Annotated in this window: 102 protein-coding genes and 5 tRNA genes; 36 read left to right on the plus strand and 71 right to left on the minus strand. The window is 37.3% G+C overall.

The annotated features are described in order from the left end of the window. Positions 1-355 precede the first annotated feature (355 nt). The 9 genes from SVZ03_14835 (at position 356) to groL (ending at position 8,652) form a co-directional block, all read left to right on the plus strand. Positions 356-1,627 carry a glycosyltransferase N-terminal domain-containing protein gene (locus tag SVZ03_14835; GenBank protein ID MDY6935487.1) on the plus strand — a complete coding sequence of 424 codons (1,272 nt, stop codon included), beginning with the start codon at positions 356-358 and terminating at the stop codon, positions 1,625-1,627. Between the two features lie 69 nt (positions 1,628-1,696). Further along, entirely contained in the window at positions 1,697-2,476 is a 780-nt protein-coding gene (locus SVZ03_14840; protein ID MDY6935488.1) for an outer membrane lipoprotein-sorting protein, read from the plus strand. Between the two features lie 47 nt (positions 2,477-2,523). Beyond that, entirely contained in the window at positions 2,524-2,721 is a 198-nt protein-coding gene (thiS, locus tag SVZ03_14845; GenBank protein MDY6935489.1) for a sulfur carrier protein ThiS, read from the plus strand. A 4-nt stretch (positions 2,722-2,725) separates the two neighbouring features. After that, entirely contained in the window at positions 2,726-3,772 is a 1,047-nt protein-coding gene (gene thiE, locus SVZ03_14850; GenBank protein MDY6935490.1) for a thiamine phosphate synthase, read from the plus strand. Between the two features lie 39 nt (positions 3,773-3,811). After that, the gene (locus SVZ03_14855; protein ID MDY6935491.1) at positions 3,812-4,048 is read left to right on the plus strand and encodes a hypothetical protein; all 237 of its coding nucleotides are present in this window, start codon (positions 3,812-3,814) and stop codon (positions 4,046-4,048) included. A gap of 669 nt (positions 4,049-4,717) precedes the next feature. Continuing rightward, positions 4,718-5,431, plus strand: a complete 714-nt coding sequence (gene pssA / locus SVZ03_14860; GenBank protein MDY6935492.1) for a CDP-diacylglycerol--serine O-phosphatidyltransferase — start codon at positions 4,718-4,720, stop codon at positions 5,429-5,431. A 39-nt stretch (positions 5,432-5,470) separates the two neighbouring features. Beyond that, a complete protein-coding gene (gene moaC, locus SVZ03_14865; protein ID MDY6935493.1) occupies positions 5,471-5,944 on the plus strand; it encodes a cyclic pyranopterin monophosphate synthase MoaC in 474 nt (157 codons plus the stop codon). Positions 5,945-6,703: 759 nt separating this feature from the next. After that, a complete protein-coding gene (gene groES, locus SVZ03_14870; protein MDY6935494.1) occupies positions 6,704-6,991 on the plus strand; it encodes a co-chaperone GroES in 288 nt (95 codons plus the stop codon). 23 nt (positions 6,992-7,014) lie between these two features. After that, positions 7,015-8,652, plus strand: coding sequence for a chaperonin GroEL (gene groL / locus SVZ03_14875; protein ID MDY6935495.1), 1,638 nt, complete (start codon positions 7,015-7,017; stop codon positions 8,650-8,652). 82 nt (positions 8,653-8,734) lie between these two features. Here the strand turns inward: groL and SVZ03_14880 are convergent, their stop codons facing one another. Together SVZ03_14880 and SVZ03_14885 are read right to left on the minus strand one after the other, a co-directional pair. Next, entirely contained in the window at positions 8,735-9,694 is a 960-nt protein-coding gene (locus tag SVZ03_14880; protein MDY6935496.1) for a glycosyltransferase family 2 protein, read from the minus strand. A 553-nt stretch (positions 9,695-10,247) separates the two neighbouring features. Beyond that, on the minus strand, positions 10,248-12,233 hold the full coding sequence (locus tag SVZ03_14885) for a carboxy terminal-processing peptidase (GenBank protein ID MDY6935497.1): 1,986 nt from the start codon (positions 12,231-12,233) through the stop codon (positions 10,248-10,250). 844 nt (positions 12,234-13,077) lie between these two features. Here SVZ03_14885 and SVZ03_14890 point away from each other — a divergent pair. From SVZ03_14890 to moaA, 3 genes are all read left to right on the plus strand, one after another. Continuing rightward, positions 13,078-13,596: a hypothetical protein gene (locus SVZ03_14890; protein ID MDY6935498.1), complete on the plus strand. Its 519-nt coding sequence runs from the start codon at positions 13,078-13,080 to the stop codon at positions 13,594-13,596. A 107-nt stretch (positions 13,597-13,703) separates the two neighbouring features. After that, positions 13,704-14,264: a hypothetical protein gene (locus SVZ03_14895; GenBank protein ID MDY6935499.1), complete on the plus strand. Its 561-nt coding sequence runs from the start codon at positions 13,704-13,706 to the stop codon at positions 14,262-14,264. 3 nt (positions 14,265-14,267) lie between these two features. Then, entirely contained in the window at positions 14,268-15,269 is a 1,002-nt protein-coding gene (gene moaA / locus SVZ03_14900) for a GTP 3',8-cyclase MoaA (protein MDY6935500.1), read from the plus strand. 245 nt (positions 15,270-15,514) lie between these two features. Here moaA and SVZ03_14905 read toward each other — a convergent pair. Next, positions 15,515-15,589 (minus strand) — tRNA-Asp (locus SVZ03_14905). A gap of 624 nt (positions 15,590-16,213) precedes the next feature. On the opposite strand from SVZ03_14905, the gene SVZ03_14910 reads away from it, so the two are divergent. The 3 genes from SVZ03_14910 (at position 16,214) to SVZ03_14920 (ending at position 20,976) form a co-directional block, all read left to right on the plus strand. Continuing rightward, positions 16,214-17,188: a rhomboid family intramembrane serine protease gene (locus tag SVZ03_14910; protein MDY6935501.1), complete on the plus strand. Its 975-nt coding sequence runs from the start codon at positions 16,214-16,216 to the stop codon at positions 17,186-17,188. A 311-nt stretch (positions 17,189-17,499) separates the two neighbouring features. Then, positions 17,500-20,211 carry a pyruvate, phosphate dikinase gene (gene ppdK, locus SVZ03_14915; protein MDY6935502.1) on the plus strand — a complete coding sequence of 904 codons (2,712 nt, stop codon included), beginning with the start codon at positions 17,500-17,502 and terminating at the stop codon, positions 20,209-20,211. Positions 20,212-20,238: 27 nt separating this feature from the next. Then, a complete protein-coding gene (locus SVZ03_14920; protein ID MDY6935503.1) occupies positions 20,239-20,976 on the plus strand; it encodes a tetratricopeptide repeat protein in 738 nt (245 codons plus the stop codon). A 45-nt stretch (positions 20,977-21,021) separates the two neighbouring features. Here SVZ03_14920 and SVZ03_14925 read toward each other — a convergent pair whose 3' ends face one another. Next, on the minus strand, positions 21,022-21,831 hold the full coding sequence (locus tag SVZ03_14925; protein MDY6935504.1) for a hypothetical protein: 810 nt from the start codon (positions 21,829-21,831) through the stop codon (positions 21,022-21,024). A 466-nt stretch (positions 21,832-22,297) separates the two neighbouring features. Between SVZ03_14925 and SVZ03_14930 the strand changes: the two genes are divergently transcribed. Then, positions 22,298-24,082, plus strand: coding sequence for a methyl-accepting chemotaxis protein (locus SVZ03_14930; protein MDY6935505.1), 1,785 nt, complete (start codon positions 22,298-22,300; stop codon positions 24,080-24,082). Between the two features lie 151 nt (positions 24,083-24,233). Here the strand turns inward: SVZ03_14930 and SVZ03_14935 are convergent, their stop codons facing one another. Both SVZ03_14935 and SVZ03_14940 read right to left on the minus strand, forming a co-directional pair. After that, positions 24,234-25,154, minus strand: coding sequence for a calcium/sodium antiporter (locus tag SVZ03_14935; protein ID MDY6935506.1), 921 nt, complete (start codon positions 25,152-25,154; stop codon positions 24,234-24,236). Then, positions 25,151-26,161, minus strand: a complete 1,011-nt coding sequence (locus tag SVZ03_14940; protein MDY6935507.1) for a Gfo/Idh/MocA family oxidoreductase — start codon at positions 26,159-26,161, stop codon at positions 25,151-25,153. Before SVZ03_14940 ends, SVZ03_14935 begins: the two co-directional genes overlap by 4 nt. A 301-nt stretch (positions 26,162-26,462) precedes the next feature. Between SVZ03_14940 and SVZ03_14945 the strand changes: the two genes are divergently transcribed. Both SVZ03_14945 and SVZ03_14950 read left to right on the plus strand, forming a co-directional pair. Further along, a complete protein-coding gene (locus SVZ03_14945; GenBank protein MDY6935508.1) occupies positions 26,463-28,013 on the plus strand; it encodes a carboxyl transferase domain-containing protein in 1,551 nt (516 codons plus the stop codon). A gap of 21 nt (positions 28,014-28,034) precedes the next feature. Beyond that, positions 28,035-29,591, plus strand: coding sequence for a carboxyl transferase domain-containing protein (locus SVZ03_14950; protein ID MDY6935509.1), 1,557 nt, complete (start codon positions 28,035-28,037; stop codon positions 29,589-29,591). A gap of 122 nt (positions 29,592-29,713) precedes the next feature. On the opposite strand, the gene accC is transcribed toward SVZ03_14950, so the two are convergent. Both accC and SVZ03_14960 read right to left on the minus strand, forming a co-directional pair. Next, positions 29,714-31,096, minus strand: a complete 1,383-nt coding sequence (gene accC / locus SVZ03_14955) for an acetyl-CoA carboxylase biotin carboxylase subunit (GenBank protein ID MDY6935510.1) — start codon at positions 31,094-31,096, stop codon at positions 29,714-29,716. Between the two features lie 114 nt (positions 31,097-31,210). Beyond that, positions 31,211-31,468 (minus strand): biotin/lipoyl-containing protein, encoded by a 258-nt coding sequence (locus tag SVZ03_14960; protein ID MDY6935511.1) that lies wholly within the window; start codon positions 31,466-31,468, stop codon positions 31,211-31,213. Positions 31,469-32,383: 915 nt separating this feature from the next. Here SVZ03_14960 and SVZ03_14965 point away from each other — a divergent pair. From SVZ03_14965 to SVZ03_14985, 5 genes are all read left to right on the plus strand, one after another. Further along, entirely contained in the window at positions 32,384-33,163 is a 780-nt protein-coding gene (locus SVZ03_14965) for an enoyl-CoA hydratase-related protein (protein MDY6935512.1), read from the plus strand. Between the two features lie 26 nt (positions 33,164-33,189). Then, entirely contained in the window at positions 33,190-34,074 is an 885-nt protein-coding gene (locus tag SVZ03_14970; GenBank protein MDY6935513.1) for a 3-keto-5-aminohexanoate cleavage protein, read from the plus strand. A 208-nt stretch (positions 34,075-34,282) separates the two neighbouring features. Then, positions 34,283-35,479 (plus strand): acyl-CoA dehydrogenase family protein, encoded by a 1,197-nt coding sequence (locus SVZ03_14975; protein MDY6935514.1) that lies wholly within the window; start codon positions 34,283-34,285, stop codon positions 35,477-35,479. Between the two features lie 23 nt (positions 35,480-35,502). Continuing rightward, positions 35,503-36,702: an acyl-CoA dehydrogenase family protein gene (locus tag SVZ03_14980; protein ID MDY6935515.1), complete on the plus strand. Its 1,200-nt coding sequence runs from the start codon at positions 35,503-35,505 to the stop codon at positions 36,700-36,702. Positions 36,703-36,738: 36 nt separating this feature from the next. Next, a complete protein-coding gene (locus SVZ03_14985; GenBank protein MDY6935516.1) occupies positions 36,739-37,872 on the plus strand; it encodes an acyl-CoA dehydrogenase family protein in 1,134 nt (377 codons plus the stop codon). Positions 37,873-38,037: 165 nt separating this feature from the next. Here SVZ03_14985 and SVZ03_14990 read toward each other — a convergent pair whose 3' ends face one another. The 8 genes from SVZ03_14990 to SVZ03_15025 all read right to left on the minus strand — a co-directional run bounded on the left by SVZ03_14990 (position 38,038) and on the right by SVZ03_15025 (position 48,193). After that, positions 38,038-39,681 carry an AMP-binding protein gene (locus SVZ03_14990; protein MDY6935517.1) on the minus strand — a complete coding sequence of 548 codons (1,644 nt, stop codon included), beginning with the start codon at positions 39,679-39,681 and terminating at the stop codon, positions 38,038-38,040. Between the two features lie 358 nt (positions 39,682-40,039). Continuing rightward, positions 40,040-40,660, minus strand: a complete 621-nt coding sequence (locus SVZ03_14995; protein ID MDY6935518.1) for a dienelactone hydrolase family protein — start codon at positions 40,658-40,660, stop codon at positions 40,040-40,042. A 113-nt stretch (positions 40,661-40,773) separates the two neighbouring features. Beyond that, a complete protein-coding gene (locus SVZ03_15000; GenBank protein MDY6935519.1) occupies positions 40,774-41,742 on the minus strand; it encodes a nitronate monooxygenase family protein in 969 nt (322 codons plus the stop codon). 266 nt (positions 41,743-42,008) lie between these two features. After that, positions 42,009-42,824, minus strand: a complete 816-nt coding sequence (locus tag SVZ03_15005; GenBank protein ID MDY6935520.1) for a hypothetical protein — start codon at positions 42,822-42,824, stop codon at positions 42,009-42,011. 86 nt (positions 42,825-42,910) lie between these two features. Continuing rightward, positions 42,911-44,902, minus strand: coding sequence for a transketolase (gene tkt / locus SVZ03_15010; protein ID MDY6935521.1), 1,992 nt, complete (start codon positions 44,900-44,902; stop codon positions 42,911-42,913). A 266-nt stretch (positions 44,903-45,168) separates the two neighbouring features. After that, on the minus strand, positions 45,169-46,311 hold the full coding sequence (locus tag SVZ03_15015; GenBank protein ID MDY6935522.1) for a Coenzyme F420 hydrogenase/dehydrogenase, beta subunit C-terminal domain: 1,143 nt from the start codon (positions 46,309-46,311) through the stop codon (positions 45,169-45,171). 233 nt (positions 46,312-46,544) lie between these two features. Then, positions 46,545-47,339: a tRNA pseudouridine(38-40) synthase TruA gene (gene truA / locus SVZ03_15020; protein ID MDY6935523.1), complete on the minus strand. Its 795-nt coding sequence runs from the start codon at positions 47,337-47,339 to the stop codon at positions 46,545-46,547. Then, positions 47,300-48,193: a DUF2225 domain-containing protein gene (locus SVZ03_15025; protein ID MDY6935524.1), complete on the minus strand. Its 894-nt coding sequence runs from the start codon at positions 48,191-48,193 to the stop codon at positions 47,300-47,302. The genes truA and SVZ03_15025 overlap by 40 nt, the downstream gene beginning before the upstream one ends. A 343-nt stretch (positions 48,194-48,536) precedes the next feature. Between SVZ03_15025 and SVZ03_15030 the strand changes: the two genes are divergently transcribed. Further along, positions 48,537-49,409 carry a hypothetical protein gene (locus SVZ03_15030; GenBank protein ID MDY6935525.1) on the plus strand — a complete coding sequence of 291 codons (873 nt, stop codon included), beginning with the start codon at positions 48,537-48,539 and terminating at the stop codon, positions 49,407-49,409. A gap of 128 nt (positions 49,410-49,537) precedes the next feature. On the opposite strand, the gene rplQ is transcribed toward SVZ03_15030, so the two are convergent. The 48 genes from rplQ to SVZ03_15270 all read right to left on the minus strand — a co-directional run bounded on the left by rplQ (position 49,538) and on the right by SVZ03_15270 (position 86,845). Then, positions 49,538-49,993: a 50S ribosomal protein L17 gene (gene rplQ, locus SVZ03_15035; GenBank protein ID MDY6935526.1), complete on the minus strand. Its 456-nt coding sequence runs from the start codon at positions 49,991-49,993 to the stop codon at positions 49,538-49,540. 11 nt (positions 49,994-50,004) lie between these two features. Further along, positions 50,005-50,970 (minus strand): DNA-directed RNA polymerase subunit alpha, encoded by a 966-nt coding sequence (locus SVZ03_15040; GenBank protein ID MDY6935527.1) that lies wholly within the window; start codon positions 50,968-50,970, stop codon positions 50,005-50,007. Positions 50,971-51,147: 177 nt separating this feature from the next. Then, positions 51,148-51,777, minus strand: coding sequence for a 30S ribosomal protein S4 (gene rpsD, locus SVZ03_15045; GenBank protein MDY6935528.1), 630 nt, complete (start codon positions 51,775-51,777; stop codon positions 51,148-51,150). Positions 51,778-51,796: 19 nt separating this feature from the next. Continuing rightward, a complete protein-coding gene (gene rpsK, locus SVZ03_15050) occupies positions 51,797-52,183 on the minus strand; it encodes a 30S ribosomal protein S11 (GenBank protein MDY6935529.1) in 387 nt (128 codons plus the stop codon). 21 nt (positions 52,184-52,204) lie between these two features. Continuing rightward, positions 52,205-52,576 carry a 30S ribosomal protein S13 gene (gene rpsM, locus SVZ03_15055; protein ID MDY6935530.1) on the minus strand — a complete coding sequence of 124 codons (372 nt, stop codon included), beginning with the start codon at positions 52,574-52,576 and terminating at the stop codon, positions 52,205-52,207. 23 nt (positions 52,577-52,599) lie between these two features. Beyond that, positions 52,600-52,728 carry a 50S ribosomal protein L36 gene (gene rpmJ / locus SVZ03_15060; protein MDY6935531.1) on the minus strand — a complete coding sequence of 43 codons (129 nt, stop codon included), beginning with the start codon at positions 52,726-52,728 and terminating at the stop codon, positions 52,600-52,602. 71 nt (positions 52,729-52,799) lie between these two features. Continuing rightward, the gene (gene infA / locus SVZ03_15065; protein ID MDY6935532.1) at positions 52,800-53,021 is read right to left on the minus strand and encodes a translation initiation factor IF-1; all 222 of its coding nucleotides are present in this window, start codon (positions 53,019-53,021) and stop codon (positions 52,800-52,802) included. A gap of 12 nt (positions 53,022-53,033) precedes the next feature. Beyond that, complete coding sequence (gene map, locus SVZ03_15070; GenBank protein MDY6935533.1) at positions 53,034-53,798, minus strand: type I methionyl aminopeptidase; 765 nt, start codon at positions 53,796-53,798, stop codon at positions 53,034-53,036. A gap of 28 nt (positions 53,799-53,826) precedes the next feature. After that, positions 53,827-55,170, minus strand: coding sequence for a preprotein translocase subunit SecY (gene secY / locus SVZ03_15075; protein MDY6935534.1), 1,344 nt, complete (start codon positions 55,168-55,170; stop codon positions 53,827-53,829). A 15-nt stretch (positions 55,171-55,185) separates the two neighbouring features. Further along, entirely contained in the window at positions 55,186-55,641 is a 456-nt protein-coding gene (gene rplO, locus SVZ03_15080) for a 50S ribosomal protein L15 (GenBank protein ID MDY6935535.1), read from the minus strand. 9 nt (positions 55,642-55,650) lie between these two features. Beyond that, on the minus strand, positions 55,651-55,839 hold the full coding sequence (gene rpmD, locus SVZ03_15085) for a 50S ribosomal protein L30 (GenBank protein ID MDY6935536.1): 189 nt from the start codon (positions 55,837-55,839) through the stop codon (positions 55,651-55,653). Positions 55,840-55,850: 11 nt separating this feature from the next. Continuing rightward, on the minus strand, positions 55,851-56,366 hold the full coding sequence (gene rpsE / locus SVZ03_15090; protein ID MDY6935537.1) for a 30S ribosomal protein S5: 516 nt from the start codon (positions 56,364-56,366) through the stop codon (positions 55,851-55,853). 12 nt (positions 56,367-56,378) lie between these two features. Continuing rightward, entirely contained in the window at positions 56,379-56,741 is a 363-nt protein-coding gene (rplR, locus tag SVZ03_15095; GenBank protein MDY6935538.1) for a 50S ribosomal protein L18, read from the minus strand. Continuing rightward, positions 56,741-57,286, minus strand: a complete 546-nt coding sequence (rplF, locus tag SVZ03_15100) for a 50S ribosomal protein L6 (protein MDY6935539.1) — start codon at positions 57,284-57,286, stop codon at positions 56,741-56,743. Before rplF ends, rplR begins: the two co-directional genes overlap by 1 nt. A 122-nt stretch (positions 57,287-57,408) precedes the next feature. Further along, positions 57,409-57,810 carry a 30S ribosomal protein S8 gene (gene rpsH / locus SVZ03_15105; protein ID MDY6935540.1) on the minus strand — a complete coding sequence of 134 codons (402 nt, stop codon included), beginning with the start codon at positions 57,808-57,810 and terminating at the stop codon, positions 57,409-57,411. A 147-nt stretch (positions 57,811-57,957) separates the two neighbouring features. After that, entirely contained in the window at positions 57,958-58,143 is a 186-nt protein-coding gene (locus SVZ03_15110) for a type Z 30S ribosomal protein S14 (GenBank protein ID MDY6935541.1), read from the minus strand. Between the two features lie 10 nt (positions 58,144-58,153). After that, positions 58,154-58,696, minus strand: coding sequence for a 50S ribosomal protein L5 (rplE, locus tag SVZ03_15115; protein MDY6935542.1), 543 nt, complete (start codon positions 58,694-58,696; stop codon positions 58,154-58,156). Positions 58,697-58,710: 14 nt separating this feature from the next. Further along, positions 58,711-59,028: a 50S ribosomal protein L24 gene (gene rplX, locus SVZ03_15120; GenBank protein ID MDY6935543.1), complete on the minus strand. Its 318-nt coding sequence runs from the start codon at positions 59,026-59,028 to the stop codon at positions 58,711-58,713. A 76-nt stretch (positions 59,029-59,104) separates the two neighbouring features. Further along, positions 59,105-59,497, minus strand: coding sequence for a 50S ribosomal protein L14 (gene rplN, locus SVZ03_15125; protein MDY6935544.1), 393 nt, complete (start codon positions 59,495-59,497; stop codon positions 59,105-59,107). A 7-nt stretch (positions 59,498-59,504) separates the two neighbouring features. Then, on the minus strand, positions 59,505-59,756 hold the full coding sequence (gene rpsQ / locus SVZ03_15130) for a 30S ribosomal protein S17 (protein MDY6935545.1): 252 nt from the start codon (positions 59,754-59,756) through the stop codon (positions 59,505-59,507). Between the two features lie 89 nt (positions 59,757-59,845). Further along, complete coding sequence (rpmC, locus tag SVZ03_15135; GenBank protein MDY6935546.1) at positions 59,846-60,055, minus strand: 50S ribosomal protein L29; 210 nt, start codon at positions 60,053-60,055, stop codon at positions 59,846-59,848. 25 nt (positions 60,056-60,080) lie between these two features. Continuing rightward, the gene (gene rplP, locus SVZ03_15140) at positions 60,081-60,491 is read right to left on the minus strand and encodes a 50S ribosomal protein L16 (GenBank protein MDY6935547.1); all 411 of its coding nucleotides are present in this window, start codon (positions 60,489-60,491) and stop codon (positions 60,081-60,083) included. A 15-nt stretch (positions 60,492-60,506) separates the two neighbouring features. Next, positions 60,507-61,187, minus strand: coding sequence for a 30S ribosomal protein S3 (gene rpsC, locus SVZ03_15145; GenBank protein ID MDY6935548.1), 681 nt, complete (start codon positions 61,185-61,187; stop codon positions 60,507-60,509). Between the two features lie 16 nt (positions 61,188-61,203). Continuing rightward, on the minus strand, positions 61,204-61,542 hold the full coding sequence (gene rplV / locus SVZ03_15150) for a 50S ribosomal protein L22 (protein ID MDY6935549.1): 339 nt from the start codon (positions 61,540-61,542) through the stop codon (positions 61,204-61,206). Next, positions 61,542-61,829 (minus strand): 30S ribosomal protein S19, encoded by a 288-nt coding sequence (gene rpsS / locus SVZ03_15155; protein ID MDY6935550.1) that lies wholly within the window; start codon positions 61,827-61,829, stop codon positions 61,542-61,544. Before rpsS ends, rplV begins: the two co-directional genes overlap by 1 nt. 1 nt (position 61,830) lies before the next feature. Next, complete coding sequence (gene rplB, locus SVZ03_15160) at positions 61,831-62,655, minus strand: 50S ribosomal protein L2 (protein MDY6935551.1); 825 nt, start codon at positions 62,653-62,655, stop codon at positions 61,831-61,833. Positions 62,656-62,700: 45 nt separating this feature from the next. After that, positions 62,701-62,985, minus strand: coding sequence for a 50S ribosomal protein L23 (rplW, locus tag SVZ03_15165; GenBank protein ID MDY6935552.1), 285 nt, complete (start codon positions 62,983-62,985; stop codon positions 62,701-62,703). A 17-nt stretch (positions 62,986-63,002) separates the two neighbouring features. Further along, positions 63,003-63,632 carry a 50S ribosomal protein L4 gene (gene rplD, locus SVZ03_15170; GenBank protein MDY6935553.1) on the minus strand — a complete coding sequence of 210 codons (630 nt, stop codon included), beginning with the start codon at positions 63,630-63,632 and terminating at the stop codon, positions 63,003-63,005. Then, a complete protein-coding gene (rplC, locus tag SVZ03_15175; protein ID MDY6935554.1) occupies positions 63,629-64,249 on the minus strand; it encodes a 50S ribosomal protein L3 in 621 nt (206 codons plus the stop codon). Before rplC ends, rplD begins: the two co-directional genes overlap by 4 nt. Before the next feature lie 133 nt (positions 64,250-64,382). Next, on the minus strand, positions 64,383-64,691 hold the full coding sequence (gene rpsJ / locus SVZ03_15180) for a 30S ribosomal protein S10 (GenBank protein MDY6935555.1): 309 nt from the start codon (positions 64,689-64,691) through the stop codon (positions 64,383-64,385). Positions 64,692-65,107: 416 nt separating this feature from the next. Further along, positions 65,108-66,322, minus strand: coding sequence for an elongation factor Tu (tuf, locus tag SVZ03_15185; GenBank protein ID MDY6935556.1), 1,215 nt, complete (start codon positions 66,320-66,322; stop codon positions 65,108-65,110). Positions 66,323-66,708: 386 nt separating this feature from the next. Beyond that, the gene (gene fusA, locus SVZ03_15190) at positions 66,709-68,796 is read right to left on the minus strand and encodes an elongation factor G (protein ID MDY6935557.1); all 2,088 of its coding nucleotides are present in this window, start codon (positions 68,794-68,796) and stop codon (positions 66,709-66,711) included. A 208-nt stretch (positions 68,797-69,004) separates the two neighbouring features. Next, complete coding sequence (gene rpsG / locus SVZ03_15195) at positions 69,005-69,475, minus strand: 30S ribosomal protein S7 (protein MDY6935558.1); 471 nt, start codon at positions 69,473-69,475, stop codon at positions 69,005-69,007. A 47-nt stretch (positions 69,476-69,522) separates the two neighbouring features. Beyond that, on the minus strand, positions 69,523-69,897 hold the full coding sequence (gene rpsL / locus SVZ03_15200; GenBank protein ID MDY6935559.1) for a 30S ribosomal protein S12: 375 nt from the start codon (positions 69,895-69,897) through the stop codon (positions 69,523-69,525). A gap of 306 nt (positions 69,898-70,203) precedes the next feature. Beyond that, positions 70,204-74,403, minus strand: coding sequence for a DNA-directed RNA polymerase subunit beta' (gene rpoC / locus SVZ03_15205; protein MDY6935560.1), 4,200 nt, complete (start codon positions 74,401-74,403; stop codon positions 70,204-70,206). Between the two features lie 114 nt (positions 74,404-74,517). Then, positions 74,518-77,955 carry a DNA-directed RNA polymerase subunit beta gene (gene rpoB / locus SVZ03_15210; GenBank protein ID MDY6935561.1) on the minus strand — a complete coding sequence of 1,146 codons (3,438 nt, stop codon included), beginning with the start codon at positions 77,953-77,955 and terminating at the stop codon, positions 74,518-74,520. Positions 77,956-78,227: 272 nt separating this feature from the next. Beyond that, positions 78,228-78,623 (minus strand): 50S ribosomal protein L7/L12, encoded by a 396-nt coding sequence (rplL, locus tag SVZ03_15215; protein ID MDY6935562.1) that lies wholly within the window; start codon positions 78,621-78,623, stop codon positions 78,228-78,230. A 333-nt stretch (positions 78,624-78,956) separates the two neighbouring features. Next, complete coding sequence (rplJ, locus tag SVZ03_15220) at positions 78,957-79,469, minus strand: 50S ribosomal protein L10 (protein MDY6935563.1); 513 nt, start codon at positions 79,467-79,469, stop codon at positions 78,957-78,959. Then, positions 79,469-80,152, minus strand: a complete 684-nt coding sequence (gene rplA / locus SVZ03_15225; GenBank protein ID MDY6935564.1) for a 50S ribosomal protein L1 — start codon at positions 80,150-80,152, stop codon at positions 79,469-79,471. The genes rplJ and rplA overlap by 1 nt, the downstream gene beginning before the upstream one ends. Before the next feature lie 117 nt (positions 80,153-80,269). After that, on the minus strand, positions 80,270-80,701 hold the full coding sequence (gene rplK, locus SVZ03_15230) for a 50S ribosomal protein L11 (GenBank protein ID MDY6935565.1): 432 nt from the start codon (positions 80,699-80,701) through the stop codon (positions 80,270-80,272). A gap of 163 nt (positions 80,702-80,864) precedes the next feature. Further along, complete coding sequence (gene nusG / locus SVZ03_15235; protein ID MDY6935566.1) at positions 80,865-81,407, minus strand: transcription termination/antitermination protein NusG; 543 nt, start codon at positions 81,405-81,407, stop codon at positions 80,865-80,867. Next, positions 81,408-81,593, minus strand: coding sequence for a preprotein translocase subunit SecE (gene secE, locus SVZ03_15240; GenBank protein ID MDY6935567.1), 186 nt, complete (start codon positions 81,591-81,593; stop codon positions 81,408-81,410). It lies immediately after the preceding gene. 245 nt (positions 81,594-81,838) lie between these two features. Continuing rightward, entirely contained in the window at positions 81,839-81,994 is a 156-nt protein-coding gene (rpmG, locus tag SVZ03_15245) for a 50S ribosomal protein L33 (protein ID MDY6935568.1), read from the minus strand. Between the two features lie 551 nt (positions 81,995-82,545). After that, a tRNA-Thr gene (locus tag SVZ03_15250) sits at positions 82,546-82,618 on the minus strand. A 428-nt stretch (positions 82,619-83,046) separates the two neighbouring features. Further along, a complete protein-coding gene (locus tag SVZ03_15255) occupies positions 83,047-84,012 on the minus strand; it encodes a septal ring lytic transglycosylase RlpA family protein (protein MDY6935569.1) in 966 nt (321 codons plus the stop codon). A 181-nt stretch (positions 84,013-84,193) separates the two neighbouring features. Further along, positions 84,194-85,429, minus strand: a complete 1,236-nt coding sequence (locus SVZ03_15260; protein MDY6935570.1) for a mechanosensitive ion channel family protein — start codon at positions 85,427-85,429, stop codon at positions 84,194-84,196. 130 nt (positions 85,430-85,559) lie between these two features. Next, entirely contained in the window at positions 85,560-86,039 is a 480-nt protein-coding gene (locus SVZ03_15265; GenBank protein ID MDY6935571.1) for a peptidylprolyl isomerase, read from the minus strand. A 179-nt stretch (positions 86,040-86,218) separates the two neighbouring features. Further along, complete coding sequence (locus SVZ03_15270; GenBank protein MDY6935572.1) at positions 86,219-86,845, minus strand: protein-L-isoaspartate(D-aspartate) O-methyltransferase; 627 nt, start codon at positions 86,843-86,845, stop codon at positions 86,219-86,221. A 645-nt stretch (positions 86,846-87,490) separates the two neighbouring features. Between SVZ03_15270 and ptsP the strand changes: the two genes are divergently transcribed. Further along, positions 87,491-89,233, plus strand: coding sequence for a phosphoenolpyruvate--protein phosphotransferase (gene ptsP, locus SVZ03_15275; GenBank protein ID MDY6935573.1), 1,743 nt, complete (start codon positions 87,491-87,493; stop codon positions 89,231-89,233). 74 nt (positions 89,234-89,307) lie between these two features. Continuing rightward, entirely contained in the window at positions 89,308-90,054 is a 747-nt protein-coding gene (locus SVZ03_15280; protein ID MDY6935574.1) for a class I SAM-dependent methyltransferase, read from the plus strand. Positions 90,055-90,087: 33 nt separating this feature from the next. Here SVZ03_15280 and lon read toward each other — a convergent pair whose 3' ends face one another. The 4 genes from lon to tig all read right to left on the minus strand — a co-directional run bounded on the left by lon (position 90,088) and on the right by tig (position 96,444). After that, on the minus strand, positions 90,088-92,568 hold the full coding sequence (gene lon, locus SVZ03_15285; protein ID MDY6935575.1) for an endopeptidase La: 2,481 nt from the start codon (positions 92,566-92,568) through the stop codon (positions 90,088-90,090). 198 nt (positions 92,569-92,766) lie between these two features. Next, positions 92,767-94,026 (minus strand): ATP-dependent Clp protease ATP-binding subunit ClpX, encoded by a 1,260-nt coding sequence (gene clpX, locus SVZ03_15290; GenBank protein MDY6935576.1) that lies wholly within the window; start codon positions 94,024-94,026, stop codon positions 92,767-92,769. A 378-nt stretch (positions 94,027-94,404) separates the two neighbouring features. Then, complete coding sequence (gene clpP / locus SVZ03_15295) at positions 94,405-94,986, minus strand: ATP-dependent Clp endopeptidase proteolytic subunit ClpP (protein MDY6935577.1); 582 nt, start codon at positions 94,984-94,986, stop codon at positions 94,405-94,407. Between the two features lie 102 nt (positions 94,987-95,088). Further along, entirely contained in the window at positions 95,089-96,444 is a 1,356-nt protein-coding gene (gene tig, locus SVZ03_15300) for a trigger factor (protein ID MDY6935578.1), read from the minus strand. 78 nt (positions 96,445-96,522) lie between these two features. On the opposite strand from tig, the gene SVZ03_15305 reads away from it, so the two are divergent. Further along, complete coding sequence (locus SVZ03_15305) at positions 96,523-96,885, plus strand: hypothetical protein (protein MDY6935579.1); 363 nt, start codon at positions 96,523-96,525, stop codon at positions 96,883-96,885. On the opposite strand, the gene SVZ03_15310 is transcribed toward SVZ03_15305, so the two are convergent. From SVZ03_15310 to SVZ03_15320, 3 genes are all read right to left on the minus strand, one after another. Beyond that, positions 96,884-96,955 (minus strand) — tRNA-Gly (locus SVZ03_15310). The two genes, SVZ03_15305 and SVZ03_15310, sit on opposite strands and share 2 nt — an antisense overlap. Positions 96,956-96,961: 6 nt before the next feature. Continuing rightward, a tRNA-Leu gene (locus SVZ03_15315) sits at positions 96,962-97,043 on the minus strand. Between the two features lie 85 nt (positions 97,044-97,128). Further along, positions 97,129-97,201, minus strand: a tRNA-Lys gene (locus SVZ03_15320). 770 nt (positions 97,202-97,971) lie between these two features. Between SVZ03_15320 and SVZ03_15325 the strand changes: the two genes are divergently transcribed. From SVZ03_15325 to SVZ03_15365, 9 genes are all read left to right on the plus strand, one after another. Beyond that, entirely contained in the window at positions 97,972-99,120 is a 1,149-nt protein-coding gene (locus tag SVZ03_15325) for a trypsin-like peptidase domain-containing protein (protein MDY6935580.1), read from the plus strand. A gap of 75 nt (positions 99,121-99,195) precedes the next feature. Further along, a complete protein-coding gene (locus tag SVZ03_15330; GenBank protein MDY6935581.1) occupies positions 99,196-101,910 on the plus strand; it encodes a CHASE2 domain-containing protein in 2,715 nt (904 codons plus the stop codon). Between the two features lie 276 nt (positions 101,911-102,186). Then, a complete protein-coding gene (locus SVZ03_15335) occupies positions 102,187-104,451 on the plus strand; it encodes a PBP1A family penicillin-binding protein (protein MDY6935582.1) in 2,265 nt (754 codons plus the stop codon). A gap of 365 nt (positions 104,452-104,816) precedes the next feature. Next, entirely contained in the window at positions 104,817-105,296 is a 480-nt protein-coding gene (locus SVZ03_15340) for a CarD family transcriptional regulator (protein ID MDY6935583.1), read from the plus strand. A 107-nt stretch (positions 105,297-105,403) separates the two neighbouring features. After that, the gene (locus SVZ03_15345; GenBank protein MDY6935584.1) at positions 105,404-106,411 is read left to right on the plus strand and encodes a PIN domain nuclease; all 1,008 of its coding nucleotides are present in this window, start codon (positions 105,404-105,406) and stop codon (positions 106,409-106,411) included. 441 nt (positions 106,412-106,852) lie between these two features. Continuing rightward, positions 106,853-108,124, plus strand: coding sequence for a hypothetical protein (locus SVZ03_15350; protein MDY6935585.1), 1,272 nt, complete (start codon positions 106,853-106,855; stop codon positions 108,122-108,124). Positions 108,125-108,367: 243 nt separating this feature from the next. Continuing rightward, positions 108,368-109,249 (plus strand): IS630 family transposase, encoded by an 882-nt coding sequence (locus SVZ03_15355; GenBank protein ID MDY6935586.1) that lies wholly within the window; start codon positions 108,368-108,370, stop codon positions 109,247-109,249. Positions 109,250-109,737: 488 nt separating this feature from the next. Then, positions 109,738-112,392: an efflux RND transporter permease subunit gene (locus SVZ03_15360; GenBank protein MDY6935587.1), complete on the plus strand. Its 2,655-nt coding sequence runs from the start codon at positions 109,738-109,740 to the stop codon at positions 112,390-112,392. A 35-nt stretch (positions 112,393-112,427) separates the two neighbouring features. After that, a complete protein-coding gene (locus SVZ03_15365) occupies positions 112,428-113,171 on the plus strand; it encodes an outer membrane lipoprotein-sorting protein (GenBank protein ID MDY6935588.1) in 744 nt (247 codons plus the stop codon). The last annotated feature ends 335 nt before the right edge of the window (positions 113,172-113,506 follow it).

The following is a 113,506-nucleotide window of genomic DNA, read 5'->3' on the forward strand; positions in this document are numbered from 1 at the left end:
GTGCTTTGATTAAACAAGTTGAAATTGACGACGAAGAAGTTAAGATTGTTTATAGGGTTAATCCGAGTCCTTCGGATAATACTTCTGATTTACAAAGTTTGCAACATTGTTTGAGGGGTGATCTTACCCTCTCTTAGGGGATGCCTTTCGCTGAACTTGGGAAAATTTTCTCTCACCCTCAAGTCTAATTATCATATAAACTTAATAAAACATTATAACAAGCATAATTAATACTATAAAATAAATTGACTTATTTGGGCTCTTACAAATTAGAATATTAAACAAAGTCTACAGGTTATTAAATCAAGTAGAATAAAATGTTGCAATAAACATAAGTAACGGAGAACTCCCCCAAGTGATATATGAGATATTCATATTTGTAGCTTCCCTTCTCGGAAGGATCGCTTCTGTGTATAATAGAAAAGCGAGAAAATTTTTCTCTTTGAGAAAAGGCGAAATAGACAGGATTGAAGAATATTTCAGAAACAATCCCGGCAACAGGGTTATTTGGTTCCATTCCGCCTCAGCAGGAGAATTTGAACAGGCTAAACCCATAATTGAATACCTGAAGAAAGACAGAGAGGAGATCAGAATTGTTGCGAGTTTCTTCTCGCCCTCAGGTTTTGAGGCTGGCATTAAATACAGGGAGATAGACCTCTGCTTTAACCTGCCTCTTGATTACAGGAGAAATATCAAGCGATTATTGAATTGCATAAAACCGGAAATCATCATCTACTCAAAATATGATATCTGGCATAATCTTTCTACCCTGGCGAACAGGAGGGACATTAAGCTTATAATGATAAGTGCAACAATACCTGAAAGCTCCTTGAGGCATAGATTCCCATTTCGTATTTTCTTTAGCCGCACATATGGTCTTTTTTGTAGGATCTATGCTATTTCGAAGGAGGATGCCCTCAGATTTATTAGAATAATTGGCCGTGGAAAGAAGGGGATTGTGATAATCTCCGGCGACACAAGGTTTGATAGGGTAAAAACGGTTCTTAAAAAGAAGCCAATTGCCATGACTGATATGATCCTGCGGGATAAGGAGCATCAATATATAATTGCCGGAAGCACTTACGAAGTATCTGAAAATAAGTTATTAAATGTGGCCATGAGGTTGAGGGATGGAGGAGAAAAGGCGATATTCATCCTCGTACCACATGAGGTGGATTCTGAAAACATAGATAGGATAAAGGAAAATATCAAATCAAGGGGATTCATGCCGATAATATACAGCAAATCCAAGGATCCGATTCTTTTAAAGGAAGAGGAGATGCTAATCGTCGATGTTCAGGGAGTCCTTGCCTATCTCTATGAGATAGCGGATATCGTATTTATAGGTGGCTCCTTTAAGGGCAGCGTTCACAGCGTTTTAGAACCAGCCATTTTCGGGAAACCGATCTTGACAGGGCCATTCATTAAAAATGCCTTTGAGGCCATTAGTCTAAAGGATATCGGAGGGTTGTCTGTTTGCAGGAACGAGGATGAACTCTATAAAATGATTAAGACACTAATGGATGATAAGTTGAGGAATAATATGTCAAAAAGGGTGAAAGAATACTTTAATGAGAACCTCGGAGCCTGCAGATATATAATTCATGATATGAAAAAATTTATTTAATATATAGTATAATTCTACGATATAGGATATTATAATACAATCATTCTATTTATCTGATGCTTAGCTTATATGAGAAAAAAATTTCTGTTCATAATAATAGGCACACTATTGCTGTTTCCGCAAATTGTGCTCCCCCTCTACTCAGCCGAACAGAGAGATATCGAATTGAAGGCTCATGAGATTGTAGCAAGAGTAGATAGTATTTTAGATTACCCAAAGGGTATTATTAAAGGAAGCATGCAGCACATCACTCCTGATGGGAGATCTAGGTCTGTCAATCTTAAGGGATTTATTTCCGAAGATGACTACCTCTTTACATTTACGAGCAAAAAGAGGGGCGAGGAGCAACGGATTTTGTACAACCTCAGGGGAGAGGATATCTGGGTTTATCATGTCTTTGCAATTAAACTATTTAATAAAAGGGATATAGATAGATTTAACAGAATCCTATCAACAAACTATTATTACATTGACCTTTCCAACGCTGATCTACAGAGCAACTATAATGCTGAGATTATAGGCGATTCCATTATAAAGGGATATGAATGTTATGAACTGAAACTATATCCGATCTTCAAAAAGGGGGAATACGGGCTGTTGACCCTATATGTAGAAAAATCGGATTATATACCACTCAGAATTGATTATCATGATACTGATACCGTCATTTTTAAGACCCTATCTATCTCAAGGGTAATCACTGAAAAGAATAGGATAATTCCCATAAGATATGATATGCTGGATATCCTCAAGGGGACATTAACGATCCTTGAGTTCAACAGCTTTGATGAGGATATTGACCTTGACAGGAATATTTTTAGACACCAGAATCTTGGCCTAAGGAAATAGCAACGCTTTCCTCAGCATAAGTTTACATATTATAACAAAGCAAAGAAATGAAAATACAGGTAAATGGCAAAATAGTTGAATTCGATAAGTCCAAAATTTCTGAATTATTAGAAGAATACAATCTCGATAAGATGCTTACGGTGGTGGAAAAGAATGGAGAGATTATTAAATCCGATATATATGAGGAAGAAGAACTAAAGGAAGGCGATGTTATTGAGATAGTACAGCTTGTCGGAGGGGGATAAGACATTGGGAAATGGCATCTATTCAGCTATTGATGCGAATATCAATAGAACCCTAGAGGGACTCAAAATCTGTGAAGATGTGTACAGATTCATATATCATGAAACCCGTCTTGCCGGGAGGATTAAGGAAATTCGTCATGATTTTATCAAAGAGGTAAGAGTATTCCCGGATACACCATTACTAAACGCAAGGGATGTTGAGAGTGACCAACTAAAGTTTATTGATCTTGAAAGCGAACGAAGGAGGGACTCCCTTGAGGAATTGGTCAAAAGGAACCTTCACCGTTCAATTGAAGCATTAAGAGCTATAGAGGAATTCACAAAGCTATTGGATATTCAATTGATCCACAATCCCTTTCAAAGGATACGATTTTCGCTTTACAATCTTGAAAAAGAGCTGATCTCGAATATATTAAAAGTAAGAAAAATTGAGAAATTAAAAAACTCGCTCTATGCTATTCTTGATTCCTCGTTAATTCATGATGAGGGGTATTCCCAAACAGCCTCAAGGCTTATTGATGGAGGCGCAAGGGTTATTCAGTTGAGGATGAAGAGTGTTCCTGTGAAGAGTGTGCTCTCGGTTGCTAAAGAGATATCCGCGATCTGTAGGGAGAGGAGGGTCCTATTCATTATCAATGATTATCCTGATATTGCACGTATATCAAATGCAGATGGCGTTCATCTTGGCCAGGATGACCTACCCTTAAAGGATGCAAGGTTAATCCTTCCACCAGACATGCTTATTGGCATCTCCACTCATACATTCCCACAGGCAATGATAGCTTATGAGGAAGGGGCTGATTACATAGCCTTAGGGCCAATATATGATACCAGAAGCAAATATGACCAATTGTTGAAGGGGATTGAGATGGAAGTAGTACGCGATCTGGTTGAAAAAATTAATATACCCATCGTATGCATTGGGGGGCTTGAACCTGAAGGCGTGAGTTGGCTTAAGGGCTTGGGATATTCCTCCTTTGCCTTGATCTCATACCTGTATAGAGATAATGCTATTGAAGAGAATTGCAGGAGAATAATCGCCTCAATGTAGGTGTATTCTATCTCAGAACACTAATTTAATGATATTGAAATGAATCTTCAGGATATTAAGAATGAGCTTTCTACACTAAGGGATGAATGGAGGAGGGTACGTAGGGAAAGGATAAACAAAATGAAGGAATTGTTGACTAGTGGCATGAATATCAGAGAGATACGGAGTGATAGCATTTATAAGGATTTAAAAAAGAGACAGGAACGTCTCTCTAAGGATATCAGGCATAAAGAAAAAATATTGAACAGAAAGATCGCCTTAAATAGACGCAGATGATCTCCACCTCTCATTTTTTATTTTTTGCATTTATCATACACTCCACTAAAATTTAGCATATCAAAAATTTAGTTCATTTTATGATGAGTGTTCTTAGGAAGAATGCCAATTTTGAATACCATAAAGAATAGTAGGGGCGAACGGCCGTTCACCCCTACATTGATACTCGGTTTTTACTTAAAAACTTTAATCCCTTAGGGGCCAGCCGCTTATTTTGTTGATTTTTTAATCTAATCATAATTCAATACAATTCAATTACAGCGACAGGCATAAGGGTGAGCCTATAATTTAGTATTAGAATTTGAGATGTAATAATACCTCTATAAATTATATAAAACCTCATTTATTGAAAGGTTACCAAATGCTGACATAATTTTTTCATTGACAGTTGGAATATTGAGTATATTACTATACTCAACTTTTAATTGAATATTAATACTCTGAATATGTCCAAGTTGGAGATCAGTCATTAACATCTTTTATCAGGATGCCCAAATGATCTCCCTATCAGAATTGTAAGGCATTATCACTCACAATATTACTCAATTTAGACAATCACCAATATGTTTGAAGATTATATTATGAAAGAGGAATTACTATGCTGTATTTTTCATGTGGAACTATTGGCATATACAGCAAACCTGCTGTAACAGGCATAAAGGAGCGGTTATGACTCTTGCATGGATACCTAACACATTAACAACTGGCAACCTACTTTTGGGATTTATCTCAGTAATATATTCAAGTCATGGAAATTATCAGGGATACATTACAGCCGGACTTCTGATTCTAGCAGCCGCTCTCCTCGATGGTCTGGATGGCCCCGTTGCGAGGCGTTTAAATGTATCTAGTCCTCTGGGTGGAGAACTGGATTCTTTAGCAGATTGCGTAACATTTGGCGTAGCCCCAGGATATTTAGCATATAAGGCCTATCTATCTGAAAGTACAATACCTATGTTTGGCAATATAGATATAGTGGGTATATTCATCGCATCAATTTTTCCTATATGCGCTGCCTACAGGCTTGCCCGATTTAATATAAGTTCCGATAAAAATTCCTTTACTGGATTGCCATCTCCAATCGCTGGCGTAATTGTCGCTCTGGTACCTATTTGTTTCATAAATGTTGTAATACCAAAAATAATTTTCGCTTTCTCCTTTGTAATTATTGGTCTATTGATGGTATCTACTGTAAAGTATTCCAAACCAAAGTATTATCTGTTTAAAAATATCCATGGATTCAAGTTAATCATTTTTATTATCGCTATCGCCCTCATTCTAATATTTTTTAGACAGTGGACAGTATTTATTTTTATTTCGCTCTATATCTTATCCGGTATTTTGAGTTTCATCATACAGTTTATACAGGATCATAAATATTAAAGATTGCTATCACTGGTAAATTATTGCATAAAGTCTGCCATGAATGAATTCTCTCACTATAATGATAATGGCTCTGCCACAATGGTTGATATTTCAGAGAAAAAAATTACTTTAAGAAAGGCTAAAGCAGCTGGATTTGTTAGAATGCAACCCAAAACCCTGCATTTAATAAGAGAAGGGTTGATACCTAAGGGCAATCCCTTTGAGGCAGCCAGATTTGCAGGAATAATGACAGCAAAAAGAACAGCGGAATTGATTCCTATGTGTCATCCCCTATTATTAACCCATGTTGATATAAAGCTGGATATTGATGATGAGAAATGTGGCATTTCAATCACCTCTGAAGTGAGATTAGAGGGCAAGACAGGAGCGGAGATGGAAGCATTATCAGCGGTCTCAATTGCGGCATTAACAGTCTACGATATGTGTAAGGCCGTGGACAAGAATATGATAATTGAAGATATGAGGCTAATCGAAAAAAGCGGTGGGAAATCTGATGTTGGTTTATCATAGATTATTACTCCTTATGGATTAAATGCATAAACATCAGTATAGTGTATAACCGTTAATGAGAAGTGCTCCCATTAAGTATTAAATGAATCCTTTTGGGGTTTTTCATTATTTTTTTTCCTTCACACCCTTTAATTATCTATCAAGCATGATCACATCCTAATATAGGATAGAGTCAAAGAGAATTAGTGAAAAAAGTATAATTTTTTTATTATTGCGTAAGAAATCTATATTTTGCCACAACAGCCAATAACCATTCATAAACACCAATAATTGCATATTATTGCACTTGCCTAATTAGAAAATCTATAGTATATCATGTTTAGTTGTTAGCACTCAGCGAGATGAGTGCTAACAACTAAACATCAGAAGGTAATCTATTTTAAACAATAACCTATAATTTTAGGTATTTATCAAAAAAATAGTTGCCAAATATTAAATACTTGCTTTCTTTGTATTTTTCTGTGACTTTAATAAAACTATTTTAATACAATATTAAAATATAATATTTAGTTCCCTTTCAGATACTTACAATAAAAAAGTAAAAAATTTATATATATAATTTGATCTCATACTATTGAGATGAGGGTTAACCAAGGATTATTACCCTCCAAAGGATGCCCTTAATATAATATTCAAACACTCATTAGTGAATTAGGGAGAATAATCATTCTTCCCGTCACTTTAATAATGTACATAAATGATTTAAAAAATATAGTGATAAAATAAAATCAGTATCAAATTAAAAATAGTAGGAGGCATATCGTGGCTATTAAACCATTAGGAGATCGAATTCTCATAGAAGTTATTGAGGAAGAGATGCAGAAGGAGGGGTCTTTATTTATCCCTGATACAGCCAAGGAAAAGCCACAGCAGGGAAAGGTTATTGCTGTTGGTAAAGGAAGATTTGAGAATAGTGAATGGATTCCTCTTGATGTCAAAATTGGAGATACAGTTCTTTACGGAAAGTATTCCGGAACAGAGGTTAAGCATGAGGGGAAAGAGTATTTAATCGTTAGAGAAAGCGATATTTTAGCGATAGTTGAATAATAAAATGAAAGGAAGGTGTTAATATGCCAAAAATATTACAATATAACGAAGAAGCAAGAAGATCAGTTCTGGATGGTGTTACGCAATTGTGTGATGCAGTAAAGATTACTCTAGGGCCCCGAGGTAGAAATGTAGTTTTGGACAAAAAGTTCGGCGCTCCTACCATTACCAAAGATGGTGTAACTGTTGCGAAGGAGATTGAATTGGAAGAGCCCTTTGAAAACATGGGCGCTCAAATGGTCAAAGAGGTTGCTACTAAGACCAATGATGTGGCTGGAGATGGCACAACTACAGCTACGATCCTTGCTACTGAGATATATAAAGCAGGCCTTAAGACCGTCACTGCCGGAGCAAACCCTATGGCCGTTAAGAGAGGGATTGATAAGGCTGTTGATGCAGCGGTCAAATTTATTGGCGATTCATCTAGAGAGATAAAAGACAAGAAAGAGATAGCCCAAGTAGCAGCAATATCATCCAATAATGATACAGAAATCGGCGAGTTAATCGCAGAGGCGATGGAAAAGGTAGGAAAGGATGGTGTTATTACTGTAGAGGAAGCAAAATCTATAGAGACCAATCTTGAAGTAGTAGAGGGGATGCAGTTTGATAGGGGTTACATTTCGCCCTACATGGTAACAGATGCTGAGAGCATGCAGGCCGTCTTAGAGGATGCCTATATTTTAATAAATGAAAAGAAAATATCAGTGATGAAGGATCTTCTTCCAATACTGGAAAAGGTAGCACAAGCGGGAAAACCTTTACTTATTATTGCTGAAGACCTTGAAGGCGAAGCGCTAGCAACTATTGTCGTAAACACCCTGAGGAAGACTATATCCTGTGTAGCGGTTAAGGCGCCTGGTTTTGGAGATAGACGAAAAGCCATGCTCGAGGACATAGCGATCCTAACCAAGGGTCAGGTTATTTCTGAGGATCTTGGGCTCAAGCTTGAGAATACTACTATAGATATGTTAGGCAAGGCAAAAAGGGTTCTCATCGATAAGGAAAACACCACAATTATTGAAGGTGATGGCAGCCAACAGGATATTCAGGGAAGAATAACTGTGATAAAAAATCAGATTGAAGAAACTACATCAGATTATGATAAAGAAAAACTTCAGGAGAGATTGGCAAAATTAGCAGGCGGAGTTGCTGTTATCAATGTAGGCGCACCCACTGAGGTTGAATTGAAGGAGAAGAAGGCAAGAGTTGAGGATGCCCTGTCCGCGACCAGATCTGCTGTTGAGGAAGGGATTGTCCCAGGCGGCGGCTTAACCCTACTCTATGCACAAAAGGCTATAAAAGAAACCGCTGAGAAATTAGATGGCGATGAAAAGATAGGCGCTGAAATAATTACAAGGGCTGTATTAGAACCCATGAGGCAGATAGCTAATAATGCCGGATACGAAGGGTCTGTGATTGTAGAAAAGGCTGTTAACGAAAAGAAGGGAATCGGCTTCAATGCTGCAACCCTAAAATGGGAAGATTTGATGGAAGCAGGCATTGTTGATCCAGCTAAAGTGGTTCGGTCATCGCTTCAGAATGCAGCTTCTATTTCAGGTATGCTGTTGACAACCGAGGTTCTAATTACCGATAAACAAGAGGAAGAAAAGATGCCTCCTGGTATGGCTGGTGGCGGAATGCCTCCTGGAGGAATGTACTAAAATTATTGAAAATATGAAAGGGGTGTTGCATCAAACGCCCCTTTTTTAATCCATATACGACTTATTAAACGAATAAAATAATCTATTTTTTAATATTAACAACCTCCCTAATTCTATAGGGCGGCTGCCCTTGGGTTTCATGGTAAACCCTTATCAATATCTCTGCAAGAATTCCCAAGAGTACAACCATCATGCTCAATGTAATGAGCATTACAGTCAAATGAAATAGAGGATTTCTAATCATACTGTGATTGAGCATCATCTTCATAATAATTACCGCTGACCCGCTAAAAATACTCATTATAAAAAGGATTAGACCTATCCCGCCAAAAACATATATTGGTTTTGTTGAATAGGTGCCCATAAATTTGACAGTAATCAGGTCAAGGATAACCTTGAATGTCCTCTTTAAGCCATAATTGGATATCCCAAACTTTCTCGAATGGTGTTCAACCTGGATCTCTGTTATTTTAGCCCCCTCCCATGATACATGAATAGGTATGAACCGATGCATCTCACCATATAGCTTGACGTACTGGAGAACTTCCCGTCTATAAGCCTTGAGTGAGCATCCCAAATCATGGAGTTTTACTCCGCTGATCTTTGATATTAGCCAATTAGCGATAATTGAGGGTATCCGCCTATAAAGAAGTCCATCCTTCCTCTCCCTTCTCCAACCGCTCACAACATCATATCCCTCGTTTATCTTTTTAAGGAGTCTTTTAATATCCTTTGCGTCATTCTGAAGATCAGAATCCATAGTAACTATGACATCACCCTTAGAATATTCGATTCCAGCTGCCATAGCAGCAGTCTGTCCAAAATTCTTTCTAAAACATAAGGCCTTTACTCGACTATCATTTTTTGATATTTCCTTTATTACTCCAAAGGAGTTGTCAGTACTGCCATCATCAACGAATATTATTTCATAATTAATTTCCAGTGGATCTACAAATGATATAATATTCTCAAATTGGAGAGGTATATTCTTTTCTTCGTTAAATACTGGCAAAATAATTGATAGCTCTATATCATTACTCATATTTCCTCTAATTTATATCGTCAATATCATTCTTGCTATGACGAAAGTGCTGTTATTAAAATTTTAATTATTAGTACAACTAAAAAAAATGAGTACTTTTATTCTGGCAAGTCAAATAATTTAATTGATAGCATTCAAATAAATTCAGCCAAAGAGAAAAACATCAGCGATTTAGCAATTTCCTTCAGACCTTCTAAGTTATGCACAAACCAGATAGACGAGTTAAAAAGGTTTGTTTAGCAGACCTTTTTATTCTGATTGGGGAATATTGGGGGTCTTTCCCATCTAATATTATGTCTATCAAATGGCATCATCTGGGGTTAAATCGCAGCCATTCTTGGTGGGGGTGTGTATTAACACTCTGCACACTCTTCGGATGATCAAATGTTATTTTTATGACGGGGTTACATTAACAGTTTTCACCCTAATTCTTTGTTTTATAGAAAAATCATATCTTATTATAACTCCAATGAATGTAGGCTTTCAAAAGTGAGTGAGAATAAAACTGATTCATGTCTCAATATATAACCAATATCTCACAAAACCAATAATGTTAATTTAGTCTCTTAATATAATCAACCGCTATGTTAAATGCCTCGTGAAGGAATAGATCATTTTCTAAATCAATAATCATATCATTCTTATTGGTTCGTAACTTCTTCTCAACATCCTTTCTCTTCTGATCCTCAATCCCGGCCTCCTCCTTAAGGCTAAACTCTTTCCTTTTAAGCTTTTCCTTAAACTTGTTTATTTTATTGATCAATTCAGTAAATTTTTTGTTTGATTTAATCCTTGCAGATGAGAGTCCAACAAGTTGTGAAATGATCTTTTCATTTATATAGTTTTGATAAGGCACATAATTTGCCCTCTTGATCTTTTCCCATTTAATGGCATTATGCAACTCATTTTCTCCTATTTCCCAAATTGAAGAGATATCCGGAATGGTGATATCTGGATGAATACCATTTAATTGATTGGATGAACCCGCTGGTTGATAAAAGAGGGCTGTTGTTATCTTCATCGCCCCCTTCCTGCTTGGCAATACGTTATAGGTCTGCACCGATCCTTTTCCAAAGGTACTACATGGACCAATTATTAGTCCTCTACCATAGTCCTTTATTGCACCAGCAAAAATCTCTGAAGCGCTGGCGCTAAATCTATCAATTAGTACAACCATAGGCCCATCATAATATACACCTGGATCATTATCCTTCATTACATTAAGGCTATCTCTCCCATCTAATATCTGTACAATAGGCCCTTGATCAATGAACATCCCAGCGATATTGATAGACTCAGTCAGAGCACCCCCAGGATTTCCCCTTAAATCCAATACAATTCCATCTATCCCCTTGTTTTTTAATTTATTGATCTGAATTATAATATCCTTGGATGAACTCTTAGCATTGGGATCATTCTTTTGAATAGCGTCAAAGTCGAGATAAAAGGATGATAATTTAATATATCCAATTCTCAGTTGATTTTTCATACCATCAGTTGTGTAAACTTGAGATTTCGCTGCTCTATCCTCTAATTTTATCTCTTCCCTTATTATTGGGATTACATTTCGCAGTTGCTCATGAGTCTCACCAACCTCCCTTAAGATAGTGAGCCTCACTTTCGTTCCCTTTTTCCCTCTAATAAGCTTTACAACATCCCGAAGGGCCATATCAATGACATCAACTGGTTCTCCGTTATCTCCTTCTGCAACAGCCACGATCTTATCATTTGGTTTTAATTTAAGATCATCAGACAACTTCGCTGCTGCCCCAGCTGGGATTATCGATTCCACTATTACAAAACCATCCTCAGATCTGAGTAATACTCCGATTCCCTCAAGCTTTAACTTGGTTGATATCATAAAATCTTCATGCTCTTCACGAGTTAGATAATTAGAATGTGGATCTAATGCTGTGGAAAAACAATTCACAAAGATGGAAGTTATTTTGGCACTATCAATCTCGTTGATCCGCTTTTCATATAATCGATATTTCTTCTTCAGTTTCTTCTTTGCTTTGACTATATCCTTCACGATTGCCATTTGATTGAAAAGCTGGAGTTTTATATTTTTCCTCCATCTTTCCTGCATATCTTTTTCATCTGTGGAATATTGTGCTTTATCCCTGTCAATAATGATACTTTCATCTTTATTAAAATCATATTTATTTTCAATAAGTAAATGAAAGCGTTTTATACCTTCACTAACCCTCTTCTTGTACACCTTCAATATCTCAAAGATAAAATCATACTGATCAGAATTTACGAGATCATCGATTTTATCCTTATTATGAAAAAAAATATCAACATCACCTTGAAAAAAATAATATTTCCCAGGATCAAGATATTTCATCAGATTGATCAAGGTTCTTGATGATATCTCATCATTAAATTCGTGATATTTCACATGCCTTGCTAAAAAAATTGATATTATCGGTTTTATATCAGATTTTTTAAGACCTTCTGTCTTTTTTAAACAACTAAGAACCAGTATAATTGCAACAATAAATGATATTGTTCTCTTTTGCCTATTATTTGCCATTAATAATTATACTCCTTATAAATAATATAGCCATATTGGTTTTAATAAAGCTATTGAAACAATGGATTTTATAGAATAATCCTTGATTAAATTACCCTCACTTCATCGAAATATAATTTTTAGGGTATATTAGTTCAATTTCAAAAGAATCTATGTTATTTATTATAATTCAAATACACTGGTATTGGCGCTGAATTTGAAATGACTATATGTTAAATTAAAAAGTCAACAATAATATTATATTATTCGATCATTGATGATAATGCAACAGATTAAGTACTTTTGTAAATTGAAAAATACAACTCTAATACATATGATGGGATTGTACCATCCTTTTTTATTAACCATCATTATAAAATAATATCAAATGATATCGAATATAGATAAAACCAGTTATTTCTGATTACTATAATTATTTCACTGGAGCTTTTGATATAGGGTTTAAGATGAGATCATGTTCCCTATTAACGATGATTTCATTAATAATTTAATAATTGGGGTAACGAATTTCTGCAGGCCCAACTTAGATTATTTACTTATTCTCATAATTAAGTCAATGATTATTTAAGTCATTTATATCACTATTTGAAATCTCAACTTTACTAATCCATTTATTATCATTTATTATTGACATCGGAGAAAAATCTCCTTTCCTTATTATTAGGAATTCGAAATCAATAAGCTTCCCTTCTATTAGTTATCCGATTTATGGGGAATATCTGATTTATCACTATTCAGACTGATAAACAATTCCAGTTTTTCAAATTTTTACTGCTTTACAGCTTGGACTAGATATTACACAAGTAGTCAAATATTAGTCTAAGCAATCTAATAACTTGTAGACATGTATATACCAAAATACAATTTTATAATCATTCTTACTTTTATTTACAGCTCCTGCTACTATTATTTTCCAGTTCGATTATCAAAAAACCACCTACTCTCTCAAAAGGATATTACCACAGAAGCAGGGCAAAACATAGAAGAGAAGGATATCATTAACCTCAGCTTTCATAAAAGGAGGAATGATAGTGAGCATAGTACTATAGATGAAAAAATCTATAAGATATATTTAAAGAGATATTTTGCAAAATCTGTATCTTTTTCTCCCATTGCTAGAATAAATAATAGGGGTGTAGAGTATGCCATGAGTGGATATTTTGGGAAAGCCTTGATTCTTTTCAATGAGTCAATAAATGAGTATAAAAGTTATCCCCCTGCCTATAATAATCTTGGAATTATATATGAACTATTCGGACATCGTCAGGAAGCCTACAAAATGTATTCTAAAGCATGTCTTCTTGAACCAGAAAATGAATATTTTAAAAAAAATTTTATTTTTTTTCATAATCACAAAAGATGAGTAGATTTAACATAATTGAATACTATATAATATTACCCCTTTTACTTCTTTTACATTCCAATTCTTATGCACTTAATTATTCCTCTAATTCAGAATTTGTTCATATAATGAATACGTCACAAAATGGAGATTCTGCGAAACAAAAGCTTGAAAGTGGAAACTCATTAACTGAGATTGATGATATTATACCAATTACAAGGGATAGGATTTCTCATACTAAAGCCTTTGCTCTTGATCTATTATTACCCGGAGGCGGGCATTTCTATATTCGTAATTATTATATGGGGGCTATCTTTGGTATTATCAAGGTACTTGGTGGTTATTATATCTATTATGGCTATAGAGATTGGAAGGATAAGAGGTCAGAATATAATAATTCGAGAAGGGTATATGAATATTCCGAATTTTTAAAAATGAATGATTATACTTATGCTGCGTCCTTTGAGGCAGAAAAGAATAAACGGGATTATGATAGAGCGGCCCAGCGTATTACCTTTATAGTGCTTGCTAATACTAGCGTGTATATATCGTCTTTATTGTTGACATATTATAACATAAGAAAAATCAATGAAAAATCAATACCAACCTTTGAATTGCATTATGGGTTAGGTAAATTCGATGCCCTTGGGGATAATTCCCTTTTTATTCGATTTAATTTCAGGATTTGAATGATGTTGACGGATAAATTCCTTAGGCGAATTGACTATCTTAGAATATCTATTACTGATAAATGTAATTTAAGATGCATCTACTGTATGCCCAAGGAAGGAGTAACACTGCTACCCTATGAAGAAATACTCAGAAATGAGGAATTTATTCATTTTATTAACATTTTTATATCATTAGGGGTTAGAAAGATAAGATTTACAGGTGGAGAACCGCTGATTCGCAAGGGTTTTGTTGATATAATCTCTAAAACTAAAAAATTGTTTCCGGATATTGATTTAGGTCTTACTACTAATGGTGTTCTTTTAGATGAGGTGTTAGATAACTTATATTCTATCCAGCTGCATGGATTGAACATTAGCCTTGACTCAATGAGCAGAGAGCGTTATGCGATGATTACTGGAAGAGATTATTTTTATAGAGTGATCTCAAATATTGAAAAAGCTATCGCTTTTGACTTTTTTAATATAAAGATAAATTCAGTATTATATGAGGGAACTATCGAGGAATTAGAAGTATTTTTGGATTATTTTAAGGAAAAAAATATTACTCTTAGATTTATTGAAAAGATGCCTTTTACTATTGATGAAAGACTACAATCTAATGTATCATGTAATGACTTGATTAATCATCTGGATCGATTTGGAGATTTGATGAGGAACAAAAGAATGGATACTCGGGTATCAATGATGTATGATTTTTATTACAAAAATAGATACAAGATGAAAATCGGCATCATTCCTCCCATGACTCATAATTATTGCCATAAATGTAATAGATTGCGCCTTACCTGTGATGGCTTCCTAAAGACTTGCCTTCTCTCAAATATTGAATATGATCTCAAAAGGCCATACAGGATGGGAATAGGAGATAATGCTTTACAACAAATTATTCTCCAAGCTGTGAGTGAAAAGCCAAAGCATCACAATCATAATTCCTTGTACATTAGCGATGAGGGGTGTTCATCCTTAGCTCCTAACAGAAGCATGTCCAAGATTGGTGGGTAGAACATAAAAGATCTCGCCATTGTGCATTTAATGAATATATTGGATATTAATAATGTTATGAATAACTCAAGCAGGGGTAAACTCGTCATTTTTCGGAAAAGACTTACATATTTATATATGGGAACCTCTATTAATTAAAAATATTTTGTTGCCAGCCTGTGCAAACACCTGATTCCACAGGGTTTGTGAATAAGGGTATTGTTAGAAATTTAATTAATAGTGGTTCCCATATGAAATATTAATATCGGGGTGTACGAGACTTGAACTCGCGACCTCCTGCGTGACAGGCAGGCACTCTAACCAAACTGAGCTAACACCCCATTTATTACTTATAACAAAACTCCCTTCGTAAGCTATTATAAGATGCTAATTGAACCTCACTTAAGCACCTTCATGAAAGGGAGGGATTTATAATTACTCTGTCTTTTAATTATTACGTTGAATATGGTAAAATTACTTTATTCTGTATGTCAACAAAAAAAAGGCTTAATCTATAATTTTGCCAATAACTTAGATACTAATTATTAAATACGGATCAGATTGTTTGAAATATACATAAACGTGAAAATACACTTACTCCCATGAAAGACGGAGGGATTGAATAACCCAGTAATATACATTTTATTCTTGATAAGTATGAATAGATTGATTATACAACTTCTGTAAGAGGGCTGATTTTGCCTATATTAACCTTTGAGAAATGAGGCATAAAGATAAATTATATGGTGACCTACTCATCCAATGAATAATTGGGGGAGGTAGCAATCATAAAAGCATCTCTCAGAATAATAATTTAACATAATAAATCAACTAAATTTTCTCGCTAAATTAGGAAAATAGTCTTTACTGAGAGAAGGTTCGGTTTTAACTTGTTTACTTTAACACCTTAATATACCCCTTTTGGTTATTTCACAAAATTTATTAATGAGTCAACGAGAAACATAATGAAAAGATCAAACACTGTGTTTTATAATGGATGGGTTTTTAAACTCATACTAATCAATGTAGTGATATTTGCTATACAGGTATTTACTGCCAAACATCAGGCAATATATTCAATTTCAGGATTTAATGGCCGTTCCTCTGTAATTACATTTTACCTTGGGCTTATTCCCGCGTTAGTGGTTGAGAAGGGATTCATATGGCAAATTGTCTCATACATGTTTCTGCATAGCACAGTAAGTTTCGTTCATATATTCTTCAATATGTATGCTCTGCTCATCTTTGGTGTACCCATAGAGCAGGAATGGGGAAGTCGTAGGTTGCTCTTCTATTATTTTTTTTGTGGAATCGGTGCTGGAATGACTATATTCATAATAAACTCAATTTCACAGGGGATTGGATATTATATTCCAACAATAGGTGCATCAGGAGCAGTTTTTGGACTCTTGCTTGCCTTTGGTATCTTATTTCCAAATGCTGAGATTCTTCTTTTTTTTGTTTTACCTGTAAAAGCAAAATACCTTGTTATCATTTTTGGTGGATTGGAATTGTTCTTTGAATTTTCCGGGGGTCAGGGCACGATATCTCATATTGGTCACCTGGGAGGATTGCTCGCTGGACTGATCTATTTTTTTACCCAAAAAAGGAGAGGGATAAAATTTAAATCAAAAGTAATGATAGCTAAGGGCAAAAAAAGGTATATTGCTAATAAGTCATCGGAGCAGGCAGGGAAAGATCGGTTGGATGAAACTAAAGATGAAATGAAGAAAAATATCTTAAAAAAACTCCAACAATCTGGCTATAAACATCTATCTGATGATGAGGTACAGTATATTAAATATATAGAAATCATGACAGATGATGAGGTTGCAGTTTGCCAAGATGGGGATTTAAACTTGGATGATGAATATTGTAGTAATTGTGATAACGTAAATACATGCTTTCTGCGTGAAGTTGCAAAATATACTGAGAAATAGGACTTATTAATTATCCTATTGAGCATTGTTAGGTGAGTTGCCTATTTGAGGATTTAAGATGAAAAAATGTGGTAACGAAGGGCAACTCCTTACTATAAAACATAAACAATTCATTAAATACCTTTTGTCTTATTTATGAACATGCCTTATTCCTTGGAAAGAGGAGTTGTACAATTATTTGCTTTAGGAGTTTACATTTTACATAAATTAACATTATCAATCGATACACCTTTTCCCAATAATTTCCAGATGGGCATATAATACAATATGAATATAATTAGCTATTAAAACTATAGTTAGGAGAAGAAACTATGCGAAAAAGAGTATATTCTTTTGGTGGGAAGTCGACCGATGGAAGTGCAAAGATGAGAGACCTATTAGGAGGAAAAGGTGCAAATTTAGCTGAGATGTCTAGAATAGGTATACCCGTTCCATCAGGTTTTACTATTACTACAGAAGTCTGCAATGAATACTATGGAAACGATAAAAACTTTCCTAGTGAACTCAAGGGGGATGTTGAAAAAGCATTGAAGAGGATCGAGAAGGAGATGGGAGCGAAGTTTGGCGATAAAGACAATCCTCTTCTAGTTTCTGTGAGATCGGGAGCTAGGGTTTCAATGCCTGGAATGATGGATACCGTATTGAATCTTGGACTTAATGACGTTACCTTGAATGGTATTATAAAAAAAACAAATAATGAACGTTTTGCTTGGGATTCATATAGAAGATTTATTCAGATGTATGGTGATGTTGTAATGGGGCTTAAACCTGTATCCAAGGATGAAACTGATCCCTTTGAAGAGATTATTGATGAACTGAAAAAATCAAAGGGAGTGGAGCAGGATCTGGACTTATCAGTTGATGACTTAAAGGAATTGGTTAAGAGGTTCAGAAATATTATTAATACAAGATTAGGAAAGGAATTCCCGACTGATCCATATGAGCAATTATGGGGAGCTATTGGAGCAGTATTTGGTTCATGGGACAATGAAAGGGCCATACTATATAGAAAAATGAATAATTATAGTGATAGCTGGGGAACAGCAGTAAATGTTCAGGCTATGGTATTTGGCAATATGGGCAATGATTGTGCTACTGGTGTGGCATTTACTAGAGATCCTGCTACTGGAGAGAAAAATTTTTATGGAGAATACCTTGTAAACGCACAGGGAGAGGACGTTGTAGCCGGGATCAGGACCCCACAGCAGATTACACACAACGACTCGAAAAAATGGGCAAGGGAGAACAATATAAGCGAGGAGGAAAGAAGATCAAAATATCCTTCTTTAGAAGAGAATATGCCTGAAGTCTATAAGGAACTAGAAGGGGTATATAAAAAACTTGAAAAGCACTACCGCGATATGCAGGATATCGAATTCACTATCCAGAACAGAAAGCTATGGATGCTTCAGACACGAAATGGGAAGAGGACCGCAGCGGCTGCAGTACGCATAGCAGTAGAAATGGTTGAAGAGGGGCTGATAGACAAGAAGGAGGCCCTTATGCGGATTGACCCGGATTCCCTTGATCAATTGTTGCATCCAACCTTTGATCCAAATGCGACGAAAAAAGTGATTGGCAAGGGACTTCCCGCATCACCGGGCGCTGCTACAGGGAAGATTGTTTTCCATGCTGATGATGCTGATGAGTTGAATAGTAGAGGAGAGAAGGTCATTCTTGTAAGGATTGAGACCTCACCGGAAGATTTAAAGGGGATGAATGCTGCTCAGGGGATATTGACCTCAAGAGGAGGCATGACCTCACATGCAGCTGTTGTTGCCAGAGGTATGGGGAAGTGCTGTGTTTCAGGATGTGGTGTTTTAGATATTGATTATTCCAAAAAAGAGCTGGGGGTAGAAGACCTGATTATTAAAGAGGGAGACTACATATCACTTGATGGATCCACTGGCGAGGTTATGCTCGGAGAGGTCCCAACAATTAAGCCAGAACTATCTGGATATTTCGGCACCATTATGAATTGGTCTGATGAAGTGAGGAGGCTTGGGATTCGTACTAATGCTGATACACCACAGGACGCTGTAACAGCAAAAAATTTCGGAGCAGAGGGGATTGGCTTGTGTAGAACCGAACACATGTTTTTTGAGGATGATAGGATTAAGGCCATGAGAGAGATGATACTTGCTGAAGATGTTGAGGGCAGAAAAAGGGCTTTGGATAAACTCTTACCAATACAGAGGAAGGATTTCTATGAAATATTAAAGGCAATGGAGGGATTTGGTGTTACAATTCGGTTATTAGATCCACCCCTGCATGAGTTTGTTCCTCATGAGGATGAAAATCAGAGAGAGATGGCCAAGGAGATGGGGATTACAATTGAAGCCATCAAAGCGAAGGTTGACTCGCTGCATGAGTTCAATCCGATGCTTGGTCATAGGGGTTGTCGCCTTGGTATTACCTATCCTGAGATTACCCAAATGCAGGCTAGGGCAATTATTGAAGCTACATGCCAGCTCCATAAGGAGGGAACGGATGTTAAACCCGAGATAATGGTTCCCCTTGTAGGATCAGTAGAAGAGTTGAAAATGCAGAAAGATATAATAGTGCAAACCGCGAACATGGTAATGGAAGAGATGGGAGTTACTGTAGAATATCTTATTGGTACAATGATTGAAGTTCCTAGAGCGGCCCTAACAGCAGATGATATTGCAAAGGAGGCTCAATTTTTTTCCTTTGGAACCAATGATCTTACTCAGATGACCTTTGGATACAGCAGGGACGATGCTGGCAAATTTTTACCAGAGTATGTGGACAAACAGATATTGCCATCAGATCCATTCAGCATTTTAGATAGAAACGGAGTTGGCAAGTTGATAAAAATTGGTGTTGAGAGTGGTAAGGATTCTAATCCTGATCTTAAAATCGGTATTTGTGGAGAACATGGAGGGGAGCCCAGCTCAGTTGAATTTTGTCATATAGTGAACATGAATTATGTAAGCTGTTCCCCCTATAGAGTACCAATAGCTAAGCTCGCAGCAGCCCAGGCTTCTATCAAGAATGATTGACAACTCTAGAGAATGATGGGGAGAATTATGAAAATTTGTTTAAAATTTATAATGATAACAACAATGAGCACATTCCTATATGCCTCTTATGATGATGCTCTGGAATTATACATCTCAAAGGGATATCAAAAATCACTTGATATTATCGCTAAAGAGTTGGATATCGACAAGGATATGATACCTGATTCCCCAAACTACAATTTACGCTTTCTTGCTGCTCACAATCATTGGAAACTCGGTAATCTTCAATCAGCTATAACACATTTCAAAAAATGTATTGAGATTAAGCGGGATAATGTTGACCCAATTATCGATCTTTCTATGCTACTGGTTGAAAATAGATTGTTCAGAGACGCTCGTTATTATGCTAAAAAGGCGTTAGATTTAGAAGAGGTCCCAATTGTTTACTATATTCTCGCCAAAAGTGCTTTAGGGCTTAAAAAATATAGTACAGCTAAGGAGTATTATGAGAAAGCGATTTCAATTAAGCCTGAGATGGGTATCTCTTATAATGGACTTGGTATAGCATTGATGAGGTTAAAGAGATATTCCGAAGCAAATACAGCCTTCTCTGCAGCCCTAGCGATTATACCGAATTCCCCAGAGGTCTTAAACAACATTGGAATTTGTCTTGAGAAAGCTGGAAATTTGGATGATGCGCTAAGGTATGTGAAGAAGGCCAGTGTATTAAATCCTAATAATCCTATAATCAAAAAAAATCTTCGTCAATTGAGAAAAAATGCGATAAAGGATACAGGGGATTAGAGATTAGCTATTACATATTATAGTCTCTATTATGATTTAATATGATTAATTTGAGAATGCATATCCAGTTGATATAATTAGGCTTATTGAATCGATATAACCACTGTTTGAACCTGAGAGGTATGCTTTTTCTGTTTGTGGATTGGTTAGATTGAGATCACCCCCAAAATCCAACCTGTTTCTTATCCATTCAGTCCCTATGGAGACATAGAGTCCGCCGCTAAAATAGATGGTGCAATTCAACTCAGAACCGAAGGATAGTCCGTTATCCGATTTTCTATTATCCCCGATGTATCCTGAGATGGTTTCCTTAGCTATAGGGGTAGCAATATATTTTGAGAAAACATATCCCAATAGGGGTGTAAAAACAAAATCCCATCTCTTTCTATTTGTAGCATGTATTGAGGGTCCAAAATAAAGTGATATATCTCTGTAGAGATAACCTGTCCAGTTTTTATAATTCGATCCAAAGTTTGATTTTTGAACGATGTATGACCTCCTCAATCTTGTATTTATCCCGAAATGATTATAAAACATATACTCAAATGTAAGACCAAAAGCAAATGAAAGATGAGAGACCTCTATCTCCTTTGTTACACCATTTTCAAAGGTATAGGTTGAACGCAAAATCGTGTTATTTACAGGATCAATAACCTCATCAAGAAAATCATTTTCAGCATCAATAAGATTGCCTCGCGGAAAGCCGAAATTGATAAATGCGCCTAGTAACATCTGACCTGCATGAGCGCCCTCTGGAGGTTTATCGAGTTCATCGAACCTAGCTGAATATGTTATAGAAGAGAACATCATAGTCAAAAATATCAAGCAAAGTGTACAGATATATTTTTCTTTCATGCTAACTTCTCTTCTCCTCAATTTTCTTTTCTCATTACAAAGATGAATATGCTCTTTCCAATTCCTCAAAGCTTATAGCCCTCTCTATAATTTCAACCTCATTGATCATACCTCTGAGGTAATATCATCAATTTTAAAAAACTTGATTAATCATTAGAATACTATTATAATTCAGGATGAATAAATGGCTATGCATAGATGTTAATAAAATGTTAAACTAATACATACTAATGTATCAATAGCTTCTCAGACCAGGATAAAGGTGAGAAATGCTATTTTTACAATATATAACCAAATTCAATCGCTTCTATAAGAATCATTGATCTGTAGATATTTGTCAATATAAACTTTATAGGATTAACATCTAATCTTACATTTAATCGAATAGCCAAATTATTTAGTATTAGAGCCATACCATTAATTTATTTAAGATGAATGATATTATTTCTATTAAAGGATTAGAACTATGGGTAGACTAAAAAACTTGTTATTGGGATCTATGAGCAGAAAAATATACGCTATCTTATGTATTCATATATTAGCTATTATAGTTATCGTATTTATCATCCAATATGCCCTAAATGCTGTTTACAGTATCGGAATGATAGGTTTAATAGAGCGTGAGCATACTGTCACGTATCAAAGGGGCATGTCGAATTTCTATAGATACCTTCATAACGATAAGGCGAATGGCAAGGATCTATATAAAAATGAATCTAACCGTCTGATAAGCATATATAGCGCAATCTGTCCACTTTTAGATGATATAAAGACCAAATCCAATAAGAATATTGCCCAACCCCTATCTGAATTGATCAAAACTACTAGCTATGACCGATTAGAGGATTTTGTCGGAATACTGAGACTTGTAGACTCAAATGACCTGCTAATACAGCTAATAAATAAATCAAAGGAATCTAGGGACATCAATAAAAGATTATCCACTTTGACAGATGAATATTTAAATACTTCAGAAGGATTAAAGAGGAAAGCATCCTTTAATAAAATAGTAGAACTTGATAAAAGGCTATCCGCTCTTTCCCTAGAAATGTCAATAACAGCAACAAAACTATCTGAGGAGATAGCCTCTTATGTCTCAATCCTCCTATGGCTCTTCATATTGGTCGCTCTTTCAATTATCACCATTATTTCGTACATCATGGCAAACTCAATCATTAAGCCAATAAAAACCACTTCAGAGATGATAAGGGATATCTCTGAAGGAGAGGGCGATTTAACCAAGGAACTACCAATAGATTCAAAGGATGAGGTAGGTGAAATCGCAAAGAACTTCAATAATTTTGTGAAAAAAATCAGGGGTGTAATAACAGACGTAAAGGATATATCAAATCAGTTAGCGGCCTCGGCTGAGGAGATGTCATCAACGTCTCTATCCTTTTCTGAGAATTCCCAAAGTCAGGCCGCTAGTTCTGAAGAGATAACAGCTACAGTTGAAGAGGTGGCTGCAGGCGTAGATAATGTAGCCCAGAGCGCAGAGGGACAATTTGACAGCATGACATCATTTATTTCAAGAATGGATGAACTTTCTGAAATGATAAAAAAAATGGGCCAATTAACAAAAGAGGCGTCAGTGCTCTCTGAGAATATATTAGAAAAGGGGAAATCAGGTGAAACATCCTTGAAGGGGATGAATGAGAGTATGATGAAGATTAGCGACAGCTCTAACAAAATTACTAATATAATTGAAATTATAAATGACATATCCGAACAGATAAATCTGCTTTCATTAAATGCTGCGATAGAGGCAGCGAGAGCAGGAGAGGCGGGCCGAGGATTTGCTGTAGTTGCTGATGAGATATCGAAATTGGCTGATCAGACTGCAGGAAGCATAAAGGATATTGATGCGCTCATTGGAGTGAATGAGGGAGAGATAAAGATGGGTATATCCAATGTCAATGATACGGTGAATGGCATTAGCGCAATAATTGAAGGGATCAATTCAATAGATGAGATGATGAACAGGATATTTGAGTCTATGCAGAAGCAATTGGAAACAAATGAAAATGTTAACAGCGAGGCAGAGGATGTAAAAATTAAATCAGATGAGATTAGAAATGCGACAAGCGAGCAGAAGATTGCTGTTACCGAGATAGTAAAATCTATCTCAAATATAAGTGAATTGACTCAGTCCACCTCATCAGGGGCAGAGGAGATGGCAAGCAACTCTGAAGAGCTTTCAGGAATGGCAGAATCTCTCAAGCTTAAGGTGGATTATTTTAAGCTTGAGTAAAGGCTGAATGCAATCACTAAATATAGTATTATCTTCCCAGGATATCATTATCCTCTCAAGTGACATTATCCTAACAGATACTTTTTCAATACTCCCTATTCATTCTCTTCAAGCTCCTTAGAAATCATCTAACGCTTAAGTAATTTACAGACTATTTCATAAAATCTAGGATCCACCTGGTTAATCCGATTGAGACCAATATCGCTCCCTCTGTACGCGAAAGTAACCACCCAGTCCTCAGGAATAGAACAACCAGAATAACCATTCCTGATAGCATAAGAAGCGATTGAATCGCCAACGGATCGATCTCTAAGGGATTTATAATCCCTGCTAATCCTAAAACACCCAGAATATTAAAGAGATCACTACCGATCAAATTACCAGCAGATATGCCATGCTTGCCCTTTAGAACAGCTACAATAGAAGTAACCATTTCTGGAGCGGAGGTGCCGGCTGCAACGATTGTAACACCAATAATCCATTCAGACACTCCTATATACCTAGCGATTTCTGAGGCGGACTCAACCAAAAAATGCCCCCCCGCTATTATTATTATTATGCTGACTGGTAATATTATGTAATCTATGGATGTTGCCCTTTCATGCAATATCCCCTCTTCATCCATGACCTCCTTTTGGACAAAAAGGAATACGAGATACCCAAAAAGTAGAGAGGCTAATATAACCCCCTCCCATCTTTTAAGCTGATGGTCATGGAAAAACAGCAAAAGGAGCAGAGTGACGCCAATCATAAATAATCCATCCCTATATACAAGCCTATGGGATGTTTCAATACCCTTTATTATGGCCACGGTACCGAGTATAAAACCCAGATTAAAGATATTGGAGCCTACTATATTCCCAACAGAGATGTTTGCATAACCCTTGATGCTAGCGCCAATAGTAACCGCAAATTCAGGCGCTGAAGTACCAAAGGCAACTACAGTAAGTCCAACTACAAGCTCTGACACACCAAAGGTCTCAGCAATTCTACTTGCTGACTCTACCAGATATTTTGCTCCATACCATAAGGCTAATATTGATACTATAAGTAAAATAATATCTATTATCATAATATTGACTCATACTTTTTAGAGTATAATGATTTATATGCGGAATCGATTAGCCTCAGCTCTCTTCGTATTCTTTCCAAAGAAGGTTGCCAGCTCCTTTGAGAGATATAGGCTTCAATGAATGCTTTATGCATTGCCTTAAATCCGAGAAAATCCATTGGATTGATTATTGATAATCCCTTCCTCTTGCCATAAACATATACAAAGAGTCCATTGCTCTCAAAAGTAATAACCCCCTCAGTGCCGTATACCTTGGATAATCCTACACCCTTTAGTGAATTGGGTATTCTCCATGAATGGAGAAGTCTGCCAATCATACCATTCTCAAATTCTACATTTATTATCATGGAGTCTTCAAATGGGATGTTTGTATCATATTCGATGTCTGGTTTACTGGCCAGCACCTGAACAGGGGATGCACCAGCCAATGAAACCAGAGCGTTGATCCAATGAACGCCACCCTCAAGAAGGGCTCCACCACCCACTATACTTGCATCCGAGCGCCATCCGGATATTTTATCCCTATTTGTTTTATTTAAATCGATAATAAGCGGATTCCCAATATAATCCCCTTCGATATATTCCCTAACCCTCTTAATAAAGGGTTTATAATAATAATTCTCAGCAACAGTGCAATTTACCCTATTCTTAGCAACAGCTCTCTCTATATCATTCAATTCCTCGATATTTCGCGTAATCGGTTTTTCAATAATTATATCTTTATTGTTATCTGCGTTTAAGATTGCCAATTTGGAATGAGAATCTGGAGGTGTTGTAATGAAAGCGATATCAAATAAATCTGAAACAGCAGCATCTTCATAGCTTCCGAAGGAGATTCTCCCACCATATTTCGAAACATATTCCTTGGACTTTGAAAGATTTCTGCTGGCAAAGGATATATCAATATCAGAGTGGATCTTTTTTAATATCTTTGCATGCCTGGCCGCAATATTACCACAACCGAAAAAACATATATGTGGTAATTTATCTTTACTTAAGTGAATAATCGAACTCCTCTATGTTTTGAATGCTCATATAATATTTATACTTTTATCTACGTGTCAACTACTAACCTAAGATTTCCAGAATTTTGTAATAACGATTATTTAAAAAAAAAGATAGATTAATTCAAATAAAATATCTTGACTTCTATATGATTTTTTTAGGTAAAATAATCAGCTAAGATATATATAGATTTATTATAGGTCTTCTCATTCAATCAGGCGATCGGTAATTGAAAAAAATACCTAATCATGATCAATTAAAGAATAACCGACACCTGAAATATTTTCAAAGGAGTGATACAGTATGGGAAAATGGATGGAGAGTTATCTTGAGAAGTATGAGAAACTGCTTCATGAGAGTAAAGAAGGTGGTGGAATTGATCGAGTTAAGATACAGCATTCCTTAGGAAAGCTCACTGCCAGAGAAAGGATTGAGCGTTTAGCTGATCCCGGTTCTTTTGAGGAGGTAGGTGGGTTTGTGAGGGATGATCGCCCACCCTATGATGGCAATCCAAGACTAAGCCCCTCTGAAGGCATCGTTACAGGTTATGCGAAAATCAATGGTCGACAAGTTATAATCTATTCCATGGACTTTACGGTCATGTCTGGCTCTTTAGGTGACCAGGCAGTATGGAAATTGTCAGATCTATCCTGGTTTGCAGGACAGATGCGTATACCATTAATCAGCATTATCGATTCAGCAGGAGAGAGGCTAAGCATAAAGGATGGGAATGTGGGCTACTTTGGACTGGCACATTTCTTCAGAAATTATTCCCTCATCTCTGGATTGGTTCCAAGGATATCCCTTGTATTAGGACCATGTTCAGGAATACAATCTGTGGTTCCAGTTTTATCAGATTTTCTTATTATGAATAGGGAGGTTGGTTTCTTATGGCTAGGGGGCGATAAGGATTCCGATGATGCAGGTGGGGCTGATTTTCATATGGAAAGGAGCGGGCAATGTGATTTTGTAGTTGATAGCGATGAGGAGGCTATTGAAAAGACAAAGGAACTCTTGGGTTACTTACCTCAGAATTGCTGGGAGAAACCACCTGCAATAGAGACAAAGGATGATCCGGAAAGGATGGAGGAATCCCTGCTCGATGTTATGCCAGATGATCCAAAATTTACCTATGATATTCATGATATTATTGAGTTAGTTGTTGATGATGGAGAATTTATAGAGATAAAGGAAGATTTTGTAAACCATCTAATATTGGGTTTCTGCCGCTTTAATGGCCAACCATGTGGACTTGTCGCAAACAATCCAGATGAGCTTAGTGGAATCATAGAGCCTGACTCATCGGATAAGTATGATAGATTCATGAACTTCCTGGATGCCTTTAATATTCCCCTTGTCACCCTCGTTGATACCACCGCATTCCCTCCTGGTGACAAATGGGAAAGGTTGGGGGTAATCAGGCATGGAGCAAAACTTCTTCATTCCTATGCGCATCTCACATGTCCCAAGGTCACAGTGGTATTAAGGCGTTCATATGGTGGAGGGAACATCGTAATGGGCTGCATAAGAATGACACCTGATTATGTATATGGATGGCCTACAATGGAATTTGCTCCAACCGGTCCAGAGACGGTTGTGCATGCGGTCTTTCATAAGGAGTTAGCAAGGGCGAAGGAAGAGGGTAATTACGATGAGGTCTTTAATTCCTATTTGAGTATATTAAAAGAACAATTTAGCGTTCTAAATCTATCCAGGGTATGGACTACTCCCTATACCGTTCATGAGGTTATTGATCCAAGGGAAACCAGACCCAAGATCATCAAAGCGCTGCAGTCGCTAAACAATAAGAGCGAATTTGTTCTTAAAAAGAAACGCTCAATCAAACCCGCATAGGGTATTAAAAGAGGTACTGACATGGGAAAAAGAATGGATGAAGCTATTCAAAGGCTAAAGGAGATACATGACAAAAACCTCTTGGGAGGTGGTCAAAAACATATAGATAGACAGCATAGCAGGGGAAAGATGACAGCAAGGGAGAGGATAGAATGCTTTGTAGATCCAAATACTTTTGTTGAGCTTGGCGCGAGTGTCCAAACCACTGGATGGAGAATAGATGGCAGAAAGACCGATGCCCCTTGTGATGGGGCTGTCATTGGCACTGCCAAAGTAAATGGTCAGGAGATAGCACTCTACTCCAGCGATTTTACAGTATTAGGCGGATCTATTGCCAGTCAACATGGGATGAAGTGCGTTCAGACGCTCAACCTAGCCGTAAAATGGGGAATCCCAATGATATGGTTGATGGATTCTTCTGGGGCGCGTTTGGGTTATCAAGATGTGCCTGGAGCTGGGTTGGATTGGTATTTTGCACTCATATCACGATACTCTGGCCGAATCCCTCAGATCAATGTACTCATGGGTCCATGCATCGCGGGACAGGCTTATGCTCCAGTACTTTGCGACTTTTTATTAATGAGTAGGGTATCAGCAAATTTATGGTTGGGTGGGCCTAGGATGACAGCAGCAGCCACTTCAGAAACCATTGATACATATGTAGGCAGCGCTGATTATCACATGGAATTCAGTGGAACATGCGATGTTGTTGGCGCTACAGATGAAGAGACAATACAGAAGGCGCGTAAGCTCCTAAGCTATTTACCACCTAACTATACTGAAAAGCCGCCCTACATTAAGCCATCTGATGATCCTGAACGTGAAGTAAATCAGTTGATCGATATTGTCCCAGATGAATATGATATTTCCTATGACATGCATGATGTGATTAAGGAACTTGTTGATAACGGTGACTACTTTGAGATAAAGGATAATTATGCTAAGAATCTTATCACCTGTTTCTGTAGATTCAATGGAGAGGTTGTTGGATTAGTTGCCAGCAATCCAAAGGAGCCTGGTAGTATTATGGAGATAGACTCATGCGATAAATACTACCGATTTCTTCAAGTGCTCGATGCATACAATATACCTATGGTTACTCTTATTGATACACCACCAAATGTTCCGGGAGAGGAACAGGAGGCAAAGGGATTATTGAGGCACATCGGCAAGGTTATAGATCTTTATGCAACCTCCACGATTCCCAAAATAAGCGTCATTATCAGGGAGTCCTATGGCGATGCAGGGGGTATGCTTTTAGGGAGCGTTAAGGGGATGGGATCGGATATATGCTATTCCTGGCCCATAGCACAACTCGCTATACAGGCATCTCACCTTGATCTTCATCAGGTATATGGCAAGGGTATTGAGGAGGACGCCTATGAGGGCTACTTAAACAGATCAAGGGAGAAACTGGATGTCTTTGAAGTTGCAAAGAGCTGGACAGCACAGATGATAGATGAAGTGATTGAACCAAAGGACACTAGGAAAATAATCATTGGAGCACTGGCTTTTACCAGACTAAAGAAAGAAGAATTTCTCCCAAAAGCGAAACTACATGGTACTGCGCCTTCATAGCAAAAGGCCAATATTCAAGCTAAAGATATATATTTAAAAACCACAGATTAAACCGCTAACTAAATCTGTGGTTTTTTATTTATTACCAATTTTATTGAACTGTGAATATGGATGATATCATTTCATTCATCATCATCGTCATCATCTTCATCCGGCACAAACCTCTTGATAAAATCAGTGCTAAACCTTCCCTCACGGAAAAGTGGATCATCCATGATTTGTAGATATAAAGGGATTGTTGTCTTAAGGGGGGCTATATGAAACTCCCCAAGCGCTCTCTTCATGACAGCGATTGCATCCTCCCTCGTGCTACTGAATGAAATGAGTTTGGCTATCAAGGAATCGTAATACACAGGCAATTCAAATCCCTGATAAAGATATGTATCAAGCCTTATACCAAATCCGCCTGGGGGGGAATACTCCTCCACCCTGCCTGGGGATGGAATAAAATTTCTATCAGGATCCTCAGCATTTATACGGCACTCTATTGCCCACCCCCTGCATATCAAATCCTCATAAGAGTAATCCAGTCTCTTCCCTGATGATATGCCGATCTGCTCCTTAACAAGGTCTATTCCAGTTATGAGTTCTGTTACAGGATGTTCAACCTGAATCCTGGCATTGATCTCCATGAAATAGAAGTTCCCATCCCTATCAAGGAGAAATTCAACCGTACCAGCATTTAGGTAATCAACGGCTCTGGCAGCAGCAATAGCCGCCTCACCCATTGACCTCCTCAACTCGGGTGTAATTCCAGGGGATGGCGATTCTTCTATAAGCTTCTGGTATCTCCTTTGGATAGTGCACTCCCGCTCGCCAAGATGGATAATATTAGAGTATCCATCCGCAAGTATCTGAAATTCAATATGTCTTGGTTCCACTATACACTTTTCAATATAGACCTCTTCATTGCCAAAGGATGCCCTAGCCTCCATTTTGGCTATGGAGAATTCCTCAAGAAGCATCTCTTCATTCTCACAGATCCTTATGCCTCTGCCACCCCCACCCCCTGAAGCCTTAATCATAACAGGATAACCGATCTTACTGCATATCTCTAATGCTTCCTCTTCCGTATTAATTCCACCTGGACTGCTGGGAATTATCGGCACACCGGCCTCGCTAATGACCTTCTTGGCAGTAATCTTGTCACCAGCCATTCGTAGATTGTTAGGGGTTGGGCCAATAAAGACTAATCCCTCTTCATTACATTTCAAAGCAAACTGCTCACTCTCCGCTAAATATCCATAACCTGGATGTACAGCCTCAGCCCCAGTATCCTTAGCAGCCTTAATAATAGCCTCAATATTAAGATAGCTTTGAGAACTAATGGGAGGGCCAATACATACTTTTTCATGAGCTTGCCTAACATGTAAGGAATTAACATCAGCCTCAGAATAGACTGCCACACACTCGATTCCCAACTCTTTACATGCCCTAATGACTCGAAGCGCGATCTCGCCCCTGTTAGCAATCAATATTTTCGAAAACTTAGATTTATTATTCATTAATACCCTTATTTTCCTTATTCATAATTACCAGAGATATCATAGAAATATTCCGATATTTACTATCTCCCAATTATATTCCTCGGTCATTCTCTATTGATCTATTCCAATTACCTAACTAGTTTCAATTATAAACATGACAGCTTCATCCTTCAGGGTCGCCTCATTTTCAGCTAAAATCTCTACTATTTTACCATCAATGGGTGATTTTATTTTTTGAAAAACCTTCATCGTTTCAAGGAGCGCCAACACCTGCTTCTTCTTCACCTCATCTCCAACCTCAACATATGGAGCTTTATCAGGAGCCGGTTTTCTATAAAATACACCTGACATTGGCGCTTTCACTTCTATTTTATTATTTGATCCACTCATAGTTCATTAACCTCCAAATTATATTTTCAATTTACGTTCACTTGTCTAAAAGGCTAATCTATTATCCACTATCAGAAATGTTTAATATATCCTTATCAACAATAGCGCTAATTCAATAAAATTACCTTTGGTATAGGAATTATAAAAAGAACTGATAATATTTAAGAAGAAAAAGATTCAAGAATTCTAAAATTGGCAGCTTCAAGTGGATAAATTAAATTAACCAATGTTCACATATGCCTCAATATACATATATCTTGACTTTTCTCAAGAATTATTCCTCACTAATAAAATATAACACCTATAATTTAATTAAATCAGGCATTATTAAGTCCTCTTCATAAGCCATATAAATTATTGAATATCGCCCACCCGGATAGAATGATCAAACCAAGGATTTCTTATATATGGAGATCAAATAGTTGCTAAATCATTTTTTGTCAAGGAAAATCCATTTCCCAAAGACAATTATCGATCTACAGTAGAAGATTGGCGGTCAAATGGGACTATCCGCACAAAAAAGCCCCTAATAATATCCAAAATAAAGATAATAATAAATTTCTTTTATTTACCCAGGTTATTGAGTAATTTTTAAATATAACTAAGAATTTATTTTTAGCCTTGACATTATAAGTTATAAAATTAATTTAATCATATCCTTGGTCATCTACTTATATTCAAACATGATGATGATTATCATCATACTAAATATTATTCAATAATATATATACAAATTTTACATACTCGTGTTTAAGCGAGTGCATAATATCATAAAGGTTGAAAGGTTGAAGTAACCCCATGAAGGTAGCTTTATTCCTACACTATACTTTAGATAGAGATCAATAATCAAATATTCGACGACTATATTTATCATGAAATATATCAATATAATCAATACAAAAAAGGGAGTGAACCATGAGTCAGGATGATCTTCTTTATAATATCAAGGACCGTGTAGCCTATCTTACTATTAACCGAGAAGAAAAGAGAAATGCTATTAACGAAAATGTAATGGATTTAATCATTGAAAGCCTTGAGCGAGCTGAGAAGGATAATGATGTAAGGGTTGTATGCTTAACCGGTTTCGGTGAAAAAGCATTCTGTTCAGGCGGTGATCTTGGAGGTGGAGGTTCAGGATCGCCAGAGGATGCACAGAGAGGCCAGAAAAAATTTGCCCATATGCTAAAAAAAATGGATAAATTTCCCAAACCTATAGTAGGAAGGATCAATGGATACTGCATGGCTGGCGGGCTTGGTCTTATGCTATCATGCGACATAGCAATAGCTCATGAGGATGTTAAATTCGGAACGCCAGAGGTCAATGTTGGGCTATTTCCAATGATGATCGGCGCATTGATTTTAAGGGATGTAGGGCGTAAAAAGGCAATGCAAATGGTATTAACTGGCGAGAGAATAATTGCATCAGAAGCGGAAAAGATTGGCCTTATTTCTGAAGCTGTTCCAAAGGATAAATTTGATGAAAGGGTTGATGAGGTATTGCAGGGCTTGTCAAAGAAGAGTCCAATAATCATAAAGCTTGGCAAAGAGGCCTTTAATCAGGTATCTTCTATGGGATTCGATGATGCAGTTGATCTTCTCTGCGATGCATTAGGCAAGGTAATAGCTACTGATGATGCAAAAGAAGGGGTAATCGCATTTTTAGAAAAGAGAGAACCCAATTTTACTGGAAAATAATTTAAGAACAAAGAAGAGGTAGAAGTATGTCATCATTATGGATAAAAGATAATCAAAACTATGAAAGGGGCTGCATGATTACATGTGCCCTCTCTGGTGTTGCTGCTAACAGGGCTCAATGCCCTAGTATTCCATACACACCAGAGGAATATGCAGCGGAGGCCAAGCGTGCATATGATGCGGGTGCCGCTGTAGTTCATATACATGCTCGAAAACCGGATGGCGCCCCCAGCTATGACGTAGAAGATTATCGAAACATTTATCAGGCTATAACTGATGCCTGTCCCATTATTACCAACTTTTCCACAGGGGCTATAGGAATATCCACCGAACAGAAGACAGCCCCGATTAAGGAGATTAGACCATCCATTGGCGCCCTTAATATGGGATCGATGAACTATGCAAAGTATAGTCCTACCAAAAAGAAATTCGTTTTTGAAGCAGTTTTTAGCAATCCATTCTCCGAGATAATCGAAATAGTCAAAACCATGAATGATAGCAACGTCAAGCCTGAGATGGAATGCTTTGACGCAGGACATATAGGCAACATATATCCACTTATCAATCTTGATTTGCTAACCCCACCCTATCAGGTTAGTCTTATTATGGGAGTTTTGGGAGGCATTCCCCCAACGGTTGAAAATCTTGTTCATCAAGTGGAGTTGCTACCACCACAGAGCGATTGGGAGGTAATTGGGATAAGTCATGACCAATGGAGGATGGTCGCAGCGGCTATTTCTATAGGTGGGAATATACGGGTTGGTCTGGAGGATCATTTTTATATCTCCAGCGACAGAATGGCAAATTCAAATGGCGAACTTGTAGAAAAAGCAGCCCGCATGGTGAGGGATCAGGGAAGAGAGGTAGCAACGGTTAAGGAATGCAGAGAGCGACTCAAGCTTGTGAATTAACAGGGTCTATAGTTAGCAATCATAGAGCAAGTCGATTATTGTATAGACATAGATACTCACAATGGACATTATTACGACTTCAGACAATCTAATGAAAACTTATCACTATCGTCAAGAGTTAGTGATGTGAAATACAAAAATGTTTCTTAATCCGGTATAATAATATAATCTAGAATGGACTTATATTACCAATTGATAAGGGGGCAAAATGGATTTTAGGTTTACTAAAGAGGAGGAAGAATTTCGTCAAGAGGTTCGCGACTGGCTAAAGAAGGAGATACCCAAAAGATGGCATGAACTTCACCCTGTTAGCACAATGTGCACTGCCATGTGGCAGGAGACTGAAGAGTCCTGGCCAATATCTCGAGAATTTCAGAGGAAGTTGGGCAGCAAGGGTTGGTTAGCTCCGTCCTACCCCAAGCAGTATGGGGGGTCAGAGATGAGTCACATGAAACGCCTCATCCTTGCGGAGGAGTTGTCATATAACAATGCGCCGGTAGGCGTAGAGACAGAGATCGCTGTCAATTGGGTAGGTCCTGATATTCTATTATTCGGTACTGAAGAGCAGAAGGAGAAGTATGTAAAGGGTGTGGCCTTGGGAGAGAAAATAATATGTCTCGGTTATAGCGAACCGAATGCGGGTTCAGATCTTGCGTCAATACAGACTAAGGCTGAAGAGGATGGAGATGAGTACGTGATAAATGGCAGCAAGATTTGGACAAGTTATGCTCATCATGCTGATTATTGTTGGCTTGTTGCCAGAACAGATCCCAATGCACCTAAAAAATATCAGGGCGTCAGCATGTTTATAATTGATATGAAGACTCCAGGTATCACTGTGCGCCCTTTGGTAAATATTGTTAATTTTCATTCTTTCAATGAGGTTTTCTTCGATAATGTACGCGCAACTAAGGATTGCCTGGTTGGCGAGAAAAATAAAGGATTTTACGAGTTGATGATCGCCTTGGATTATGAACGCTCTTCAGTAGGAACCGCTGCTAGCCTTCAGAGAATCCTTGAGGGACTTATTAGATATGCCAAGGAGATGGGGCGTGACAAGGATCCTATAATTCGACAAAAGTTAGGAGAGTTTGCAATTGAGGTTGAGGTCAGCCGCATGATGTGCTACAGGATTGCATGGATGTTCAGCAAGGGCCTTCATCCAAACTATGAATCCTCAATGTCAATGATATTTATGAGTGATTTAGCAAGGCGTGTAGCAGATCTTGGAAGGGATATTCAAGGGCTTTATGCTCAGTTAGCATTAGATTCGAAGTGGACCATTGATAATGCAAGCATTGAAAGATTGATTTTAGGATCCCTTTCCATAGGTGTTGGTGGCGGCACAAATGAGATTCAGCGTAACATTATAGCACAACGAGGATTAGGCTTGCCGAGAAAGTAATTTATCGAAAGATAGGGGGTAATATGGATTATAGGTTTACAGCTAAGGAAGAGGCCTGGTGGCAGGAGGTTGAAGATTTTATAAAGGCAGAACTTCCCGATGGATGGGTAGATGAATGTCTAACTTGGCCAGGGGGATATGGGATATTGCCTATGTTTGAAGAGGAATATATCTCATTCTGTCAACAGTTCTGGAAAAAATTAGGGAAGAAGGGATGGCTCAGTATGAGTTGGCCCAAGTGGAATACTGAAAAACGCACTCATATTGAGCAGGCTATTTTTAGTTATATAATGAGTTATTACAGGGCTCCTGCTGGCAATGTGGCTACTGGCATCGGAGGCGCCACTATCGATCTATTTGGCAGTGATGAGCTTAGGAATGAATGGTTGCCTAAAATTGCAAGTGGAGATATAAGCTTTTGGTTGGCATATAGTGAACCCAATTCAGGTTCCGACTTGGCATCTCTTCAGACAAAGGCGGTCGAGGATGGCGATGACATAATTATTAACGGCAGCAAGATATGGAGCAGCGGCGCTCATGTTTCAGATTGTGCTTGGATGGTTGTTCGGACTGATTCCAATGTTGAGAAAAAATATCAAGGAATAACCTTTATCATTGTACCCAATGACTTACCAGGTATCACCATTCGTCCTATTGTAAATATTTGTGATATTCATTCCTTTAATGAAGTTTTCTTTGATAATGTGCGTGTTCCGAAAAATAATATAGTGGGTGAAATGAACCAGGGATGGTATTATTTAATGGTTGCTTTGGGATACGAAAGACTTGCTGTACCCATGGGCGGATTTAAGAGAAATTTTGAGGAATTGGTTCAGTACACGAAACAAACCGAACGCAATTCAAAGCCATTAAGTGAAGATACTCTAGTTCGAAGCAAGCTAGCGGATATCGCGATTAAAATTGAGATAGTAAACAAATTCTATTGGCAGGTAGCTTGGCAGAGTGATAAAGGCATCAGTGCTGATACTGATGCATCAATTTTAAAATTAATTTCTACTGAGGTTAGTCGTGATCTCGCCTTTGCCGCAATGGACATTATGGGTCCATATGGTCAATTATCAACAGATTCCAAGTGGACAGCGTTAAGGGGAAGGATACAACTTGGCTATCTCGACTGTATATCTGCTATTGTAGGCGCTGGCACATCTGAAATCCAGCGTAATATTATCGCTATGAGGGGTTTAGGATTAACTCGCAAATAAAACTCTAATCAAGTTAAAAGACTAGGAGGTAAGAGAATGGACCTTGGTTTAAGTGAAGAACAGGAAATATTAAAAAGATCAGCTCGGGAATTTTTAGCTGAGGAATGTCCAAAGGAGAAGGTGAGAGAGCTGGATGAGAGCGATGAGGGATACTCCCCGGAATTATGGAAAAAAATAGCTGATTTGGGTTGGCTTGGAGTTGTCTTCCCTGAAGAATATGGTGGAAGCAATGGCTCTTTTATGGATTTAGTTATTCTACTCGAGATGATGGGATATAATATTTTACCTGGACCATTCTTCTCTACAGTGATTCTAGCAGGTCTTCCCATTTTAAACGCAGGAAACGATGATCAGAAAAAACAATATTTGTCCAAGATTTCAAGTGGTGAAGCGATCTTGACTTTGGCTTTAACTGAGCCAAGCATTTCTTACGAAGCCTCTTCTATATCTACAAAAGCAACTGCAAAAGATGGACAATACATAATAAATGGCACAAAGCTCTTTGTACCAGATGCTAATGTAGCTGACTATATATTATGCGTGGCCAGGACAAAGGAAACATCAAATCCTGAGGAAGGAATTAGCATTTTTATAGTTGATGCAAAGAGTCTAGGAATTAAGTGTACCCTGCTAAAAACGCTGGCACATGATAAGCAGAATGAAATCATATTTAAAGATGTAACCGTACCCAAAGAGAACATCCTTGGGGGGTTAGATCAGGGATGGCCAATTATTAAGGATCTCTTAGAGAAGGCTGCGGTCGCCAAGTGTGCTGAGATGGTTGGAGGCACACAGGCGGCTCTGGAAATGAGTGTTCAATATGCTAACGAACGGACGCAATTCGGAAGACCAATTGGCACTTTCCAGGCTATTCAGCACTATTGCGCCAATATGCTGATTGATGTTGATGGCTCTCGGTATATTACTTATGAGGCTGCATGGAAAATTTCAGAAAACCTACCTGCCACAAAGGAGACTTCAATGGCTAAAGCTTGGGTAAGCGATGCCTCCCAACGAGTAACGATGTTGGGGCATCAGATCCATGGGGCTATGGGATTCACCATGGAGCATGATATGCATCTGTATTATAGAAGAGCAAAGGCGGCTGCGCAGGCTTTCAATGATAGCGATTATCATCGCGAGATTGTAGCAAGGGAGATAGGTCTTTAGATCTGATTCTATTTTTGATTGAAAGTAGGTTTTAAGCTGTAATCCACATTCACTTAATAGAATGCTGCTTAAGAATCATGAAAAATAAAAGGAGATCCCCTCTCATTTAGATGTGAGAGAGGATCTCCTTTTGCTAAAGAGACAATTCTATACTCAGCTTTATCATCAAGATCGATTATATATACCACTATATTCCTTCCTCAGATTCTTCTTTAAAATCTTTCCACTTGGATTTTTGGGGAGTTCATCCAACACAACTACCTTCTTGGGAACCTTATATCCTGCAAGCCCCTGCTTACAATGCTGTATGATTTCATCCTCACTTAAGCTATCTCCTGGTTTAGGAGAGACAAAAATAGTAACAGCTTCACCCCATCTCTCGTGAATAAGGCCAACCGCCGTACATTCAGCCACCTTCGGGTGCTTGGCTACCCAGTTTTCCACCTCAATTGATGACACATTCTCCGCGCCTGTCTTAATGATATCCTTTTTCCTATCAACAAAATAGTAATAACGCTCCTCATCCATTATAGCAAGATCTCCAGTGTGATGCCACCCCCCTCTAAATGTCTCTCTCGTCTTTTCCTCTTCCTTATAATACCCAAGCATAGTAGTGGGGGATCTCACAACCATCTCTCCAACAGTTCCTGGAGGCACTTCATTATCATCATCATCTACAACCCTCATCTCTACCACAGCATGAGACTGTCCAATTGGTTCTGCTCCATCAAACCTCTCCTCCGCTTCCCCAAACTTCCTTAGTAAATCAGGGGATTTTAGTGTTGTTCCAAGCGGGGTTAGCTCTGATTGTCCATAATAATTCTGCCAATATACCTCAGGCAATATCTCCATTATCCTTCGCATGGTTGCCTCTGGTATGGGGCTGCCGAAGATGGTACATGATCGGACAGTGCCAAATAGCTCCTTCATCAGTTTCTCTCCATCCGGCATATTAAGCATATTTACAAAGACTGTTGGCGGCAGGCCAATTGAATTGATCTTCTCGCTTTTTATTATTTGCATAACCTCACTTGGATCTGGTGTATATAAAAGTACAAATTTATCACCCTGCACAAGGGTCAAAAAGATAGCCAAATGACCTGCCACATGGAATAGGGGGATCGCTCCTAATTGAATTCCTTCCGGCGGACTCCAACGACCAAAGTCCATACAGAAATTCATAATTGACGAGAACCAGTTGAGGTGAGAATTTAATACGCCCTTGGGCATTGCCTCAGTACCGCTTGTGTACATCAAGGTCAAAACATCGTTATCGTTTATCTCAACCATTGGCTCATCATCCGAATATTTCTCCGAGCATAATTCATCAAAATCGAGCCATCCCTCAGGGATTGATCTATTACCGCTTAGGTTGATCATAACCTTATGCTTAACGCTATGCATTTCCCCCACTACTTCCATTATGGTGTCAGCCAATTCATCTTCAACGACCAACATCACTGTCTCTGAATGGTTCACTATGGGTAAAATTTCTCTACTCTTGAGAGCAAAGTTTATTGGTGTTATCCATCCCCCCATCTTCGAAAGCGCAATTAATAAATCAACATATTGAACGCAATTGTGGGAAAAAATCGCCACACGATCCCCCTTTTTTACACCGAGTTCCATTATTGCATTAGCAAACCGGTTAGCCTCCCTGTTTAACTCCTCAATTGTAAGTCGCCTTATAATCTTGCCCTTATAGCTGAAGACGATCACTTCCTTCTGGGGTTCATTAATCACGCGTTTTCTTATCATATCCCCTATGCATACCCTTCTCATTAAATTTGTATTTAATTTATCATCCATATCAACAATCCTTATAATAATATTTCTATAAATTAAAAATCACTATTTATAGAATTCAATCTCAGTTAGTATTTTGGATACCCTGAGGTAATTGACATGAATACTCTGCCTATATTCTCATGCGATAGTAGTGCAAGAGTAACTAAAGTAACTAAGCAGTTTCTTATAATGATTAGCTGTTATATAATGCATAAAGCAAAAGTAGTCAGAAACCCTTATGTGTTTATAAAAAATATTTGTTGGGGTGGTTGTTATACTCTATCACTCTTTCAGTTATTATTCTTTTGTGATCTCCAACAAGGTGCTCAAAATTATATAAAATAGTCGATTAATGACAGATTTTAACTAAACGGCACACTCATCGCAATGACTTAGAAAAAAACGCTGATGCCTTAGTAGCGATCTGTTCCTCAAATCCCCACCAGAAATGATCAGCACCTGGTATGATCTCAATTCCCTCCATTTCTGCTTGTGATGAAGGAGGGTTAATAAACTGATCTTCCTCTCCAAAAAGGAGATGCATTGGTTTATTATAACTCTGTAATTCCTCCAACGCAGATGGATCGATGATAGGAGAAATAAGGAACAGAGCCTTTACCCTCTCATCACGCTGTGAGACAGGAAAAGCCACCATGCTCCCGAAGGAATAACCTGCCAATCCAATTCTCGATGATTCAACCCCATCTAACGAGGACAAAAAGGTAATGGCACCCTTAACATCCCCCTGCTCCCCAATTCCATCAGAATAACTTCCCTGGCTTCCGCCCACACCTCGGAAATTAAACCTAAAGGCGGCAACTGACTCATTGGCTAGGGCACGACAGACTTCAACTACAACGCAGTTGAACATATTCCCGCCATATTGAGGATGGGGATGACACATAACAACACCAGGGGAAGGACCACCTCCATGAGGATGATGTAATACACCCTCTAAAACAATATCATCAACAGTAAATTCGACAGATTCCTCAGGCATCTATTTCTCCCACATTATAGGACAAGTCACGCATATATATGCTCTCCTACTCAGCTATCTGTATAATTAGACATATTCAACTTATAATTAATAATAATCCGAATACAAATGTACTAACGAAGTATATCATTCAGCCTATTATTAGCTGATCTTGTCTCTTCAGCCAACTGTTGAAATAACTCTTTAAGGGGCAAAATTTTATTGATCTGTCCTATACCCTGACCACAGGAGATGAATCCTTTTGTCAAGTCGCCTTCGTTGATTAACTTGGAATTCTCTTCACCAGCGATAATCGGGATCACCTTCTCAATAGGCGCATTCTCCTTTTCGAGTTCCTGCACCTTTTTTACAACATCATTGATCAAACATCTATGGGTATTGCCATATGGACGCATAATTAGGGTTGTATCGGTCTCTTTTGCTTCAAGCAGAGTCTTCTTTAGGTTGTCGTGTATTGGACATTCTTCTGTGCAGAGCAATAAGGTTCCAATTATAACACCCTCTGCTCCTAATCCCAGAATAGCTGCTATTGCTGCACCTGAAGAAATTCCACCACCACCTATTACAGGAATATTAACCCCATTAACAACCGTTGGAACAAGGCAAAGGGTAGTAATATCCAATGTTCCAGTAGCGCCACCATTCTCAAAGCCGACTACTGTCACCATATCTACGCCAGTTGATTCAGCTTTTCTCGCATAACGCACTCCAACACATTTATGAATCAATTTCACTCCCTCTGGCTTCAATCTAGCTACAATATCATCAGGTGCACGATGCCCGCTTGATTCAACTATCTTTACCCCTTCCTCTAATATAACATCCAAATACTCATTATTATCTATAGGCTGCATCATAGGGAAAAGGTTAATGTTTACAGCAAAGGGTTTATCGGTTTTATCCTTAATTTCTTTAATAGCATCCCTGAAACTCTCTTTACTTCTAAACATTGCTGAAGCTAATATCCCGACACCCCCAGCCTCCGATATTGCGCTAACGAAGGAGGCGGTTGATATGTACATCATAGTACCACCAAAGAAGGGATAAGTGACATTCAACATCTCTGTTATCCTAGTTTTCATCGTATTCTCCTCCAAGTTTTATGATGTTTACTTTCACCACAAGATATATCATACAATCAAGCAAGGCTAATCATCGAGTAAAAGAATGTCAAGGCGAAAAAAAATCCAATTAAGGCGTATTTTTTCTACTAATTTGAGATAACCGTTAATGAATATTGGGAAATATAATCTTAAGTCTTAGCATAGGGGTGTGAGTGCTACCCTTCATTCATAGCCACATACAGGAATAGTCAATCACCTTCATCTGGGAGTAAAAATATCTTAACCTATTCCTGTTTAATTTCAATTCCCTTTAATGGATTAAATATAATCTCAAATTCAATAATTACAGGCAATTTCTGATCAATTGTAAGATCAGTTTCAAAATCAAGTTTAAGGGGCACATCTAAATCCACATCAATAGGAAAGTTTACATCCACCACGATATCAACAGGTACATCAAAGGTATGATTTATCGGCACGCTGACAGGCTCTTTTGGTAGGAAGGAAATATTATCGTTAATCCGAAATTTATGATCTATTGGTATATCAAAATCCACTGGGAAGTCGCCCTTGACTCTAACATCTTTATTAATACCAAATAGGCTAATGGTAGTTACTGTATCGATTGGTAGCTTAGTATCAAGATGTACTACCTCATTTACTGGGAAAACGTGATCTAAATATACGGATATAGGCTTTTCAAAGGGAAGTTCAAATGTTTTATTGATGGGTATTGAAAGCACTGTTTTAAAAGGGACTTTAGCCCGCAGTAACTTCTTAAAGGGGATATTGATCCTTTGCTCCACTGGTAGGCTAATTCGTATAGGAGCAGCCAATTGGGCATTAACTAATCTATCAAATTTATAGGTGTAATCAGTATCTAGGAAACTCCATATTACAGGTCTATACTTAAAGAAAACATAGGTTGTAACTCCAATAAATCCCAAAAATATTAGGAAAAAGAGTATAATCACAAAGATAATTATACGAATAAGGATTTTCTTTCTGGGAATGATCTTCTCTACAAAAAAGGCTTCCGTGCCATCTATAATCTCATTCATTAGGGCAATTAAAAGTGTAATTATTTTTCTATTTTTCATTTTCTCATCCCAAATGATAAATGATATCCTTCAATAGATCTTTTCTATATATTATTCTTAAATTGATAATCCCTCTTGTAATATATCTATGCCTTTAAATATTCAAGCACTTTTGCTTTTATGTAATCACAATTAAAGCCATATCGTTCTGCTAACATCTTATAAGGTGCCGAAACCCCAAACTGCTCCATGGTGATATAAAGGGCCTTATCACCTGCATACCTCTCCCATCCCATCCTGATACCAGCCTCAATAACAACCCTTTTCTTGATTTCTTTAGGTAAAATCTTTTCTTTATATTCACATGACTGCCTTTCAAATAATTCCCATGATGGAAAGGATATCACTCTTGCTTTAATCCCCTCTTCTTCCAACTTGATTGCGGCGTCAATTGAAATATGGACTTCCGAACCTGATGCGATTAGGATAACATCTGAGGCAAGGGCTGTATCATAAATTATATATGCTCCCTTATCAAGATCTCTTTCAGCCTGCGACTTCCTCTTGATAACCGGTACATTCTGCCTAGTTAGAATAAGCGCTGTTGGTCCGTCCCTGTTTTCTATTGCTGAAATCCATGCCTCTCTCGTCTCTAATGCATCAGCAGGTCTGATAACTGTAAGGTTTGGGATCATCCTGATTCCAGCAAGGTGCTCTACTGGCTGATGAGTTGGACCATCCTCGCCAACAAAGACCGAATCATGTGAAAGAACATATATGACATGCAGTCTGCTCAATGCAGCGATTCGAACTGCAGGACGCATGTAGTCCGTGAATACAAAAAAGGTTGCGGTATATGGCAAAAAACCACCATAGCAGGAAATCCCATTCTGAATCGCTGCCATAGCATGTTCCCTTACGCCAAAGTGTATATTTCTACCTAACTTGTTCCTCCCTGTTTCTTCATATCCCTTAACAAAGGATTTATTACTTGATCCAAGGTCAGCGGAACCACCTACTATATTTGGAACTTCTTTGAAAAGCATCTCCAGCATCTTTCCGCTAGCGCTTCTAGTTGCAATTGCCTGATCTATATCAAACACAGGCAAATTCTTTCGGAGAGATTCGATATCAGGATTTGTAAAAAATTTATCCCACCTGTCTTTACGATTACCAACAATAAGCTTATTAAATTTCTCATCCCATAATTCATTAATCCTCTTCAACTCCCCTTTCCTCTCAGTCAGTATATCATATACCCTCTGTGGAACATAGAAATGCAAATTGGCATCGAATCCAATATTCTGTTTTGATGCCCTAACCTCCTCCTCACCCAGGGGAGCCCCATGTGTATCTTCACTCCCTTCCTTATTCGGGCTTCCCTTGGCTATTACTGTATTTGCTATAATAATTGATGGCCTATCCTCTATCTTTTGCGCCTTCAATACTGCATTCTCTATCTCATCATAATTATGGCCATCTGCAAACTGGACATGCCAATTACAGGATTCAAATCTCTTTTTAATATCCTCCGAATAAGTTAGATCGATATCCCCTTCTATTGTAGTTTTATTATAGTCATAGATAAATATCACATTTCCAAGGCCAATATGACCAGCTATTGATGCTGCCTCATAAGATATTCCCTCCATTACATCCCCGTCACTCACAATCGCATATATATAGTGATCTATGATACTGACTTCATCATCATTGAATTCCCTTGCCAAGAATAGGCTGGCTATTGCCATGCCAATAGCGTTAGCAAATCCCTGTCCTAAAGGGCCAGTGGTTGTCTCGATACCGGGTGTGCTTCGATATTCAGGATGGCCAGGAGTAATGCTGTTCATTTGCCGAAAGTTCTTGATATCTTCAAGGGTTATATCATATCCTGAAAGATGCAAAACAGAATACATCAGCATTGAACCATGGCCTGCGGACAAGACAAACCTGTCACGATTTATCCAACCTGGATTCGATGGATTATGCTTCAGAATTTTACTCCATAGAACAGCTGCAATATCAGCACATCCCATGACCATTCCAGGATGGCCGGAATTAGCTTTCTGTATAGCATCTATGGAAAGACTTCTTATTGTGTTAGCAATAAGCTTCAGATCGTCGGCACTTATTTTCATCAATTTTTTACTCCTCAAATTTCACATTTTTTATTGTTAATTTAAAATTAATCCGAATAAAGCGAAACCAACATCCTTTGTCAATGAATTTGTATTGGGAAGTATTATTAATTAGGAAAAAGTTTCATTCTAATAAAAACGTAATAAGTACTCAATAAGCGTAGTGATTACTTGTGACTTAAATGATGAATTTATATTTTCAACTAAGAAGCCTCTTCAACAAATGGAAAGACCCTACAGATTTAACATAAATTGTAATAATCGTATCAATCATATTCTGGTGTAGGATTTCCCTTTGCTCTATAGTCAAATATCCGTTTTTTATTCTTTACCTTTTTCATCATAACCATTGACCTATCGATCTCTTCAACCATGTTATCAATCATTGAATTTGTATTTTGTTGAGGAGTGATAAGCCAACCATCATCAATAGCCCTCTTCACAATATCCTCGCCTGCTGGTGTACGGCTTGTCACATGTGCTCCACCAAATGAAATATCAGCGTATTCTGCAGAATAATCAGTACACAATCTGCATCGCTTCCAACATTGATATTGAGGTAAAATCTGAAATAGCTCGAATATATTCATCTGCTTACTGACCTTTCTACCATCCTTAAGAACAACCTCATAAACGACATCGAACTCCATTGAAACCCTTCTAAAATCAACTTGTATAATATCCTGCTCTGATACCTCGCAGAGTTTTGCAACATGAAGAAGGAAATCATCCTTTTGTTTCATTGGAGCGCCACAGTATAAACCAAAACTATATTTTACCTTCTTTACCAGATTTGAGTATGTTTTTCCAAGATATTGCAGCTTCCTCAATCCCTGTATATGACATCCCAAACCGACCAACGCAACATCATCAATATCCTTCATATCTAAAATCTCTTTTAGAGCTATTAGATTGGGACTGAATACGTACTTGCTTCCCGTTCCGTTAATCAAATCATCTCGACTTTTTGCGATCATAGGCCATGACAACCAGTTGAAAGGGGATGTTTTACCCCAGGAGGATATTATAGCTGCATCAATCTCCTTCTTATCCAGAAGATATGCGAGAATAGCTGTTATCTTACCGCCCGTATAGCCGCAATTAAATATTTCCTCATCTCCGCTAACAAGATTTCTGTCCTTGATAAAAATCCCCATACCACTTTGGTCCTCTTCTTCTGTTTTCAAACGGCCAAATACCAGACTATCCAATTCCTGAAGTGGAGCACCCAACCCTGGACAGGTCTCTAGACACTGTCCACAGTCAGTACATTCTCCGTCAAGTTCAGGCCCATTGTCCTTAAATACAATACAGTCTGCCGGACATACAGCAACACATGTACCACAGAAAAAACATAATTGAGTATCAATAGCTCGCTCTTTAAGTTCCTGAAACAACGATGTATTCATAAGTATTTCTCCATATACATTAATTATACTTCATAAACAATTAACGGCTTAAATAATATTATGGTTATATTTTGATACATTCAGTCAAGGATAAAGTTGTATTATGTAATAAATTGGCAGGATGATTAACAATTATCAAATAAGAATCCGTGAGGGTTGATTGGAATTCATGGTATCTTGGTTAAAATATTTCTACGACAAATGGATCATCTGTTACTAATGTGATGAATCTATTAAAATGCTGATTCCATTGACGAGAGGGGTGGATTATATTCAATTTCATGTAAATATAAGCCATAGGATGGAGCTGTGATGCCACTTGATGCTCTATCCCTTTGGGCAAGTATATTAATTATATGTTTCGGTTCCATTTTATTTTTAAACATCTCAATGACTGTTCCTACTATTATCCTTATCATGTTATGTAGAAATGCATTCCCCCGTATTTGAATAATCAATAGATCCCCCATCCTCGAAAGCTTAATATCTTCAATTCTCCTTCTGGTATTAATATCAGATGATCTTTTTTTACAAAAAGATGCAAAATCCTTTTCTCCAATTAATAAATATAATGCCTCACGAAGAAAATCAATATCAAGTTTATAATTTACCCACATTGCCCTGTAATTCATAAAGGGATTTCTCTGATAGTGATTGTATATCAGATATATATACTCTCTGGATTGAACGCTAAACCTTGCATGAAAATCCTGTGGGACAGCATATGCGTTCTTTATTGAAATATCCCAATCCAGAACACCGTTCAACCCGATACAAAGCCTTTTTATATCAATCCTCTTCTCTATATCAAAATGAGCTACTTGACCTAAGGAATGTACTCCTGTGTCAGTTCTTCCTGAGGCAACTATACGAGTTCTCTCTTTAGTAATTATCTCTATTGCTCTTTCGATCTCATCCTGTACAGTCCGTCCTGCTTTTTGGGACTGCCACCCATTAAACATTGTCCCATCGTACTGAATCAATAATGCTATTCTAATCTTTCTCTCTCTCCCATTTCCTGATACCATTGATCTAACATCTCATTTATTTTTGTATATAGATCTCTTATCATATCTACTAGAGGTCCTGGTTTTGACTTTGATGTCTTTCCGCTTCCAAAAAGTTTACTCAAATATCTCTTTGTCACCTCAAAATTATTGATCCTCCTCTCTAGTAATGGTTCTTTTGAGCCAATTTTCACAGTAAGGATTGCACACATATACAGCAAGCCATTATATCCCCAATTTTTATCATAATCAGGCCCTAAATTTCCCACACCATCCATAAGCTCACCACCGGTTTGAACAAGCTTTAATGCCTGATGATAAAATCCATAGGCCTTCCAATAGAAAAAATCTGATATCTTTTTATAAGTAGGATTATTAATCTCGTTGAAGAGATCATCAAAGAGCCATGCAGCCCTGATTGAGGAAATTGCCTTTTTAAATGTAGGCGCAACCTTCCTATCCCTATATGTATAACAATCAACAGATAATAAAAATGAGGCCGCCCCTGATGTTAAATTTCTATTATTCTCAAAGCTCATCCCTCCAAAAAACTTTTTAATAGAATCAATCCTTGACTGTGTAGAAGTCCTTATTTTTTCAATTTCTTCAATTGTGATTTCATTAAAATCCATTGGATATGATGCATACAGACACTTAGGGCAAATAACCACCAAATAAGCCAATGGATACACCTTCCCAAATTTTTCATTTCTTTCGAATTTTCTCCTTAACTCATCAGTCAGATCACCAGCTATTAATCTACCTCCACCTGTCAACATCTCCTCTCGATAGAATTCATAAGAGCATACCGGACATAGTGTGGGATTCTTTTGCCTGAAGGATATCTTCTTTTGGGCCATCTTATCGCGATTCATTCCTTGTCAATCAGATAATTAATATAAATTCATTATACTAACGTTTATAATACAATCGATAATTCAATATGATAAACTGTTTCATTTAATACATCTTAAATCATATTATATAGATTTATATTAATCAATTACCTTTTAATATCTTATCTTAAATATATCTTGCATAAACTATGCTTATATAGAAAAAATACATCAGTAGATTAAGAAAAAATTAAAACAAGACGATATTAAAATATAAATGTATCATTATAATTTTTTCTTTATAATATAAAATTATTGTTTCCCCAGTTATATTTGGAAGAGAAATACTATATTACAACAAAATACAAATTCTATTAAGCTAATGAATAAAATACTATTATACATATCTATTCCATTTATAATAATTAGTACTAATACTGATATATATTCCATATCCGCTTCCCTAAAATCACAACAAAATTATTCGATATTGCTGAATCACTTAAGAACAATGCGAATAGTAGTAGAAAATTTTGGGAATGATGAACAAAAAAAAGGATACGAAGAGATTAAAAAGCTTTTTCAAGATGCCACAGAGGAATACTATGGTCAAAATTTCGATTTAGCAACTAAAAAATTTTATAATGTATATGAAGAATTATGCAATATAATGAAAAAATTTGCTTCGATTTATTTGAAACGAGCAGAGGAGATTCTAGATTCAACCGCTAAAGAATCTTTTGACATCCTTATCAAATATGGTACCAACAGTGGCTTTGCTAACTATTTTAAGAGGCCCTATGATCCAATTGAAGGAATTAAAGCATACGAGGAAAAAGAATATCACCTATTCCATGATCGAGAAACAATAGAGAGATATCTAAACAACGGCTACAAGAAACTAGGAAAAGCAAAAAAAAATTATTATGATCCTAACATAGAATTACTCAATAAGAAAAAAAAGAAGACAACACAGAACTTGAACTACATCATTGATAGATATGCCAACACTATCACATTTTGCAAATTAACCAAATTATATGGAATAGAAATATATAAAATCATTAATATGAACCAAATTGGTGAGATTATATTAAAATACGACCTCCGAACTAAACACATAGACCCTATATTTGATGATAGAATTCCACAAGAGTATAAGAGGGATGCAAATGACAACCTCAATTTAATCCATTCAGTCGAAAAGAAAAGACTTTTGAAGAAGACTACAATTAATCAATTACCCCCCCCATAGGTATAAAGCGGGTTAGTATCATAATCCTTTCTCAATGAAGATGTATTAATTTGACGTCATCTGTAAAGTGATAGCAGGGAAGGCGAATGAGAAGCAATAATAGGAATTGATCGGGGTTTATTCCCAAATTATTTTTTGTTCTTATCCTTTTTATCCTTCTCTTTTTTATCTTGAAGCGCGTCAGAGTCCTTTATAGACTTTTTCTCAATAAGTTCAACAAGGGCCATTTCAGCAGCATCGCCTGACCTTCTTCCCAGGAGTAATAATCTGGTATAACCCCCATTCCTATTCATATATCTATGTGCAATATCATCAAACAGTTTGGCAACGACATCCCTGTTTCGAATAACACGCATAACAACCCTTTTATTATGAAGTCTTTCTCCAACCTGTCCTTCTTGCAAGAATAGATTCCTCTTGGCTCTGGTTATCAAACGTTCTGAAATCTTCTTTAATTCCTTGCCCTTCTGTTTTGTGGTTATTATTCTCTCGTTTATAAAAAAAGATGTAACCATATTGCTATACATGGCCTTTCTGTGAGAATGGGTTCTGCCTAATTGTTTTACGCTATTCTTGTGCCTCATTGTTTTCTCCCTTATTCCTTCAATCCGAGGCTTAAATGTAATATTTCCAACTTTTCCTTTACTTCTTTAAGTGTATTATCACTAAAATATTTTGATTTCCTTAATTCCTCTTCTGTTTTACGAACCAGTTGTTCTAATACTATTATATCCAGACTATTCATCATATTAAATGCTCTTACGGATATCCCAAGTTCCTCTACAGGCTTTAACAACAGACCTTTCATCCTTTCGTAATCTTCTTCAACAACCTCACCATCTTCCTCTATCTCTTCTTCAAAATTGATAAATATGGTCATATGATCCTTAATAATCTTGGCTGCTTGAGACAGGGCATCATCTGGTGATATGGATCCGTCAGTCCATATCTCAAGTATCAATTTATCATAATCAGTTCTCTGTCCTACCCTAGTGTCTTCCACTCTTATATTTACCCTTTTTATGGGTGTAAATATTGTATCAATGGGTATAACACCAATAACATCTGAACTACCCTTACTCAACTCTGCAGGCACATACCCACGTCCATTTTCGACCTGTACCTCAATATCAATTTTCCCTGATTCATTTAAGGTAGCAATAACGATATCCTTATTCATCACCTCAATCTCAGAGTCAACATCAAAATCAGCTCCTACTAGAGTACTAGGTCCTTCCTTTATTACGTGTAAGACCTTAGGTATTTCACCATGATATTTCAGCCTAAGCTGTTTCAAGTTTAGAATTATTCTCGTAACATCCTCATATACACCATCTATAGCATAAAACTCATGTGGAACGCCTTCGATCTTTATTGCTGATATTGCAGCCCCTTCTATAGATGACAGGAGGACCCTTCTAATCGAATTACCAATAGTTAATCCATATCCCTTCTCAAATGGTTCAGCAATAAATTTTCCGTAATTCGACTCTAATTCCTCATGTTCAAATATGATCCTGGATGGCCTTTTGAAACCCTTCAAAAGATTCTTATGAGCCATTCCTACCTCCATAATATTAAATCAAACTGGATGACATATAATTACTTTCTTATTATTGTTTCTTATTAATATCTCAATTGGTATGAGAAGGGGTAGTCTAATACAATAAATTCATTTATTACAAATTTATTTAATGGGGACCCCTCTTATTGAGAAGTTATTATACAAAAAGTATATTTATTTTGAATATAATTCAACTACCAATCGTTCATTAAAATCGATCTCCACATCCTGCCTGGTGGGCAACCTTACTACTGTGCCCTTTTTGTCATCAAAATTAATTTCTACCCATTCAGGAATAGAGCTAGTAGCCTTAGATAGCTTAACCGAATCCTCAAGCATTACATTATTCTTAAAATTATCCCTAATCTCTACAGTTGTCCCTTCCTTAACTCTATAGGATGGTATATCCACAATATCGCCATTCACTAATACATGTCTATGTTGGATAAATTGTCTGGCCTGTCCTCTGGATGAGGCAAAACCCATTCGATAAATAACATTATCCAATCTTCTCTCAAGAAGTGAGAGCATATTCTCACCTGTTGCTCCTTTCATCCTTGTGGCGTCTTCAAAGTTTCTTTTAAACTGTCTCTCTAACATACCATAGCTTATTTTGACTTTTTGCTTAGCTCGAAGCTGCATCCCATAGTCAGAAAATTTAGTTCTCCTTTTCCGTGGTGGCCCAGGAGGATATTTCTTTCTCTTTAATGCACACTTATCCGAAAGGCACCGTTGCCCCTTCAGCATCAAAGGCATCATCTCTCTTCTACATAATTTACATGACGGTCCAACATACTTTGCCATCGATTATTCCTTGTATAAATTATACCCTTCTACGCTTTGGCGGCCTACAACCATTATGTGGTATTCTGGTTACATCCTTAATTTTTGTAATATTCAGGCCAGAATGAGCAAGAGATCTTATAGCTGCCTCCCTGCCAATTCCAGGCCCCTTCACCATTACCTCGACTATTCGCAATCCAGCGATATCCATAGCCTTTTGTGCAGCCACCTTAGCTGCCATCTGTGCGGCAAAAGGAGTAGATTTTCTTGAGCCTTTGAATCCTTCACCACCTGCGGATGCCCAACTAATAACATCACCGTTCATATCAGTAATTGTTATTATAGTATTGTTATATGTAGCTCGGATAAAGGCCTTGCCTACTGGTATATTCTTTTTTTCCTTTTTTCTGGTTCTCTTCTGTTTCACGTATTTCTATTTTCCTTTGTATTATCTCTTTTTACGGCTTAAGAGGGGTTTTTTATTCCCCTTAGATGTTCTTGCATTATTTTTTGTATTCTGACCTCTCAATGGTAATCCTCGCCTGTGTCTAATACCCCTATAACATCCGATGTCCATTAGGCGCTTGATATTCATCGTAATCTCAGTTCTCAAATCACCCTCGATCTTGTAATTCTTTTCAATGGACCTTCTTAAAGAGCTAATTTCTTCATCTGTTAAATCCTTAACCCTTCTATTTGCATCAACTCCCGTCTCATATAGGATATTTTTTGAGGTTGAAAGCCCTATTCCAAAGATACGTGTCAGGGCTATCTCTATTCTCTTATCATTTGGCAGATCTACACCCGCAATTCTTGCCATTTAAACCTTCCTCTTATTTAATATTATCCGACATTTCTCTTCTTTTGACGCTGCTTATGTCTAGGATTCTTACAGATAACACGAACTACGCCTTCACGTTTAATTATTTTACAATCATTACATATCTTCTTAACTGAAACTCTCACTTTCATATTTTCCCTCTGCCCTATGAATCCAAAAACAAATCATTAACTACAACCTATAAAATCTTATATTTCCCTAATTATTTATAACGGTATACGATTCTACCTCTTGTCAAATCATATGGTGATAATTCAACCGTCACCCTATCCCCGGATAAAATCCTGATATAATGCATCCTCATCTTACCGGATATATGAGCTAATACTACTGGTCCATCATTGTCAAGCTTAACTCTAAACATTGCATTAGGCAACAGCTCAACCACTACGCCTTCAACCTCAATGGGTTCTTCCTTAGCCATAATACTATTTATTCAATTAAATCTCTTTCCCTTTGTTAATATTTTCGCTCTTCCTTCTATAACAGCGATAGTATGTTCAAAATGTGCAGATAATTTTCTGTCTCTAGTAACTACGGTCCATCCATCATCCTGAAGATCAACCTCATAGGTGCCAATATTTATCATTGGTTCAATGGCCAAAACCATCCCATTTATTATTCTGGGTCCCCGCCCTGATTCACCAAAATTTGGAATAGAGGGCTCTTCATGTAGCGAATTTCCAATGCCATGTCCTACATAATCTCTTACCGGAGAAAATCCATATTGCCTTACACAGGTTTCCACTGCATTGGATATATCAGAAATCCTATTACCCACTACGCACTCACGAACGCCTGCATATAATGATTCTTTTGTAGCCTTCAATAATAATTCCGCATCATGTTTTAATTTTCCCACTGCATATGTTCTTGCAGTATCTCCATAAAATCCTTTGTATTCTACGCCAATATCTATTCCTATTATATCGCCATCTTCTAGTTTAATACCCTTATCAGGAATGCCATGGACTACTTCTTGATTAATTGAGGTACAGACTACTGCTGGGTAACCCCTATATCCAAGAAATGCTGGCCTTCCTCCTGACCTATCGATAATATCTCTCGCCAATCGATCGATCTCATAAGTTGAGGTGCCAACGTCAATAATCTCTTCAATTTTATCAAGCGCCTCAGCAACAATAAGACACGCCTCTTCAATTCTCTTAACCTGCTCAAGGTTATATAAATAAATCCCCAAAACAATCCCTTTCCCATAACCTCAAATATCAACGTCTACCCCTTATCCTGCCCTTTTTGATGAAACCATCATAATGTCTTATTAACAACTGAGATTCTATCTGCTTAAGGGTATCAAGAGCCACACCAACAATGATTAATAATGATGTTCCGCCAAAGAGATAAGCCATCTCTGGAGAAACCTCCTCGGGCCATATACGTATAATAAAATCAGGCACAATGGCTATTAGCGCAAGAAAAATTGATCCTGACAGCGTTACCCGATTAAGGATCCTCATTATATAATCCGATGTCTTTTTTCCTGGTCTAATGCCAGGGATAAATCCTCCGTACTTCTTTAAATTATCAGCAATATCTACAGGATTAAATTGTATAGCTGTATAAAAATAACAAAAAAATACTATTAACACACTATAAAATATCATATAAAGGAACTGTCCTGGAGATAACCAATATTGTATCTTAGTAAAAATTGCATACTTACTTACTCCAAGCATATTACTAATTTGTGTTGGGAACAACATGACTGAAGAGGCAAAGATTATGGGAATAACACCAGCTGCGTTGACTCTTAAGGGTATAGCCTGAGACTTCATCTGCACCATCCTTCTGCCTACTACCCTCTTGCCGTATTGTACTGGTATTTTCCTAGTGCCAAGAGTCAACATTATGGAAGCAGCAATTACCAGTAGGAATATTCCTAATAGTATTATTCCTATTATGGGATCGCTTCTTGTTATGATCCTGTTCAGGGTATCCATAACAGCAGAGGGCGCCCTAACAACAATACCCGCAAATATTAATAGGGAAATACCATTCCCAATCCCCTTCTCTGTTATTAGTTCACCAAGCCACATCAATACCATTGTGCCTGTGGTAATGGCTAATACTGCAATTATAATAAATTCTACACCTGAATCCCTCGGTACTACAGATCCCTTTGGAGAGGTCATCGACTTCATCCAAAATGTCAGACCTAAAGACTGGATAGCACATAGAAATACCGTTCCATATCTTGTATATTGGTTAATCTTCTTATATCCCTCAGGCCCCTCCTTGCTCAATCGTTCAAGTGCAGGTATCACAACATTTAGTAGTTGCATAATTATAGATGCCGATATGTATGGCATTATGCCTAATGCAAAAATAGTAAATCTCTTTAAGGCACCTCCAGCGAAGAGATCAAAGAAGTCTAACAAACCTCCAGCAGCACTTTTTGAGGCTTGATCAAAATATGCTTTTAATGCCTCTACATTAATGCCAGGAATCGGGATATGACAACCTACCCGATATATGATCAAAATAAATAATGTAAAAAAGACCTTCCGTCTGAGTTCAGGAATTTTAAAAATATTTACTACAGCACTTGCCATAAAATTTGCCTTTCACTATTTCTCTGTTTGTAACATATCCTTTTTAAGGATCACTCTCCCACCTGCTCCCTCAATTTTCTCCTTGGCAGATTTTGAAAATGCATCAGCGATAACACTTATTGGCTTATCAACATGACCATCTCCTAAAACCTTTAATAGACTCTTTGCATCCTTTATTATACCAGCCTTACTCAAGAGTTCCGGATTTACTACTTCTGAATCAAGCTTCGTCAATTGCGATAAATTTACATTCTGATAATTTTTTTTAAATATATTGGTAAAACCCCTCTTGGGTACTCGTCTTTGAATTGGCATTTGACCACCCTCGAACCATGCCCTTCGCCTGCTCCCTGATCTCGACATCTGCCCCTTCTGACCCCTGCAACTTGTCTTTCCATGCCCGCTGCCAATGCCACGGCCAATTCTCTTCCTCAACTTGATCGATGACGGTCTTTTTAAATGATATTGCATATAATTTCTCTAATCACTTATATTTCTTACTTCTACTAAATGTTTTACCCTCTCAATCATACCCCTAATCACATTATTATCATCATGCTCACGCTCAGCTCCCATCTTCCTAAGCCCTAATGCGGTAAGGGTTGCTCTCTGCTTTGGTTTAGAGCCGATCTTGCTCTTTATCTGTTTTATAATAATCCTTCCAGCCATATAAGCGCTCTCTATAATCCCATTAACCTATTTACTGAAACATCCCGCAATTTTGCCACCTCTTCCAGACTCCGAAGTTGTAATAATCCCAACATTGTAGCTTTTGCTATATTCAAAGAATTACGCGATCCTTGAGATTTGGTCAAAATATCTGATATACCCACCTTTTCTACAACTGCCCTCACAGCAGAACCAGCAATGATTCCAGTACCTTGCGAAGCCGGTTTCATTATTACTCTAGCTGATTTAAACTTCCCTATTACTATATGGGGTATTGTATTCTTTTTTAGATTTATCCTATAAATATTCCTCTTTGCATTTTCAACACTCTTCCTAATTGCATCTGGCACTTCATTCGCCTTTCCAAAACCCATTCCAACATGACCATTCTCATCACCAACCACTGATAAAGCATTGAAGGAAAAGCGTCTTCCACCCTTAACAACTTTTGTCACACGATTTATGACAATAACCTTTTCAGTCAATTCTAAATCCTCATCTTCTGTTATTTTTCTTTCTATATCCATATGAGTTCACCTCTAAAATTCAAGACCATTTTCTCTCGCTGAATCAGCTAAAGCCTTTACTCTACCATGATAGAGATAACCATTCCTATCAAATACAACCCGCTTTATACCTTTATCTAAAGCCCTCTGTGCTATAATCTTTCCTAAGACCTTTGCAGCATCAATGTTTCCTCCCTTGGCTTCTGGAAATTCCTTACCAAGTGTTGATGCAGAGACAAGGGTGTGACCCTTTGAGTCATCAATTATCTGTACATAGAGATATCTATTACTCTTCGATATACATAACCTTAATCTATCTATGTTTGACCGTATCTTCTGCTTAACCCTAAGCCTTCTTCTCTGATACCTTTTTTTCTTCAACGCAATCTTAGACATTATTTTTTCCCTGCTTTACCAGCCTTCCTTCTTACATATTCTCCCCGGTATCTAATACCCTTACCCTTATAGGGTTCCGGAGGACGTAATCTCCTGATATCCGCTGCTACCTGCCCCACCTGCTGTTTGCTTACCCCCTTTACCTTTATAAGGGTTGGCTCAATAACCTCAACAGTTGTTCCGTCAGGGGGTGAAAACTGGACATTATGTGAAAAACCCAATTGAAACACTACATCTTGATTTTGCTGGGTCGCTCTATAACCTACTCCAACAATCTCCAAATCACGCTCAAATCCCTTTGATACTCCAGTAATCATATTGGCTATTAGGGATCGGGATAGTCCATGCAATGCCCGTTGATTCCTATCACTCTCACACCCTACATTTATGACCTGGAGTATTTTATCCTCAATCTTTATCTCAATCCCTTCAAAAAGATACTGGTTTTGTTTACCCAAAGGGCCCTCAACATTGATGACTCCACCATCAATCCTTATCATAACCCCATTGGGTATCTCAATCGGTTTTTTCCCAACTCTTGACATAATGATTTCTCGATATATATACCCTTAAAATTAACCCTATCCTATCTCAATTTATATCAATATAAAACTATATAACAATACAAGGAAGGGGAATAAGCTCAATATAGATCTCAACGAAGTTACTAAGAGACCTCACATAAAACCTCTCCGCCAACATTCAACTTCTTGGCTACCCTGTTTGTAACCACCCCTTTAGATGTTGACAAAATCCAAATCCCAACATTATTTATAACTGGCCTCAAATCCTGAGCTTTGATATAAACTCTACGGCCTGGTTTACTGATTCTCCTAAGAGTAATAATCACAGGCTGGCTATTTTGACCATACTTCAAATACAACCTTAAAAGCTTATGATCCTTTCCACTAATTATTTTAAAGTGTTTAATAAACCCCTCATTTTTCAAAATCCTTGCAATTGCTACCTTCATTTTTGAAGGAGGGATATCAACCTTCATATGTCCGGCCTTCACAGCATTTCTGACTCTTGTCAACATGTCTGCTACAGGATCTGATACACCACTCATAACATAATCCTTTCTTCACTCAGATAGAAAAATCTATCCATGGATAATTATACTGATCAATTTATTACTTATCTTATTTTAATATCTATAATCGAATTAAACTCCGTTCTGCCAAACAAACAAAGAAATCTTCAATGCTCTCAAAAATTACCATGATGACTTAATTACTCCCGGTATCTTGCCCTCATTTGCCAATTGACGAAAACATATTCTACATAAACCAAACCTTCGTAAATAACCTCTTGGTCTACCACAAATCTTACATCTATTGTGTTCACGAACCCTAAATTTCCTGGGTCTATTATGTTTTGCTATCATACTTATTTTTGCCATAATAATACCTCTATCCCCTAAATGGCATTTTAAACTCATTTAGAAGGGCAAGACTCTCTTCCTTAGATTTAGCTGTTGTAACTATTGTAATGTTAATTCCATGTATCTTATCAACCTTATCAAAATTGATTTCCGGAAAAATGATCTGCTCTTTAATAGAAAAATTATAATTCCCAAAACTATCAAATGACTTCGTTGAAAGACCTCTAAAATCTCTAACCCTTGGCAAGGAAACGTTTATAAGCCTATCAAGGAATTCATACATCCTATTACCCCTTACAGTCACTCTACAACCAACCTCATATCCCTCCCTGATCTTGAAATTAGATATAGGTTTCTTGGCTAAGGTCTTTACTGACTTCTGTCCGGTAATAATTGTCAGTTCATCCATAGCTGCACTTAAAGCATTGGGGTTTGCATGTGCCTCACCCAGACCAACATTAAGAACAATCTTCTCAAGTTTGGGAACCTGCATAACGGATTTATACTTTAAGCTATCAACTAATCTCTGCTTAATATTTTTCTGATATTCCTCTTTAAGTCTTGGCACCATTTCTACAATCCAAATCAATCAAAGTTATTACCGCACTTTATACAGACTCGCGTCTTTTTATTATCCGACAATTTAGTTCCAATTCGAACTCCCTTCTTACACTTTTCACAAAAAACCATAATGTTAGATATCTGAATCGGCCGCTCAAGGCTGATAATTCCTCCCTTCGGATTTTCCTGAGAAGGCCTGACATATTTCTTTTTCTTATTTACTCCCTCAACAATAACTCTCCCCGATTTTCTATCAACGTGTAGCACCTTTCCACGATTTCCCCGATCAAAACCAGTAATCACTACAACATTATCATTCTTCTTGATCTTTGTCTTATTCATATCAAATTACCTTTAACAACATTAGATTGTAACACTTTATTCCCTTCACATTACCAATCCATTTCAATAAAGTTTGTTACAAAACCTCTGGAGCAAGGGATATAATCTTTAAAAAATTTCTATCTCTCAATTCTCTCGCTACAGGCCCAAATATCCTAGAACCCTTAGGTTCACCTTTATTATCTATAATAGCCACTGCATTATCATCAAACTTTATATAGGTTCCATCATTACGTTTCACTGGCTTTTTAGTCCTAACCACAACAGCCCTCAAGACAGCTTTAGAGTGCACCTTTTTACCAGTAGAATCCTTCAATCCGTAAGCAGGCTGAGCATCCTTAACCGCGACAACAATAACATCACCAACCGTTGCATACCTTCTTCCACTATCACCCAACACCCTAATGCACTGTACGGCCTTTACACCACTATTATCCGCGACATTTAACATTGTTTGGACTTGTATCATATATACCCTACTGAACCTTTTGAGTAACTTCAATCAATCTATATCTCTTCTCTTTTGAAATTGGTCGTGTTTCTTCAATTATAACCATATCTCCAATGGAACACTCATTCCTCTCATCATGACTCAATACACGCTTGGCCCTAACCATAGATTTATTATATAAAGAGTGCATTAGCAATCTCTCTACCTCTACGACTATTGTCTTATCCATCTTATTGCTAACGACCTTTCCAGATATACGCTTTTTATTAGGCATCATCTTCCCCACTACTTTTTGACAGTTGTATTTATTCTCCCTATACAATTGTTATAGTTATGCACTAACAAACCAATTGGCTATCACCAATACTATTTACCCCTAAGTAATCTAATACCCAATTCATATTCCTTTTTTAGGGTCAATATCCTTGCTATATGCTTCTTTAGGTATCCTATTTTCTTTGGATTTTCAAGCCTGCTGGTGACACTACTAAACCTCTCCTTTCTCAACTCCTCTTTTGTCTCAGCTAAGCTCCTGTTTAGCTCTTCAATACTCAACTCTTCTAACTTGCCCTTCATCTCTATTTTCCCTAAATATTATTACCTAATCATCTCGAGATACGATCTTCGTCTTTACAGGCAATTTGAAAGAGGCTAACCTCAAGGCCGCCCTTGCCAGTTCTTCATCAACACCAGCAAGCCCAAAGAGTATTCTTCCAGGTTTTATTATGGCATACCATCCTTCAGGATTGCCCTTACCCTTCCCCATTCTTGTTTCTGCTGGTTTCTTAGTATATGGGTAATCAGGGAAAATACGTATCCAAAGCTTACCGCCCCTCTTTACCTTTCTTGAGATCGCAATTCGAGCAGCTTCAATCTGTCTATTCGATATCCTACCACACTCAAGGGATTTTAATGCAAATTCACCATAGATAATCTTTGATCCTCTATAGGCCTTACCCTTCATCCTACCACGCTGTCTCTTCCTATGTTTTGTTCTCTTTGGCATTAACATAGCAATTAACCTATTTTACTGCAATTTTCTCTGAACAGTGTATTTATCCTCTTCAAGTTCATCCTTATGTTCCAAAATATCGCCATTATATATCCAAACCTTCACACCAATCAAACCAAATGTTGTCAAAGCCTCTGCAAATCCGTAATCAATATCAGCTCTAAGGGTATGCAAAGGGATCCGCCCCTCTTTGTATGATTCAGTTCTAGCCATCTCAGCCCCATTTAATCTGCCAGATATGGTAACCTTGATACCCAGCGCCCCACCCCTAATGGCTCCGGCTATGGCCTGCTTTATTGCTCTTCTGTAGGGGAATCTACCCCTTACTTGAATTGATATCTGCTCAGCTATTAATTTTGAGTTTCTCTCAACCTTTTTTACTTCAATAATATTTATGTATACAGACTTGGAAGCAATCTTCTGAATATCCTTCTTCATTGCTTCAATATCAATTCCTTTCCTACCTATAAGAATTCCTGGCCTTGCAGCATGTATATTGACATTGACTCTGTCTGGGAACCTTTCAATAATGACTTTAGCAATCCCCGCATTTTGATGCTTCTTCTCAATAAACTCCCGTATGGCTAGATCTTCATGAAAATATTTGACGTATAAATCCTTCTGTTCATGCCAAATAGAATCCCATGTTCTAATTATGCCAACTCTAAGGCCTATTGGATTGACTTTTTGTCCCATTTAACTATCCTATAATTTATTCCTGATCAGACAATACAATCATTATGGTGCTGGTACGCTTTCTTATTCTTGTCGCCCTTCCTCGAGCTCTGGGCATATATCTCTTTAATGTAGGTCCCTCATCAATACATATTTTTTTAATATATAGATCATCTTCTAAAATATCAGGATTTTTGTATTTAGCATTTGCGCCAGCTGAATATAGGGTTTTTAATATCATCCCTGACGCCTTCTTTGTAATAGCCTTCAAGGTTTCTACTGCTTCACGAAAAGAATATCCCCTTATTTCATTTGCTACAAGCCTTGCCTTTGAGGCGGATATCCTATTGTAACGGGATATTGCTCTGACGTCCATTACCTCTTTCTCCTCGCTATCTTATCATCCTTGCTTGTATGTCCTCTATATGTCCTTGTAGGAGAGAACTCACCCAGTTTATGACCCACCATATTCTCTGTAATATACACTGGGATAAAAACCTTTCCATTATAGACCATTAAAGTATGGCCTATCATCTCAGGAAATATTGTTGATCGCCTTGACCAAGTCTTAATAGCCCTTTTAGTGTTAGAAGAATTCATCTCTTCTATTTTTCTAAAGAGCCGAATATCTATATATGGCCCCTTTTTAATTGATCTAGCCATTCTATTTCCTTCGCTTTAATATCATTTTATTGCTGTATTTGTTCTTCTTCCTTGTCTTATAGCCCTTTGTCGGAACTCCTGTTGGAGATACTGGATGCCTACCACCTGAGGCCTTACCCTCCCCTCCACCAAGGGGATGATCTACTGGATTCATTGCAACACCCCTAACCTTTGGCCGTTTATTCAACCACCTCGATCTCCCAGCCTTGCCAATATCGATGTTAACGTGATCCTTATTCCCTACCTCTCCAATAGTCGCATAACATTCCTTATGTATTTTTCTTAATTCACCTGAGGGCAACTTTACTAGAGTATAGTTTCCCTCCTTTGCTGTTATATGAGCCGAGGTGCCAGCCGATCTGGAAAGCTGACCCCCTTTTCCCCTATGCAGTTCAATATTATATATGCTTGTCCCAAGTGGAATCTTCTTAAGTGGAAGCGCATTCCCTACTTTAATCTCCGCACCTTCGCCAGACATTATCCTATCATCTACCTTGAGGGTGTCAGGAGCAATAATATATCTTTTTTCACCATCCCTATAGGCTATCAGTGCTATATTTGCAGATCTATTTGGATCATACTCAATTGTCTTCACCAGTCCCTCAATCATATATTTATCTCTCTTAAAATCTATTGCCCTATATTTCCTCTTATGCCCCCCTCCCCTTCTGCGAACAGATATCTGACCCTTAAAACCCCTTCCTGCATACTCTTTCTTCCCAGTGCATAGACTTTTTAAAGGCTTATCAGTAGTAATCTCATCAAAGGTGAGTACTGTTTTATATCTTAATGTTGGCGTGACAGGCTTAAATTTTTTTATCCCCATCTAATATTCCTAATATTCAATTTATTAATTAATAACTAAATATAATTACTGATGCTCAAAAAGCTCAATCTTATCTCCCTCTCGCAATGTTACTATTGCCTTTTTCCAGCCTGAAGTGTAACCATATTGGTATCGAACCCTTTTACGACGTCCCCTTACATTCATGACATTAACCTTAACAGGATTAACGTTATAAATCTCCTTAACAGCCTTTTTAACAAGATGTTTATTGGCTTTCATCGACACACGAAAAACATATTTATTTTCTTCTGACATAACAGTAGTCTTTTCTGAAACCACTGGTTTGACCAATATGTCATTATAATTCATAAGATCTTACCTCAATACTACTTAGCAAATTCATCATTGATGATCTTCACTGCGCTCTCAGTAAAGAGTACTGTTTGGGAATATAATATATCTCTGCTAGATATCCTTTTCGCATTATTATATACAAACCAAGGAATATTCCTTATAGCTCTCTTAAGCATGGGATCTTCATCATGAGTCACAAGCACACCCCTACCAATCTGCAGGTTTGTTCCAATACGTGCTATCTCCTTTGTCTTCCCGCTTTCAATCTTAAAATCCTCTACTACCTTTATTGATCCTTCCGTCGCTTTTAAGGAAAAGATGGACCTATAGGCCTCCCTTTTCATCTTTTTGGGCAATTGAACACGATAACTCCTTGGCTTTGGTCCAAACACAACACCACCGCCCCTCCACTGGGGAGACCTTATGCTTCCATGCCTTGCTCTACCTGTACCCTTCTGCCTCCAGGGCTTTGCACCCCCACCCCTGACATCCCGACGCTCCTTTGTCGAGTGTGTACCCTGTCTTCGGTTAGTATTTAACGCCCTTATCAACTCGTATATCAAAACATCATTAACCTTAGCCTTAAACACGCTTTCAGAGAGTTCAACACTCCCTATCACCTCTCCATCAATGGAATACTTGTCCACGTCCATCCTTATCATGCCCTCTCGCATACAGTGATTATCGAATTTTTTCGACCAGGTATAGCACCTGAAATTAGAACTACATTTTTATCCTCAAATATCTTTACAATATTTAGGTTTTTCGTCGTCACCTTCTTATTACCATGCCTTCCTGCTAATTTCTTCCCCTTCCATACCTCGCCAGGATAAGCACACCCCCCTATCGAACCGGGCGCTCTATGAAATTTCGAACCGTGGCTCTTCCTCCCCCCTCTAAATCCATGCCTTTTAACAACACCGGTAAAACCCTTACCCTTTGACATGCCTGTTACATTAACTATATCGCTTTCCTGAAAAATATTACATGTTATCACACTACCCACGTCTAAGGAATTATCAAAAGCATCAACCTCTCTGAAAATTTTCTTTGGCAATATTCCTTTTTTCTTTAAATCATCCATAATTGGCTTTGATAATGCCTTCTCCTTAGCATCAATATAGCCAAGCTTAATGGATGAATACCCATCCCTTTGGACTGTCTTTTTTTGAACCACAACACAAGGTCCCAATTCACATACAGTCACTGGAACGACCCTACCATCATCACAAAATAACTCGCTCATTCCAAGTTTTCTACCAATTAGAGCTTTTCCCATTTCACTTACCCATAAAAGTTAATAATCCCAAAAACCACGATTAAATCGACATGCTTTGTATATATAATCACTTAAAATCGACTGAAATCCCGATGCAGCCAAAAATCAATCATAACAGATGATTTATAATAAACTAGGATTTAATATCAACAGACACACCGGCGGGGAGTTCCAACTTCATAAGCGCTTCAACAGTATCTGAATTAGGATCAATAATATCAATTAAACGCTTATGAGTTCTAATTTCAAATTGTTCTCTCGATTTCTTGTTTACGTGCGGTGATTTCAAAACACAAAATCTCTCAATCTTGGTTGGCAGGGGAATCGGCCCAGCCACCCTTGCACCACTCCTCCTTGTGGTCAACACTATTTTAGCCGCCGATTGATCCAAAATAGTTGAATCAAAGGAACGTAGTTTTACTCGAATTCGTTGTTCACCGATTTTAGTCACTTAACCATTCCATTATCATTTATTAAACTCATCATCCCCAATAACACTTTCAGATCATTAGTCAACAGCCATTAAAGATAATAATGTTAATCGCTTCCATCTTTCTAATGCACTTTACTACATATAATCAGTCAGCGAGTATGTATTCCCATAATGCTTAAGCTACTGTTTTATAAAATAAACCTAAAAACCAATCATTGAATAATTAACCATGAACATCTTAAGGCTATTTCTTTCAATAAAAAAAATGTTAACTTTTCCCTGAGATCAGATAATATTATATTCAACACTGATGGATATAATATCAAATTAGTTCTCGAACTCGTTGAACCTAGTAGCTCAAATCCTTAAGCAATTCGACAACTATTAAGATGAGTCAAAATAATGTCAAACATTTTTTAAAATTATCAATCAATTATCTTAGTCACAACACCCGCCCCTACAGTTTTACCACCTTCTCGAATGGCAAACCTCAAGGTCTCCTCCAGGGCTATGGGTGTTATTAAATCAACCACCATCTTTATATTATCACCAGGCATCACCATCTCCACACCCTCTGGCAATTGAATAATGCCTGTGACATCGGTGGTTCTAAAATAGAACTGCGGTCTGTAGTTGGAAAAAAATGGCGTATGCCGCCCACCCTCTTCCTTTGACAATACATAGACCTCTGATTCAAATTTTTTATGAGGTGTAATTGATCCTGTTTTTGCCAACACTTGGCCTCTCTCCACCTCATCCTTGCCTATTCCTCGAAGCAAACACCCTACATTATCACCTGCAATCCCTTCATCAAGTATCTTGCGAAACATCTCAACACCGGTCACGACCGTCTTCCTCGTATCGACAAAACCTACTATTTCAATCTCTTCCCCAGTTTTTACAATTCCCCTCTCAATCCTTCCAGTAACAACGGTTCCCCTGCCTGTGATTGAAAATATATCCTCTATGGGCATCAAGAATGGCTTATCTCTATCCCTCTGTGGCTCCAATATATAATCATCTAATGCTTCAGCTAATTTTAAAATAGATTCACACTTGTCACAATCTTTATTTCCACATCCACACTCCATTGCTTGCAACGCTGAACCCGCTACAATTGGAATATCATCCCCAGGGAAGTCATATTTACTAAGTAATTCTCGAACTTCCATCTCAACAAGCTCAATCAACTCATCCCTGTCGGATGGATCAAGCATATCAACTTTATTGAGAAAGACTACGATCTGTGGCACATTCACCTGTCTCGCCAGAAGCACATGCTCCTTTGTCTGCGGCATTGGCCCATCAGTCGCTGCGACAACTAAAACAGCGGCATCCATCTGAGCCGCACCAGTAATCATATTTTTAATATAGTCAGCATGTCCAGGACAATCAACATGAGCATAATGCCTATTCGCTGTCTCATACTCCTGGTGCGAAGTTGCAATCGTTATACCCCTTGCCTTCTCTTCAGGCGCATTATCAATTTGATCAAAGTCAATCGCCTTGTTGCCTGCTCCAACGGCATTGGTCAAACACTTAGTTATTGCTGAGGTCAACGTAGTCTTGCCATGATCGATATGACCAATCGTCCCAACATTAACATGGGGCTTGGACCTATCAAACTTTTCTTTTGCCATCTCATCTCTCCTTTTAATATTTTCATAGCTTTATTTTTATATTATTCATCATTCTTTTCGATCATAAAAGCATCATTTGATAGATGATAAATTATATTTTCGAATTTAATGTATATATACTATATAATCAAAATAAATTAAAGAAAAATTTAACGCTGTGTTGCTACATATAAAAAATAAAAAAACAAGCTTATGTCAACCAATTTATTCTATAACAAAAAAAAATTACCATAATCATTTCAATTCTAATTCAACATAACTTTGTATTAGCGATCTAATAAAATGTTTAATAACAACAAGCTACTTTCAATAAAGACGATGGTGTATCCCAACACAATTGTATGAGGATTGATAAAACCGATACAGATTCATCTAATCAAATCCGTTTAGAATTCCCTCCCGGTCAATCTGCCAATAATATTTTCAACAATGTTTCTTGGCACAATATCATAATGACTGAATTGAAGGGTATGCGTTGCGCGTCCCTGACTCTTTGATCGTAAACTGGTCGTATATCCGAAAACCTCAGACAAAGGAACATAAGCATTTATTATCTTCAAATGGCCCATCATGTCTATCCCATCAATCTTGCCTCTCCTGCTATTAATATCATTGATAATATCCCCTGTATACTCATCAGGGGAAACAACCTCAAGTTTCATAATAGGCTCAAGCAGGGTTGGCTCCCCCTTCCTTGCCCCATCCTTCAACGCCATATTAGCTGAAATCCGATAAGCAACATCAACAGAATTCCCATCAATAAATGACCCTCCCAATAAAGATATCTTAATATCTACCATCTCGTATCCCGCCAATACACCTGCCTTCATAGCATCTAGTAGCCCATCCCTAATATGAGGGATAAACATCTCAGGTATCTCACCATTCATTATATTATTATTAAAAACAAATCCCGTTCCTGGCTTCAATGGCTCCATCTCTATTATAACATGCCCATATTGCTCATTCCCTCCAATCTGTTTTGTATATTTATATTCGGATACACTCTTTCTTGTAATAGTCTCTCTATAGGCTACTTGGGGATTTCCTACATTAGCATGAATACTGAACTCCCGTAATAACCTGTCTGTAATAACCTCAAGATGCAATTCACCCATTCCATATATTAGTGTCTCGCTGCTATCAGGATCATGACGGACAATGAAGGTCGGATCCTCTTCTTCCAGGCGTGCTAATGCTTTGTGGAATTTTTCCAAATCTGCCTTTGTCTTTGGCTCAAAACTCTTAGAGATTACTGGTTCAGGGAATAACATCTCCTCCAACAAGATCGGTGCGTCTCTACTCGCAAGGGAATCGCCGGTCCTTGCAGATTTCAATCCAACAACAGCGACAATATCTCCAGTATACACCTCCTCAACATCCTCCCTTTCATTTGCATGCATTCGCAAAATTCTACCTATCCTCTCCATTTTATTCATTGACACATTAAACACCTGGTCTCCGGTTTTAATATGTCCTGAATATACCCTTATGTATGACAACTTACCCACATAGGCATCAGTGGCTATCTTAAAAACCAACGCGCAGAATTTCTCCTTATCATTAGCATCCCTCTTTATGATCTTATCAAAATTCTTCCAATCATGTCCCTCTATAGACTTCATATCCTTTGGAGATGGAAGATAGTCAACTATAGCATCTAATAATGGCTGCACACCCCTGTTCTTCAAGGCGCTTCCACAGAAGACCGGAAAGAGGGCTGAATCGATTGTGACTCTCCTTATCGCTTCCCTAATCTCTTCAACTAAAGGGATGATCCCATCCACATATTTCTTCATAATCTCATCGTCATGCTCTGCCAAATTCTCAATTAACCTCTCCCTATTCCTCTCAGCTTCATCACTCAAGTCATTTGGAATTTGGACCTCCTCATACTCTTCGCCTAGGGCATCCCTCCAAACAAGGGCCTTCATTTCAACAATATCAACAACTCCTACAAAATCTTCACCTGAGCCTATAGGTATCTGAAGAATCAAGGGTACAGAAAACAATTTCCCCTTAATCATCTCTACACATCTACCGAAATCAGCCCCTATTCTATCCATCTTATTGATGAAACAAATTCTGGGTATATTATACCTATCCGCCTGCCTCCATACAGTCTCCGATTGAGGCTCAACCCCTCCGACAGCATCAAAAACTGCAATAGAAGAATCCAAAACCCGTAAGCTCCTCTCCACCTCAACGGTAAAATCCACATGCCCTGGAGTGTCTATTAGGTTTATTCGAGCATTCTTCCAGAAGCAGGTAGTTGATGCTGCTGTAATAGTAATCCCCCTCTCCTTCTCCTGAACCATCCAATCCATCTCAGCAGTGCCATTATGCACTTCACCCATCTTATAGGTCTTACCAGTATAATATAGAATCCTTTCAGTTAGGGTGGTCTTACCTGCATCAATATGGGCCATAATCCCTATATTTCTTGTTCTGCTAATTGGCAACTCTCTGCCCATATATCCTCTTTACAGATTATAATGTTTGTACTCAAAGATTTAAAATCCTCGAATAAAAAAATATTTCACACCCTATATAAAACTATCCATATAATACTAAATACCAGGGTCTATACCCTGGTATCTTTTTTACAATTGCAATAAGTATATCGTGAATGTGTTTAAAACAATTTACTTAAATCCCAAGTCGAAACATCCTACTCAATACCTACCATCTGTAATGCGCAAAGGCCTTGTTTGCTTCAGCCATCTTGTGAGTATCCTCTCTCTTCTTTATTGAAGCCCCTGTAGTATTGTAAGCATCCAAAATCTCTCCTGCTAACCTCTCATACATAGTCTTCTCTGGCCTACCCCGTGCATTACGAATTATCCATCTTATTCCCAATGCCTGCCTTCTCTTTGGTCTTACCTCCACAGGAACTTGATAAGTGGCTCCACCAACACGCCTGGATCTTACCTCAACTTCAGGCTTTACGTTTTCAAGAGCCTTGGTAAATACTTCGATTGGATCCTTCTTTGTCTTTGTCTCTAACAAATCCATTGCACTATAAAAAATTGTCTCAGACACTCCTTTCTTGCCCTTGAGCATCATACAGTTGACAAATTGAGATACCAACCTGCTCCCATACTTGGGATCAGGCAAAACTTCTCGGATTACTGCTCTCCTTCTTCTAGACATCTCATCCCTTTTATTATATTATTATTCATATATAAAGACTAAAAAACCTAAGCCCTTGGCCTTCGAGTTCCATATTTTGATCTTCCCCTTTTTCTATCTTCCACACCAAAGGCATCTAGAGCACCTCTCACAATATGATACTTTACACCAGGTAAATCCTTTACCCTCCCACCTCTGACTAACACAGCGGAATGTTCCTGGAGATTATGTCCTACACCAGGGATATAAGCGGTTACCTCCATACCATTAGTTAACCTCACTCTAGCTATCTTCCTCAAAGCAGAATTCGGCTTCTTAGGTGTCACTGTCATAACCCGAGTGCATACACCCCGCTTCTGTGGGCATCCCCTTAATGCAGGAGATTTAGACTTCTTTCTCTTCTTTTCTCTTCCATATCTGATTAACTGATTAATTGTAGGCATTTCGACCTCATGATTGTAGTATCTATTATTGATCATGCCTTTCCAACATGATTACAACCTAATATTAAGAGGATACTTATCCCCCTTCTCATTATTATAATAGCTTTTAGATTTTTTCTTGCTTAAACCTGAATATAGACAAAATATATTTCTTATATTGTATTCAATAAAAAGTCATAAAACAAATCTATGATCTAATCTGTGTCTCCTGTAATAAGGTTAATCATAGTAGAGTAATCATTAACTTAAAGCGAGAGCCTGCTGTGATCATATTTTTTACTACTAATCGTTTCTATTCACTCTTTGTCAAGAACTTTTATTGAGAAGCGCTACCTCCTTAATCTCTTCAGTCTCCTCCTGAATAATTCCATCAAGATCGCCAGGGGAATCCTGATAAATATTTATGCTCCTATATTTCTGGATACCTGTTCCGGCAGGGATCAAATGACCAATAATAACATTCTCCTTGAGTCCATGAAGATGATCAACCTTACCTTTAATGGCTGCATCAGTGAGAACCCTCGTTGTCTCCTGAAATGATGCCGCTGAAATAAAGGAATCAGTATTGAGCGCTGCCTTGGTTATTCCAATAAGGATCGGCACTGCTGTAGCAGCCTTACCGCCCTCGCTAATGACCCTCTTGTTTTCATGAATGAAATCGAACTTATCTACTATTTTTTCGATAACAAAGAAGGTATCCCCAGGATCAGTTATCTTTACTTTTCTAAGCATCTGCCGAACAATAGTCTCTATGTGCTTATCATTTATACCTACACCCTGGAGTCTATAGACCTCTTGTATTTCATTAACAAGAAATTTTTGCAATTCCTTTGGCCCTTTTATTCTTAATATATCATGAGGATCAATCGGCCCGCCATCAATCTTCTCACCCTTATATATCCAGTCTCTATCCTGAACCCTTAAAAACCTTGAGGCTGGAATAGAATACTCCTTCGTAACTCCATCTTCAGCTTGAACAATCACCTTCCTCTTATTCTTAATTGTATCACCGATTTTCACCTCCCCATCCAATTCAGAGAGGGTCGCAGCATCCCTCGGGGACCTTGCCTCAAATAATTCAGCTACACGAGGCAAACCACCTGTAATATCCTTTGTCCTTGCAGCCTCTCGAGGAATTTTTGCTAAAACAACGCCTGATTTAACCTTATCCTTATCAGTGACCATAAGATAAGCTCCCTTAGGCATCAAATAGGTGGTGGGTTCTTCTGAACCTTGACTATAGATATTTATTCTAGGCTGTAATTTCTCGACCTTGTATTCGACTATTGTCCTCTCGACAACACTTGTCTGAGGATCAACCTCCTCCCTTAGGGTCTTATTCAATTCAATATCAATAAATTCAACCTGACCTGATATTTCAGTTATTATTGGCTCCAACCATGGATCAAAAGATGCCAATACAATATTTCTATCATAAAATTTTCCAGCCTTAGCATAAACCTCAGTTCCAACATTAATCGGTATTGAATGGGTATCCCCCAATAGGTATATCTTTCGTTTATCTACCTTGACTATTCCTGAATTAGCTGTCTCTACCACCTCGCCATCAGCAGAACGGACAATAGAAGAACCTCTATAGATCTTTTCGCCATCTTCAACCAACAACTCAGCATCATCCATAATGTTAAACTCATTTATTACCCTCTGAATCAGCAGATATCCCCTTCTTACAGATATGGTCTTCTTATCTTCAGTCCTTATTGTCCGAAAGGTTATGTCCTTTACATATACAGGATAATTTAATTTAATCTCATTCTCCTCAAATGAACTCGATGCTATTCCACCAATGTGAAATGTTCTCATTGTAAGCTGAGTTCCTGGTTGCCCAATAGACTGAGCAGCAATAATTCCTACTGCTTCACCAATATCAACTGATTTTGCATTTGCAAGATTCCTTCCATAACACTTAATACAAACGCCATATCTAGCCTCACAAGTTAAAACAGAGCGTATTTCAATAGAATCGATATTCAGTTCATCTATTACAGCACTGACCCCTTCATTAACTATTTCATCAGATTGACAAATAACCTCGCCTGAAACTGGATGTATCAGATCATAGAGTAGAGTCCTACCCAGTATCCGTTCCCCAAGTGATTCGATAATTTCATCCCCTTCTTTAATCGGATAGAAATCTATGCCAATAGTCGTGCCACAATCCTCCATTGTGACAACAACGTCTTGTGCAATATCAACCAATCTCCTTGTAAGGTATCCTGCATCCGCAGTCTTTAGGGCTGTATCTGCGAGCCCCTTTCTTGCTCCATTTGTAGAGATAAAATATTCAAGTACTGTTAAACCCTCTTTAAAATTCGCTCGAATCGGGATATCAATAATCTCACCAGTGGGTTTCGCCATCAGACCACGCATTCCAGCTAATTGGTTTATCTGCTGCTTGCTGCCCCTGGCTCCAGATTCAGTCATAACAAAAATCGGATTAAGGCCATTATGATCTTTAGATAGTTCGTTAAACATGCTATCAGAAATTATTTTATTGGTATTGGTCCATACATTGATAACCCGATTATATCTCTCATCATCAGTAATAAAACCATTCCTGTACTCATTCTCAATCTCTTCAACTTTACTATTAGCCTCATCAATGATTCGATCCTTTTCAGGAGGGACAACAATATCAGAGATAGATATCGTCGGCGCAAATTGTGTCGCATATCTATAACCCGCCTCCTTAATATCATCAAGTACCTTCGCTGTGATCATGGGACCATACTTACTGAATACATCTGAAATAATCTTGGATAGCTCTTTATCATTTAGAGTCATATTGATAAAGGGGTATCCCTCAGGCAATAGATTATTAAACATCAAACGGCCACCTGTTGTATCAATGAACTCATCATTTATTAGATATTTTATCCTTGTGCTGACACCAATCTGTCCATAATCTATGGCTCTAATCACCTCAGCAATATCGTTAAAGTGCTTCAGTGAAGCATCATTGTTCTCAATCTCTGAAGTTAGATAGCGCATACCCAACACTATATCTTGGGTTGGTGTAACGATGGGTTGTCCGTTAGCAGGCGAAAGGAGATTGTTTGTTGACAGCATTAGAGTCCAACATTCAATCTGAGCCTGTGGGGAAAGGGGTACATGCACTGCCATCTGATCACCATCAAAATCAGCATTGTAGGCATGACATACTAAAGGATGTAGTTTTAAGGCCTTTCCTTCAACAAGAACCGGCTCAAAGGCTTGAATTCCCAATCTGTGTAAGGTAGGGGCTCTGTTCAGTAGAACCGGATGTTCAGAAATAACCTCTTCAAGTACCTCCCAAACCTCAGATCTCTCGCTCTCAATCATCTTCTTCGCTGATTTGATATTCTGGGAATAATCATTCTCAACCAATCTCTTCATTATAAAAGGCTTGAACAATTCAATAGCCATCTTTTTCGGCAAACCACATTGATAAAGCTTTAATTCAGGCCCAATGACAATAACAGATCTTCCTGAATAATCAACCCGTTTGCCAAGGAGGTTCTGACGAAACCGCCCTTGCTTACCCTTCAACATATCACTCAGAGATTTCAATGGACGATTTCCCTTACCCTTAACCGCCCTCTTCCTTCTGCTATTATCAAAGATTGCATCAACAGCATCCTGCAGCATCCTCTTCTCATTCCTGACGATGATCTCTGGTGCGCGCAACATTAGGAGTCTCTTCAATCGATTGTTCCTATTGATTACTCGCCTATATAGATCATTAAGGTCTGAGGTTGCGAACCTTCTTCCATCAAGCTGCACCATTGGCCTTAGCTCTGGTGGAATTACTGGTATAACATCAAGAATCATCCATTCAGGTTTATTTCCAGAATCCCTGAAGGCCTCTATAATCTCTAATCTCTTAATTAACCTCTTGTCTACCTTTGATGCTTTATCCAGGATATCCTCTCGAAGAATCCTCGCTTCATCATCAAGATCGATTCTCCTCAATAAATCCTTTACTGCCTGAGCGCCAATATCAGCAACAAAGGTGTCACCCTCATTCTCATAATAGTAATTATATGCATCCTCATCAATCAATTCGCCTGTCTTCAAATCCGTATTACCTGGCTCAATTACAATATACCTCTCATAATATAGCACCGACTTTAGTGCATTGACAGATAGATCGAGAAGGAGTCCAATTCTAGAAGGAACTGACATATAATACCAAATATGAGCCACTGGAGTGGCAAGTTCAATGTGCCCCCCCCTCTCTCTTCTAACCTTATAATGAGTGACCTCAACACCACATCTATCACATACTACACCCTTATATCTTATAGATTTAAACTTGCCACAATAGCATTCCCATTCTTTAGTTGTCCCAAATATCCTTTCACAGAACAAACCATCCCGTTCAGGCTTCAATGTCCTATAGTTTATGGTTTCAGGCCTTTTAATCTCACCATAAGACCATTCCCTTATCTTGTCAGGCGATGCAAGCTTAATACGTATTATGCTAAAATCGTTAAAGTCCCTCATCTTTTCCCCTTTTATTCACTTATTGAAATAATAATAAACATATATTAAAAAAAGAAATCTTTCATCTCATCCGACGACTTTAACCCACTAGAATGCTTTACAACAATAATCCACTTATACATCAAACTGTATTTTTCTCCTTGGTCTGTTAATGCCCCCACTCCACTCTGACAGATTGATCTCTTCTCCATCTTCATCACAAATTCTGATATCCAAAGCCAATCCCCTCAACTCCTGAATGAGAACATTAAATGACTCAGGCACACCTGGAGATGTATGATCTATACCCTTTACAATTGCTTCGTATATTCTGGCTCTTCCAAGCATATCGTCTGACTTCACTGTTAGAAGTTCCTGTAATGTGTATGCAGCACCATATGCCTCAAGGGCCCATACTTCCATCTCACCCAAGCGCTGTCCACCAAATTGAGCCTTACCTCCTAAAGGCTGTTGGGTAACAAGCGAATAAGGCCCTGTTGATCTTGCATGGATTTTATCATCAACCATATGAGCAAGCTTCAATATATATAAATATCCGACCATTACAGTTTCTGAAAAGGCCTCTCCTGAACGACCATCATAAAGAACCGTTTTGGAACTCACAGGTAATCCAGCCTTTTCTAAATACCCTTTAATATCCTGTACGGTAGCGCTCTCAAATATTGAGGTTTCAACCTGAAAATCCAACTCCTTTGCCGCCCAACCAAGTTCCGTTTCAAGGAGTTGCCCGAGGTTCATTCGTGAAGGAACAGATAAAGGATTTAATACTACATCCAAAGGCGTGCCATCGGGAAGATATGGCATATCATACTCTGGCACAATTTTTGAAATAACACCCTTATTCCCATGACGACCCGCAATTTTATCCCCAACAGATATCTTTCTCTTTGCTGCAATGTATACCTTGTAAAGTTCTTCAACTCCAGGCGCTAATTCATTTCCATCCTCTCTCGAAAACTTCTTAACATCTATCACTATCCCTTCTATTCCATTAGGAACCCTGAGAGACGTATCCCTTACTTCTCTAGCCTTTTCGCCAAAAATTGAATGTAATAGCTTATACTCTGGTGTAATATCCTCCTCTCCCTTTGGAGTCACCTTCCCAACAAGGATATCTCCTGGCATGACATAAGCACCTATCCTTACAATCCCCTCAGAAGTAAGGTCTTTAAAAGCCTTTTCGCTCAAGTTTGGAATATCCCTGGTAATAACCTCCCTACCAAGTTTTGTCTCCCTTGCCTCTATCTCGAGTTGTTCAATATGAACTGAGGTATATATGTCCTCCTTCACCAACCTCTCTGATATAATAATTGCATCTTCAAAATTATATCCCATCCAAGGCATAAAGGCTACTAATACATTTTTCCCTAAAGCCAAGCGTCCATTGTCAATTGCCGGACCATCAGCAAGAATATCACCTATCTTCACTTTTTGACCGACCTTAACAATTGGTTTTTGATTAAAACAGGTTCCTTGATTTGTTCTTCTAAACTTGGATAGAATACACTCCTCCATCTCCCCATTATTTGTTTGAATTATTATTCTATTTGAATCAACATAATTAACCATCCCTGCCTTCTTAGAGATGAACAGAACACCTGAATCATAAGCCGCTGCCTTTTCGATTCCAGTGCCGACGAGAGGAGCCTCTTCAGTTAATAATGGCACCGCTTGCCTCTGCATATTAGAACCCATCAGGGCCCTGTTCGCATCGTCATGTTCAAGAAATGGGATCAAGCTGGTAGATACCGAAAAAACCTGTGAAGGTGATACATCCATATACTGAATCTCTGATGGCCTTTTATACGGGAAGTTGCCCTTATTCCTGCATGGATTAAACTTATTGATAAAATTCCCATCCTCATCCAACTCAGCATTTGCTTGTGCAATAAAATACTTATCCTCTTCATCAGCTGTGAGATACTCTATCCTATCAGTTACTCTACCATTCTCCACTACTCTATAAGGCGCCTCTAAAAAGCCATATTCATTGATTCTGGAATATGTACAAAGAGAAACAATTAGTCCAATATTTGGTCCTTCTGGGGTTTCGATCGGGCACATCCTTCCATAATGGGATGGATGCACATCCCTAACCTCAAAACCTGCCCTCTCCCTTGAGAGCCCACCAGGACCAAGGGCATTCAATCGTCTTTTATGGGTAAGTTCTGCAAGCGGATTAGTCTGATCCATAAATTGCGAGAGTTGGCTGGATCCAAAAAATTCATTGATCACGGCCGTGATTGGTTTTATGCTAATAAGAGCCTGTGGGGTTACAGCATCAAGGTCTTGTATAGTCATTCTTTCCTTTATCACCCTTTCCATCCTTTGAAAGCCGATCTTAACCTGGTTCATAATCAACTCGCCAACTGATCTGACCCGTCTGTTTCCAAGATGATCAATATCATCAACATAGTAACCATCAACCTCTGATATTAAATAAAGAAAATACTTTACCGTAGCGATAATATCTTCTTTTGAAAGGGTCTCTGAATACATCTCTTTGCTATCAAAATCGAATTTCTTATTAATCTTATATCTTCCAACACTACCCAGACTATATGTTCGAGGATTGAAAAATAGACGATTGAGTTCTACTTTAGCATTATCGATGTTTGAAGGTTCTCCAGGTCTCATATAAGAATGAATTTTCAGGATTGCCTCTTCAGAAGAGTAGCATTCATCCCTCTCTAATGAATTGATAAGAAATGAATCATCTTTATTATCAGGGAAGGCGATCAACTCAACCTCATCAATCATCTCTTCCTTAAGCCTATCCACGATGTCAATATTGATCCTCTCTCCAAGTCCTGCTATGACCTCACCATGCTCCTTACTAACAACCTCCTTCGCAATTCTTCTACCAATAATACTATTGAGATCATCCTCACTATCAATTTTTACAGCATCCACATCATAAAAAAGCCTTATTATCTCTTCATTTGATTCATACCCTAATGACTTAATCAACAATGTGACAGGAAATTTCTTTTTCCTATCTATTCTTGCAATAATAAAACCCTTCATATCCATCTCAAATTCAAGCCAGGAGCCCCTATCAGGTATAATTCTTGCACTAAAGGTTCTATCCTTCTCCTCATAAAAGAAAAATATACCAGGAGAACGATGTAATTGATTAACGACTACCCTCTCTGCCCCATTGATAATAAAGGTGCCCCTCTCTGTCATAAGAGGGATATCACCCATGTAAACCGTCTGCTCTCTAACCTCCATGCTATCCTTTTTAATCAGTCTTATGGTTGACTTCAGTGGCGCAGCAAAGGTTACATCCCTATCCTTACACTCCAATTCTGAGTACTTAGGGTCCCCAATCTCATATTCAATAAACTCAAGCACTAGATCCTCATGTGGGCTTTCAATTGGGAAAAATCCATCGAATACAGCCTGGAGCCCCTGACACTTCCTCTTCGATGGTGAGATATCGCTCTGTAAAAACCAATCATATGACAATAATTGGATTTCTATTAGATTTGGAAAATCCATTCTTTCAAAATTCTTCCCAAAACTGACTACTCTTGTTTCTTCCAGCATAGATATGGTATCCTCGCAATCAAATTAGTTTATTATAAATTTCCTAATCTATTTATCATAAGTTAAGTAGAACAGTGAACAGAGATTTTAGTATACAAGCATTCGACACAGAAAAATGAATATCATCCCTTTAGAATCCATAAAGCCTAAGAGTCATAAACATACATTATCTCCATTTGATATCAATATTGAATGAAAATATATGTTAGTTATTCCATTATAATAATTATACACCATTAACCAGAATAGGCAAATCAATGAACAGAGGGTTATTATTTAATCTCAACTGTTGCTCCAGCATTTTCAAGCTGTTCCTTAATCTTCTCAGCCTCTTCTTTAGAAATCTTTTCTTTAACAGCCTTTCCACCAGCCTCTACTAAATCCTTTGCCTCTTTAAGGCCCAGAGCGGTAATAGCCCTGACCTCTTTAATTACCCCAATCTTCTTATCCCCGAAACCTGTGAGGATTACATCAAATTCAGTTTTCTCTTCTGTTTCCGCTTGTTCTTCCCCACCAGAGGCTGGAACCCCTCCAACCGGACCGATTGCAACAGGTGCTGCTGCGGAAATTCCAAACTTTTCTTCTAAGGCCTTTACAACATCTGCAGCCTCAACTAATGTCAAATTTCCGATCACTTCTACTAATTCTTCAACTGAAAGCTTTTCCATTATTCTTTTTACTCCTTATACTTAGTGAAATTATTCAAGTTAATACGGCCTAATCCCGCAAAAACTTATAAGGGTAATTAACATTGCATTCATATAACGCTTAACGATGCAATATTATCTATCTTGACATAGAACCCTCTTTACAAACCTTAAAAAAGCATTATCCATAATTATGAATAAAACAATTAGCCATCCTTGACTTATCTTGATGTGTAATCATGTAAATTATAAAAAAAATATGTCCAAGTAATTGAAATAAATAAAATGTAGTAAAATAGGAATAATTTGGTGGCATGTATATGTTTATAATATAAATCAATATTAAAACGATACTTAATTTTTCTCTGCAACTGCCTGTATACCTCTCGCAAGTGATGCTATACTCTGATTTATAATTTGAGAAAGCATAGTTGCAGGTGTGTTCAAGAGCGACATGATCTTTCCGATTAGAATTTCTTTTGATGGAAGATCTGCGATACGCTTTAATGAATCCTCCTCATATATTACATCATCCATTACACCTAAAAAATAGCTGAAGTTTTCCTGTTCCTTTCCAAATTCCTTCAACATTTTTGCAGCATCACTTAAATCTTGATTTGTGAAGGCAACAGCTATAGGACCTTTAAGAAAATTGCTAATATCCTTAAAGCCTGCCTCTTGAAGCGCTCTATTGAAAATATTATTCTTTATTACCTTATAGTCTATGCCCTTCTCACGGAGTTTCATCCTCAAACTACTTAAATCTTTAACCTTTATACCAGAATAGTCTGTTAAAATAATATTCCTCTTCATTTGCAATTTGTTTACTAATTCTGCTACTCTATCAATCTTATATTGCTTAATCACTATCTTACAATCCCCTTATGATTAATTTTGATTCCTCCTCCCATGGATGAAGAGATATGAAGAGATTTGATATAATTGCCCTTCGCATCTGAAGGCTTATCCCTGACAATCTGATTATAGAAAGCCTTTATATTTTCAATAATTGAATCATTATCAAAAGATATCTTGCCAACACCCATATGAATAACACCCGTCTTATCCGCCCTATATTCCGCCCTACCACCCTTCAACTCAGAGACAATCCCCTTTATGTCATCTGTAACGGTTCCGGCCTTAGGCTTAGGCATCAATCCCTTTCTTCCCAAAACTGGCCCAAGTTTTCCAACTTCCTTCATCATATCAGGTGTAGCGACTACTGCTTGAAAATCAATCCATCCATCTTTAATCTTCTCAAGAATATCCTCTGCTCCAACGTAATCAGCCCCACTATCCAAGGCCTCCTGCTGCTTCTCACCTTTGCATATAACAAGCACCTTTATTGTCTTCCCCGTTCCCTTGGGAAGCGTCACTACACCTCTAATGTTTTGATAACTCTTATGAATAACCTTGATAGCCGCTTCAACAGTCTCATCAAAACTTGCATATTTGATATCCTTCATAAGTGTAACAGCATCCTCAACGTTGTACAACTTTGTTTTATCAACCTTTTCTCTTGCGTTTGTAATTTTATTGCCGCGTTTCATCCTTCTTGTCCTCACATCCAAGAGCGATATATTCTAATTAATTATGACTTTATCAAACTCGAACATATTTATTATATGATGCGTCAACCTATGAATAATCATAGCAATTCAGACATCCTAGTCACTAACAGTCACTCCCATTGACCTAGCTGTTCCCCCAATAATCTCTATTGCCGCATCTACTTCATTCGTATTCAAATCAGGCATCTTGATTTGAGCTATAGCCTCAAGCTGCTCCCTCTTAATACTTCCGACATGCATGCGATGGGGCTCGCTAGAACCCTTCTCAATATTTAACGCCTTCTTAATTAATACTGCTGCTGGAGGTGTCTTAATGATAAAAGTATACGATCGATCTTTGTAAACTGATATGACAACTGGTAATATTGTACCCTGTTGATCCTTGGTCCTTTCATTAAAAGCCTTACAGAACTCCATTATGTTCAAACCATGCTGCCCCAGAGCTGGCCCAACAGGAGGGGCAGGATTAGCCTCTCCACCAGGTATCTGTAATTTAATTTGTACAGCAATTTCCTTTTCTTTTGCCATCACTATTCCCTTTATTATACTATCTCGATCAAATCTCTTTAATCATAACATTTATAACACTTATACAACTTCAACCCGGATCAGAATAGGCATTAACTATAACAAGCTCTTATAAAAATCTCTCAATGCTTGCCTTGGCAATCTTTTAATAAGAACTAATCTTCTACAATCTTCCAATCTGAATATAATCCAATTCAACTGGTGTACCACGTCCAAATATCTCAACTCTCACCCTCACCCTTCCCTTATCAGGATACACCTCATCTATAACCCCACTAAAATTACTAAAGGGCCCATCTATGACCTTAACATGCTCACCAATGGAAAAATCTATAGAGGCTGAAACCTTCTCTTTTGCCTTCTGTTGACCCATCTGATCAAAGAGTGTATCAACCTCATTTTTTGATAATGGTTTCGGTTTATCAGATCCATATACACCAACAAAATTGGTCACACCAGGAGTGCTTCTAACAACACTCCAAGTTTCATCGTCCAAACCCATTTCAATTATTATATATCCAGGGAAAAACTTTTTCGACTTAACCTTCCTCTTGCCATCCTTTACTTCAGTAATGTCAACAGATGGGATCCTAATCTGATATATTTTATTCTCTAATCCTAAATTCTTTATTTTTTTCTCCAGAGCGAGTTTCACCTTATTCTCATGCCCGGAATATGTATGAACGACATACCATTCCTTTGCCATTTAATACATCACCCTCTTTATTATTGACATAAGCATTGTATCCACCAACCACAAAAAGACAGCTATAAATACAACCGCTACAACCACAACAATCGTAAAACTGGTTACTTCATCCCTATCAGGCCAACTGACCTTCCTAAGCTCTTCCCTTGACTCGCGGATAAAATCAAATGCCTTCTTTATCACAACTTTTTCCTCTTTATGAAGAGAGATATCATTATAGCTACTTCCTCGCCTATAAGGATATTTAAATCACTACTCAATACTAATGTATTGTATCAAAATAATCAAATAACCTAACACAACAGATCAACCCAGATGCATGAAACACTTCTATCAACTCATCTCTCCTTGCTTCATAAATTCTCTCTAATTTTATGGGAAACTATCAACACAGAATTAATTGTTTAATCAATATATAATAATATTGATTATGCTTTTGTTTCCTTGTGAAGCGTATGCTTGTTGCAGAATTTGCAATATTTATTGATCTCAAGTTTCGCAGTTCTGTTTTTCTTATTCTTTGTGTTTACGTAATTTCTTCTTTTACATTCTTTACAAGATAAAAGGATTATATCTCTCATTATTCAGTCCTGATCAACATAAAAGTAAATGACAATTATTATTATCGATCATTTTCAGTCAAGTGATTTATTTTAATTGAATCAAATAAAATTAAAGACGAACTCTAAAATGTATGCCAAGGAAGAGGAAGGTTTCTGATCATTTTGGTATATTGATAGAATATAATCTCTTCTCTGACTATTATAAGGGACAATTATACTTAATTCCATCTTTTTTTATAAATTTTTTATAAATAATCTGAAAATCCATCAAGATTTATTGTTATTAGGGAAGATAAACTCATTACACTAAATATTGAAGTTTGAATGCGAGTAAATAGTATTCTGAATTTACAATAACAAATAACCACAACCCATAAATTCATTCAAAAAGACCATAAATTACACATGAAGGAGCATTAAATGAAATTTGGGAATAACTAATTGGTTTGTATTTCTCACATATACCGAATTTCTTCATAAATAATATAGAAATCTATACATATATGGTTTAACTGATTATTCTGTTTATAATATCTGGAAAAATATTCTGTTATATTAGCCAAACATCTCCTAGCCCACGACCAGGCTTGAACTGGTGACCTTTTGCTTACCATGCAAATGCTCTACCAACTGAGCTACGTGGGCATATTTAAACATAAGACAATAACAATAAAGTTAATATTTGTCAATAGTTTTTTAAGAACATTCTACCGGCTTTTCGAAAGCATTCTCCAATAAATTTTTAAAGCATATATAATTACCTAAAACATACTCTGGAGGGTAAAAAGAGGCAAATGAATATTAATCTTTTAGTATAATTTCGCTTCTCAAGAAACAAACTATTCGTTGAAAAACTGAAAATCTCCTTCTTTTAATAATCCAAATATCAAATGTTATGAACATATCTTGGACTGTTTGTAATAAAACAATGAAAAGCTTAATGAAAGGGATTTCTCTATATCTCAGAGAAGTCATCTTAATTTAATAGGAGGTTAAAATAATTCTCAACCAAAGCGATCATTTCAGCAAATAAGAATTATAAATTCAATCCGCTATAGCGTCTCTTCATGCCTCTACTGAGAGATCAATTCATTATTAAAATGCACAAAACATGGTATATCCTCATCCACTAATCTCTGTTTATATCGCTTGACATCTATTGAGGAATTGATGCCTCCAATCCTGACCTTATACATATCATCCTCATGCACTAGTCGGATAGGATTATCAAACATAATCTCTAATCGTCTCTTTAACTTTTCCGCATTTCTCCTGGAATAGAATGCACCAGTCTGAATCGAATAACGATTCGAGCTTAAATCATCTGAAAAATTATTCTCTTCGCCATAGATACTCCTTCTACTATCACCCGCTACAAGTTCTATCTCATCCCTACCTGAACTCCTGCTGCCATATCTATTATAATTACTATTCCTCACTATCTTTATACCTACTTCAGTCTCTCCATCTGTTATCATATTGATTTCTTTAGCTGCAGCATAGGAGAGATCTATTATTCGGCCATCCCTATAGGGGCCTCTATCATTGACCACCACCTTCACCTCTTTTCCATTATCGAAATTTTTCACAAGAATCGCTGTTCCGAAGGGAAGAGTCTTATGAGCAGCAGTCAATCTATGCATATTGAATCTCTCCCCAGATGCTGTTATCTTCCCATGGAACCTTCTCCCATACCATGAAGCTAAACCTTTTTGATAGAACCTCTTCTGCGAAAGTGAATCATTCCTATCATTATTATAATCATCATCACCCTCTAACTTATTGTATATATTAGCATTATCCTCTTCTTTAATGATATTACCCCTATCGTATCTGCTACCTCTTTTAAGAGATACTTGCTCATACCTACCCTCGTCCTCATAACGATAATGCCTTACATCATCCCCCTCAGCAGAAACCTGCCCTATTCCTCTCTGATTTACACCTCTATCTCTGACAACTGACCTGCTAGGTGTACATGATGTAATAAAAATGGATATCAACCAGAAAAATGTAATAAACCTTATCATATATCTCATTATCCGATACCTCCACAGACTAGTCTAATTAGCATATCGGAACACTTAGAGACCAACTTTACATGAAAAAATATCTTATATTTAGCATTGTTGTATAAATACATTTCACAAGGAAGCGAATAAAGGATTAAGATAGGAATGATATAACTCTGTATTCAGTTCACGTTGGGATGGGAAGAACCTACATATTGAAAGACGAATGATAGCTCGTAATTTTCTGAAAATCCTTACCTGTCGGATTTTGAAATATTCTGAGTTCGAATTCAGGTACTACTGCTAAAATATGATCGAATATATCAGACTGGATTCCTTCATAACTTGTCCAAACAGTATCATTTATAAAGAGATAAATCTCCAAAGGCAATCCACTAGGGCCTGGCGCTAATTGCCTAACCATACAGGTTAACCCCTTATGAACCTTATCGTGCTGCCTTAGGTATGCTTCGACGTATGCTCGAAATGTTCCAATATTTGTCAAGCGCCGTCCATTAAATATTTGATTATTATCTATACCACGATCCCTATTATACTGTAGAATCTCTTCATTTTTACATTTTATATACTCGCTAATCAAACTTAATTTACTGAAATGTTGTATCATCTCATCAGTACAAAATTTAATACTTGCTTGATCGATATAGAGGGCTCTCTTGACCCTTCGACCTCCTGTCAACTGCATTCCACGCCAGTTTTTGAAGGATACATCAATCAACTTATGGGTCGGAATTGTTGTTATTGTCTTATCCCAATTCTGTACCTTAATCGTATGCAAAGCAATATCAATCACATCTCCATCTGCTCCAAATGCTGGCACCTCAATCCAATCGCCAACCCTGACAAGGTCATTGGAAGACATCTGCATACTTGCGACAAGAGACAGGATTGTGTCACGAAAAATAAGAAGTATTACTGCGGTTAACGCACCTATGCTGCTGATTAAAAACCATGGCGAACGTCCAGTAAGAATTCCGATAATAATTATTACACCGGAAATGTATATTATAATTTTTACAATCTGGATATATCCCTTAATAGGTTTCCCCTTGGCATATTGAAGCTTATCATAAATAGCATTGAGAGCGCTTAAGGCTGTTCCAATAATCATAACAACGAACAATGACATCAAAGCAATTGAAATACGTTGCACAATCTGTTCTATGGAAGGCACTATATATGCAAAGTTATATACAACAAGAATTGGAGCGATATATGCGATACGACGCAATACCGCCTTATCCAACAACAGATCATCCCACTCTGTTTTGCTTTTTTGTATTAGTCTGCTAAGCCAATGAAAGAGAAACTTCTTTGTAATAGAAAAAACTGCAAATGCCAACAGGGTAACACCACAGATTGATACAATCTGACCCAAAACTGGATTTTTTAAAAACCAGTTACTTAGCGTCTCAAATCCCATAAATCCCCTCAATTTTCATTATATTTTAGGATTTATCCTGCGTAAGCAGTCATTACGGGGCAATGGATAGCCCCTTTTACCCACTTATCCTTAGTAAAAGGCAACAATCCCTTAATACTCGATCAATACATTACTGATTAGTATTAAGAGTATGTCCGTGAATTAACTCATCACTCGTTGCTTCACGAATATCCTTAACCAATACATCAAAATTAGCTGTAATTCCTGCTAAGGGATGATTACTGTCTACGGTAATATTATCCCCTTCAATATCGACAATTGTTAAAAGCTGTATGCCTGATGACCCTCTAGCCTGAAATTGCATCCCTTTCTTTAATTCATCAACACCGAATCCATCAAATTTATCTCTAGGTATAACATGAAGTAGTGTTTCATCGCGATGTCCATAACCCTCTTCAGGTTGAATAGTAACATTAATTTTGTCATTTACCGATTTACCGGCTAAGGCAGACTCCAGTCCAGAGATTAGTTTACCAATACCATGAATATAAGTTAACAGTCCGCTAATTCCTGAACTATCAATGACTTTATTCTGTTCATCGGTTATGGTATATTCAAGAGTAACAACCTTATTCTTTTGAATTTGCATAATTCATCCTATTTTCAATAAATTTTAGGTATACTGATAAAATCATTTATCCAATCATAATTTAACGCTATTATCTCAAACTTAAAGAATAATACGAAAGTAAATAATAATTCTAATAGCCTATCCCCTTCGATTCTCAAGCATTACTTATCCCTACATATGATAAAGATTAGTTAATCCTATTCCTTCTTTGAATGCACCATCGGGACAAACCTTACATATGTAATTGTCTTTTTCACCATTTTACTCTGTTTCTTTTCAAGTTTTACAAGTTGTTGAGTAAATTCCCCAACTGGGGCAACCATGATGCCTCCCTCCTTGAGTTGGTCAAGCAATGTTTCAGGAATTTTCGGCGGACTTGCTGTAATAATAATTACATCAAAAGGGGATTCTTCCGGCCATCCATAATACCCATCCCCTAGTCTCACATGAACATTGTAATATCCCAAATCCTTAAGCCTCATCTTTGCTGATTTTCCGAGAGCCTCTATGATCTCTATTGTATAGACTTCCTTAGCGAGCAAGGATAATACTGCAGCCTGGTAACCAGAACCAGTGCCAATCTCTAAAACCTTCTCATCACCATCCAATTCACAGAGTTCAGTCATTAAGGCAACAATATAGGGCTGCGAGATTGTCTGACCATGGCCAATTGGTAATGGATGATCCTCATATGATTCATTTATATTTCGATGAAGCACAAACCTGTGCCTCTCAATCCCTCTCATTACCTGTAATACTCTCTTATCCCTAATTCCCCTAGCCTCAATTTGCTTAGTTATCATCAATTCTCTTAATCTTGTCAAATCCTTCTCCCCCCATACTCCACATAATGTCATAGAACTACATAGAATAATTATAATAATCATTTTAGCTTTTGAGATTAACATCTACTAGTCATACCCTTTACTTAATAAATATGGGCTACGATTTCTGTTTTCAATAAGTATTATATTTATTAAAAATACACATTATTCTCATTCATTCTTTGAAAATCTTATTGATTTTTTATGATTAAACGTTTTCAATATTAATCTGTGATAAAAAAACTATACGACTATTCATAAAAAGAAAAGAAGATATAGTAACTTTTCAAAAAGCGATGAGCGTTCCCTCCTGCAGTAGCTATTACTGCAATACTTTTGCTATTTGTAAGAACTTAGAGATAACAATGTTTATAATTTAGTTATTAATTTATTTTATCATCTTGCCAATAAATCATATTGGAATTAAACTGTAAAATATATCAAGCTAAAATAATAGGCGATAATAATATTTTTTAAATACTACACTCAAAATGTGAAGAAATGGATCAAATGAGACTATGATCTTTTTAAAGAGCAATAGAAGAGAATATTCACTTATTATGAAAGTTATAATTGAGCGTGATATTTTCGAACGACCTTTCATGTAAATTATAATATATGACTCATATTATAGAGGGGAAATAAATGTCTAAAAAAATAAAGGGGATAATAGCCTCCCCAGGAATTAGAATGGGAAAGGCATATATACACAAGGGGATTAGTATAATAATACCTCAATATATGATTAATGAAAGTCAAATTGAGAATGAAATCAAGAGATTTGTGGAAGCCTTAGAGAAGACCAAAAAGGAGATTGTGGCAATACAGGAGCAAATTGCTGATAATCTCTCAAAGGATATGGCAGATATTTTCCGAAGTCATCTATTTGTTTTAGAAGATCCACTTATTGATAATAGAGTTGAAGAGACTGTAAGAAAAGAAAAGAGAAATGTCGAATGGGTGCTGAATGATATTTCTTTAGAACTGATTAGAGGATTGAGTTCTATTGAAGATGAATACCTTAGAGAGAGAATAATTGATTTCTCTGACATAAGTAAACGTTTAATAAACAATCTACAAAAAAATGATGAATCAAATATAGCCAATTTGGATATGGAGGCAATAGTATTCGCATCCGATCTTACACCTTCTGATACAGCGATGATGAATAGAGAGAATGTGTTGGCCTTTGTAACAGACAAGGGAGGCAGAACCTCTCATACCGCAATTATGGCAAGAGCCCTGGAAATACCCGCCCTAGTAGGGAGCATATACGGCACATCGATTGTGCGGGATGGAGACCTTGTCATAGTTGATGCGATTCATGGGGAGGTGATAATAGGCCCTGATAAAGAGGATATTGATTCATATGTCAAGTGTCAAGAGAATCTAAGGCTTTTAGAGATTGATCTTGCAAAACTAACCCATTTGCCATTTGTAACCCTGGATGATGTTGAGATCACCATTCATGGAAATATAGAACTACCCATTGAGAGAGATATTGTCAAAGAGCATGGAGCTCAGGGAATAGGCCTTTTCAGGTCTGAATTTCTCTTTCTCGATAAATCATTACCTGATGAAGAGAACCAATTAAAAGAATATAGAAAGGTTGTTGATTATTTTAATCCTGATCCTGTTACAATCAGGACATTAGATGTTGGTGGCGATAAAATTTTTTCATATACCGATGATTATAAAGAGAGAAATCCCTTCCTAGGTTGTCGTGCCATAAGATTTAGTCTGCAGAATATTGACCTTTTTATCACTCAGATCAGGGCAATCTTAAGGGCCAGTTATTTCGGTAATGTGAAATTGATGTTTCCTATGATTTCAACAGTGGAAGAAATCATAAGGGCAAAAAATATTGTTTATGATATAATGAATGACCTTAGAAGAGAACGTATACCCTTTGATGCAAATATTCCCATAGGAATAATGATAGAAGTACCATCGGTCGTAATAAACGCTGATATCCTCTCTGAATATTGTGATTTCTTTTCAGTTGGCACAAATGATCTTGTACAGTACACCCTTGCAGTTGACAGGATAAGCGAAAAAATATCATCCCTATATAATCCACTTAACCTATCGGTCTTACGACTTCTGAAATATATTGTGGATATTGCGAATCAATATTCTGTGCCTCTATCAATTTGCGGTGAAATGGCAGGCGAGCCAAAATATACTATGCTTCTCTTAGGATTAGGATTCAGGAATCTATCTATGGGGTCTTCATTCATGTATCAGATAAAACGTATTATACGATCAGTTACAATTGATGAATGTGAAGCCCTTGCAAATGAAATTTTGTGTCTTACGAAAACGGATGATATAGAGAAGAGAATATTATCTGAACTCAAAACTAAATTTCCCATGATGGATATTTGAATACATGAGTGAACACACAACATTCATCCCAATACCACCATCTTGATTCTTATTGCTTGTCAGAGGATCTTCTGATGAAACTCTACCATGAATTAGCTGAATACTATTTCTCCATTGAAGAGGGAGGCCGTAATATTAATAACGATGTATTGCTTATAAAATCATTATTAAAGGATAACATCAAACCCTCGCTACTCGATCTTGGTTGTGGAACAGGGGAACATCTCTTTCATCTAAACAAATCAGATGTAAGATGTCTTGGGATGGACAAGAGTCTGGATATGCTTAAAATAGCAAATTTAAGATTCCCCGACGCAGCGGAATTCATATGGGGCGACATGTCGAGCTTTGATTATAATCAAGAATTCGATATAATTATATCCCTGTTTGGTTCTTTTAACTATATGATAGATGATAATGATGTAAATAGGGTATTAATAAACACGAATAGAGCTCTCAAGTCAAAGGGCATGGGATTATTTGAGATATGGAACTCGAAACCGCTGATTAAAATACAGCATAGGCCGATTAGCCATGTCTCAACAACCTACATCAATGGCATTACAATAGAACGACAAAGAGGATTTCGTCTATTAAAGGATCAAGAATCCAAAACATTAGTAATGGTCGAATATAAATACATCTTCTCAACTGATAAGGTTATTCTGGATCAGCATGTTATGAGGGCTTTTACGAAAGAGGAGATAGAGGCGTTTATTACTGGGAATGGTTTTAGAATTCTTTCATTCTATGCTAACTCATTAAAAGATGCATTTAAGGACACATCAAATAAGTTTATTGTGCATTTCGAAAAGATCTAATCACAATCTTACCCCTTAGATAGAGGTAAGCATTTACATCGAAGGGATCGTTTCCTCAGCATCCCATTCCTTTGAATCGACAATTAATTCTTCCTTCTTCTCCTCAGACTTCTCTTCAGAGTTTTCTTTCAATTTATCGGATAGCATCCGTGTTTTCTCTCTATCCTTGAACAACTTATCTGGTGTCTCAAAAGAGAGGAATAATACCTCTTCCATTGTGCTCACAGGATAATAGGACATCTCTTTTGAAACATGTTCGGGTATCTTCTCAAGATCCCTCTCATTCTCTTTAGGGATAATCACATGCTTTAGATCAGCCCTGTGAGCAGCCAAAACTTTTTCCTTAAGACCCCCTATTTGCAACACCTTTCCTCTAAGTGTTACCTCACCAGTCATCGCCACATCACACCTTATGGGCATATTGCTTAGTATTGATGCAATTACAACCGCCATCGTTATTCCTGCAGATGGGCCGTCCTTGGGGATTGCTCCTTCTGGGACATGAAGGTGAACATCATGCTTTCTGATCACTTCTTCTTTAATATTGAAAAACTGCTGATTTGCTCTAACATAGGTAAATGCAGCCTGTGCTGATTCCTGCATCACTTCACCCAGCTTTCCCGTTAAGATGAGATTCCCCTTCCCCTTTATCAGGGAGGCTTCAATGTGAAGAATATCACCGCCCACCTCTGTCCAGGCAAGTCCATTAGCAAGGCCAATCTCATTACATTGCTCTTTGGTCCCATATTTATATTTTATTGGTCCCAAATACTCATGTAGAACCTCAGCTATTATAATCTTTTTAAAACCATCCCCGCCTTTTACAACCTCCCTTGCTACTTTTCTGCAGACCTTTGCTATTACCCTTTCCAGATTTCTGACACCGGATTCCCTTGTATAATGCCTGATGGTATAGAGCATCATATCCTCAGAATATTCAATATTATCCGGTTTTAATCCATTTTCAGTAATTTGCTTTGAGAGCAGAAACCTCATACCTATATTTAATTTCTCAAGCTCTGTATAACTGGAGATCTCAATTATTTCCATTCTATCCTGCAATGGAAGGGGGATACCATGCTGTATATTTGCAGTAGTGATAAACAATACATCAGAGAGGTTATACGGCACCTCCATATAGTGATCAACAAATGAATTGTTCTGCTCCGGATCTAACACTTCAAGCAGAGCAGAGGAGGGATCTCCCCTAAAATCCATGGACATCTTATCAACCTCATCCAAAAGAAATACTGGATTTACAGTGCCTGCCTTTTTCATCATCTGAATAATCCTTCCAGGCAAGGCTCCGACATAGGTTCTGCGATGTCCCCTGATCTCTGCCTCATCTCTAACTCCTCCCAATGACATTCTGACAAACCTTCTGTTCAGGGCTCTTGCCACAGATCTACCAAGGGAGGTTTTTCCTACACCAGGAGGCCCGACAAAGCAAAGAATTGGTCCCTTCAATTTTTTGGAAAGATGTCTAACTGCAATAAATTCAATAATCCTCTCCTTTACCTCTTCAAGTCCATAGTGATCCTCATTTAGTACTGCCAAAGCGTGATCGACATCTCCATTATCCCGTGTTTTTTTAAACCACGGCACATCTCTAAGCCATTCAATATATGTTCTAACAACTGCTGATTCCGCAGATAACGGGGGCATCTTTTCAAGCCTTTTAAGTTCCTTTAATGCCTTTGCTTTGGACTCCTTACTCATTTTGGCTTCTTCAATGGATTTCTTAAGTTCTTCAACCTCATCCTCCACTTCATCACCCTGTCCTAACTCCTTTTTTATCACCTTCATCTGTTCATTTAGATAATATTCCTTTTGGGTCTTTTCCATCTGATTTCTAAGTTTACCCTGAATCTTCTTCTCAATGTGTACCACCTCAATTTCACCCTGAATGAGTGATATTAGTTTTTCTATCCTTTCAATTGGGTTAGCAATTTCCAAAAGAGTCTGCTTGTATGTCATTCCCATATTGACGTAAGAAGCGATCATATCCGATAGCTGCGAAGGGTCTTCAATATCTGATATGGTAGTTAGTGCTTCAGCTGGGACCTTTTTATCTAACTTTATATATTTTTCAAATGTATCTATAAGCTTTCGCTTTAATGCAACTAACTCTGAACCTACCTCAACATCCCTCTCAATATTCTTTATACTTACTTCAAAATAATCCTTGTTCAAATCATTATAACTTTCGATATATCCTCTTGAAAGACCTTCCACTAGGACCTTGATGGTTCCATCTGGCAATTTTAAGAGTTGTAATATCTCTGATACTGTGCCAATCTCATAGATATCACTCTCCTGTGGGGAGGCTACCTGAGCATCAGTCTGTGATGCCAAAACAATTAATCTATTGCCATTCATTGCGGCATCCAACGCCTTAATAGACTTATCTCTTCCCACAAATAGTGGAATTACCATGTGCGGGAAAACCACAACATCTCGAAGAGGGAGTAATGGATATTTTTCATTAAAATCTATATCTTTTTCTTTTTCCATAATATCCTTTTTAAAAATACTCAGCTAAGGGTCAATCTATATATATTATTATAAGCACCGAAATTATTGCTGAATATTTGATTATTATGATATTTACTTATTAAAATCTTCACCAATTGTATACATTCAGTTAGCCGATTTTTACATAACTGAATAAATATCTAAACTTTTATAATTATGAACGAAAAATTGGAAAAATCAAGCCGTTTTCTCCTCTTTTTCATAAATAATTTTGGCCTTTTTGTTATCCTTAAGCATACCTTCAGTTATTATAACTTTTGATATTCCATAATCTGATGGAACATTATACATTAGATCAAGCATCATCTTTTCCAATACGAAACGCAAACCCCTTGCTCCGGATTCCTTCTCCAATGCCGTATTAGCGATCTCTTCTAAAGCCTCATCTTTGAAGACTAGTTCAACATTCTCAAATGCAAATATCTGCTTATATTGCTTGACTAATGCGTTCTTTGGTTTGGTTAATATATCCCTGAGGGCTTCCTTATCTAATTCATGTAAAACTCCGATAGCTGGCAATCTTCCAGCAAACTCAGGTATCAATCCAAATTTTACTAAATCATCGGTTTGAAGATTGCCCAAGATATCCGCAACAGTTATCTCTTTTATGGACTTGATATCCGATTCAAATCCAACCATCTTGTTGCCCATTCTCTCCTGGATAATCCTCTCAAGTCCTACAAAGGCTCCACCACATATAAAAAGTATATTCTTAGTGTTTATGGAGATAAAATCCTGATGGGGATGCTTCCTTCCCCCCTGGGGCGGGACATTAGCGATGGTGCCTTCAATAATTTTCAAAAGGGCCTGCTGAACACCTTCACCAGAAACATCTCTAGTAATTGAAGGATTTTCCGACTTCCGGGAAATTTTATCTATCTCATCAATATAAATAATACCATTCTCCGCCTTTTTCACATCACCATCAGCATTCTGGATCAGACGAAGAAGGATGTTCTCTACATCTTCACCCACATAACCCGCTTCAGTTAGTGAAGTCGCATCAGCAATAGCAAAAGGAACCTTAAGAATTTTTGCTAGAGTCTGTGCAAGCAGAGTTTTACCGCATCCGGTTGGGCCAATCAAAAGGATGTTACTCTTCTCTAGGTCAACATCATCCTTTTTCAGATTATAATTATTTGCTATTCGTTTGTAGTGATTATAAACTGCAACAGAGAGCATCTTCTTTGCATTTTCCTGGCCAATGACATATTGATCAAGAATGGATTTTATCTCTTTTGGTTTGGGCAACTCACTTATGCCTTTTTCAAGAAAACTGATTTCCCAATCCTCTGAAACAATCTCATTACAAAGCTCAATACATTCATCACAGATAAAAACACCAGGTCCTGCAACAAGCTTTTTAACTAGGCTCTGATGTTTACCACAAAATGAACAGGACAATCTATCATTTGTACTCTTCTTTTTTGATGTCACATTCTCTCCTTTTTATTCTCAATCAAATTTTCATTCACCCACAGCCCTTTGAAGCGGGGGTCTGAATTGAATACACCTAAAAGGAGTTCTCCTGAACCCTAATGGCTTCGGGCTTAGGATTGATGTGCAATTTGATCCGCTACAAAAACTGCACACACATTTATGGAATTTCTCTTACAACAAAAATATAGTAAATCTTTGTGATTACAAGCGCCTTTCACAATTCACCCACTCCACAAGGCTGAGATTACTATTTATGTAACAATAAAAACTACTTAAGTCCCTTGAATAGAATTAGATAGATGAATCTGCAACCTTTGAACTATATCATATGATCATAGATTGCTCAATTATGAGTTGGTTGCTTAATGTTCTTTATCATTTCCTCTCTATGACTTTATCAATCAGCCTGTAATCCAAAGCCTCCTGAGCAGACATAAAGTAATCCCTTTCAATATCCTTTTCTATTTTATCAATTTCCTGCCCAGTATGCAAGGAATAAATTTGATTGAGATTATGTTTAATTTTTAAAATCTCCCTTGCATGAATCTCAATATCCGATGCCTTGCCCTGATATCCCCCCATTGGTTGATGAATCATGATTCGAGCATTTGGCAGCGCAGAACGTTTATCCTTGGCTCCTGCTGCCAATAGAAGTGATCCCATTGATGCAGCTTGTCCAATACATATAGTAGCGACATCGGGTTTGATATATTGCATTGTATCGTATATCGCTAACCCTGATGTTACGACACCGCCGGGTGAATTAATATACAAATAAATATCCTTATCTGGATCTTCTGCTTCCAAAAATAACATCTGAGCAATTACAAGGCTTGAGATATGATCATCAACAGCCTCACCAAGAAATACGATTCTATCCTTTAATAACCTTGAATAGATGTCATAGGACCTCTCTCCACGCGACGTCTGTTCAACTACTATTGGAATCAAGCTCATAAATTAAATCCTCCAGAATAATTACAGAATATTATCATAAACAATCCCTTAATAATATGTTTCAACATCAACAGATTAGTTACAACTCCTACTCAACATCAATCATCTCATCCCCCTTCTCCCTGTCTCTTCTATAAATTCAGCAAAGGGAACCGCCTCCTTTTTCTGTATGATAGCATTATCATAAATCAGATCCATTGCATCACTCATCAGTAGTTCTGACTCAATATTTTTCCTGGCCCCTCCCTCATTGTATAATTTTTCAATATCATCTATCTTTGTATTAGTCCTCTTAGCGATATTCTCATAAATTTCCTTATATCGATCCTCTGAAATCTTTAATTCCTCCCTACGAGCAACCTCAGAAAGGACTAAAGTCGATTTTATAGAATATAGAGCCTCTTCTCTTAATTGTTCAGCAAACTCTTCCTCGTTCATTTTCATTTCAGAAGCAAACTCACTAATACTCTTTCCCTGAAAGCCATACCTCTCACGAATCCTCATAAATATCGCCTCCATCTCCCTTTTCACCATTGATATTGGCAAATCAAAGGTGCTATTCTCAATTATTTTATTGAGCAACTCATCCTTAACCTTATTTTTGGCGTTTTCTCTAATATAAATCTCAAGATTTTCCTTAATTGTTGAACTGAGTTCTTCTAATGATGAATAATCTCCAATATCCTTAGCAAACTCATCATCAAGCTCAGGCAATGCAATTTTATTTATTTCATTTATTTTAGCCAAATACTTCAACTTTTGACCAGCAATCCCCGGCACTTCATAATCAACTGGATATTCAATCTCTATCTCCTTTTCCTCGTTAACCTTCATTCCGGTAATATAATTATCAAAGGTATATTCATCGCTGTTTTCACCAACAACAAAAGTAAATTCCTTAAATTCCATATTCCCTATTTCATGTTCTTCAACATTATCAATACGCTTTATGCTGATTTTTACATGATCCCCCATCAATACCGGCTCATCCTCCTCCTTTTTGGAGAATTTAGCGTTTCTCTTTCTCAATGCTTCAATTTCGGTTTTTATGTCACCCTCTTCAATTAAAGAGTCCATCTTCTCAACTGTAAAACCCTTATATTCACCTAAATCCACGCTTGGAGTAATCTCAAATGTTGCTTTAAATAAGAAGGGACGGCCCCTATCAATCCTTTCATAGTGAAATTCAGGCACCCCAATAGGTGTTAATTCTTTTTCCTTTATTGCATCAATATAAGCTGTCTTTACAACTTTTTCATTCACTTCCCTGTCAGCTACACTCTTGTATTTATTTTCTATCAATTCAAGCGGGGCTTTCCCCTTTCTAAAACCATTGATCTTACTATCACTCCTGAGCTTATTAAAAACAGATCTATACTCCTTCTCTATACGATCTATTGGAACCTCAATCTCAAGTTCCATTCTTGCATTCTCTAATTTTTTTTCTACAATTTCCAATTTTTTTCTCCAAACTATGAAATGATAATATTACATTTGGTAGTGAAATTTGGAATATTAATCCCTTAGGGATAACCCTTGTTATCCTCTGAACAGGCAGCCTCCTGTATTTATAACCTCAAATATAATAAAATGGAACTATCCTTCATACAAATCCCAAAGGCTTCTAATCTGTTAGTAAATTCAAGGATGACAATCTTCAGATTCTTCTCATCCTCTTCACTTACTAAAATCCCTTTGTCAGGCTTAGCAAAGGCTTATCTGCAGGCTCCATTCGAAAAAATGATACAAACAGGGGATACCCTTAAACAGGTTCAGGATAAAGCTATAATGTTATACTTCCGGCACTGTAAACATTTAACAATAAATAAACCTAGAATAATCGTTTTGTTACTCAATTATACTGAGGAAGGGGATTATATTCCAAATGTAAACAATTAGCGGGAAACGGGATTCGAACCCGCGACGTCAACCTTGGCAAGGTTGCACTCTACCACTGAGTTATTCCCGCAATAGATGCGAGCGAAGGGACTTGAACCCCCACGCCTTACGGCACCAGATCCTAAATCTGGCGCGTCTGCCAATTCCGCCACGCTCGCCTTATATGATAACCATTGTACTATTAGCTCAATAATTTCAAGTTGATTTTTCCTTTCTAATAGATTTTATTGGGTGACGGACATCTGGGTTGCCCGAGACTCGAACTCGGAACCTACTGATTAAGAGTCAGGTGCTCTACCAATTGAGCTAGCAACCCTCTTGGCTTTAGAGGTCTAATTTTCCAAAAAATATTATTCCTGAAACAATATCAAAAAATATAGATTTTTTGTAAATCAAAATCTCTTAATTATTAATACTAATTAATAAATTTTTTCATAATACTCATAAAATGATATCATTTAGGGCAAAAACCACATTATGAAATATTCATCAATCCTTAATCAAACAGAAATAATATTTGGAAATCCAAACTGAACCTTATCTACTGTTTTATTGATGATGAACGTACTCCAACAGTGATACAATAATACATCCCATTCATTATATGATAATAAAAAAATTAAACATGTTACAAATTGTTTCATGCTTTTTTAACTTTAAATATAGAATTAATTATGAACTGATATAAATATCAGTATTTAGCTTGTAAATACCTCTAGTAAAGGGTAACATAACTGCACTTATTATTTAAATAATTCGATTCTCATAATAGAAATGCTTATGTAGACTTGTCTTATACAAAATCACATGAAAAATGGTATAAAAGTAAAATTATAATTGCATCTACCAAGATAATAGGTATATATGTGACACTTACCATTATCAAAAGGGAAGTAAGATATCCTCCTGTAACTATACACACTTTTAATAATCATACTGAGATTGAGTAATCATAAAGTGTATAGTCTCAAATTTATAACAAGATCTTAATTAATGACCTAGGTAGTGCCATCATCTCAAGTCCTGGAGGGATGGCAAGATACATCCAAAAAAGTTACTAATTAATATTTTAGGAGTGTTTAGCAAATGAAATCAAAAACAAAAATATTTATTCCAATTTTTCTTTCCAATATCCTCTTTCTTTCTCTTTATTATTTCTCATGTTCTCATAGCGAGATGCCGGTCTTTGGTGAATTTAGCAAGTCACCAATTAAGAAACACAATGAAGGCTCACAGGCATTGCATCTTCAAAAAACCTTCAGGGAGATATACCGGCTATATGAGGATAGGGTTGTATCAATAAGCACTGAACAGACAGTAAAGCTGCCATCACATCCATTCTTTAATGATCCCTTTTTTCAGGAATTCTTTGGAATGCCAAGACCAAGATCAAGATCAAGGGTACAGAAACGGACCGGACTAGGCACTGGTTTTATCCTTTCAAAGGATGGCTATATCTGTACAAATCATCATGTTATAGCTGGCGTTGACACGGTCACAGTAAAGATTAGAGAAAAATCATTTACGGCAAAGGTCATTGGCTCTGATGAAAGAACTGATATTGCCCTACTCAAGATAAACGCTAAGGAGGAGTTAGATCCTGTATTCTTAGGAGATTCTGATAAGGTAAGAGTAGGCGACTGGGCAATAGCAATTGGAAATCCATTCGGTTTTGACAAAACCTTTACTGTTGGCGTTGTAAGCGCGACAGGAAGAAGGGATATAGACCTAATGGGAAGCTCTCAGTCACATATTCAAACTGACGCATCGATCAATCCTGGTAATTCAGGAGGGCCGCTGATAAATATTGATGGAGAGGTAATCGGCATTAGCAGGATGATATACACTAGAAGCGGCGGCAATATGGGTATCGGTTTTGCTATTCCAATCAATACGTCAAAATCGGTTCTGGCTCAATTAAAAAAATACAAAAAAGTAAAGAGAGGTTATATCGGAGTCCAGATTGTGCCCTTGACTGAAGAGTATGCAAAGGAACTCGGGCTTAAATCAACGGATGGAGCGCTAATAGGCGGATTGATTGAGAATAGCCCTGCTCAGAAGGGGGGGCTAATTGTCGGCGATGTAATTATTAAGGTCGGCAAAAAAAATATTAAACAATATGAAGACCTTGTGGAGGTTATCGGGAAGACAACTATTGGGAAAACCCTGAAGATAGTAGCATGGAGAAAAAAGAGTAAAATAAATCTATTTATCACTGTTGCCGAGAGGCCTTAAAGAGAAATATATACAGGATAGTATTATATCCTTGTTTGAATGCATTTATGATTATATTTGGATATAGGAGGAGAGATGCCTTCATCTACCCATCAGTATGGGATGAAGGCTTTTTTCTGTATCAGGCAAATAGCACTTTTTATTACGACAAACCCAAAGAGCGTATATAGATTGATAAAGAAGAGTATTCAAAGGCTTCAAGATTTTATTGGGAATAACAATCTCTCTGGTATAATTGTTGCACTAATCTCCCTTTTCGTTATAGTTTTATTCAGCTATACAGAGATGTATGAGGTTTTCGAGGTGCGGCTCTATGATTTGAGATTTAAAATTAAACCTATGATTTCTGAATGGGATAAATTGGTATTCCTAAATATCGATGAAAGCAGCATTAATAATGTAGGGGAGTATCCCTGGCCAAGGCATAAATATGCAAATGGGTTAGGGGTTTTAAAGGAAGTGGGGATAAGGCAGGTAACATTCGATTTTGAATTTCAAGACCACTCATTAAAGCAACTTAACAGAGAAAAAATAGAAGAGTTAAATAATAAAATTGAGAAAGGGAAGAGAATCCGTAGGAATGAATTGGCCGCTGTTGAACTGGACAACGACAAAATGCTGGCAGATGGAATCAGATATGCAGAGAGGGTGATCCTACCCTATCACTTCAAGAAGGAGACATTAGAGATATCTGATATCGACAATGATCAAAAAGAGGAGATAGAGAAGGCCAGGAGGCGATTTGTTAATCGGGCTTCAATACAAGTACCCATGGAGAGGATAGATGAATACAAAGGTTTAATTGATCCTGATAGGGTAGACATCGCTATACCCATACCAGAACTTGTCAAAGCCGCACATTCCTTTGGATTTGTTGACAGGGACCCAGATACTGATGGCATTGAGAGAAGGATAAGGCTTGTCAGGCTTTTTCAAGGTAGGATATACTTCCACATGGGGCTTGTTATGCTCATGGATATATATAGTGTGAATAATGATAGTATTCTCATTAACCCAGGAGAAAGCATAATCCTGAAGGACGCGATCAATCCAATTTCCTATCAAAGAGAGGATATAAGCATTCCAATAGACAAGAGGGGAATGATGTATATCAATTGGGCGGGTCCCGGCCCCTTGGAGGAGTCTTTTCAACATCTCTCCTTTTATTCGCTTTTGGAATATCCTCTAATCAAAGAAGAGATATACGATTTCTTTGATGAGCAGGAGAGACTATCTGGGATCACAGAAAGGAGCAGGCTCTATGGCGAATTAGCGAAAAGATACAATGAATACAATTCAGTTAGCGATCTATCTATTAAGAGAGAGAAGTCGCAAAATATTGAGAAAATAAGAAGTAAGATAAGGGATATAGAGAAGGGTTATGCAAAACCCATCACAGAAGAAATTCATAGGATTGAAGGGGAACTAATTAAGGCAAAATCTTCAGGTTTAGAGGAAGAGCTTTATGATCTCAAGAATTATCTCAAAGCAATAAATATTGTGATGAGGGTTGAAAACCTTCGAGATAAGATAGCTATCATAGGTTTAACTGCTACGGGAACCCAGGATTTAGGAACTGTAACAATATACCCCGAATTTATGATGGTGGGGATACATCATAATATTGTGAATACAATAATTAATAAATCATTCATATACAAAATTGGCAGATTCACAAATTATTGTATCATGTTTATTTTAGCTATTATAATGGGTATTGTTACACAGAGAATGGGCGCAAGAATATCTGTGCCTGTGATTATCATGTCCCTTTTTTTTATCAATCTGTTAAACATCATACTCTTTGCACAATTCAACATCCTATTTGACGAATTAGGTGCTACTCTAGCTATCTTTCTCCCATCAGCGACCATTGCTGCGATTAAATTCATGAGAGAGGAGAGTCAAAAGAGATTTATAAAACACGCTTTTTCTCATTATCTCTCCCCTAAGGTTATAGATGAGATTATAAAGGAACCAGAACTTTTAAAGCTTGGGGGAGAGAGTCGTTTCCTAACCATCTTTTTTTCGGATGTAGCGCAATTTTCAGCTATATCTGAAGCCTTATCACCGACCGATCTGGTGCATTTGTTAAATGAATACCTTTCTGAAATGACGGATATAATATTAAAACATAATGGCACTGTGGATAAGTATGAAGGAGACGCCATTATGGCCTTCTATGGGGCTCCTCAACACCTTGAGGATCACGCAATAAAGGCATGTTTGGCTGCTATTGATATGCAGAATAGATTGAAGGACATGAGAATGGCATGGAGGAAGCATGGCAAGCATGAATTATACGTCAGGATGGGCTTGAATACAGGAGTTGCAGTTGTTGGGAACATGGGCTCTAGAACAAGGATGGATTATACTGTAATGGGAGATTCGGTAAATCTGGCATCTCGATTAGAAGGGGCGAATAAGAACTATGAAACCTATACAATGATAAGCGAGAGCACTTATAATGCGGCTAAGGATCACATTGTTGCAAGGCAACTGGATGTTATTCAGGTTGTTGGCAAGGATGTTCCGATTCAGGTATACGAACTGATAGGCAAAGAAGGGGAATTATCTGATCAGACTATGGATATTTTGAATATGTATAACAATGCAGTGGAGCATTTCAGGAATAGAGATTGGAAAAAGGCAAGATCACTCTTCAGGTCTATTTTGAAAATTTCAAAGGATGATGGCCCCAGTAAAACCTACTATGAACGATGCTATGAATTTTCCATCAAGCCACCACCAAAAAATTGGGATGGTGTATATAAACTTAAATCTAAATAGAGTGAACAGATACAGGGAACCATTCAGATCAATTTCAATGACCGCGCCTATATGGCCGAATATACTCAGTAACTATTACTCGCTTATTGAGAAAAGGATTCTCCCTAACCCTAAGGGGGAATTTAAACAATGTAAATGTATATGAAAAGAATATTAAATAAAATCAATACCTTTCTTCTTAAAATGATAAAATCATACAGAATAAACAGGATTTTAATATTCTGCATATTGATTATTTCTCTCATTGGGGGCTCCTTATTTGGATATATTACATCCGTGATTAAAAATTTTTCAGGCATTGAGAATCTAAAAAAATTCCAACCAAGCATTCCGACGAGGCTCTATGATGTTGATGGAGATTTAATTGCAGAATTATTCCAAGAAAAGAGATACTTAGTCTCCTTTGAGGAACTGCCGAGGAATCTAATAAACGCCTTTATCGCAACTGAGGATAGCGCCTTTTATAGACATTTTGGGATCAATCCAATAGCAATCATTAGGGCTATGGTAAAAAATATAATTGCTGGGAGGATTGTTCAAGGCGGCTCCACAATTACTCAACAGATTGCTAAAAGATTATTTACCAAAGGAGAAAGAACATTTTCGAGAAAATTTTTAGAAGCGCTCTTGGCCCTGCAGATAGAGAAGAAATTTTCTAAAGAAGAGATTCTTGAGATGTATTTCAATCAAATCTATTTTGGTCATGGATGCTATGGAATAGCTTCTGCCGCACAATTATTCTTTGATAAAGATGTAAAACATCTAAATCTTGTTGAGAGTTCTGTTTTGGCTGCGCTGCCCTCCGCCCCTTCTGCATACTCCCCTTTTCTCAATCCACACAATGCATATGAGAAGAATTGGAATATTCTAAATAGAATGGTAAAGGCGGGTTTCTTATCAAGAGAAGCGGCAGACAAAATTTATAAAGAATTTTGGCCTGAATTTATCGATTCCCTAAAGACAAAATCACCCACCAGAACAGCCTTCTCTAAAATCGAAGATAATGCCCCATATTTTACCGATTATGTTAGACAACTACTCATAATGAGATTTGGCAAGGATGTCATTTACAATCAAGGATTGAGCGTTTACACAACCCTCAGCCTAAAGAGGCAAAAGCTCGGGAAACTATACCTTAAAGATGGTCTTAACAGGCAAAATAAGATATCAGAAGAAGCCAATGCCTATTGCAGCGACTCCGTAGACACAGAATTATTTAAGGTATATGGTTCATTAAGAAATATATTCAATCTTCCCGATGTTTTGGTTAGGGACGATGAAGTAGCCCGTTTCAATGTAAAGATGATTGACGAATTGGTTGATTCATTTGATGCAATTACCCTATTGATAGAATCCGGGCCATGCAATCATGCCATTGAGATCTTTCGGGAGAATATTTCTACCATCTCCTCGACCCTAAAGGCTGAGGGCGCCCTAATCGCTATTGAACCATCAACCGGGTACATCACAACTATGATTGGTGGCTCTGATTTTAGTGTTGATAATCAGTACAATAGAGCAATACAGGCAAGAAGGCAGACCGGTTCAGCATTCAAACCCTTTGTATATGGAGCTGGCATAGAATCAAAACTTATCAATGCCGGCACAGCTCTACCTGACGCACCCATAGCCAATATCCATGCTGATGGAGAGACCTGGAGTCCTGGTAATTATGAGGACAGGTTTTCTGGATTGGTCAAGATCAGGAAGGCATTAGCCGGCTCTATAAACATTATCTCAGTGAGAATTTACGATATTATTGGACCAGATAGGATAATTGAATTTGCTTCTAAGTTGATTAAGTGCCCTGAGTGGAGATTTAACCCCAATCCAGCAATGGCATTGGGCACTAATGAAATAACACCCTTTGAGTTGGCTACGGGGTATGCCATCTATGCCAATAGGGGTAGGGATGTGATCCCCTTTGCGATAAGATATGTCATTGATAGAGATGGTAATGAAATTTTAAATTGCGAGGAAGAGATTGGAAATATAATTGCCCAGAAGGAGATGAATGAAACCATTCAGATTATCCCTGAGAATGTAGCCTATATTATGACATCCCTGATGAAATCCGTTGTCTCAAGAGGCACTCCTCATGATTCAATCAGGCGAATAGCTGAGTTTAAACAAGAATGTGCTGGCAAGACCGGCACTACCACAAACTGGACAGATGCGTGGTTTTGCGGTTTTACACCTGACATCGCTACAGTGGTATGGGTGGGTTATGATCAACCCTTCCTCTCCCTTGGAAAACATCAAGGCGGTTCAGCGGTTGCTGCTCCTATTTGGGGACATTACATGAAAGGCGTTTATAATGGGATGAAGGCTCCACAATTCCCACTTCAACCGCGCGGAGTCCACCATGTCGAGATATGTGAGGTAACTGGACTTCTACCCTCAATGAATTGTACTGATGTAAAAGATGAAATAATGTTATGGGGCAGTGAGCCCACTAAGACATGTGAAGGGAACCATCGAAAGATGAAATCTGTTTTAGATAGGTATATGGAGAAAGAGGGAGTTATAATTGAAGAATAATCCTAATTATAAAGGGAATAGTTATAAAAATATTCTTGATAATTCTCTTTTTTTATGAATAGAATAATCATATATTTATAAATGTCGATTTAATAAATATAAAATATTCCTCGTCTGAGAAGAGAATTCAATAAGCAAGAAGAAATAAATCCTTTAACTATTCCTTATGCTTACATACAGACTCCGAATATTTTATTATCAGACTAAAATATTTACTCTCCTGTGCTATCATCAATTTCCACTTAGCACAGAGAATTATTTGAAATTCACAACCATTCGACAATAGCTATAACTTCTACTATAGTTGAGTCGGCAATATCTTTCATACTAATAGTGTGTGATGTTTACGTAAAGGGGAGATATTTATGTTTAATGTAGGTGACAAGATTGTCTATCCAATGCATGGTGTTGGGATAATTCATGAAATATCTAAAAAGATGATTTTAGGAAAGAGTGATGATTACTATATAATTAACATTATTAACAATGGTATGAAGGTTATGATTCCAGTTGAGAATGCTATAAGCATTGGGATAAGAAGTATTATATCTAAGAAGGATATCAACAAGGTATTGAATCTATTAAGCAAGGATGAGATCAATATAGAAGATGATTGGAAGCTCAGATATCAAAACAATATCGACAAGGTAAAAAGGGGTTCAATAAATGAAGTTGCTGAGGTTACTCGTGATTTATATAAACGGGGCAAGGAAAAGGAATTATCAATAATGGAAAGGAAACTATACGAGAATGCTTACCAACTAATTATTCATGAAATTGCCTTATCAAAGGATATAGATATTGAAGAGGCGGGCAATATAGTCTCAGATGCCCTATCTTCATAATTCCTCCATCACTTGTATTCAGGAAGAAAATCAGCATATAGATCCCTATTACCGACAATCACACTTTCATTATGTATATATCTTTTCCTTAAATAAGGAGCTATTTAATGATTATTACTCTGCGTATTATATTTACTATTATCACCGTTCTATTTTCATCCCTTCATTACATGGATGTTTCAATCAAGGCAGCAGTTTTGGCTGGATTAATCTCAGCGGCCATTTCACTATTAATTATTATAGCGATTGAGTATATATCACACTCTCTTTCATCGCGAATGTTAATTTCAGCTATAATAGGCTTGGTGGTTGGGATTATTCTCAGTCACCTAATTGCAATCGCAACCTCAAGTATATTATCGAGTTTCTCCCTACAACAGGTTGATATCCTAAAATCCATAATCTATCTTGTAATAAGTTTTGCAGTAATGATGTTTTTTATTATCAATAGCGAATATATTTCTATTTTTGATAAGATAATACATGAGGACGTTACTGAGAGTAAAGATAGTGAAATATCCTATAAAATCCTTGATACCAGTGTTATTATTGATGGAAGAATATCCGATATCTGTGACACCGGATTTATTGAGGGGATTCTGGTTACTCCGAATTTTGTGTTGAATGAGTTGCAAATGATAGCTGATTCAGCTGATCCCATTAAACGAAACAGGGGAAGAAGGGGATTGGATATATTGAACAAAATGCAGAAGGATCAGATGATAAAAGTAAAAATTTCGGATATAGATTTTCCTGATATAGAAGAAGTCGATGCCAAACTTGTAAAGCTTGCAGGGGTAATGAAATCTAAGGTTATTACTAATGATTTTAACCTCAATAAGGTTGCAGAATTCCAGGGCGTTCCAGTTTTGAATATAAACAAGCTAGCGAATGCCCTTAAGCCTGTTGTGCTTCCGGGCGAAGAGATGCGCGTCCATCTAATTAAAGAGGGGAAGGATCAAAATCAAGCAATCGGATACCTCGATGATGGGACAATGATAGTTGTAGAAAACGGAAGGAGAAAAATGAACTCAGAAGTGTTTGTGATTGTAACCTCTGTGCTTCAGACAACTGCAGGAAGGATGATTTTTTCTAGATTGAAGGATGAAAATTAAATTTAATCGAATTAACCTTGAGGGATTACACCAAACCTTAATTCACTCTTAATAGAGCGACACCACTTGTGTTGATTATCATCTCTACTATACAGATGGCTTCCACATGCCTATAATGCCTATGGGTATCTGCTATTTGCCAAAGAAGTAGTTTCACCCCCAAATTGTATTTATACTATCCTTACAATAGATGAAAAGGTGAAATCTTAATACTCCCATTAAACCTTCTTCAGCTTAGCTAGAGTAATTTCACTCCAGGCATGATAGGTTCAATGTAATATAGTATCAATAGTATGGGAACTAACCGATAAATATAATATAGTATCAATAGATTTCCACCTATCAGGGGTAGATGTTTTTCCTTGCCTTAAGAAAAAATGGAATCTTATTCTGTAGCCCTTTATCATTCACAATACAAGCTTAAGGATGGTTCATAATAATATGAAATCAATAGTAGAGATGATTATTCATGTAAAAAGGGGTTTCTTAGCGCACCTAACAAATGAGATATATAAAAGAGGATATGAAATCCAGAGAGTAATGAAACTTGAGTCTCAGAGGGATAGGGACATGTTCCATTTTGAGATAACCTATCATAATGATGAAAAGTTTAATGGGCTTATAGATAAGATAAAGAAGCATGAAAACAACTTTGAGATAGTATCAATATACAATCCCATTGAAGATAGGCTAGTAGGTGGTTCATTAAAGGTCTCAGGCAAGTTCAGCATTGAAAATAGTTTCGACTATGATATAAAGATATCCGGTGCGCTTGATCTGATATTAAAGAGGATAGATGAAAGGGAAGATGGAATAATCTATACTGGACTATCGAAAAATATCGGCCTTATCAGTGGGTTATTCCCCCAATTGGATTGCATGAAGGGCCTCTTAAGGACTCAAGTTATCAATGAAATGGATTCTGTAATAATAAACAGATTCTCAGGTCTTAACGCTTATCCAGTGACAATTAACTATACCCATATTGATGACTTCATTAAGATACTGAAGGGGATTGAATCGACCTTCTCTGCTATCAGAATAACATATATAGATGGTCAAGATGATATATCATTATACGATAGAATCATTTCAGAGACATCCCTACCTGTATTGACAAAATACTATGATGAAATTCCACTCTACCTTCTAATTACTATCTTACATTTATACAAAAAGCATAAAGTTGATATTAAGGAGAGCAATGTTGGCGTCATTGGCATTAATATCAGTTCATTAAGATTAACCAGCCTATTGATCGATCTCGGATTTTCAAGGATATTGGGGAATGATATCAACGAAAGGATGATGTTCAGCTTTGAAAAAGAGGGTGGATTAGCAACAACAAGGGAAAACATCTTCAGCAATTCAGATTTAATTATTATCTTCAAAAATCATATAGATACTCAAGACATGGAAAAATTTGGCCCCGGGCAGATTGTCATATCACTGGTCGATGATGATATTGATAAGAGTATTTTAGTGGAGAGGGGGGTAAAGGAGTTTCTGAATGGGAACTGGATGAATCTATCAATACTCTTTCCTGGGATATTAAAGGGACTTATAAAGTCTGATATTGATCATCTTAATAATACAAGACTAATAAATCTATCGAATATGATTTCAGATAGAGAATTCGCTGAAGAAATTGCCCCTGATTTATTCACTGATATCCATGAAAAGATATCCGGATTCGTCCAGAAATTATCCTGATTTAATGCCAAGACCTCTCAAGATCATAGGACAATAGTCGAATTGTTCCTCATTGATTCATAATAACTGATGAATAGATCACAGAGATTTTGAAAGCCCGTATAATAATTTTATAATCCTCATAAATGACACAGGGCTGATAATAATCAGAAACATTTAATCCTTATCTCGATAACGCCTTTTTTTGCCATTCTGTTCAAAAAATAGTTTACATTATTATAACCACTTGAATATATTGTAAACATGGGAATATTAGATGCGCGTTCATTACCCTCTGTTGCTCAGGAATACGTTCGTCGCAAGGCGATAAAAGCCGTGTTAGAGGGGAAGAGATTATGCGAGGTCGCTGATCTCTTTGGTGTTACACGACAGGCAGTCTGGAAATGGCTGAAAGCCTACAGAGAGGGTGGCACACAGGCAATGATATCAAAGCAGAAGGGCAGACCCAGGGGAGGAACCCTTCTTCCAGGACAGGTCACCCAGATCATAAGGACGATAGCGGACAGCAACCCAGAACAACTAAAACTGCCATTTCATCTATGGACGCGCGATGCAATGATAAATCTCATCGAATCAAAATTCAACATCAGTCTATCCCAGAGCACGGTTGGTCGTTATCTGAAGCATTGGGGCATTATACCACAAATAACGAATCCCCACACATTCAGACAAAACATCGAACAAATTCACAGCTGGCTGGATGAGGAATATCCAAGAATCCGCAAGCATGCCAAGCGTGAAGGGGCTAAAATTTACTGGGGATACAAATTTGGATTCCATAACTATCACGTTAGGGAAACCTCTACATATTCAATTATTTCCACGATTTTGGAATCCGGTCATCTTCTTGGTTGTAATTTTATATCGGCAATCACAAATACAGGCCGTCTAAACTTTATGATAATCAAGAAGGGCTTTTGCGCGGATGTATTTATAGACTTTCTGAGGCGCCTTGAAAACCAAGCAAAGGGCACAGTTTTTCTGATCATCGAAAAATACCCTGTCCTGCAATCTACAAAACTAAAGGCTTGGTTGGGAAATAATTCTCATAGGATTCAGCTTTTCTTTCTTCCATATCATAATCCTATTCCCAATATGGATAACTTATTAAATCATGAATCATAATTGGATGTCTTAATTTTTATGGATAGGTCTAATATATATATATTTATACAATATCTTAACATCATAAAGATGTTGGCTTGTTCAACGTGCTTTAACATAAATCCAAGGGATAAAGATATAAAATCAACACTTATTTTCAAGCGACTATCTGTGATGCAGTTTATCTAACAATATTTGAATAACAATCATCTATCAAATAGTCCTTGGAAGCGACTAATTTCTAAAGTAAAGGGATTCAAGGTTTCAGGCTGATAATGTAGGGTTTATGTTAAGGGGAATAAGAAGTGACATGTTCCTTAGTGAATCCTTGAATCCCTGATCTTACCCATTCTATCCAAGAGAGTCTCTAAAATCCTAAACGATAAAATCCAATATCTAAATATTCCTATTAGCCTATTATTAGTGTACAATACAGAGTGCATAAAATACCCAATTTTCAATCAAAAGAGTAACCAACAAATAATGATCTAAATTGAAAGGATAAGATTATGGAAAAATATACTCAATTTGTATTGAAACGACCCAAAATTACATTGCTTGCAATAGTAATTATTACTATTATTTTTTCCTTTGGATTGCCAAATCTTGAGTTCGACTACTCAATAGAGTCAATGATGCCGAAGAGGGATGCTGAATATCGATTCTATAAGAAGACCCAAGAAACCTTTGGCAATGTAAGCAAGTTTATTATTATGGACATATTCGGACCCAACCTCTGGAGCGATAAGGGATTCAAGGATATAGATAATCTCATTACAGACATAGAGGAATTCAGGGATTTCAATAAGGAGATAGAGGATACAAGACTTGAAAAATTTGATCTCATCAGTTCTAAGGGAAGAGTGGAATATGATGAATTATTGGATGAATTCAATGATGACGCAACATTTCAACGACTCTTGAAGAGGAAAAAATCCAAGCTACTCGGTGAGGTCGAGGCATTGGATGATACTGCCCTTATAAAATTAAGGGCTGGATTATTAAGAACCTACAATATCAAAAAAAATGAGCGTATTGAAAGAATAAGTTCCATATTTACCTCAGGCGATGTGAATGCGACTGAGGACACGCTAGAATATTTCGATATAATCAAGAAGGATGAATATGGAAATAGAATTCTACCAAAAACTGAAGAGGAATATGATAGAATAAAAAAGATACTACTGAAGACACCAGCATACGAGCAGGCCTTTTACGCAAAGGATGCCAAGACTGGAGAGATTACTGATCTGTCGATTCTTTTGATATTGGATACATCGGACAATCATCATCCCATTGCTGAGGAGATGTGGGATATTGAGAATAGTTATAAAAATGTTGAGATACTCTCACAGGGTGTCCCAACGGTTAATATGCTAATAAATGGTTACATGGAGTCGGATTTAAAGATATATATTCCCTCTATGCTAATAATTATGCTAATGGTTTTCTTCTTTAACTTCAGATCTGCCAGGGGCATAGCCCTACCCCTTTTTACCCTTATCCTATCCGATGTTTGGCTTCTCGGCTTTATGGGGCTTTTCAATTTTAAGATAACTGTTTTAGGTGTAGGCCTTCCCGGCTTGATGATGGCAATTGGAAGTTCCTATTCCATACACATAATGAATCAATACTATATTGATTTCGATCTCATATCAGAGAAGGGAAGGTATGAGGGTTTGAGATTAGCCATGTCGCATATCTCTATTACCGTGCTACTGGCGGGCATAACAACAGCAATTGGATTTCTCACAATCACCGCTAACCAGATTACTGCAATAAGGGAATGGGCCTTCCTGGCAGGTTTAGGGGCTGTCTTCTGCGTTATCGTACCCGCCTCTATCATTCCTGCTTTTTCAGTTATGTTGCCGCATAAAATGCCCAGAATAATGTTGACAAAGGACAGGGTTGTAAAAACCACGTTGGTTGATAGAATTATCGCTCTAATGACAGCAATCTCGCTTCGACATCACAAGAGCACATTAGTCATTGTAATTGTAATAATAGCGGTTTCAGTTGTTGGGGTATTCAAGATGGATGTTGAAATGACCCCCTTTGGCTTTTTTAAAGAGGATAATTATATTAGGGTAACCGATAAAATTTTTGGGAAAAAGTTTGGGGGATCCTTTAGCGTTAATATACTCATAGACTCAGGTGAAATGGATGGAATCAAAAGACCGGAATTTCTAAAAAGGGTTGACGAATTAAGCAAATGGCTTCTTAGTGATGAGAATATTGATCTTAATCTTGGTAGAGCGACATCATTCCATGAAATCGTTAAGAAACTACATATGGCGATGAACAATGATGATATCTCCTACTATAAGATACCCAACAGCTACACAGATATTCTAGATTATTTTGAGTTACTCACAGGTGAGGACTCGGATTCCGATGGAAGGATCGATGATATGGAGTTGTTCATTGATCCTGAATTTAGAAGAATTCACATGCTTGCTATGATGTATTCTAAAGAGAAGGACCTGATTACTTCAACAGAGATTGAACAGATTTTAAACAAAATAAATAGACAACTCGATAAGATGTTCCCGAATTATTCAACAAGAATAACAGGCGATTGTCCGATTTTTATCAGACTCTCAAAATATGTGGTGCAGGGTCAGGTTTTGAGTCTATTGCTATGTCTGTTTATTGTTGGAATAATTATTATTATGCTCTTCAAGAACCTGCTAATAGGCCTTATTGCCCTTATCCCGATGAGTTGTGCAGTGATCCTAAACTTTGGGATTATGGGTTTGCTCGGCATCAATCTTGATATGGCAACCGCGATTATTGCCTCAATAACAATCGGGATCGGCGTGGATGACACTATTCATTTCTTCAATACATTCAGACACTATAAGGCGCAGGGTTGTGACACTGATCAGGCAATAACAAAGACTCTCGCTATTGCCGGAAAGGCGATTATATTTACATCTTTGGCATTGATCTTTGGATTTTCTGTTTTCGTATTATCGGAATTTAAGCCTAATATGTATTTTGGGATACTAGTAGCCATTACAATGACAGCAACCACAATAGGGGCCCTTGTAGTATTGCCATCCACCATAAAGGCAACAGGCATAGACGTCGAAGAATCTGATTCGAAATCAATTATATGGAAATATCTATATATTGGCAAGCTCTTCAGAGTTGAGAGCTAAAATCAAACATTTTTATAAGTTGTTAAGGAGGCCTTATGAAATCTAAAGTTGTACTTTCTTTTATTATGATTCTTTATACCTGTAATTCGCTCTTTGCTATTACAGGCAGGGAGATTATGGAGAAGACTGATGCGCTACCAGAACCTAAAAGTATGATAACCAGAGCAGTAATGAATATTCATAAGGGGAAGAGTCTTCGTGTTAAAGAATTCGAAATGATGGGGAAAAAGATTAAGGGTAATGACAGAATGTTAGCATCCTTCATCAAACCAACCAGAATCAAGTTCTTAACACACTCTCATAAGGGAAGAGATGACGATCAATGGCTTCGCCTTACTTCAGGGAAAATAAAGAGAATTGCCTCAACAGATAAGGATAAACCCTTTGTCAACTCACATTTTTATTATGAAGATATGAGTTCAATGGAGATTGATAATTTTGACTTTAAATATATTGGAGACAAAAAGGTGCTGAAAGAGGACTGTTTTATGGTTGAGGCGGTCAAAAAGAAGCAGGCTGGTGAAAAGGTCTATGATAAGCAAGTGGTATATGTAAGAAAATCGGATTACTTCATTGCCAGGGTCGATTTCTACAAAAAGGGCAAATTTCATAAATATTTGGAGAACTATGATATCAAGGTAATCAAAGGGATCATTACACCCCTCAGGATTGTTATGTATAGGGCGGATGGCAAGGGAAAGACCGAAATAGCCATGAAGAAGATAAAATATAATATAAAGATAAGAAATTCTAAATTTGCAAAAGAGGCCCTACGGTAATCATCAAGCAAAAGGGACTCCCTTTGCAAAAATCAAAAGATATCTTGGTGGATGAATTCTGTATAGATGATCTGGTAGTCAGTAAAATTCAATGATAATTGGAGCACTAAGTTCAGTGCCACATATATTGAGATTCCTATTTCAATTGTTAATATTTCTACGTGACTATCTTTAGCATAAGGCAGCTACAGGGGTTGCAGAGCGGTACGAACGAGTTGCAGAGCGGTACGAACGAGTTGCAGAGCGGTACGAACGAGTTGCAGAGCGGTACGAACGAGTTGCAGAGCGGTACGAACGAGTTGCAGAGCGGTACGAACGAGTTGCAGAGCGGTACG

This window comes from Spirochaetota bacterium, assembly GCA_034190085.1.
Classification (GTDB): Bacteria; Spirochaetota; UBA4802; order UBA4802; family JAFGDQ01; genus JAXHTS01.

Excerpts from the sequence above, each read along its gene's own strand:
- SVZ03_14990 (MDY6935517.1), bottom strand. The coding sequence starts at position 39,681 with ATGGATGATAAATTAAATACAAATTTAATGAGAAGGGTATGCATAGGG.
- SVZ03_15015 (MDY6935522.1), bottom strand. The coding sequence starts at position 46,311 with ATGAATACATCGTTGTTTCAGGAACTTAAAGAGCGAGCTATTGATACT.
- rpsC (MDY6935548.1), bottom strand. The coding sequence starts at position 61,187 with ATGGGACAAAAAGTCAATCCAATAGGCCTTAGAGTTGGCATAATTAGA.
- SVZ03_15355 (MDY6935586.1), top strand. The coding sequence starts at position 108,368 with ATGGGAATATTAGATGCGCGTTCATTACCCTCTGTTGCTCAGGAATAC.
- rplX (MDY6935543.1), bottom strand. The coding sequence starts at position 59,028 with ATGAATAAGACAAAGATCAAGAAGAATGATAATGTTGTAGTGATTACT.
- rpsQ (MDY6935545.1), bottom strand. The coding sequence starts at position 59,756 with ATGATGCCTAATAAAAAGCGTATATCTGGAAAGGTCGTTAGCAATAAG.
- rplC (MDY6935554.1), bottom strand. The coding sequence starts at position 64,249 with ATGGGAAAAGCTCTAATTGGTAGAAAACTTGGAATGAGCGAGTTATTT.
- SVZ03_14930 (MDY6935505.1), top strand. The coding sequence starts at position 22,298 with ATGGGTAGACTAAAAAACTTGTTATTGGGATCTATGAGCAGAAAAATA.
- SVZ03_14965 (MDY6935512.1), top strand. The coding sequence starts at position 32,384 with ATGAGTCAGGATGATCTTCTTTATAATATCAAGGACCGTGTAGCCTAT.
- rplO (MDY6935535.1), bottom strand. The coding sequence starts at position 55,641 with ATGCAATATCATTTAAAAAGACCGTCATCGATCAAGTTGAGGAAGAGA.
- rplP (MDY6935547.1), bottom strand. The coding sequence starts at position 60,491 with ATGTTAATGCCAAAGAGAACAAAACATAGGAAGAGACAGCGTGGTAGG.
- rplB (MDY6935551.1), bottom strand. The coding sequence starts at position 62,655 with ATGGGGATAAAAAAATTTAAGCCTGTCACGCCAACATTAAGATATAAA.
- SVZ03_14985 (MDY6935516.1), top strand. The coding sequence starts at position 36,739 with ATGGACCTTGGTTTAAGTGAAGAACAGGAAATATTAAAAAGATCAGCT.
- SVZ03_14995 (MDY6935518.1), bottom strand. The coding sequence starts at position 40,660 with ATGCCTGAGGAATCTGTCGAATTTACTGTTGATGATATTGTTTTAGAG.
- secY (MDY6935534.1), bottom strand. The coding sequence starts at position 55,170 with ATGGCAAGTGCTGTAGTAAATATTTTTAAAATTCCTGAACTCAGACGG.
- SVZ03_15040 (MDY6935527.1), bottom strand. The coding sequence starts at position 50,970 with ATGGCTCATAAGAATCTTTTGAAGGGTTTCAAAAGGCCATCCAGGATC.
- SVZ03_14945 (MDY6935508.1), top strand. The coding sequence starts at position 26,463 with ATGGGAAAATGGATGGAGAGTTATCTTGAGAAGTATGAGAAACTGCTT.
- SVZ03_15000 (MDY6935519.1), bottom strand. The coding sequence starts at position 41,742 with ATGAAAACTAGGATAACAGAGATGTTGAATGTCACTTATCCCTTCTTT.
- rplL (MDY6935562.1), bottom strand. The coding sequence starts at position 78,623 with ATGGAAAAGCTTTCAGTTGAAGAATTAGTAGAAGTGATCGGAAATTTG.
- rpsG (MDY6935558.1), bottom strand. The coding sequence starts at position 69,475 with ATGTCTAGAAGAAGGAGAGCAGTAATCCGAGAAGTTTTGCCTGATCCC.
- thiS (MDY6935489.1), top strand. The coding sequence starts at position 2,524 with ATGAAAATACAGGTAAATGGCAAAATAGTTGAATTCGATAAGTCCAAA.
- SVZ03_14855 (MDY6935491.1), top strand. The coding sequence starts at position 3,812 with ATGAATCTTCAGGATATTAAGAATGAGCTTTCTACACTAAGGGATGAA.
- groL (MDY6935495.1), top strand. The coding sequence starts at position 7,015 with ATGCCAAAAATATTACAATATAACGAAGAAGCAAGAAGATCAGTTCTG.
- nusG (MDY6935566.1), bottom strand. The coding sequence starts at position 81,407 with ATGGCAAAGGAATGGTATGTCGTTCATACATATTCCGGGCATGAGAAT.
- rplW (MDY6935552.1), bottom strand. The coding sequence starts at position 62,985 with ATGAATTATAATGACATATTGGTCAAACCAGTGGTTTCAGAAAAGACT.
- SVZ03_14960 (MDY6935511.1), bottom strand. The coding sequence starts at position 31,468 with ATGAGTGGATCAAATAATAAAATAGAAGTGAAAGCGCCAATGTCAGGT.
- rpsD (MDY6935528.1), bottom strand. The coding sequence starts at position 51,777 with ATGGCAAAGTATGTTGGACCGTCATGTAAATTATGTAGAAGAGAGATG.
- rpsH (MDY6935540.1), bottom strand. The coding sequence starts at position 57,810 with ATGAGTGGTGTATCAGATCCTGTAGCAGACATGTTGACAAGAGTCAGA.
- SVZ03_15030 (MDY6935525.1), top strand. The coding sequence starts at position 48,537 with ATGAATAAAATACTATTATACATATCTATTCCATTTATAATAATTAGT.
- rplE (MDY6935542.1), bottom strand. The coding sequence starts at position 58,696 with ATGGTGCCAAGACTTAAAGAGGAATATCAGAAAAATATTAAGCAGAGA.
- rpsE (MDY6935537.1), bottom strand. The coding sequence starts at position 56,366 with ATGGATATAGAAAGAAAAATAACAGAAGATGAGGATTTAGAATTGACT.
- rpoB (MDY6935561.1), bottom strand. The coding sequence starts at position 77,955 with ATGCTGGAAGAAACAAGAGTAGTCAGTTTTGGGAAGAATTTTGAAAGA.
- rpsS (MDY6935550.1), bottom strand. The coding sequence starts at position 61,829 with ATGGCTAGATCAATTAAAAAGGGGCCATATATAGATATTCGGCTCTTT.
- ptsP (MDY6935573.1), top strand. The coding sequence starts at position 87,491 with ATGTCTAAAAAAATAAAGGGGATAATAGCCTCCCCAGGAATTAGAATG.
- SVZ03_14920 (MDY6935503.1), top strand. The coding sequence starts at position 20,239 with ATGAAAATTTGTTTAAAATTTATAATGATAACAACAATGAGCACATTC.
- tkt (MDY6935521.1), bottom strand. The coding sequence starts at position 44,902 with ATGAAAATAAGTGCCGACGATCTGAAGCTTATTGCTAACACAATAAGA.
- truA (MDY6935523.1), bottom strand. The coding sequence starts at position 47,339 with ATGGTATCAGGAAATGGGAGAGAGAGAAAGATTAGAATAGCATTATTG.
- accC (MDY6935510.1), bottom strand. The coding sequence starts at position 31,096 with ATGAATAATAAATCTAAGTTTTCGAAAATATTGATTGCTAACAGGGGC.
- fusA (MDY6935557.1), bottom strand. The coding sequence starts at position 68,796 with ATGGGCAGAGAGTTGCCAATTAGCAGAACAAGAAATATAGGGATTATG.
- SVZ03_14925 (MDY6935504.1), bottom strand. The coding sequence starts at position 21,831 with ATGAAAGAAAAATATATCTGTACACTTTGCTTGATATTTTTGACTATG.
- rpmD (MDY6935536.1), bottom strand. The coding sequence starts at position 55,839 with ATGGCTGGAAGGATTATTATAAAACAGATAAAGAGCAAGATCGGCTCT.
- moaA (MDY6935500.1), top strand. The coding sequence starts at position 14,268 with ATGTTGACGGATAAATTCCTTAGGCGAATTGACTATCTTAGAATATCT.
- SVZ03_14895 (MDY6935499.1), top strand. The coding sequence starts at position 13,704 with ATGAATACGTCACAAAATGGAGATTCTGCGAAACAAAAGCTTGAAAGT.
- SVZ03_15005 (MDY6935520.1), bottom strand. The coding sequence starts at position 42,824 with ATGAAAAATAGAAAAATAATTACACTTTTAATTGCCCTAATGAATGAG.
- SVZ03_15330 (MDY6935581.1), top strand. The coding sequence starts at position 99,196 with ATGCCTTCATCTACCCATCAGTATGGGATGAAGGCTTTTTTCTGTATC.
- SVZ03_15345 (MDY6935584.1), top strand. The coding sequence starts at position 105,404 with ATGATTATTACTCTGCGTATTATATTTACTATTATCACCGTTCTATTT.
- SVZ03_15110 (MDY6935541.1), bottom strand. The coding sequence starts at position 58,143 with ATGGCAAAAATAAGTATGATAGCAAAACATAATAGACCCAGGAAATTT.
- rplF (MDY6935539.1), bottom strand. The coding sequence starts at position 57,286 with ATGTCAAGAGTTGGGAAAAAACCGATTGAGATACCCAATGGGGTTATG.
- rplQ (MDY6935526.1), bottom strand. The coding sequence starts at position 49,993 with ATGAGGCACAAGAATAGCGTAAAACAATTAGGCAGAACCCATTCTCAC.
- SVZ03_15340 (MDY6935583.1), top strand. The coding sequence starts at position 104,817 with ATGTTTAATGTAGGTGACAAGATTGTCTATCCAATGCATGGTGTTGGG.
- rpmJ (MDY6935531.1), bottom strand. The coding sequence starts at position 52,728 with ATGAAAGTGAGAGTTTCAGTTAAGAAGATATGTAATGATTGTAAAATA.
- SVZ03_14950 (MDY6935509.1), top strand. The coding sequence starts at position 28,035 with ATGGGAAAAAGAATGGATGAAGCTATTCAAAGGCTAAAGGAGATACAT.
- rplN (MDY6935544.1), bottom strand. The coding sequence starts at position 59,497 with ATGATACAAGTCCAAACAATGTTAAATGTCGCGGATAATAGTGGTGTA.
- rplR (MDY6935538.1), bottom strand. The coding sequence starts at position 56,741 with ATGTCTAAGATTGCGTTGAAGAAAAAAAGGTATCAGAGAAGAAGGCTT.
- SVZ03_14880 (MDY6935496.1), bottom strand. The coding sequence starts at position 9,694 with ATGAGTAATGATATAGAGCTATCAATTATTTTGCCAGTATTTAACGAA.
- SVZ03_14840 (MDY6935488.1), top strand. The coding sequence starts at position 1,697 with ATGAGAAAAAAATTTCTGTTCATAATAATAGGCACACTATTGCTGTTT.
- SVZ03_15025 (MDY6935524.1), bottom strand. The coding sequence starts at position 48,193 with ATGAATCGCGATAAGATGGCCCAAAAGAAGATATCCTTCAGGCAAAAG.
- SVZ03_15350 (MDY6935585.1), top strand. The coding sequence starts at position 106,853 with ATGAAATCAATAGTAGAGATGATTATTCATGTAAAAAGGGGTTTCTTA.
- rpsM (MDY6935530.1), bottom strand. The coding sequence starts at position 52,576 with ATGGCAAGAATTGCGGGTGTAGATCTGCCAAATGATAAGAGAATAGAG.
- SVZ03_15255 (MDY6935569.1), bottom strand. The coding sequence starts at position 84,012 with ATGAGATATATGATAAGGTTTATTACATTTTTCTGGTTGATATCCATT.
- rpsL (MDY6935559.1), bottom strand. The coding sequence starts at position 69,897 with ATGCCTACAATTAATCAGTTAATCAGATATGGAAGAGAAAAGAAGAGA.
- SVZ03_15260 (MDY6935570.1), bottom strand. The coding sequence starts at position 85,429 with ATGGGATTTGAGACGCTAAGTAACTGGTTTTTAAAAAATCCAGTTTTG.
- SVZ03_14975 (MDY6935514.1), top strand. The coding sequence starts at position 34,283 with ATGGATTTTAGGTTTACTAAAGAGGAGGAAGAATTTCGTCAAGAGGTT.
- SVZ03_14890 (MDY6935498.1), top strand. The coding sequence starts at position 13,078 with ATGTATATACCAAAATACAATTTTATAATCATTCTTACTTTTATTTAC.
- SVZ03_14910 (MDY6935501.1), top strand. The coding sequence starts at position 16,214 with ATGAAAAGATCAAACACTGTGTTTTATAATGGATGGGTTTTTAAACTC.
- moaC (MDY6935493.1), top strand. The coding sequence starts at position 5,471 with ATGAATGAATTCTCTCACTATAATGATAATGGCTCTGCCACAATGGTT.
- rpoC (MDY6935560.1), bottom strand. The coding sequence starts at position 74,403 with ATGAGGGACTTTAACGATTTTAGCATAATACGTATTAAGCTTGCATCG.
- SVZ03_15325 (MDY6935580.1), top strand. The coding sequence starts at position 97,972 with ATGAAATCAAAAACAAAAATATTTATTCCAATTTTTCTTTCCAATATC.
- lon (MDY6935575.1), bottom strand. The coding sequence starts at position 92,568 with ATGGAAAAAGAAAAAGATATAGATTTTAATGAAAAATATCCATTACTC.
- SVZ03_15365 (MDY6935588.1), top strand. The coding sequence starts at position 112,428 with ATGAAATCTAAAGTTGTACTTTCTTTTATTATGATTCTTTATACCTGT.
- rplA (MDY6935564.1), bottom strand. The coding sequence starts at position 80,152 with ATGAAACGCGGCAATAAAATTACAAACGCAAGAGAAAAGGTTGATAAA.
- tuf (MDY6935556.1), bottom strand. The coding sequence starts at position 66,322 with ATGGCAAAAGAAAAGTTTGATAGGTCCAAGCCCCATGTTAATGTTGGG.
- pssA (MDY6935492.1), top strand. The coding sequence starts at position 4,718 with ATGACTCTTGCATGGATACCTAACACATTAACAACTGGCAACCTACTT.
- SVZ03_14935 (MDY6935506.1), bottom strand. The coding sequence starts at position 25,154 with ATGATAATAGATATTATTTTACTTATAGTATCAATATTAGCCTTATGG.
- ppdK (MDY6935502.1), top strand. The coding sequence starts at position 17,500 with ATGCGAAAAAGAGTATATTCTTTTGGTGGGAAGTCGACCGATGGAAGT.
- SVZ03_15280 (MDY6935574.1), top strand. The coding sequence starts at position 89,308 with ATGAAACTCTACCATGAATTAGCTGAATACTATTTCTCCATTGAAGAG.
- SVZ03_15360 (MDY6935587.1), top strand. The coding sequence starts at position 109,738 with ATGGAAAAATATACTCAATTTGTATTGAAACGACCCAAAATTACATTG.
- SVZ03_15265 (MDY6935571.1), bottom strand. The coding sequence starts at position 86,039 with ATGCAAATTCAAAAGAATAAGGTTGTTACTCTTGAATATACCATAACC.
- rplK (MDY6935565.1), bottom strand. The coding sequence starts at position 80,701 with ATGGCAAAAGAAAAGGAAATTGCTGTACAAATTAAATTACAGATACCT.
- rplV (MDY6935549.1), bottom strand. The coding sequence starts at position 61,542 with ATGGACGTCAGAGCAATATCCCGTTACAATAGGATATCCGCCTCAAAG.
- SVZ03_14885 (MDY6935497.1), bottom strand. The coding sequence starts at position 12,233 with ATGGCAAATAATAGGCAAAAGAGAACAATATCATTTATTGTTGCAATT.
- infA (MDY6935532.1), bottom strand. The coding sequence starts at position 53,021 with ATGGCTAAGGAAGAACCCATTGAGGTTGAAGGCGTAGTGGTTGAGCTG.
- clpP (MDY6935577.1), bottom strand. The coding sequence starts at position 94,986 with ATGAGCTTGATTCCAATAGTAGTTGAACAGACGTCGCGTGGAGAGAGG.
- rpmC (MDY6935546.1), bottom strand. The coding sequence starts at position 60,055 with ATGAAGGGCAAGTTAGAAGAGTTGAGTATTGAAGAGCTAAACAGGAGC.
- SVZ03_14970 (MDY6935513.1), top strand. The coding sequence starts at position 33,190 with ATGTCATCATTATGGATAAAAGATAATCAAAACTATGAAAGGGGCTGC.
- SVZ03_14980 (MDY6935515.1), top strand. The coding sequence starts at position 35,503 with ATGGATTATAGGTTTACAGCTAAGGAAGAGGCCTGGTGGCAGGAGGTT.
- rplD (MDY6935553.1), bottom strand. The coding sequence starts at position 63,632 with ATGATAAGGATGGACGTGGACAAGTATTCCATTGATGGAGAGGTGATA.